Genomic DNA, 113,376 nt, shown 5'->3' on the forward strand with positions numbered 1-113,376 from the left:
GGAAGAGGTTGTTCTGGACATCTCCGACGGATCGCCGCCCGGTTTCGGGACCGCCGTCAAGATAGTCATCGACATCTGGAAGCGACCGGACCTCAGCACAGCGGAATTCAGCGCACGCTGGCGGGCGCAGCACGCCGATCTCGTCCGGCAGCACGCGGCGGCGCTAGGCATCTGCTAATATGTTCAGAACCATCGGGATCCGGCAGCGAAATTCGATTTTGCCGAATTGCGAGGCTGGCAACCGGCGCCGGACGGGGTGACCGAAATGTGGTGGCCCAGCAGCGAGGCCATGAGCTGGGCTTTGACCTCGCCCGAGGCAGTCGCGGCTGTCGCAGCCATCCGGCTCGATGAGGAAGAATTTGTCCTGCCCTCTCTGACTCGCGCGTTCGCCGCCAAGGAGCATTCCATTTTTGATTACATCGGCGCGACATCCGTAGTGTAGAGAGGCCCGAACGGCTTGGCCCTCGCAATGATCGTAGTCGCGCTAGTTGGCCCTAACCAATCCCGCAAGGTCGGCCAGTGATCCTCAGGCTGCGCTGTTCGGTGCCAGCGAAACCTGCGCTTCGAAAGAATCCAGGGCCTTTGCCGATGCGGGACGGTCGGCCATCCGCTGAAACCAAGCGGCAACATTCGTGCGGCCAGGAGGGTTGAGCCACGGCACGACGCTGACGCTGGTTGCCATGAAGCCATAGAGAAGTATGTCAGCCATCATCGGGCGATCACCACACAGGAAGTCGCGACCGGACAGGTCGTCGTCCAGCTGATTGAGGCCGCGGTCGGCAATGAGCCGGTTGTCCTGCTGCGCGGCAGGCGTGAGTACGCGGTTGCCGCGATAGTAGGCCTCGGCATCCGCTCCACCGCGCCACCAGGCAACCATTGGCTCGGCAACCTCCAGATCGACGCGACGCGTCCACATCCGCACGGTTGCGCGTTCTTCCGCTGTCTGGCCGATGAGCGAGCGACCACCTGTCGCGATCTCATCGAAATATTCGCAGATCGCCGTAATTTCGGTCACGATCCGGTCGTCGTCCAACCGCAACGCAGGGACCTCGCCACGCGCATTTACCGTGGTTCTGTAAGACAGGGCACGGTTGGCAAGGTTGGCGAGGTCGATCGCCTCTGCCTGGAAGTTCAGACCTCCGCGCTCGTGAGCGAAAAGACGAACCGTGTATGGATTGGGAGCAGCGAAATTCGAGTCATACAGAATCATGTCTTAACTTTCCATGATGACGTGCAGTAAGAGAACGAAATCACGAGTGTGAGTGAGAAAGCAAAGCCAAGAACTGGCCACTCAAAAAATAATCAATAAGTTGGCGGGCTTCAAGCGTCATCAACCTGCAACACCAGGATCATGCCGAAGCGCCTTTGTGCCCGACAGAACCTTTGACTGCGCAAGGCAGTGACAACGCCTTAGGCTATTGCTTACACCGCGCTCATGCGCAACAAATCGACTGGGCTCTAATTCCGACTGGTAGAAACCAGAGGGTCACGTCAGTAGCCCCCTTATGGTGGTAGAGCGGCCGTGAATTGTGAACAACCGAGCCCGCTGCAAAGGCGCCCCTCGCAGACGGCGCCGCAAGCCGTTTCCGGAGCGAGCCCTCACTTCTAGCGCGCGAGTAGCCCCCCATCGATGACGAGTTCGGCACCAGTGACGAAGCGTGCCTCATCCGAGGCCAAATAGACGCAGCCCCACGCAATGTCTTCGGGAACCCCGGGGCGACCGCCGGGCTGAAGACTGTTGAAGATCGCCTGCGCAGAATCGACATCCGCGGCGTTGTTGATGATGTTCTGCACGATGGGTGTGTCAATGTAACCCGGATGGATCGAATTTGATCGAATGCCTTGGCCAATATAGTCCAGCGCAACCGACTTCGAGAAATTGCGCACCGCGCCTTTTGATGCAGCATAGGCCGCGAAATGAGGGCCTGCGACAATCCCGAACGCAGAGGAGATATTGATGATTGAACCGCCGCCCGCTTTAATCATGTGCGGGATGGCGTATTTGGTAAACAGGAACACGCCGCGTGCGTTGATTGCGAAGGTTTTGTCCCAATGTTCCGCCGAAATATCACCTGCTGCGCCCATTCCGGCTACGCCGGCACAGGCAACAATCGTGTCGAGCTTACCAAACGCCGAGACTGCAGCGTCGATCGCTGATACGACCTCATCTTCTGAAGACACGTCGCATTTCTGAAATTTGATCGCTTCGGACTTGCTGTTGATGAGTTCAGCAAGCTTTTCATCGAGTGGCTCTTGGAGATCCGCGACGACGACTCGGGCGCCCTCCGAAACGAAGAGACGCGCCGCTGCCGCGCCGATGCCCGACGCGCCGCCCGAAATTACGGCCACTTTACCATTCAGTCTGTCTGCCATCATCTTGTCCTTGATTGAAATTATGTACGCGCGCGGCCTAGTAGCGGAAGCTTACGCTGACGCCGTAGGTGGCGGGTTTGCCAGCATAGCGCTGAATGGTGTCGAACGCGGCAACTACATTGTTCCAATAATATTCGTTGCCCACATTCTTGCCCCAGACGGACACCCGCCAGCTGTCGTCAGCCGCTGCCACGCCAGCGCGAAGATCGATCAGAACATAATCGTCGATGCCGAAAACGGTCGTGACTGGAGAAGTGACTCCCGCAGGATTGGTTTCGCCGCCGATCGTCGCCACCGTTTTCGATCGAAAATTCAGACTCGTGCCCAGAAAGGCGTTCAACGAGTCGGAAACAGGGAACTCATAATCGATGTTACTCCCGAACTGATATTTCGGCGTGTACGGGACATTTGCGCCAGCAAAATTGGCTGAAATGCCGCCTGAGTTGATGCCGGTGAATTCTTTGATGGTGGCGTCGAGATAGGTGAAGGTGTTGTTGATCACGAGCCCCTGCGTCGGGCGGATGCTCATCTCGATTTCGAAGCCCTTGACGTCCGACTTCGGAATATTTTGAAGCACGTCCAAAATTCCGAAATTCGGATCTACGAACTTCGACCGCAGCTGCTTGTTGGTGTAATCATAATAGAAGACCGCACCGTTCAGTTGCAGCGTCCGATCGAGCAGCGTGGCTTTGAACCCGGCCTCATAAGACTGCACAGACTCCTGCACGACCGGGAGATACTGGCTAAAGAGCGAGGCCGAGAGCGTCGGATAGCTGCCGGCCTTATAGCCTTTCGCGACGTTGGCGTAGAGAAGGACGTCGTCCACCGGCTTGTAATCCAGACCCACGCGCCACGAAAAATTGTCCTCTTTCAGAGTGTCGGTGAAGCGGCCCGATGCGCCAGGTGCTACACCGTTATACGTGTCCGGCGTATTGTTGATCTGATAGCATTGCCCGGCATATGGCCCCAACGCTCCGCCGAAAAGCACATCGTAGAACAGGGGGCCGGTGTTCGTGGGACTGCCGCTGTCGTCGAACCCGCACTCGCTGGCATCGGTCCTCGACTTGGTATAGCGGCCACCCAGCTTAACCGTCAGTTGGCCGATATCATATTCGATATTCGCGAAGCCGGCGTAGTTCTCCATCTTTTGATCGTTGGAATAGGATAGCGAGAAGAACGGGTAACCGAACGATCCATAAAGGCCTCTGACGGAAACATCAGGAAACGATAAGTCGATAAGTTCATTGACCGTGCTGCGCTCATAGTTGGCGCCGACGACCCAGCGAAAGTCCGATCCGCTATTGTTCGAAATCCTGAGTTCTTGGTTGAAGCTCTTGATGCGGCCCGTGTTATTGACAAGGTCAAGCGTCGAAAGCGGAAGGCCATCGCCCTCATCACCCTGCCGTTGCTTATAATCGGCGTAAGACGTGAGCGATGTCAACGTGACGTCGTCGCTCACGTCGAATTCGGTACGAAGAGTGGCTTGTCCAAGCCTGTTGCTGCGCCGGGGGACGCCGGGAGTCCAATCAGCTGCTTGCGGCCGCTCCGGCGAAAACTGCGCTGCTGCCAATTGGGGGGTCAGGAACGCAGGCGCTTGCGGAAACAGCGCAATATACTGGGGCGCTTGCGTTTCGCTATTATCTTTCCAGCCATTTATATTCAGTTTGAAACGCAGCCGCTCTGTCGGTTCAAAATCAATCAACAGTCGGCCCATATAGTTTTCGACCTTGCCGTTCCGGTCCCCCGGTCGCGAGTTGCTGATCTGCCAGCCGTCGGCGCGTTCGATCCGGCCTGCGAGGCGCGCACTCAGTGTCGAGGAGATCGGACCGCTGATAAAGGCATCGGCAACGACTTCGTTGAAGCGACCATAGGAGATGCTGCCGCCCGCACTCAATTCGCTAGTCGGCTTGGCAGCGATATAGTTGATCGCGCCGCCGGTTGCGTTCTGGCCGAACAGGGTGCCCTGAGGGCCCTTCAGAATTTCGACCCGCTCCAGGTCAAACGCCGAGTGGGACGAAAGGACTGGAAACGCGAGCGGCGCTTCGTCCACATATGTGCTGACGGTCGGATAAGCACCGATCGACGTTTCGTAAAAGCCGACGCCGCGCAGAGTGTACACCGGTGTGCCGTTCGCGCTGTTCGTGAAGGAGAGGCTGGGTGTCGCGTTTGCAAGATCCGCCAGCGAGTTGATCTGCCGGTTCTGCAGCGCATCCCCTGACACCACCGCAACGGTAATCCCGACGTCGTTCAAACGCTGCTCGCGCTTGTTGGCGGTAACCACAATATCATTCGAATCTGGCGCCTGATTGGCCGTTTCAACCTCAACCGGCTGCTGGGAGGGGGCATCGGCAGCGGGCGCGACGGCTTGGGCATGCGCCTGGCCGGCAACGGCAATAGCAGCGATACTGGCACCCAAAAGCGCACGATTGACATGGTTCATTGAAGCTCTCCCTAGATTTTATTTTTGTGAAACCGATCCCCCGAAACTTACGGGAGAGAAATTCTCCCGAGGATCGGCACGAACCGGCGTTCGCGCCGACCGACATGTGACAGCGATAATGGGACAGTTGACGCGCGACTCGCGCCAGCGCGCTGCCGTGCAATGAATGGGCCTTTGCGTTGATTAGGCTTCCTAGCGCTCATTCGTCCTCTCCCACCTCAATCTTCGTTGAAGGTGATTCGTCATAACTAATACGCTAGCTAGGCGCAAGCAAGTTTCTAAATCGCTGAAATTCCACCGTCGATCTTGAATTCCGCAGCGGTAATGAAACGGCTCTCGTCCGAGGCCATATACAAGACAGCATAAGCCACGTCGTCGGGGTCGCCGAGACGGCCCAATGGAACCTGTTTCGCAAGACGTGCGAGCGTTTCGGCTTCGTCGCGATCGCCGCGCAGATCGTCGAGCATCGGCGTTCGAATGAATGTCGGGTGGATCGAATTGCAGCGGATGTCCCACCCCTTCTTGGCCGCGAGAAGCGCGACCGATTTGGTGAGAAGCCAGACGGCCGCCTTCGAGGCATTATAGGCAGCGAGGTTCGGAGACGCCATCAATCCGGCGATTGATGAAAGATTGATGATCGACGCAGGCTGACATTCGCGCATCATCGGCAAGGCCAGTTTGCAGCCCAGAAAAACACTGTCGGTGTTGACCTGCATGACATGGTGCCATTGCTCGAGATCGAGATCCTCGACCGATCCTGTCCGTACCATCCCGGCATTGTTGACGAGCACGGACAGGCCATTCATGCGGTGGCGTGCCTGTTCGATCGCCGCTGCCCAATCCTCGGCGCTGGTCGCATCGTGCTGGAAACCCCAGGCCACTTCGCTGCCGATTTCAAGATTGATCGACTCGGCGACCTGCTGTGCCCCGGCTTCGTTGATATCGGTCAGCAAAACGTGGGCGCCGTGACGAGCAAGCATTTGGGCAGCCGCGGCACCCAATCCCTGCGCTGCCCCGGTCACCAGCGCCCTTTTGCCGCGAACACGCTCCATCGAACCCACCTCTCGCTTTCAATATGCTTGTCATGGCGACAATGCGATACTAGTGTGTGACAAGCAAGTGGAGAGAGTAATGCAAAATCAGATGGCCAAAGGCCCGGCGACGAATGCGTCGCGGACCCAGAATTCCGCCTATCGTCCGCGCACCGCGATCATCGGAGCTGGTGCCGCAGGGATGATGCAGGCAATCAAACTGCGCGAAGCTGGCTTCGACGATCTCGTCATTTATGAAAAAGCGAACGAGGTCGGCGGCACCTGGCGCGAAAACCGCTATCCCGGCATCGCCTGCGACGTCCCGGCGCATCACTATAATTATTCGTTCGAACACAACCCCGGCTGGAGCCACCGGCTGGCGCTCGGGCCGGAAATCCAGTCATACATGGTCAAGATCGCCGACAAATACGATCTTCGACGCGATATCGTGTTTGGCGCCAAGGTGACGAAGGCGCAGTTCGACGGTCAGCGTTGGCATCTCGAGACATCGAACGGTCAGCGCGACACCGTCGATTTTCTGATTGCGGCGACGGGGCCGCTGCATGTCCCGGCCTTCCCCGATATCGAAGGCATCGACGATTTCAAAGGGACCAAGTTTCACACGGCCGAGTGGCTTGACGGCATCGACCTGTCGGACAAGCGCGTCGGCATCATTGGCAGCGGGTCGACCGGAACGCAGGTCATCTCGGCGATTGCAAATCAAGGGGTCAACCTCAAGGCGTTTATCCGCACACCGCAATGGGTGTTTCCCTTGCCAAATCGCCAGTTCGGCAAGATGGAGCGCTCCATCGTCCGCGCCTTTCCTTTCATCGGGCGCTTGGCGGGTAGCTTTTACGGGTGGTTCTTCGAACGCGTTTTCGCCGAAGCAGTCATCAAGCAGGGTTGGCAGCGCAAATTCCTGTCCGCCATGTGCAAATGGCATCTGAGCCGCGTCAAGGACCCGGCACTACGCGCGAAGCTGACCCCCACCGATGAGCCGCTTTGCAAGCGGATGGTGATGTCGACATTATTCTATCCGGCTGTGGCTCGCCCCAATGTCGAGATTGTGCGCGACGGGATCGTGCGGGCAACCGAGAAAGGCTTGCTGGACGAGTCGGGACGTTTGCACGAACTCGATGTGATCATTTTCGCGACCGGTTTCCATGCGCGCGCCTACCATCGCCCGATCGAACTGACCAACGCCCGCGGCGAATCGTTGACAGAAGTGTGGAAGAAAGAGACCGGCGCGCATCTGTCGGTCCATGTCCCGGGGTTTCCGAACTTCATGCTCATAGGTGGGCCACATTCGCCGCGCGGTAATTTCAGCGCGATCGCCTATTCGGAAGCGATCGTCGACCATATCGTCAAGGTCATCCGCTATTGCGCGGACAACGGATTTCATTCGATCGAGGCCCGGCCGGAAGCAATGGCCCAGTTCCGCGAACGCGTGCTTTCAGCCGTGCCGAAGACGATTTGGAACACGGGCTGCAAGAACTGGTATCTGGACGAAAAGGGCATGCCGGAAAACTGGACCGGAACGCCGGACGAGTATCGCGACGTCCTCCGCGATCCCAACTACCAGGAATTTAACCTCGCCGCTTGATCGCGGGCGATCAGGCGGATCGTCGAACTGCCATGTCCGTTTCGCCGATAACCTGAATCATGGCGTCGCGAAAATCATGCAATGCGCTCTCGAACTCGATCGCGTCCGGGTTCGCGAGCCATTGATAAACCAGGCCGAAGAAGAAGGACGTATATTGGAGGGCGACGCGGGTTGGATCGACGGTCCTCTTGATCGTCTGCTCGGCGATGCCCTGACTGATATAGCGAGCGATCGCCCGGCGATAGGCGCCGTGCTGTTCCGCCAGCCGCTCGCGCATCACGGTGCTGCTTCCCACCGTCTCATAATATAGGATGAACATCGCGCGGATATAATCCGAGTTATCGTTCATGAAGTCGATGATGCTTTCATTCGCGGCGTCGAAAGCCTCCAGCCCGGTCTTGCTGCCGACGAGCGCGCTGCTTTCCTTCTTCCAGCGCTCGTTGAAAACGTCGATCAATTCGGCGAACAGCTCGTCTTTCGACCCGAAGCGATTGCTCGCCAGACCGCGGCTGTAGCCGGCAAGTTCGCCGACCTCGCGGAGCGTGGTGTTATGGGTTCCGCGCTCCAGGACCAGCGCCATCGCCGCCTCGAGCATCCGCCCGTCGGAAATCGCGGTGCGTTCCGCCTGTGTGAGTCGCGGCGCCTTGTTGCTTGCCCTGCTCGCCGGCTTCAACCTTCGCATTTGTACCAATTTACCATCCTTTTTGTGGAAGATTTGCCCGAGTTCTAGTCCACTCGCTTGTTTCGAGCAAGCTAGTGATTCGCCTCGAAGGCGATGAGATGTTGATGTGGCCCGACGAAGGATGGCGTGCTGTGCCGCACCGCTGTCGCCCTCGCTACTCCACCGGTGGCGGCAAGCTCGATCGCTTGCTGTGGGAAGCCGCCCATAGATCCGGGGCGAAGTCGGCTATTCGCGTGGGCGCTTGCAACGCAGATAATAGTTCCGGCAAAGCAAGACTCGTCCGCGCACAATGCGACGGTGACGAACGGACACGCTTGCCATCCCTGCTACGTGTCGCGAATTTGCGAAAGCCCGTCCCGGCCAACAACGGTTTCGCCCAGGCAGTTCTTCGCATGGATTTGCAACGCGCATAGCCCGCCGGTGGGCCCACCCCAAACCGCCGATACCGGCGAAACAGCACAATTTTGTGCAAAATGCTCACTTGCTTGCTTGCGCCTAGCAAGCTAAAACTCCCAGGATCGACCGAGAGCGTCGCGATTGAGAGGATGTCTGCAAGTGGCCGAACCCGCCGATATAGCCGGAACCGTTGGCGCCATGCCCGTTCGCGAGGGTCATCGTTTTGATGAAAATAACCTCGCGCGCTGGATGGGCGCCAATGTCGATGGTTATGAAGGCCCGATCAGCGTGCGGCAGTTTCACGGCGGACAGTCCAACCCAACCTATCTGGTCGGCACACCGTCACGCTCCTATGTCCTGCGGCGGCAGCCATCGGGAATGCTTTTAAAGGGCGCCCATGCCGTCGATCGCGAAGCGATGGTGCAGTCCGCGCTCGCCGACACGCGCGTTCCCGTGGCCGGGATTTACGCAAGCTGCGTCGACCCCGAAGTCATCGGAACGATGTTTTACCTGATGGAACTGGTCGAAGGCCGAATTTTTTGGGATGCAACCTTTCCCGACGTCAGCACCGGCGATCGACCCGACTATTTCCGGGCCATGAACGCGGCAATCGCGAACCTGCACGCGCTGGACCCCGACCAAATTGGCCTCGGCGGCTTCGGCCGGCCGACTGGCTATGTCGAACGCCAGATAAAACGGCTTTCCGAGCAGTATCTGGCCGATACGGTCGCCGGCCGGGATCCGAACATGGACCGGATGATTGCATGGCTTGACCATGCCAGACCGCGAAATCCCGAGCGAGTGGCGATCGTGCATGGCGACTTTCGCTGCGACAATCTCATTTTTCACCCGACCGAACCGCGGATCGTCGCGGTGCTCGACTGGGAACTCGCGACGCTCGGGCATCCGCTCGCCGATTTTGCCTATCACGCGATGATGTATCGCATGCCCGGTCACATCGTTGCCGGACTGGCGGGCGCCGAACTCGCGATGTTGAACGCGCCGAGCGAAGCGGAATATCTCGCGCTATACGCCGAGAGCACGGGTATTGCGGATACGTCCGACTATGATTTCTTCCTGGCCTTTTCCTTCTTCCGGCTCGCCGCCATCATCCATGGCATCAAGGGCCGTCTGGCGCGGGGCACGGCGGCGTCGCCGGAAGCCGCCGAGCGCGTCAAGGCGCTGCCCGAACTGGCCGAACTCGCTTGGGAACAGGCGCGCCGCGCCGGCGCCCCGGCCTCATGAGGAACTAACGTGGACATCACTCAAAGCGCGCGCAGCGTCGTCCTGCAGCACCGGCTGCAGGATTTCATGGCGGCGCATCTCTATCCGGTCGAGCGCGAGCTGTATCTGGCCGCCGAGCGCCTCGGCCCCTGGGCGATCTATCCGCATATCGAGGATCTCAAGGCCCGCGCACGCGCCGAAGGCTTGTGGAATCTGTTTCTCCCGGCCTCGCACGATGCGAGCGGGCTGAGTAATGTCGAATATGCCCCGCTATGCGCAGCCATGGGCCGTTCGCTTTTTGCCCCGGAAATCTTCAACTGTTCCGCGCCGGATACGGGCAATATGGAAACCCTGCTGCTGTTCGGCACCGATCAACAAAAAGCAGACTATCTCGAACCGCTTCTCGCCGGCGAGACGCGATCGGCGTTTGCCATGACCGAGCCCGAAGTCGCGTCGTCCGACGCGACCAATATCGCTTCCGAAATATCGCGCGACGATGACGATTATGTCATCAACGGCCGCAAATGGTACACGACAGGAGCAACCGACCCGCGCTGCGCCTTTTTCATTTTCATGGGCCGCACCGGCGATGCGACAACCGACCGGCACAAGGCGCAATCGATGATCCTTGTCCCGCGCGATACCCCCGGTGTCCGGGTCGTTCGGGCCTTGCCTGTCCTTGGCTTTTACGGCGTTCCCGATCGGTCGGCGGAAGTTGTGTTCGAGAATGTCCGCGTCCCCGCCGCCAATATGCTGCTGGGCGAAGGCCGCGGTTTCGAGATCGCGCAGGGTCGGCTTGGGCCCGGCCGCATCCATCATTGCATGCGGCTGATCGGGCTTAGCGAGCGGATCGTGGAGCGGATGTGCCGCCGCGCGACCGAGCGCGTGGCCTTCGGCAGTCCGCTGTCGGAACAGAGCGTCACCCTGGAGCGGATCGCGCAATCGAGAATTTTGATCGATCAGGCGCGATTGCTGACGATGCGTGCCGCCTGGATGATGGACACCGTCGGCAACAAGGCTGCGCGTCAGGAGATCGCGATGATCAAAGTCGCCGCGCCTGCCATGGCACAGCAGGTGGTCGATTGGGCCATTCAGCTCTTCGGTGGTGGCGGAACGAATAACGATCATTTCCTTGCCGCCGCCTTTGCGACAGCCCGGCTGCTGCGACTGGCCGACGGACCCGACGAGGTCCATCGCAACCAGATCGCCAAGCTCGAACTGCGTCGTCACGCCGCCGGTGACGGCGGGTCCGACGGCTCGACCGCGCGAGGGCTCACGCTCGCCGAAGCCGATACCGCAGCGGCGGCCAGCCTTTGGCCCGCGCCTCCCGGTCAAACACGTCCTCTGCCCGGCACTGCCGGACAGATTTCGGCGTCGCCAGGCGGCCCGGTGAGAATGTGAATCCTTATGTGACAGAAATGATGGGAGCGATTTATGCAGCTGTTTGACTTCGATCTCGGCGAATCAGCCGACATGATCCGGGAAACGACCCGCCGGTTCGCGGCCGATAAAATCGCACCGCTCGCGAAAAAGGTCGACGCCGACGACTGGTTTCCGCGCGACGAGCTCTGGGCGAGCATGGGCGAACTCGGCTTGCACGGCATCACCGTCGCCGAAGAATATGGCGGGCTCGGCCTCGGTTACCTTGAACATGTGATTGCCTGCGAAGAAATCGCGCGGGCCTCGGGTGCGATCGGACTCAGCTATGGCGCGCACACCAACCTGTGCATCAACCAGATCGCTCGCTGGGGCTCGGCCGAACAGAAGACGAAATATTTGCCGCCGCTCATTTCAGGCGAGCATCTCGGGAGCCTGGCGATGTCCGAGGCGGGAGCGGGGTCCGACGTCGTCTCGATGAAACTGAAAGCCGATGCCGTGCAGGGCGGATACGTCCTTAACGGCACCAAATTCTGGATCACCAATGCGACCTATGCCGACACGCTTGTCGTTTACGCGAAGACCGGGGAAGGCAGCGGCGGTATCACCGCCTTCATCATCGAAAAGGATATGCCGGGTTTCTCGATCGGACAGAAGATCGACAAGATGGGCATGCGCGGATCGCCAACCGCGGAACTGGTGTTCGACAATTGCGAAGTGCCGGAGGCCAATGCTCTGGGGCCGGTGAATGGCGGCGTCGGCGTGCTGATGAGCGGGCTGGATTTCGAACGCGCGGTTCTGGCCGGTATTCCCCTCGGCATCATGCAAGCCTGTCTCGACGTCGTTTTGCCCTATGTGCGGGAGCGCAAGCAATTCGGTAAGCCGATCGGCGAGTTCCAGCTCATGCAGGCCAAAATCGCCGACATGTACGTCGCGCTCAATTCGTCGCGCGCCTATGTCTATGCGGTCGCAAAAAGCTGCGATGCGGGCCGGACGACGCGATTTGATGCAGCGGCCGCATTGCTCCTGGCGGCCGAAAACACCGAGCGTGTGGCGAGTGAAGCTGTTCAGGCGCTCGGCGGTGCAGGCTATACCAAGGACTGGCCGGTTGAGCGTCTCTATCGCGACGCAAAGCTCCTCGGTATCGGTGGCGGGACGAACGAGATCCGGCGGATGCTGATCGGTCGCGAACTCATCGGCGAAGCCTGAAGCGTGGCACAATAATCCGCTCAGCAACCTCGAAGCATCGACGGGACTTGGGCAGGCTTGCGTCCACCTGCCCTCCCCGACTTTTGTTGTCCGCCCCTTCACGAAAAACACGCGCCGCCTCTCGCGAAATATCCCGCGCTGCGTCGAGGATTGCAGCGAATAGGCGGCGGCTCAGCTCGGCGCGAATGACAAGCAAGTTAGACTAGCTTGCGGCAAGCAAGTCTTGACCATGACCCACGCGGCAGCTATTGCCGACCGATAAGAGTCGCGCTCTCCCCGAGCACAAGCGAATGAGAAGAGGATGCCGATGGCTGGCGCATATCTGGATCAACTGCCTTGGCCAGAATTTGGTCGGAGAGATTCTGTGATCGTGGAGATCAAATCGACCCGGCCTTGCGCGAGCCTGAGGTTCCGGTCTTGAGCGCGCCGGTCGAAATGGCTCGATCGGGGTCGGCGTCTTACGAGGGCTCAAAGACCTCACCCGTCAGCTTGGGCCTTCAGCCCTCGCCGCTCGTGACCGAGGGTATCGGGCGCGTGGCTCTCGGCGACCTGATGCGGCGTTCGGCGCGCCGCTTCCGCGACAAGGCAGCGGTGGTCACCCCATCGAGCACCATCACCTTCGGCGAGCTCGACGACAAAGCGAACCGCTGCGCCAATATGCTGCTCGAAAAAGGCGCAAAGCCCGGCGACCGGATCGCGACCATCTGCGCGAACAGCATCGACTTCATCGTCACCATCTTCGGAATTCACAAGGCCGGGCTCGTCTGGGTTCCCATCAATCCCGCCCTCTCGGCGGACGACCGGGCTTATATTCTCAATCATACCGAGGCCGCCATCGTTATCGCCGATGCGAACAGTGGTGAGGCGGTCCCTGGCGGTACCGAAGGTGAGCCGTTGGTGCTGACGCTCGGTCCCGATTTCGATGCAAGACTCGAGGCTGCGTCCAACCGCGAACCCGATCTGCCGATTCACGAGCGTGACCTGACAATGATCATGTACACGAGCGGGACGACATCGCGGCCCAAGGGCGTCATGCACTGCAATCTGGCCGTCTATGCCACCGTGATGTGCAACATCGGCGAATGGATGGTCACGCGCAACGATCGCATCCTGATCGTCTTGCCGCTCTTCCATGTGTCGGCGCACTGCCTCCTGACGACATTCCTCGCCGCCGGCGCGACCGTCGTCCTCCACAACGGCTTCGAACCCGGACAGGTGCTGACGACGATCGATCAGCAAAAAGTGAGCTTCTTCGTCGGGCTGCCGATGATGTACGCCGCGATGATGGAGCATCCGGTCCGCGACACGCTGGACCTCGCATCGCTGCGCTACTGCATCTACGCGATGGCCCCCATGCCCGGACCTTTGCTGCGGCGGCTGCTCGTCGAGTTTTGCCCGACCTTTGTCCTGTCCTCGGGCCAAACCGAGATGTACCCGAGCACGATGATGCTGCGTCCGGAGCAGCAGTTGCTCAAGGAGGGCAATTATTGGGGCGAGCCGTCGATCGTCAACGACGTGGCGATCATGGCGGAGGACGGCACGCTGCTGCCACATGGCGAGATCGGCGAGATCGTGCATCGCGGTCCGAACGTCATGCTCGGCTATTATAAGGATGACGCTGCAACCGCTGAATCGCGGCGCTTCAGCTGGCATCATACCGGCGATCTGGGCGTCATCGATGACGACGGCCAATTGCTTTTCGTCGACCGCCTGAAGGACATGATCAAAAGCGGCGGCGAGAATGTTTCGTCGGTCAAGGTCGAGCAGGTCCTGCTGCAATGCCATCTGATCGCGAACGCCGCTGTGATCGGCGTGCCGCACCCGCGCTGGCAGGAGGCCGTCGTCGCGGTGATCATGTTGAAGCCCGGCGAAACCGCCGAATCCTGGCATATCCATATGTACTGCCGCGAGATGCTCGCGCCGCATGAAGTGCCCAAGGCCTTCGAGTTCGTCGACGATCTTCCGCTCACCGCGACTTCCAAGCTCCGCAAGGTCGAGCTGCGCAATCGCTTCATCAATTTGTTCGGAGGCTGAGCGTGGCGATTATCGAAAGCATGGCCATCGCCGAGAGCGAAGCATTCAAGCACAACCGCTCGGCGCACCTGGAATTGATCGGCGACTTTCGGGCGCTCGAAGCCAAGGTGCTGGCGGCGTCCGCCCGCGCCGGCCCCAAATTCGCCAAGCGCGGACAATTGCTGCCGCGCGATCGTGTCGCGTTGCTGCTCGACCGTGACGCGCCATTTCTGGAGCTGTCGACGCTCGCCGGCATCGGCATGCACGACGATGACGGCGTCGAGAATGTCTATGGCGGCGGTGTCATCGCCGGGATCGGTTTCGTCTCGGGCGTCCGCGCGATGGTGTTCGCGAGCGACGCCGGCATCAAGGGCGGTGCTGCGCATCCAATGGGCATCAAGAAGCAGCTCCGCGTCCAGGACATCGCAATCGAAAACAAGCTGCCCTATATCCAGCTGGTCGAAAGCGCGGGCGCGAACCTCAATCTGCAGGCCGAAATGTTCGTCGAGGGCGGCCGCACTTTTGCCAACCTCTCGCGCATGTCCGCTCTCGGTCTGCCGACGATTACGGTGGTCCACGGCTCATCGACGGCGGGGGGGGCGTATCAGGTCGGCCTCTCCGATTATGTCATCATGATCCGCGGCCGCTCCAAGGTATTTCTGGCCGGCCCGCCTTTGCTAAAGGCAGCCACGGGCGAAATTGCCCGTGATGAAGATCTTGGCGGCGCCGTGCTGCACACCCGGGTGACAGGGGTCGGCGACTATCTGGCAGAAAGCGATGCGGACGGGCTGCGCCAGGCGCGCGAGGTTCTTGCAAAGTTGCGCTGGGATCGAAGCCTGCCGCAGCCGGCCAAGCCCGGTCCCCGCTACGACAGCGAAGAATTGCTCGGGATCGTCTCGCCCGACTACCGCAAACCCTATGACGTGCACGAAGTCATCGCCCGCATCGTCGACGATAGCGATTTCACCGAGTTCAAGGCGGAATATGGGCCGCAGACCGTTTGCGGTCACGCCCGGATCGAAGGCCGTGAGCTTGGCGTCATCGGTAACAACGGGCCGATCGATGCGCAGGGTGCAACCAAGGCCGCGCAGTTCATCCAGCTCTGCTGCCAATCGCGAACGCCGCTGCTGTTCCTCCAGAACACGACGGGGTTCATGGTCGGGGTGGAGGCGGAAACGTCGGGTATCGTCAAACATGGGTCGAAGCTGATCCAGGCTGTCACCAACGCGTCGGTGCCAAAGGTCACCATCCAGATCGGCGCGAGTTTCGGGGCTGGCGCCTATGCGATGTGCGGCCGGGCGTTCGGTCCGCGCTTCATCTTTTCATGGCCGAACAATCGCTTGTCGGTGATGGGCGGAGAACAGGCGGCAAAGGTCCTGACGATCGTCGCTGAAGACGGTGCCGCGGCGCGCGGCGTCGAGCCCGACCATGCGGGACTGGCGGCGATGTCCGAAAGGCTGATCGCGCAATATGACCGCGAAGGCGAGGCGCTGTTTGCGACCGCGCGCCTCTGGGACGACGGCATCATCGACCCGCGCGACACGCGGCGGGTCGTGGCCTTCTGCCTGGACACATGCACCGAGGGCGATGCGCGCGAGCCGGCGCGAAACAATTTCGGGATTGCGCGGCTGTGACCGGGGGCATGATCGACACTCCGCAGATGTCGGTGTTGCGGCTGGAGCAGCGCAGCGGCGCGCTTTTCGCAACGATCGACGATCCCGCGACGCGCAACGCGATTTCCGACCCGCTGCTGGCCGATTTCGACCTGCTGTTCTCGCATTATCGCGCCGACCCGGCCGTTCGCGCCCTCGTTCTGCAAGGCAATGGCCGTATATTTTGCGCCGGTGCCGATTTGAGCGGCAAGACCCTCGGGGCATCGAGCGACGATCCGCATGCCGAGATGGTCGAACTGTCGATCCGCGGCGCGCGTGTTTTCGGCGGCCTCCACGCCTTCCCCAAGCCGGTGATCGCGGTGGTCGAGGGCGCTGCGATGGGCGGTGGCATGGGACTGGCCGCATGCGCCGACATCGTCCTCGCCTCACCGGGTGCCAGCTTTGCCCTCTCCGAAGCGCGCCTTGGCCTCGTAGCGGCTCAGATCGCACCCTTTGTGGTCGCGCGTCTCGGCCCGGCCACCACGCGCCGTCTCGCGCTGACCGGCAGCCGGTTCGATGCGGCACAAGCGGCGAGACTTGGCTTTGTCGATGAATTGCTGGCCGATCGCTCTGCGATCGATGCCCGGCTGGACGTCATCCTGACCGAGATACGCGCCTGCGCCCCTGGCGCCCTCGCGGCGACGAAAGCATTGCTCAACGGCTTGGCGGGATTTGACGCCGCCGCCTTTTCGCAAGTCGCAGCCGAAGTTTTCGCTGAAGCCGTCCTCGGCGAAGGCGCCGAGGGCATCGCAGCGTTCAAAGAGAAGAGACCGCCGGCATGGGCCACGACATGAAGCCGTTTTCGAAAATCCTGATCGCCAATCGCGGTGAAATCGCGTGCCGCGTGATCCGCAGCGCCAAGGCAAAGGGCTATGCGACGGTTGCCGTTTTCAGCGACGCGGACGCGGGCGCGCGGCATGTGCTCGAAGCCGATGAAGCCTTCCGCCTGGGCGGCGGGCCGCTGCAGGAGTCCTATCTGTCGGCCGAACGGGTGCTGGCGGCGGCGCGCGCGACCGGTGCCGATGCGCTCCATCCCGGATACGGCTTCTTTTCCGAAAATGCCGATTTCGCCGAGCAGTGTGCCGACGAGGGGATCACCTTCATCGGACCGATGCCCGATTCGGTGCGGGTGATGGGTGACAAGGCGCGATCGAAGCGGCGAATGATCGAAGCGGGCGTCCCCTGTGTGCCGGGTTATGAGGGCGATGATCAGGACGACGCCCTGTTCGTGCGCGAGGCCGACCGGATCGGCTACCCCGTCATGGTCAAGGCCTCGGCGGGTGGTGGCGGACGCGGCATGCGCCTTGTCCACGATCGCAGCGACCTCGCGGCAGCGCTGGTCTCGGCGCGGTCGGAGGCAAAGAATGCGTTCGGCGATGATCGGCTGCTGCTCGAGCGCGCCGTCGTCGATGCGCGCCACGTCGAGATTCAAGTGTTCGGCGATCGCTTCGGATCGGTTGTGCATCTTGGCGAGCGCGACTGCTCGGTCCAGCGTCGGCACCAGAAGGTCATCGAGGAGGCGCCATCGCCTGCGGTGGACGAGGACCTGCGGCGCCGAATGGGCGACGCGGCGGTTCGCGCTGCGGCGGCGATCGATTATGTCGGGGCGGGAACCGTCGAATTTCTGCTCGGCAAGGATGGCGAATTCTACTTCCTCGAAATGAACACCCGCCTTCAGGTCGAACATCCGGTGACCGAATGTGTCACGGGCATCGACCTCGTCGATCTCCAGATCGATGTGGCGGCGGGACTGCCCCTGCCCTTTGCTCAGGACGATATTTCGATCTCGGGTCACGCGATCGAGGTAAGGTTCTACGCCGAGGACCCGCGACAGGAATTTTTGCCGCAGACCGGCGTCGCGTCGATCTGGCAGCCCGCCACCGGCGACGGCGTGCGCATCGATCACGGCCTGGTGACGGGCCAGGTCATCAGTTCATTCTACGATCCGATGATCGCCAAGATCATCGCCACCGGCGCGAACCGCGACGAAGCACTGCGGCGCCTCGTCCAGGCGGTTCGCGGCACGCACTTGCTCGGCGTCGCGACGAACCGCGAGTTCCTGCTCGACGCCTTGTCGGTCGAGGAATTCCGGCGCGGCGATGCGACGACGGCCTTCATCGGCAAGCATTATGCTGACGGCTTCAAGCCGGGCGAAGGCGACCCAGTTGCGATCCTGCTTGCCGCCATCCTTGCCGCCGAAACGGCCGGACAGGGTTGGTCGTCGAATGGCAAGCAGGCGCATCAGGTCAATCTCGCCAGCGACGGCAGCGAAACCATCGTGCGCGTAGCCCGGGCCGGGCAGCGCTGGTCGGCGCAAAGCGACGCACATTCGGCGTCGATCGCCATCGTCGAACGCGGCGACACGCTGGTCCGGTTCGAGGTCGATGGCCTGCTCCGGCGGGCGGTCTATCTTTGTGACAGTGATGAGATCGCGATCGATCTCGACGGGCGGGTCTATCGGTTCGAGGATACCACCTACCGCGCTCCGTCGCGCGCCAGCGCCGGCGGTGACGGCGTGATGCGCGCCCCGATGACCGGCACCATTACCGCGGTGCGGGTCGGCCAGGACCAGCTCGTGGCCCGCGGCGACGTGCTTGCGGTGCTCGAGGCGATGAAGATGGAACAGCAGATCATCGCGCCGATCGGTGGCAAAGTCACCACCGTTGCGGTCGCCGCGAACCAGCAGGTAGCGGCGCGCGACATCCTCTTCATCGTCGAGGGGGAGCCGGCATGACGCAGCGAACAATCAGCATCGGCGGCGCATCGGGATTTTGGGGCGACAGCTCGATCGCCCTGCCCCAGCTGCTCGAGCATGACGGTCTCGACTATATCTCCTTCGACTATCTGGCTGAAGTCACGATGTCGATCCTCGCCCGCGCCCGCGCGAAGGATCCATCGCTGGGCTATGCGACCGATTTCGTCAGCCTGGTCGAGCGTCACCTGCCGCGGATCGCCGAACGCGGGGTGAAGCTGATTGCGAATGCCGGGGGCGTCAATCCATCGGCCTGCGCGGAAGCGCTTCGGGCAAAAATTGCGGCCGCCGGCTTGAACCTGCGGGTCGGCGTGGTCACTGGCGACGATCTGATCGCGATGCAGCCCGAGCTTCAGACCAGTAGGGAAATGTTCTCGGGCGCCGCGATGCCGTCGCGGCTGATGAGCCTCAATGCCTATCTGGGGGCCGCACCGATCGCGGCGGCATTGGATGCCGGCGCCGACATCGTCGTCACGGGTCGCTGCGTCGATAGCGCGACCGTGCTTGGCGCGTGCATTCACGCGTTCGGCTGGTCCATGTCGGACTTCGACAGCCTGTCGGGCGGATCGCTCGCCGGCCACATTATCGAGTGCGGAGCGCAGGCGACCGGCGGTCTCTTCACCGATTGGCAGGATGTCGGCGACTGGGCGAATATCGGCTATCCGATCGCAGTGATCGACGCCGATGGTGCGTTCGACGTCATCAAGCCGCAAGGGACCGGCGGCCTTGTCTCGCGCGGCACGGTCAGCGAGCAGCTCGTTTACGAAATCGGCGATCCCGCGGCCTATCTCCTTCCCGACGTCAGCTGCGACTGGCGGTCGGTCGAGATCGAAGAAACCGATAACGGGCGGGTGCGGGTCACCGGCGCACGCGGCCGTGCACCGACCGAAACCTACAAGGCCAGCGCAACCTGGCAGGATGGCTACCGCGTCGGCGCGACCTGGACGATTATCGGTGAGGCTGCTGCCAGCAAGGCAGCCAAGGTGGGCGAAGCAGTTGTGACGCGAGTCTCGTCGCTGTTGTCCGCGGCGGGTTCAGCGCCGTTCAGCGAGACTTCGATCGAGATCATCGGCGCCGAATCGAGCTATGGCGCGAACAGCCAGGCGCGAGGCGCGCGCGAGGTTGTGCTCAAGATCGCCGCGAAGCATGGCGATCCCAAGGCGCTGGAGCTGCTGGTCCGCGAATTCACCTCCGCCGGCACGTCGATGGCGCCCGGATTTACCGGCATGGGTGGCAACCGCCCCAAGGTCATGCCGCTCGTCCGCCTCTTTTCGACTGCGGTCGACAAGGCGATCGTCGACGTCCAGGTGAATGTCGAAGTCGAAGGACAAGTGGTCGCTCTGCCGGATGTGCCAAGGCCGTCTTCCGCCAACCCGCCAGTCGATCAGGAGCCCGAACGGTCCACACCGCTTGCTGCGACCGGCCTTACCAAAGTTCCGCTGATCGAGCTCGCGTGGGGCCGCAGCGGCGACAAGGGCAATCACGCCAATATCGGCATCATTGCGCGGCGGCCCGAATTTCTTCCCTACATCCGGCATGCACTGCAGCCCGATGTCGTGGGCGCCCTGTTCCAACATTATGCGCCCGCTGAAGTGCGGCGCTTCGACCTCCCCGGCATCCATGGCCTCAACTTCATGCTCTACGACGTTCTGGGCGGCGGCGGCATCGCCTCGCTGCGCAATGATCCGCAGGGCAAGGGCTATGCGCAAATCCTGCTCGGCATGGAAATTGCCGTGCCGGCCGATCTCGTCCGTTCCTGAACACCAGCTCTCACGCACCATCTTACCGGAGTAAAGCCATGTCGATCGAAGCAAACAAAGCCATTGTCCAACAGTTTCTGGCCAAATTCGGAAGCGGCGATGCCGACGGTCTGATTGACAGCCTAACCGACGACGCGACCTGGTGGATCGGCGGCAAGCCCGACCAGCTTCCGCAGGCCGGAATGAAGACCAAGGAAGGGATCAGCGCCGTCCTGCGCGGTATCGGCGCGAAGATCCCGGGCGGTATCGACATGCGGATCCGCGGCATGATCGGCGAAGGCGACAAGGTCGCTGCCGAGGTCGAAGCGCATGGCGAGATCACGAACGGGCGCATCTACAATAATGAATATCACTTTCTGTTCACGATCCGTGATGGCCGCATCGCGGCGGTCAAAGAATATAATGACACACTTCATCTGAAGACCATTTTCGCGGCGTGACCGCTTGCACGCTCGCGACGCGGTCGTCGCAGACCCAAAGCCTGAAAGGGAGCCGTCAGTCTCATGATTAGCGCCGACACGAAGCCGGAAGAGAGCCCCTATGCGCTTTGGCAGCAAACGGTGTCGGCGCGGTACAAGGATCGCTCCTTTGTCGCGCGCAACCGCTCGGGCGTCGAGGTCGATCCGGTTTACGGTGGGCTCGACCGTCATGGCAACGAAGCCGAAATGCCCGGGCAATATCCCTATACGCGCGGCATTTACCCGATCCATTATCAGTTCCAGCCGTGGATGGACCTCCAGATCATTGGCTTCGGCCTGCCCTCGCAGACCCGCGAGCGGATGGATCTTCTGCTCGAACAGGGCGGCTCGAAGGGCTATTTCGATCGCGAAGCCTACAATTTCATCTTCGATATGCCGACGTCGATGGGCTATGATCCCGACCACCCCGGGGTGCGCGGCAGCATCGGCGACTGCGGCATTTCGGTCTGCAAGGCGCGCGATTACGAGATCCTGCTCGACGGCAAGGATCTGGCGAAAACGACGGTCTCGATGGTCCTCAACGCGGGGTCGCCGGCCATGCTCGGGCTGTATCTCGCAGCGGCCAAGCGCCGCGGCTTTGCATTCGACAAGCTTGGCGGCAATCTCACCAACTATATCTGGGATTTCTTTGGCCATAGCGGCGGAACGAACTTCTCGCCGCGCGGCAGCTACCGGCTGATCGCCGACATCGCGGCCTATTGCGCCGAGCATGTGCCGCTGTGGAATCCCCTCACCATCAGCGAGCATAATATCTGCGAAGCCGGCGCCACGAACGTCCAAGCCGTCGCCTATTCGATCGCTGCGATCATTGCGGTCAACGAGGAGTGCGTGAAGCTCGGCATCGACCCCGACACCGTCGTACCACGCTTCGGATTTCACGTCCGCTACGGCGAGAATTTCTTCGAAGAGGTCGCGAAGACCCGCGCGCTGCGGCGCGTCTATGCGAAGGTGAACCGCGAGCGTTTCGGCTGCAAGAAAAGCGGTTCGCTCCAAGCGCGCATCCATGCCCAGACCGCAGGGTCGCTGCTGACCGCGCAGCAGCCGCTGAACAATCTCGTCCGCAACGCTTATGGCGCGCTGGCGGCCGTCCTGTCCGGCGCCAACGGCATGACGATCAACGCCTATGACGAGGCACTCGGCCTGCCGACCGAAGAAGCGGTGACGCTGTCGCTGCGCACAAGCCAGATCATTGCTGAGGAAACCGGCGCCGTTCATGTGTCCGACCCGTTCGGCGGATCCTATTATGTGGAAGCGCTCACCGACGAGATCGAACGCCGGGTGTTCGAGATCATCGCCGACATCGACGACCGCGGCGGGCTGATCGCCTGCATCGAGTCAGGCTGGATCAAACAGCAGGTCTCTGCCGCCGCCTACCAATGGCGTCAGGAAATCGAGAGCGGCGCGCGAACGATGGTCGGCGTCAACAAATATACCACCGACGAACCCGAGCAATTTGCGGTGTTCCAGCCCGATCCCGAAGCCGCGCGCCTTGCGATCGCCGACGTCGAGCGGCACCGCCGCGAACGCGATGCGACGCGCTGCGCGGCGGCGCTTGAAGACCTGCGCCGTGCGGCGGTCGAGGTCAACGAAGGCCGGGCGATCGGGTCGGTAATGGCAAACCTTGTCGCCGCCGCCGAAGCCGATGCAACGCTCGGCGAGATGCAGGCCATTCTTCACGAAGTCTTCGGGCGCAACAAATAGGAAACCGATCGCCATGCCAGATACTGCGCCGCAGCCGCGCGTCCTCCTGACCAAGAGCTTCATCGACAGCCATGATCGCGCCATTGCGACCATCGCGCTCGCGCTGCGCGACGCCGCGATGGAAGTGGTGCTGATCGACTATGAGCAGCCCGAAGATGTAGTCACCGTCGCGCTCCAGGAAGACGTCGATATTATCGGGCTGAGCTTCATGTCGGGAGGCCAGGTCGAAACCACGCAAAAGATCGTCGCCGAGCTACAGCGTCGCGAAGTCCCCGATTTGCCGGTGGTGGTCGGCGGGGTCATTCGTCCGTTCGACGTCGCGCCGCTCGAAGCCGTGGGCGTCCGGGAAATCTTCCGCGGCGGCGCACCGCTGACCGATGTTGTCGCGACGTTCGATCGCCTTGCCCGCGCCTATCGGAGTCACGTTTGACCGGGACGCGCGCAGGATCTGACGCGGCTTCGCTGCTGAAGGCGGTCCGCGATCGCGATCCGCTGGCGATTGCGCGCGCCATCACCGCGATCGAAAACCGCACGGCGGTAGGAACCGAACTGGCGGTCGCGGTGCGCGGCCGGGCCAGCCGGTGCCGAACCCTCGGCGTGACCGGGCCACCGGGCGCCGGCAAGTCCTCGCTCATCAATGCGCTTTTGCCCGAATTGCTGCCGAGATACCGCCGCGTCGCGATCCTGACGGTCGATCCATCGAGCCCGATCAGCGGCGGTGCGGTGCTGGGCGATCGCGTTCGCATGGCGGCGCACAGCGCAAATCCGGACGTTTTCATCCGGTCGCTCGCTGCGCGCGGCCACCTCGGCGGGGTGACGCGAACCACAAGATCGGTCATGGATCTACTGGCGGCCGCCGATATGGACCTCGTGATCGTCGAAACCGTCGGCACGGGTCAGTCAGAAGTCGAAGTTGCCAACCTGACCGATGTGAAGATCGTCGTGTGCGCACCCGGCCTTGGCGACGAGATGCAGGCGATGAAGGCCGGCGTATTGGAAATCGCCGACCTGTTGGTCGTGAACAAGGCGGATCTGCCCGACGCCGCGCGAACGGCCACACATTTGACAGCCATGCTGCACCACCGGGGCCATGAGGAACGCCGGTCCATGCTGTCGGTATCGACGCAAACTCGGGACGGCCTCAAGGCGCTCGGCGACGCGATCGACGACAGGTTCGCTGGGCTTCCGGCCGGCCCGCCCGACGCCGCCGCCGGAGGCGGGATATCACGATCGACGCTCGCTCAGGACGTTGCCGACGCCGCGGCCGCGCTGTTGCTCGGCACGTCCGACCCGCGCCTGACCACAATCGTGGAACACATGTCGCAGGGAAAATTGTCGCGGCACGAGGGCACTAAAGCTGCCTTGGAGCTCCTGACCGACCTCGACGGCCCTTCAGAAGCAAGGATCTATTCGTGAACGCTGACCTGTTTTCGCTTTCCGGGCGTGTTGCCCTTGTCACCGGCGCGTCGAGCGGTATCGGCCGGGAGCTTGCGCTGGGCCTGGCCGCGGCAGGCGCACGCGTCGTTGCGGTGGCGCGCCGCGCGGACCGCCTCGACGGCCTCGTGCGGGAAATCGAGCAGTCGGGAGGAAGCGCGCTGGCCGCGCAAGCGGATGTGACCGACGCCGAGAGCATCGAGCGGGCTTTCGATGCCGCGGAGCGCGCCTATGGCACTATGAATGTCATCGTGAGCAATGCCGGCGTCACCGATGCCCGTAATTTCCTGAAGATCGAACCGGCGGCCCGGGATGCGGTTTTCGACACCAATTTTCGGGGCGTCTGGAATGTGGGTCAGATGGCTGCTCGCCGGCTCGTAGCGGCCAAGCAGGGCGGCTCGATCATCAACGTGGCGTCGGTGCTGGGGCTGGGCGTGCAACCCGGGCTGGCGAGCTATTGTGCGTCGAAGGGCGCAGTCATCCAGCTCACGCGCGCCATGGCGATCGATCTCGGCAAGCATAATATTCGCGTCAATGCTCTGGCACCGGGCTGGTTCAAGACCGAGCTGAACGAGGAATTTTTCGACAGTCCGACCGGAATCGAACGCATCGCGCAAATGCCTGCGCGCCGCCTCGGCAGGATCGAAGAGTTGGTCGGCCCTGTCGTCATGCTGGCAAGCGATGCGGGAGCCTTCGTCAACGGCTCGGTCATTGCGGTGGACGGAGCGCTGAACGCTCTGGTCGCCTAATGGCTTGACGCCCAATGGCGGCGCCGCCCCGAGCAAAGGGCGTGAAGCACTGCTACGCCATTGCGCCTCTCTTCAGCGCGATCTCCTTCCCGCCCGTCCCGCACCAAATGCGCCGAGCGGTTCGCGATCAGGTGAGTATCCCGGCCGCTTCGAGCGCCTCGATCGTCGCCGCATCCAGCCCCAGAATGTCTCGCAAGACATGCGCGTTGTCGCGCCCGTAACAGGGCGCGGATCGTGCGTATTCGGCGGGCGTGCGCGCGAGCTGGAATGGCGACGCCTCGACGACGGCGGTGCCCGAGAGAGAATGCGGCAGATGGACGAGGTGATTACGCGCCACAATCTGAGGATCATTGCCAAATTCTTCGATCGAAACCAGACGATGCGCGGGGATGCCGTTTTCCTGCAGAAGCTGTTCGATGACCGTGACCTCCTGCTGCCTAGCCCATTGCTCGAGCCGACGTTCCAAGGCGTCCTCGTCGCTCTTCCGCCCCTGGAATGTTTTCCATGCGGGCTCGTCGATTTGCGCGATCGCCGCAAGGCGTTCCCATTGCGCATCCGACTGCACCGCGATTGCGATCCAGCTATCCTCGGCATTGGTCCGGAAAACGCCGTGCGGGGCCATGGCGAGGTCCCGATTGCCCATCGGTCCCTGAACATTTCCCGTAACCGATGTTTCTGCGATCTGGGCGGCAAGGAACTGGACGCCAGCTTCGGTCTGCGACACGTCGAGCCAACATCCCCGACCGGTACGCCGACGATGGTCCAGCGCAGCCAGCGTGGCGGGGATACCGAAGCGCGGCGCGACGAAATCCGTATAGGGGCCATAGGGTCCAACCGGGGTCGCCCCCTCCATTCCAACGAGATTCTGGAAGCCAGCGATCGCTGCGCCATGGTTGCCGTAACCCGAGTAGCTGGCGAACGGTCCTGATTGACCGGTCAATGACGTACTGACCATGACCAGACCCGGATTATCTCTTGCCAGCTCGTCATAAGACAGCCCCCAACGCGCCATCTGCCCGGGCGTGAAGGATTCAACGAGGACATCCGCCCAGCGCGCCAGCGAACGCACGATGTCACGTGCTTCCGGCTTGGACAAGTCGAGCGACAGGCCGAGTTTTCCGGCGTTGCAGGTCTCATAGAGGGCGGATCGCTGCACATCATAATCGCCCGCTGGGAATGGTCCCATCAATCGCGCCGTCTCGACACGCTTTGCCGACTCTAGTCGGATAACCGTCGCGCCATAGTCGGCGAGATTTCGGCCGATGAGAGGGCCAGCCACGACCCAAGCAAGGTCGAGCACCTTGAGCCCGGCGAGGGGTTGCAACGAGGGCTCGGCTGCGATTTCTTCGGGCTGGCTGGTTGCTGACCATTCGCCGAGAATTTGCGCGCGATCGGCATCAAGCCTCGGCGCGGCAGTCGGGCGCGCGAATCCGTCCGGGCATGCACCGCCGAAGCCCCAAGGCAGCGAATAGTTTCCTTCCGGGCCGGCCACCGTGGCGAGGAAGCCGCGCGCCGCAAACTGTTCGCTCGCCAGCAGATCGGCAATCGTTTCGATCGGTGCGATACGGATGCCGCGATCGAGCGCGATCTGCATGAGGTTCGCTTTGCGGAATCGCGCGAGGAAGGCCGACACATGGCGGCGAGCCTCCTCGAGCATTTCCCAGCTGATGTCGCTTTCGAGCCGTCCGTGCAGCGTCGTCCAGTCCCAGTCGTGAAAGGTCTCGGGAAGCGCGGACTCCTCGATCATCCAAGCGAACAATTTATTGGTCGACGGACCGGTCGCGGGTCCCATCGCCAAGTGCATTTCCGCAAGCCCGTCGGCAATCGGCCACTTCGATCGCCGGGTAAGCGAGCCGCTTCCGCTGAGATCCATTGGCCCACCCTTGCCGCCCGATAATGTGGCGCCGGGTCGGGGCACGAAATTCTCATGACCGATGGATTCGGCAAGCACCGCGCCGAGAGTGCATTGCGGAAGGGTTTGAAGAATGGCGAGATCGATATGCTGCCCCATTCCACTGCGCCCGCGCTCGGCATGCCCGATCAGGGCAGCTCCGGCGGCGGTTGCAGCGCCGTGTAGATAGGCCTGAGGGGCGCTGAGCCGAAGCGGCCGGCCCTCGTTGTCGCGGGTGAGTAACAGTGGCCCGCCCGCAGCCCAGAGGATCAGTTCGCTGTCCAGCCAGTCCTTTTTGGGGCCAGTGAGGCCGTAAGGCGTGATGGATACGTGAACGAGCCTGGGATTAAGCGCCGCCACTGCAGCCGGATCGAGCCAGTCCGGGCGACCGTCACTGGGAGCGGTGGAATCAAGCAGAATATCCGCCGACCCTAGCAACTTCGCCCAAGTCTTCGAATCCGTCGCCGGATCGCAGACAATCGAACGCGTCCCAGAGGCGTAGGCGGCCCAATAGAACGAGTCTTCACCTTGACTCCAATCGGGCGCGAAAGGAGGCTGAAGTCGACCATCACTGCCGCCTGGCGGCTCCATATGAACCACATCTGCACCCAGTTGGGCCAAGATGTGCCCGGCCAGCACACCGCGATGATCCGTGACGTCCAGAACCCGATATGGCGAGAGAAAGCCGCTATGGTTGTCTCTCATCCGTATCATCCTCCCTTCGCGGGCGTCCGAGAACCCTGCGGTGTTGTAATTTGCGCACCATAATGCCCCGCCCCCACACGGGTCAACACTTGCTTGCGGCAAGCTATTAGAATTCAGGCTTTCGCATATATTCGGCCGTGCCGTCCCAGGGGCGTTGGTAAAAGCCTAGCTGTCGAGAAAGGGGAGATTGGTCCGATTGGGCTGGCCCCCGCGAAAACTGGCCCTGACCTTTGCCCCGGTGTCACGGGCGATGCTTATCCGTAACGCCAGGCACGACGATCATCGAATTGAAACGCTTCAAGGCGGATGGATCGATCCAGCGCCGCCTGAAAAGGTTGTCAAACTGGTCATCTGGTTTCCGACGCTGAGCGCGTCTGACACGTTGCAAAACGAGGTTTGCTCATAATTTGATGTCGGCGAAATGTCGTCACAGAATGCCCGATGACCGGGATCAGGTCGAAGCTGCAGTGTCGTGGTCGCGCTACAAGCCACCGCTATGAGTCGGCGACAATTGAGCCCGCCAAGTGCAAGGGCGCGCTGATCAAGGTTGGCCGGTTGCGGTCAGTCCGCTTCTAGACTTGGAACGCACGAAGCAGACGCTCCTATTGAGATCCACGAGCGGCAATTCGATTGGCGATTGAAATCGTGCCTGGAGGCGGCCGCATGAAATTCAACGAGCCGCGCGCTCTAACGCTCACAGGTCGCTTACAGCAATCGTTGCCACCAACCGACATCATGCCAAGCATCGAACTTTCGTCCGACTTCGCGGTAAATGCCGACCAGCTCGAAGCCCATAGCTTCATGCAGGCCGACGCTTGCTTCGTTTGGCAGCGCGATGCCGGCAAAGGCAGCGTGATAACCCATGCTTGCTGCGGCGGGCAGCAGCCGGGAGTATAAGGCGCCCGCCACGCCCCTCCGTTGCGTTCCGGGCGCCACATAAACTGCTACATCGATCGATGTCCTGTATGCCGCGCGAGTGCGATGCTCAGAGGCGTATGCGTAGCCGACAACCTGCCCCTCCACTTCGGCAACGAAATAGGGATGGTGCGGCAGAATAGTGGCGATACGCCTTTCGATCTCCGTAATGTCAGGCGGCACTACCTCGAAGGAGATGGTGGTGTCACTGACATACGGCGCGTAAATGGCCTGAACGGCTGGCGCATCACCCATGACTATTTGACGCACATGCATGGTTGTACCGCTCCGGAATCAGATTTTGTCCAGACTGGCGTGCCACTTCCGGGCAATCAAGGCATTACGCCCTCTGTTGCGTCTGGCACATGTAGAGGCTGCCCGGCCGCGGGCCACTCCTTCGCACGCCAACATCCGTACGCATCGAATATTTCCGATGGGCATTGACGCGAGAAAACCTATCGGATAATTCCGATGCATGAACACGGACACCGCCCTTGCCGCGCTCGCCGCGCTGTCTCATCCTACCCGTCTTGAAGCTTTCCGTTTACTGGTTCAGCATGAGCCTGAAGGACTGTCGACCGGCCAGCTCGTGGATGCCTCGGGGCTAACCCAAAGCACGTTCTCCACACATCTTGCGGTCTTGGCAAAGGCCGGCTTGGTCAAATCGGAAAAGCGCGGGCGTCAGTTCATCCAACGCGCGGAGATCGATGCGCTGAAGGGTCTAATGCTCTTCCTCGCGAAAGACTGCTGCCAGGGCCGCGCCGAACTGTGCGAACCGCTCCTCGCCGAACTTTCCTGCTGCTGATCGGCGCGACCTGCGCCGAGGGAGATTTTCATGGCCGACAAGATTTACAACGTGCTGTTCCTGTGCACCGGCAACAGCGCGCGCTCGATCCTCGCCGAGGCCTTGTTGAACCGCGACGGCAAGGGGCGCTTCCGCGCATATAGCGCGGGCAGCTTCCCGAAGGGCGAGGTCCACCCCCAGGCATTGGCGCTTCTCGGCGAACTCGGCTTCGAAACCGCCGAACTCCGCTCGAAGAGCTGGGACGAGTTTTCCGAACTCGATGCCCCGGTCTTCGATTTCATCTTCACCGTCTGCGACAATGCCGCCGGCGAGACCTGCCCGATCTGGCCGGGCAAGCCGATGAACGCACATTGGGGAATCGAGGATCCCGCCGCGGTAGAAGGCCGCGGCCAGCGCGAAGCTTTCGAACATGCCCTGCATTATCTCTCGAACCGCATCTCGCTCTTCCTCGCGCTGCCGCACGAAAGCATCGACGAGATGGCGATGGACCGGAAGCTGAAGGAGATCGGCCGCACCGAAGGCGCCACCGGCGGACAGGAGGCGGACGCATGACCGCCGACATCGTCATCTACCACAATCCCGAATGCGGCACGTCGCGCAACACGCTCGCGCTCATCCGCAATACGGGGATCGAGCCGCATGTCGTCGAATATCTGAAGACGCCGCCAGCACGCACGCTGCTCGAACAGCTGATCCAGCGCGCCGGCATTAGCCCGCGAGACCTGCTACGCGAGAAGGGCACGCCTTATGCCGACCTCGGTCTCGGCAACGAGAGCCTCAGCGACGCCGCGCTTATCGATGCAATGATGGCCCACCCTGTCCTCATCAATCGCCCACTCGTGGTGTCGCCGCTCGGGGTCAAGCTCTGCCGCCCGTCCGAAGCCGTGCTCGACATCCTTCCGGCCCGCCAGCACGGCGCCTTCGCCAAGGAAAACGGCGAGCAGGTCGTCGATGCCGCCGGCAATCTCGTCCAAGAATGAGGGCAGCAACATGACCACTGCCGCGAAACGCGAACGCCTGTCGTTCCTCGACCGCTATCTGACGCTCTGGATCTTTCTTGCCATGGGCCTCGGCGTGTTGCTCGGGTCGGTCTTCAAGGGGCTGCCCGCCGTGATCGACGCCATGTCGATCGGCACGACGAACATCCCGATCGCCATCGGCCTGATCCTGATGATGTATCCGCCGCTCGCCCGGGTGCGCTACGATGAGCTGCCGCGCGTGTTCGAGGACAAGCGCGTACTCGCGATTTCGCTGATACAGAACTGGATTATCGGACCCGTGCTCATGTTCGCGCTCGCGGTCATCTTCCTCGCGGATAAACCCGAATATATGACCGGCCTGATCCTGATCGGTCTCGCCCGCTGCATCGCGATGGTGATCGTGTGGAACCAGCTCGCCAAGGGCGACAATCAATATGTCGCCGCGCTCGTCGCCTTCAACTCAATCTTCCAGATCCTCTTCTTCAGCATTTACGCCTGGTTCTTCCTGACCGTCCTCCCGCCGCTGTTCGGCCTCGAAGGCAGCGTGATCGACGTGAGCTTCTGGACCATCGCCGAGGCGGTCCTCATCTATCTCGGCATCCCCTTCCTCGCAGGATATCTCACGCGCCGCTTCCTCGCCCGCGCGAAAGGTGACGAATGGTACGAGACGCGCTTCCTGCCCAGGATCGGCCCGATCACGCTCGTCGCGCTGCTGTTCACGATCGTCGCGATGTTCAGCCTCAAGGGCGGCGAGATCGTCACCATCCCTGCCGACGTCTTCCGGATCGCAATCCCGCTCACCATCTACTTCGTCGTGCAATTCCTTATCAGCTTCTGGATGGGGAAGCTGATCGAGGCCGATTATCCCCGCACGACGGCAGTCGCCTTCACCGCGGCGGGCAATAATTTCGAGCTCGCGATAGCGGTCGCCATCGCTGCCTTCGGCCTTGCTTCGCCGGTGGCCTTCGCCGCGGTTATCGGCCCGCTCGTCGAAGTTCCAGTCCTCATCCTCCTCGTCAACGTCGCCCTCCGCCTCGGACGCCGATGGTTCCCGGCGACCACGCCTTCAGAAGCCCGAGTATCATGACAGAACAGACCCATCACCGCTTGCGGACACTCTCCGACCCGGACCATCTCCCGGCGCTCAGCCCCGAATATCTTCGCGCGCAGCCCGCGCGCGGCCTCGGACCGCTCGATCCCGCGCCGCGCATCCTTTTGCTCTATGGCAGTTTGCGCGAGCGTTCTTATTCGCGGCTCGTCGTCGAGGAGACAGCGCGCCTGCTCCAGTTCTTCGGCTGCGAGACACGCATCTTCGACCCGTCCGACCTCCCTCTGCCCGACCTGATTGCCGACGACGACCATCCTGCCGTGGAGGAACTTCGCCGACACTCGCTCTGGTCCGAAGGCCAGGTCTGGTGCAGCCCCGAGCGCCATGGACAGATCACGGGCATCATGAAGGCACAGGTCGACCATCTTCCGCTCGCCTACAAGGGCCTCCGCCCGACGCAGGGGCGTACGCTCGCGGTGATGCAGGTGTCGGCCGGGTCACAGTCGTTCAACAGCGTCAATACGCTCCGCATCCTCGGCCGCTGGATGCGGATGATCACCATCCCCAACCAGTCGAGCGTCGCAAAGGCGTACCAGGAGTTCGACGAAGCCGGGCGCATGCTGCCATCGAGCTATTATGACCGGATTGTCGACGTTGCTGAGGAGCTTGTCCGCTTCACCGTCCTCACCCGCGGGCATGCCGACCAGCTCGTTGACCGCTATTCGGAGCGCAAGGATCGGAAAGAGCAAGTGGTGACGCCAGCCGAATTAGCTGGAATTCCGGGCACCCGTTGAACATTTCTGGCCGTTTGGAGACAGGCAGCTTTTAGGTGCCAAACAAAGAGAGCTGACGTTCCGATGCAGTCTGGAACGCTCGCTCTCTAGGATAACTGACGTTAACTCGGGGTCAGCTGCCAACCACAATACGCCGTCCCGATTTAGCGCTCGGGATGTCGCTTGCGCCGAAAGCTGGCGGAGAGGCCGCGAGAAGTGGCGGATTGGCAATGCGCACAACACGGCCGTCTATCAATCTCAACATCAATCCTCAGAGCATCCCGCTGATCAGGCGAATAGCTGACCCGTCAAGCAGCGCCGAAGGTCTTTGGTTTGGTCAGTTGGGTTGGGCATCCTGCGCTAGCTAGCTGACGAATCCTGTAGGAACAGCACCTCGGAATCGCTGCGAAGCCAACGACGTTCGCCAAACATGTAATTGTGGATCTGCTCGACATCGAACTGCTGGAACGGGCCGAAGGTGTCCATCATCATCGCGCGAGATGATTCCAAACCCTCTCGTTGGCTGTCCGCGATCCAAGACAACGATACAAACTCATACGCGACGCGCGCGACCAACTGCTGAGCGATGCCAACCACGCCCCCGGCTTCGTGAATGCAATGAAGAGCATAGTCGCTCGCTGGGTCAAATTCGATCTGCCAACCGGGCGCGGCCATCTGCCTGCACAGTTCGTCCATGCTCGCCCCGACGATGATAAAGATGTTGCCCTCGATAAAATCTAAAAGGTGATGGGACTCCCGGATGGTGAGGATGAAGGGCGTGTAGGGTGCCCAAGCAAAATCGTTCTTGTCGCCGTTCAGAGTCCAGAACACCCACCGCTCGTGGGCGAACGGCTCGAAGATCGCTGAATAGTCGGGCCGCGCACCAGCTATTACCGCGTAAGCAATGCCCGGTTCCGGGCGAGAAATCGCAAAACCTGTCCTTTTGGCTTCAGCGATGCACTCGTTCAGCGCTTCGACATTAGTGCGCTCAGGGAGGGTGACCGCTTGCCGCATCGTCTCACCAGGCGCTCCTCGGTAGCCCACCGCACGATCAGTCTCCAAGAAGCTGCGTAGCTTCTCCATCTTCTCGGCTTGCCGCCTCCCTCGACCCCCTTGCTTCGGGCTGCTTTTCACCTCGATAGGCACGGGATCGGAAGCACCAAGTAGACAAACATCGCCATAGCGGATGGTGTTGGTAATGTCGGAAAGGACTGCCGGCACCTGATGCTCAAGGGCACTGAATAGGCACTTCAACTCGCTAACCAATCCCTCTTTGCCGCGGATCATCCCGGCATCGCGTTTTATGGCGAAGTGGTCGGTGTCATAGTAGGCGTGCTTGATCGCGAACTTGTCGAGATAGATGAACGCCAGCGCGTCCCCACAGCATTTCCAGATGTAAATCTGCTTGGCGTATCCGTTGATGAATCCCGCTGTGCGCTTGACCTTTGTTCTAAGCGCCTTGCTGATTTCCTTCGATCCCCGGCCTGTTTTCAATTGCCGGATCAGTTCCTTGTGCGCAGCGCGATGCTTGTCTTGCATCCGCTCTGCGCGAATGATCTCCTTCAAGACGAGGAGGTTTAGGGCTTTGACCGAAGCAAAATCGTCGTGATCCGCTTCAATTGTGCGGAGCAGCCTTACCATTTCGAAGAACGGCTTCTGTCGCCGACCTACCATCATTAGCGTTGTTCCGACCTTAGGTTAGAAGGGCTTACCGTTATCCCAAGCATCGCCAAATGGCGATCGCGGAGGCGGCAATGAGCCCTTAGCCACAATTTGCACCGAGCAGGTTCCTTAGTGCATTTGTTCCCTATTTGTTCTATTCCGGCATTTGAATCGGAGACCAAATTCGAGGACGACGCGTGCTCACCATTCCCGGGTTCCTTATTTCTGGATATCCAGATTTCTTGCAATCCACATTTGTGGATTGCAAGAAAGGCCGATTTCTGTATTTCTCCGCCAGATGCGAACCGCCCAGGGCGGGCCGCAATGGGGAGGGGGCGCCTGATGGTCGACAAGCAGATCGTGGACGGTGGTACCGCGGATGGCGAAAACAAGTCGCTCAATTTCAAGGTGAGCGCCGACTTCAAGAAGGACTTCAAAGGGTTCGCCGTCGCGCAAGGCATGACGATGACAGACCTTCTCAAGGAAGGCTTCGCGCTAACGAAGAAAAAGCGGCAGAAGTGATGCTGACGGCGCCGTCGCGGCTGACCGGACTCCGGCGATGACAGCGCACGCGCCCGATGCGGCGTTCGCTGGCGCCGAATGGTTGTTTTCGATCGGCCGCGGGGATGTCCCGGCCGTCGAAGGATTGGTTCCGGTTGCCTCGTTGGATCGCGAAGGGCAGAATCCGGATGTCGTAGCCATGATCGAGCGTGCGGCCAGCTATGGGGCACGCGCGGTCTTCTTCGAGGCGCAGCGACAAGGACGGGCCCCGGTCGCGCAGGCGTTCGTCTTCGATACCAAGGACCATCCCGACGACGAAAAATTTGCCGAGCTTCACAAGCGACTATGGAGCTGGGGCGGCGTGCCGCTAGTCTATCGCGCAGGACCGGGCGTCATACAGTTGTTTCGCTGCGCACACGAGCCGGATTTCGTCGGCACGGACGATCGTCCTATATGCAATCCGATCCGCACGCTGGAATTGGGCGCGGCGATCGCGGAGCAAGACGTCTGGTGGGACGCGCAACGAATCCGCAATGGCGCGATCTGGGATGACCCCGACGCCTGCCTGCTCATGCTGTCCGCGACCAAGTCTGCTCACCGCAAACTGGTCGCCGGGGTCCGCGCGCTCGCCATACAGCTTTCGGACAGCGAATTGCTTGACCCGGCGCTGCGCCGCCGGCTGCTCATCCTGTCACTGCTTATCGCATATCTCGAAGAGCGACTGGTCTTGCTCCCCCATGATTTCGCGAGCGCCCTGCCCGGTGCTTCTCGCTTCTTCGAGGTTCTTGCCGACGGTCCGGCGCTGATCAGGCTACTCGAATCGCTCGAGGCAAGATTCAACGGCCATGTCTTTCGACTTCGCGACAGCGAACGGGCCGCCTTGGTCAAAACTTCCGATCTCGCCCGCTATGCGCGATTGGTGCAGGGCTCTGAAGATGAAACAGGCCAGCTCAGCTTCTGGCGGCTGTATTCGTTCCGAGACCTGCCGGTCGAGCTGATCAGCAACATCTACCAGCTCTTCGTGAAAGACGAGGCCAGCTCCATCTACACGCCGCCGGCGCTTGTTCGACTGATGCTCGAGGAGGTTCTCGATTGGGATCGGATCGACGCGCTGATGGAAAGCGAGGGAGTCATCCTCGATCCGGCATGTGGTTCGGGCGTTTTCCTCGTCGAGGCGTACAAGCGGCTCGTGCTCCATTGGCGTTCGCGCAACGGATGGGTGCATCCCGGCGTGGAAATTCTTCGCGGGCTGCTCCAGCGCATTCATGGCGTCGATCTCGAAGAAGGCGCGGTCGAACTCGCAGCATTCAGCCTCTGCCTCAGCCTGTGCGACGCCTTGAAGCCGGAGGATATTCGCGCAAGCGTAAAACTATTCCCACGCCTTGCCGGCGAGACGCTCCATTGGAGCTGCTTTTTCGACGCGAAGAAAAATGGCCTTGTCGCGCAGAAGGTCGCGATCATTGTCGGCAACCCGCCCTTCGCCTCGTCGCTGACGACCAAGGGTGCTCGCGATTGCGCCGCGTCGTACGCGAAGGAATACGGCCCCCTCGCCGACAAGCAGCTCGCCTACCTGTTTCTCCACGAAGCTATGGCGATGGCGACGAAGGGTGGCATTCTAGCAATGATCGAGCCGTCGGGGTTCCTGTACAACCAGAATGCCCATTCGGTCCGCCAAGCGTTCTTCAAAACCTGGCGTGTCCGCGAGCTATTGGACTTTGTGTCCGTCCGGGGACTATTTAAAAAGGGAAACGCCGATCCGAAGATTGTCGTTGTAATCGCAGAGGCGGAAGATCCCGAAGTCGACGGCCGCCTCCTGCACGCAGTTTTCCGACGCAACGGCCGGGCCACCGCAGAGCAGGGATTCGACATTGACTATTACGATCTTCACTGGATCCGCAACATCGATGCCCAACAGTCGCGGGACATCTGGCGGGCCAATCTGCTGGGCGGCAGCCGGGCGCACGATCTGATCAAGCGGCTGCGCACCTATCCCACGCTGCGGCAATTCGCCGAACAGCGGCAATGGGATTTCGGCGAGGGCTATATTGCGGGACAAAAGGGTATCTCGCGCCCCGCCACCCATCTCATCGGCAAACCGCTCCTTCCCACCAGCGCGCTATCCAGCGCCGGTCTCGACACGAGCAATCTTGCTGTCGTGCCCAAGCAGCCAATCAAGGATACGAAGACGGAGCGTCGGTTTACGCCGCCGCTCCTGCTCATCAAAGAGCATGAAGATCTGCACCACGGGATGTGGACGGGTCACTATCTTACCTATAAGCACGAGATCGTCGGCCTTGCGGCACCACGCGGTCAGCTCCCTCAACTCGCGGCGATCGGCGAGTGGCTTGAACGGGAGTCGGTAGCTCTGCGAGCCTATATCGCGGGCATCAGCCCCCGCCTGTTTACGCAGCGTGCGACGGCGATCCTGAACGCAGACGTGCTTGCCCTACCCTATCCCGAAAGCGGGAATCTGGATCTCAGCGATAACGAAAGGATCATTGCTGAAGACATCGTCGAGCATCAGCGCGATTTCATTCGGCTTGGTACGGGTGCCGCCATCATGCAGGCAGCCCCGCCGGCGGCCCTTGAAGCCTTCGACAAGGTGTTCACGCGGCAGTTGAATTCGATCTATTCGCGTAAGCCGCTGCGCGCGCTTCCCGCACAAAAATGGTCCGGCGCGATTTGCCGGGCCTTTGCGTTCGGTGATGGCCAAGTCGATTGGACGGGTGCCGATGAACTACGCATCAAACTCGACAGCTTGCTGCGCGAGCGGCGGGGCTCGAGCCTGACGATCACGCGGATTACGCGACTGTACGACAAGGAATTCGTTTTTCTGCTTAAACCCGACCGGCACCGTTTCTGGACCCGATCGGTCGCTCTTCGCGATGCCGACGATGTTCTCGCCGATCTGCGAGGTCAGGGTTTCTGATATGCTGGCCGACGACGGTGAAAGCGTTGGTCATGCGGGTTCGCTTGACGCCGGCGTGCATCTTCCCGGCGAATGGTTCTCATCCCTGATCCGCTTCCTACGCGATGCCCTTCCGGGATGGCGCGACGATCCTGCCCGCGAAACGGCGACAGGGGAGACGAAGTTGACCGCGCAACTCTGCGCGCGCCTGGCCAGCCTGACAAGGCACACTCCGGGATGGGATTTTCTTCAGTTCCGGCGCGAGGAGCCCGACGAAACCAGCGGCAATCGCGCAATCGATCTCGCCGTCGCGCCCTGCGGCGATGTCATATGGATCGAAGGGCGGGCCTACACCGAGTATCAGACCCTGCTGCCCGTGGAATGCAAGCGCCTCCCCACGCCTCCTGGCTCTGACCGCGACGAGCGCGAATATCTGATCAGCCGTTTCAGCAGCGCGGGCGGAATCCAGCGGTTCAAGGCGGGCCACCATGGGGCTGCGCACAATCGCGCGGCGATGATCGGGTACTTGCAGGCCGAAGATTGCGCCTTCTGGCGAACGCAGCTCGATAGTTGGATCAACGGCATTGTGGCGGAGCCGGTGGAAGGATGGTCCGAAAGCGACAAGATCACATTGCACGACCATGACGCCGGAGCGCGTCTTGCCGCTCTGCAGTCCAACCATGTCCGGAAGCCTGGCCTAGCGCCAATCCTCATCGATCACCTTTGGATCGAAATGTAGGTCACGCGTAAAGGCGTATGCGATCCGGAGCAGCCCGCTCCCCGAGACGACGATCGACAAGTTCGATCAACTTCCAAAGGCGCTCGAGATCAACGCCGCCGATCTTGCACTCCGCCGTCAGCCTAAGATTCCCGTCGCCTGAAGCGTCGGGCGGGAGGTCATTGCGCCACCGATCCCGGACCGCTCTTATGAATCGGCGTCCCGCTCGAAGTGTAGTCGCGCGTGCTGCCCAGCCGCTTCAAGCACCTCGTCAATGAGTGTGAAGATGCGGGCGACGAAGGTATCCGACATGTACCAGACCCAAGGCCGGCCATTTGTCGTCGCCGACTGGAACCAGCCCGCCGGCCAGTTTTTGACGCGGTTTCCGAAGGACTCACGCTCCTCAACCGGCCACTCGAATCCGTTGTGGAGAATCTTGTTACGGTAGCCGAACAGCGCTTCGAGCACGGCTTTCAGATCGGTGGGAAAATGCGGCTCGAGACCCGACGCCGCGGCGAGCTGGAGGATTCCGGTGACGATATCGTCGCGGACCTCGCTCTTCCCATAATAATAGTGCGCATCCCAGAAGCGCGCGACCGCGCGGACCGAGCGCTCGGAATCCGGATCGTGGCCGAGAACATCCTCGCCCATCTTACCGATCCCGCGATAGATACCGACGAACAGATTCTCGACGAAGGGCGCGAGCATGCCCACGGCGGCGGCGCTGCGCGCAGCATCATGATAGACCGAGGTATGGACCTCGTCGGTCCACATGCCGACGAGATGATCGCTACCGATCTCTTTCGCGCGCTGCGCAAGCCGTTCGATTTCGTCAGATTGCTGCGTCGCTGCGGTGCGTGCGGCGGCGAGCGCGCCGCGGATCGCGATCAGCTGGGCGTCGAGGTCGAACTCTTCGAAATAGAAATGCGCGTAATCGCGGTTGGTCAGTTGGAACATGAGACGATGATAGCCATGCGGCGCCAATAAAAAATGAAAAACGACAAGCGCGGCGCTATATCCCGATCATGCCTGTAATCTCCTCGATGACCCTCCCGCGCCCCAATGACTTCGAGGAGTTCGAGCGCGTGACGCTCGCCGCCCTCGCGCAGCGCTGGCAATCGCCCAATCTTCAGAAGAACGGCCGCAAGGGTCAGAAGCAGGCGGGGGTCGATATCTACGGCGTCGACGAGATCGGCCGCCCGGTCGCGATCCAATGCAAGAATTACGCGCAGGCGCCGAAGCTCGCGCTGATCAAGAAAGAGATCGCGAACGCCGGGGCGTATAAGGGCAAGCTGGGTACGCTGTACATTGCGACATCGGCCGATCACGACTCGAAGCTCCAGCAGGAGGTGCGCCTTCTATCCGAAGCGCGCGTTGCGTTGGACAAGTTCGCGGTCGCGATAATCTTCTGGGACGAGATCGTAGACGGGCTCGCGCTGAACCCGCAGGTTATGAAGAATTTCTACCCGCAGATACACCTGCCCGCGCCGACTCACGTCAACAAGGAGCGGCTGCTCGCGGCGCTCGAGCTCGGCTATTACGGTTCCTTCCTGTGGGACTATATCGAGCTGATCTATGGCGAGGTCGGATGGATGGCGCAGGAGGATACCGATCAGATCGAGGTGATCCTGCGCATCGTAGAACGGCGCGTGATCCAACTTCTCGATGACGCCGATCAAGCGGTCATCGGCAAGAGCCTCGGCAAGGTCCGCGTCGGCTGCAACAAGAAGAGAAAGAGCCAGAAATCCTGGCACCGCGTCGAGGACCATGCCAAACGGATCGCGACGCGCGTTAAGGCCGCGACGACTTTCCTCGACGTTGCCGAGGGCAATGCGCTCGGGGTCGGCATGTCGCTCGGCACAGTATACCTCCACGCCGACGACAAGCCGAAGAAAGCGGCGCGCGACGATATCCAGGCGCGCATCGCGGCGCTGGCGCCCGGAATCGATGCCGAGACGGTCGCCGCGGCCTTCAGGAAGGTCCGCTCGAAGCGCGCGGGCTATCAGTGGGCGCCGCCGATCTACACGAGCACCGAGCGGCAGATCCGATCGCTGCCGGCCTGACCGGCGCGCGAAAGCCAAGAAGCGGGGTCATGCAGCGAACCGTCGAGATTGCCGATTTCGAGCTCCCGCGCGGCGCCGTTTCGATTTCCGAGCTGATGGCGATGGACCGGGCAGGCTGGGAACATCTGCGCGCCGAAATCAACCTCCGCCACAAGGCCGATCCCGATAATCCGCTCGCGCGCTGCCGGCTGTGCCGCGCCGGCGTCTATATCAAGGCGCAGGTGACACGCGCGGGCCATATCCCGCTGTTCGCCCACTACGCCGGAAGCCCAGCCGACTGCCCGTGGTATCAGGGCGCCAATCTCGTCCCCGACGACGCGCGCGCCGCGCAATATCGTGGCCATCAGGAATGCGCGCTCCATCGTTCGATGTGTGACACGATTGCGGCGTTTTTGAAGGCCGATCCGCGCTGCACCCACGTCGCGGTCGATCGCTATCTCAAGCCGCATATCGAGGAGCGCGGCCGCTATCCCGATGTCTATGCCGAGCTGGGCCAAGCCGGAAAATTTGCTTTCGAGGTTCAGCTTTCCAAGCCCTTCGCCTTCGAAATCGCCGCGCGGCACTTACACTACAGGGCCGAAGGCGTCGCACTTATCTGGTTGTTCCGCGATATCGCGACCGAACTGCCGCAAGGGTTTCGCGACGTGATCGCCTTCCAGCGCGGCAATGCCTTTCTGTTCGACCAGGCGGCATTTGAGGCTTCGAACGACCGCGGACGGCTGATGCTCTCGGCGTGGCTCGGGGATAGTCGTGGTGGCTGGCTTAAACCACGGCTGGTGGGGCTCGACGATCTTGACCGCGGCAACGGCCGCTCGGTGTTTCTCGAGGATCGCCGGACGCCGCGCCTGCTCTCGCGCGGCCAGGAAGTGCGCGAGAAGTGGTGGCAGGCGCTCAAGACCGGCAAGCCGTTCGATTTCACTGATCCTATTGTGGACAAACAGTTCGGTCCCGCCTGGGACTCAATCAAAAAGTATGTGCCCGCACTTTCGGAATGGAAGAATGAGTTCTGGCGCGCGCATAATGCGCGCGGCCGTCCGCATTTTTTCGAGGTCGCCGCGATGCTCTTTTCGATCGCGCGGAGCGCGGCCGTTGGCGAAGAGCGCGTTTATGTTTCGCGCTACAAGGACAAGAGCCGGTTGGCCGCGATGCTTAACGCGCGCCTCTCAAACTCAAGCTACAAACCCTATGCTGACCTCGTCGAGACCATGCTTGCCAGAAGCGCTATGGCACATTGTCTGGGACGTCCATCGCTCCATAACGCGCTTGCGGAGGCGAGAGGCCACACGGCACAGGTTGGGCAGGAGCATCCGATCTGGGAAGCTGCTGCGCGGTTGTTTCCCGAAATATTCGACGGATTGCTCCGTGCGGAGCTGATCGATCTCGACCATTTGCCCAACTGGGCTAAGCCGATGCCCGCGCGCCCCACGAGGGGCCCTGAGCCATGACTGGAACGTATGGAGGAACGAGAGTGGCAAAACGAAAGCCTACGCTGTCGGATGAGCGCCTCGCCGATATCTGGAATGTTCGCGGCATCGACTACGCAGAGGGCGAACTCGCCGGCTTCGACAGGCTGATCTCGTCGGCGGTGAGCCGGTGCCTCGCTGACGATGAGGATAATCGCGCCGAACTCGCAGACCTTGTGTCGCTGGTGCTCGGCGAGCGAGTCTCGGTGATGATGCTCGACGCCTACGCGAGCGAGGCGCGGCGCGGGCAGCGCATTCCGGCTTCGCGTTTCCTCGCACTGATCGCAGTCACACGGCGCTTTGACATTCTCGATGCCATTCTGCGTGAAGTCGGCGGCAAGGCGCTCGATCGCAGCGATGCGCAAGTCTATCGCCTCGGCAGGCGCTATCTCGACAGTCTTCACGCCTCGCGGCGGCTCCGCGAAACCGAGGCCGAGATTTTCGATGCGGCGTCCTGATGGACCTAACCGGATGCGCTCCCAGCGAGACGAGGATCGACAGTGACGCGGAAAAGGAAGGCGCCGACGCCCAAAGGCAAGGGTAGAAGGGGCGGCCGTCCCGTGGCCGACCGGCTCGCCGTGCATCCGGTTTCGATGGCCGATCAGGCGGCGATCAAGGACGAACTCGTCGCCAATGCGGCCTTTCAGGTCGAAGCCTTCCCACAGTTGCAGGCCGACCTGCTGACGCTTTTCCGCCGCGTGCACCCGCTTCATCTCATCGCGATCGTCGGGCAATATGGGCTGTTCGCACCGGTTTCTAATCAAGGCATCGCCGACGGCACACTCATGGAAGGAATTCAGCAGCATCATGTCGAGCTGATGCAAGCCTTCGCCTTGGCCCTATCCGACGCCGAATGGGGCGTTTCGCCGGCGACGCCAAAGGATGTGGAACAGGCCGTTGACACTGTGAAGGCACTGGCTGACGCGTTCCACGCGCGCCGGTTTCTCGAGGCCGAGAATGTTGAGGAGAAGAGCGAGCGGTATCGCCTGATGTTGCGCGAGAAGATTCGTCTTCATACCCAGATGATCCGCAACTGGGGGCATTTCGGCCAAGTCGTCGACATCACGCGCCGCCTCTATTTGCCTCTCGATCCGCTCCTGCGCGAGGCGCACGGTTTCGCGGGGACCGAGCTCATCTCGGTCGCCAAGGCGATGCTGGACCTGCATCAAAAGCGATCGAGCGCGCGCTTTCAACAGCTCCAGCGCGTGTTCGCCGAACAGACCGTTCGCGGCGCGGTCAGCCGCTACTATGCGCTCTTCATGCCCAGCGAGGATCCGGCACCTTTCCTTGCCATGCTTCCCGCCGAATGGCCGCTTGATACCGTGCGGCAGCGCCTCCTTGCTCATGCCGACACGCAGCTTGCTAGACAGGCCTCCTATGCGCCGGACGATCTAGCGGCGACGACGGGGCTCCCTGCCGGGGTGGTCAACGCCGTCCTTGGCGCACTCGCCTTTGCGCCGGGCGCTCTCGCGTCGATGGACCGCGAGCATCTGTTCCTCGGTAATCCGGTCTGGACAGTGCCCGCGATCGACCTCGGATCGGACTATTTCGTCCCGGCGCCGCAGTCGATTTTTAGCTTTATCCACGCGATTATGCGGCGGCTGGCAACCACGCCCGAGCTAAAAAAGGCGCTCGAACGTCGCCGCGCTGAATTTCTCGAGACAGAACTGGCCGAGCTGCTCGCTGAGGCGCTGCCCGGCGCGCAAGTGCAATCGGATATCGCATGGTCGCTCGACGGCCGTCGCTACCAGACCGATGTGGTGGCGAAGCTCGACCGCGTCGTGGTGATTGCCGAAGCCAAATCGGCAGCGCTTACGGAGGCCGCGCTGCGCGGTGCCCCAGAGCGCGTCCGCAAGCATGTCGGCGAGTTGATCGTCGAGCCGTCGCAGCAGTCGCTGAGGCTCGCCGGCCTGATCGAGCGAGCCAGCGGCGGCGATGCTGATGCCCGCGCCATCCTGACGCCGTTCGGCGACGATTTTTTCGACGTCGACGAAGTCGTCCGCCTGTCGGTGACGCTCGACGATTTCTCGATCATCGCATCTTCCGAACCCGAACTGCGGCTAGCCGGCTGGTTACCCGAGGATGTGCCGCTCGGCTGCACAATGGGGATCGCCGACCTCGCCGCGGTCGTGGAAATTCTCGGCGACCCGGCGCGGATAATTCACTATCTCGCCGAGCGGCAACGGATTCAGAAGACGCTCCAGATACTCGGGGACGAGATGGATTTCCTCGGTTTCTATCTCGAGACGGGCTTCAACATCGCTGCGATCGAACGCAACAGGCCGCGGCTTTCGATCAGCGGCATGTCGGCCGAGATCGACCGCTGGTTCATCAATCGCGAGATCGGGCGGATGCAACCGCCGCCTCGATTTGCGATCGATCATTACTTTGCAAAGGTGATGGATGCTGTGCGGCGCCATGGGGAACCAGGATGGCTGACGATCACGCTCGATCTGCTGCGTGCCTTCGACTGCGACGAGCAGGCCGAGGTCGTCAAATCGCTCGGCCAGCTGCGTAAGGAGGCCATCCGGCGGCGTAATGATCGCGAGCGGACCGCGACCCTGCTCGTCACGCCGCCAGCCAACCGGCGCACCGCCATCCTCTTCCATGTCTACCCGCAGGAATATGCCGCGGAACGCCATCAATTGGGTGCCAAGCTCGGCGCATGGGCGCTTGAGACCAGCGGACGCCATCGATGCCTGATGATCGGCCGCGACACGTCGCGCTGGCACGAGCCCTATTCCTATATCGGCTTCGCCGAAGCCTGAGCAGTCCCGCCCCTGGCTTGCGAGTTCCTCAAGAAGGTCGAGACAGCTTTGAGCGGATTTCGTATCGCTTCCTGCCTTTTGGACGACGGCAGCGAGACAAGCCTTTGCATAGCAGCGCGATAATCGAAGACGCGGTCAGCACGCTTGCAAATACGATGAGACTCTATGTCGAGGCGCATCTTCGCTTCGGCGATCTGTTCAAGGTCGATCCCGAAGAGGCGATCGACAATATAGATCGCGCCTTCGAGGCGAAGCTCGAGGCCTTCCATTCGCTGTACGACGTATCGAAGACGCTCTTTGCATATTTCGATGATGGCGACACCGCGCTGATCATCGCGATACGAAACGCGATACATCATCGCGACCACCCGCTGTTTCGAAGTCTCAGGCGACGCCTTTATCTTGATGAGTGTGGCGTGGATCGCTGGCTGGGCGCGTCGTTTCTGCTTGCAAGTCACCCGACTCTTCATGGCGCCCCAGTTTGGATGTCCCATCATGTTCGGTTGGACGACATGGATTCGCGCCTCGACCCGTCCCGTGCTTCACCCTATCTCGACACCGGAGCGGGCATGGCGAAGATCGCCGGCAGGTTCGAGTTGATCGACCGGCAGCTCGCGCTTCCGGCGATCCGCCGGTTCCGCGATCGGCACCGATTTCCCGACGACCAGGCCTATGTCGATCTGATGCCGATCTTCGTCTCGGCCGTGTGCAAGGTCTTCAAGGCGATGAAGCACGCGGGGATAGGCTTCAATCGATTCGACGCCAGAACCTACCTCGCCCCCTTTACGTCAGAGCTTGAGATCGACCTCGGCAACCACGACTTCAGGCAGCTGCGGATGCGCGGATGGGGTGCACTCGACCTGATGCCCATTCCCATCGAATAGGTTCAAGCGCGTTCGCGCCTGCAAATGGCGGCAAAGGACCAACGTCTGCTTTCTGGCCTTAGTAGCTTTGGATCGAATGGCCGAAATCAGGCGCGTTCCGGACATAACGCGTTGAACATTTTGCTGTCCGCGTAAAAACCGCAGACAACCCTAGCCGACGTCAACTCCAAGTCGCGACCCCGATCAGGGCCATGAACGCGCCAAACAGAACACCCCCGGTTGCCGCCCACGTCACCCACCAGTCCTGCTCGTCGTTTGACCGTCGCTGCTTGATCATACCCTCGACGCGGCCAAGTGAGTGTGAAAGCGCGTCGCGGGCCTCGCCGACAGATTTGCGATACTCCGCACTAAAAGCCATCGACGCTTGGTGACTTTCGGCGGCAAGGGTCAGCGGCGTAAGGCGCATCGCGGGTTTGTCGTGGATGCTCGCGATGTGCTGATCGATCTGATCGAGCCGCGCGTTCATGTCACGAAGGGTCAGCGAATAGTCGGGCAGCTTTTCCTTTGCAGACGTGAGTCCCTCGATCGCGGTCCGTTGCAGAGAAATCTCACTGCGCAGATCATCAAAGGCTTTGGCGGCGTCGTTGGAGGGCGGGGCGGCGGGGGTGAGTTTGCGTGTCATGGACGCAGCCTACATCGAGATCCCCAGCCCGCGTCCAGCGCCTAGACTTAGCTGGAGATCCTGAGACAGCGTTTTCCCTCTCATAGCGTCCAGCCCGAGCTGAGCGCGGCGATTTTCAAGGAGCGACTCGAGCTGCGGATCGCGGTGAAGGCTCTTCGCCATGCTCGTGAGGTTGGCGCGCGCCTCGTCACGCGCCGCATATGTCGGCGCCTTGCGGGCTATCGTGCTCTCCTTCTTCCATGTCTCAACAAACTGGTCGGCGCGCTTCTCGGTCTCGGCGGCGAGCCTCTTCGTGTCGACGGCGAGCCGCGCGCGATCGCGCGCTGCACGGTCCGCCGCCGCGCGCTCGGCGACGCGTGCCGCTTCCTGCCGTTCCATCGCCGCGATCGCGCCCGCCGTCCGCCCTGCGGCGGCCTCGCTGGTGAGCTTATAGCTTTTCCCGAACGCCTCGCGCAGATCGTTTGCGCCGCCCGGACGCAGCGTATCGAGTTCCTGCCGGGCCTTGCGATAGGCGTCGAGCTCGTGCGGCAGCTCCTTCCCTCCGGCGCGCCGGACATCGACGATGTCCTTCGTCATCTGCGCAAAGCGCTCGACCGCCTTGTCGAGTGGGGGTTGTGCAGGGGCGCGATCAAGGAATCGGCCGCTGACGCGGACCTCCGATAGTTTGACCTGCCGCAGCCGCTGAGGCGGAGCCTCTTCCAGTGCTTTGCGCGAGACGGTAAGCTTCAGCCCGTCGAACATGCCGCGTTTGGGCTCGGCGGTTTTTGCCGGTTCCGGCGCACGCACGCGATAATCGCTGGCCATATCCTTGCCGCGCTCGCGGCTGAGCGTGCGGACGAGTTTGGACTGATTGGCAAAATCATCGCGGCCATAATGGAGATCGACGGATTCGCGGTGGCGCGACATGGCAACATAGGCTCCGTGCCGATCCATTCCCGGCGTCGCGAGCACCTGCACCCGGTCGACCGTCATGCCCTGGGCCTTATGGATGGTCGCGGCGTAGCCATGATCGATATGAGCATAGTCCTTGAGGTCGAACGCGACGTTGCGCCCGTCGTCGAGCATGACAGCCATGCGCATTCGATCGACATTTCGGACCGTGCCGAGCGAGCCGTTCTTGACGCCCAGATCGCGCTCGTTCCGCAGGAACATGACGCGGTCGCCTTCCGCAAAGCTGCGGCCGCCACGCTCGACATTGATCGCGACATCTGCGCCAAGCGCCCCGCCGGCGCGCAGTCTGTCTCGGGCATCGTCATTGAGCTGGCGCACTTCGTCATTGGTGTGGGTAAGAATAATACGGCTCGCATCGGGATGACGCTGCCGATCGCGATCCCACGCATCGACAAGTTCGGTGCGCGCCGCATCGCGGGTAACGGCGGCGTGGACATGCCCGGCCTCGGCATAGCGACCGACCGCATCGCCGGTCCGCCCGGTGGCAAGCTCGCGCGTCGCGTCGCGCTGCCATTCTTCATGCTGGCGACGGATGGATGTAATCTCCACCGCCCCGTGGCGCTCGGCGGCGGCGCGGAATGCCGCGCCCGCTTCGATCGCCTGCAACTGCTCTGGATCGCCGACCAAGACGACCTTGGCGCCCTGCTTTTCGGCTTCGGTCACGACACGCTCAAGCTGGCGCGTTCCGATCATACCGGCCTCGTCGATGACGAGAATATGTTTGCTGGTCAGCCGTTCGCGGTCATTGGCCCATTGATGTTCGAGGCTCGCCAAGGTCCGCGAGCCGATGCCGGAACCATGTTCCAAACCCTCGGCGGCGATGCCCGACAGCGCAGCGCCCTGCACCTGATAGCCCGCCGCCTCCCAAGCTTCGCGCGCCACGCCAAGCATCGCGCTTTTGCCCGTGCCGGCATAGCCAATGACATTGCTCACACCGCGCGCCGATGTGACATGCTCAAGCGCGCCGCGTTGCTCAATCGATAGATCAAGGCCGCGTGCTGACGCGCGCGCAAGCGCCCGTTCGCGATGACGATCGGCGACGCCATGGTTGCGGCGCGCGTCGAGCGTCGCGGTCGCGCGTTCAAGCCTTTGCTCGGTCTCGATCATGGCGCGCGAGGTGAACCGATCTTCGCCGCGCCCGTCCTTGCCGAGTGCGACCAATTCGGGCGACGCTTTCACCGCACCCATGACGGCATCGAACTGGATCGTTCCCGCGCTATGTCGATGCACGAACATCGCGAGGTCGCGGTTGGTGAAGGTGGCCTGCCCGTGGGTAATGGTGTCGAGAGCGATCGACGGGTTGGCGAGGATTTTCTCGCCGTTCCGCCGCGCAATATCGAGATGCTCTTCGGCGCGGTCGACTTCGAGCCCCTGCTCCACCATCCGCGCAGCAGCGGGACCGATCTTGTGCTGGGGTTCGAGCTCGATCCCCTGCGCTTCCAAGGTGCGATGATCGATGCGTGCATCGATATCGAGCGCGGCGAGCCGTTCGTTGACATGATCGGCCCAGGCTTCGCGCCAACGCGTCAGCAGCTCGGTGCGGTTCCAGTCGCGGACCTTGGCGCCGAACTCGGCCGATCCGTCTTCGCCGATGCGGATCTCGCGCATCGTCAGCATGACATGGGCGTGAGGCCGCGCCAGCCCGTCGGCGCCGATGTCCCAGTGAACATTGAGGTCCGCGATCATGCCGCGTTCGACGAACTCGTCTCGGACGAAGTCGCGGGCCAGCTCGATGCCCTGCTCCTTGGTCATCTCGCGCGGGATCGCGAACTCGATCTCGCGAGCGAGCTGCGCGTCTTTGCGGATCTCCGCGGCCTCGACGTCATTCCAGAGCTTTTCGCGGTCGCGCCATTCCTCTGGCGCATTCTCCGGCAGCAGCACTTCGCTGTGGACGACACCCGCCTTGTTCGAGAAGTCGTGGCTTCGTCCAAGCCGCTCGTCGTGCAGCCGGTCGGCCGAACGATAGGCCGCGGCGGCAACCGCGCTGCTGCCTACGGCGCGGGAAATCACTTTTGCCGAGAAATGATAGATCGCCATGGCGGCAATCCATTTACAGCAAAACGAGCACGTCGGCACGACGTATAAGCGCGCCCTCACACGATTTCATCGCGCTCGGGATCACAAAGTCGCAAGAGATTTCAGCTGCTTGAATGGCGATGAGACTCGGCATAATTGGTTCGTCCGACCCCATCAAACGGAAGGACAGACGATGCGTAAACTGCGCGATTTCGACGCCGAACTCCAGGTGCTCACCGACAAAGCCAAGGCGCTCAAGACAAAGAAGCAAGGTCAGCTCGGCGAGCTGGTGATCGCCACCGGCGCCGATGCGCTGTCGATCGAACAGCTCGCGGGCGCATTGATCGAGGCTGTCGGCGCAGACGGGGCACGGAAGGAAGCGTGGCGCAAAAGCGGCGCGGCCTTCTTTCGCGGAAGCAGCACCGGTACTCGCCAAGACGCTCGCCGCAACGCGGGCGGCGCATCGGCGATCGGTGCAGGCGCGCAACCGCCTTCAGGCGAAGCGGGCGCGGCATGACACGCGAGCCTGGCAGGTGAAGCGCCGCGAGCGCACGCGTCAGCTAATCGAGTTGGGCGGCCTCGTTGCCAAGGCCGATCTGATCGAGCTGACCGGCGATGATCGGGCGATCATCCTCGGGCTGCTCGTCGAAGCCGCTGCGAAGCTGCGCGGCGAAAGCCGTGAGCAGCAAATTCTTCTGTGGCGCCGCCGGGGGCGGCGCGCCTTCAACAGCGACATTAGCGCTGATGCGATGTCGAAACTTTGATAGAGCTGCAAAAACCGCACGGCTGCTTCTCGCGCCGAAAGCCGTTTGCACCGCCGAGACCGCGCGTCACAACATTGGCCTGCGAACGCACTGACAGATTGAGGCGATCGGTGACGCAGTCGTCACAGATTGCCACGCCTTCGAGGCGCTGGATCAGTGCCTCGATTTGCCCCGCAATGGTCATGCGCCGGGGCATAGATCAGCGACCAGCCTGTGCGGCCGCTTCAAGCTGGGCGATCCGCTCCGAACAGATCGCGTGCACGGCGCGGCCCAATTCTTCGACGCGCTCGCCAAGCCAGCGCAATTCGTCTTCGGTGATCCGGTAATGTTTTGAATAGCGCGCCTTTACATAAGCTTCCTTGAGCTTTTCGAAGTGCTTGCGATCTGCTTTCAGTTCGCGCGGCCAGGCATCGACGAGCCGCATGTCGATGCGCTCGGCCTGGGTGCGCAGAAAGCCCAGATTGTGAACGTGAGGAGTATAGAAGGTACAAACGAGAAGCACGGTATGGTAAAGCCTCTCTGTCGCCTGATGCATGTCGAAAGCTGCTTTCTTCAGCCAGCCTTGTTGCAGAGAATGCAGCGCTGAACCGTGAAACTGGCCAGCGGTGGGGTACCATTCTCCGAAATATTCCTGCGCCATGGCGAGCGCCTGCTCGGGCGTCTTCGGCTTCGGCTTGTGCAATTCCTTGTCGTCAAACTCGTAGAGCGCGATCCCATCGCGCGCGACGTCCATGAAGAAATAGCGCCCGTGCGCGAGTCCGTCGTTCACTTCCTGGATGGTGTGGACGATGAAATTGACCGGCGTATGGAGCGTCTTGTCGATCGCCAGCTCGCGGTTGAGCCGGTCCTCGACTTTCAGCCAGTAATCGACCTTTTCGGTCAGCCGCTTGTCGCTGACGATGATCAGCAGATCGAAGTCCGAGCGATAGCCTTTGGCGGTGTGCGGCTCATCGACCCAACCGCCACGCGCATAGCTGCCGTAGAGGATGATCTTGTCGATCCGGCCCTTCTTCTTCCAGTTCATTGTCGCCAGCGCTATGCTGTCGGCAAATTCTTCGAAGATGATTTGCTTCACGCGCTCGAGTTCGCGCTGCTTGTTGGCGGGAAGATGATCGAGGTCGGTGCGCATTGTTTTCACCCTGTAATTGGATGCGCCGGATGGCAAGCGCCATCCGGCGCAAGCATGGTCACCACAGCCGGAAACGCCACCACCATGGATCCTTTTCATCCATGGCTTTCATCATGATACGCAGGCTCGCTGCGAAGTGATTTTCGACGTCGGCGACGCTGATGTCGAACCGTTCTGCAATTTGCGGATAGGTCATTTCATCGACGCGGATCGCCAGAAACACCATGCGGTCCATGCCGTGCATCTGGTCCACGACGCGCTCGGCGCGCCAGAGGCGCAGCCGCTCTTCGCGCGACATGGGGGCGCTCATTGCTCGGCTCCCGCGAAGGCGAGCAGATAGTCGCTCGCCTTGCTTGCCTGACTGGCGGCGCGAAAAATCGCCTTCTCGTCATCGCGCAGCACCGACAGCCACGATGCGATGTAATCCGAATGCCGCACGGTCGGCGCGATTCCGAGCGAAGCGCAGGTGAACGCCGCCGCCATCTCCGCGACAAGCTCTTCTTTGGCGTATGCCTCGGAACCGAAACCTCCCTTCTGGTCCCGGTCGAGCCTGCTGCCGTGGCCGGTCCAATGGCCCAGCTCGTGCAGCGCAGTGCGATACCAGTTGATGGGTTCAGGAAACGCCGCCTGCGACGGCACCTGCACAAAGTCATGGCTAGGGCTGTAAAAGGCTTCGCTCCCGCCGATATTGACCCGCGCGCCGGTCGCCGCGATCAGCGAGTCGGCCTCGGCAATCGTGAGCACCGGGTCGGGGCTGACCATCGGCGCGAGATAGTCTTCGGGTAATCCCTCGCACTGGTCGATGTTGAAGACGGTAAAGCGTTTCAGGAACGCAACCTGCCGCGCTTCGCGATCCTCGCTGCGCGCCTGTTCCTGCTCGGCCTTCGGCGTAAAGCGGTCCGCATAACAGATGACCGTTCCCTTCTCGCCGCGCCGGACGTTGCCGCCTGCCGCCTCGGCCTGCCGGTAGGTCAGCCAGCGCTGCGAGGCATAGCCCTTGGCGACGACCTCGGCCCACAGGATCAGGACATTGATCCCGCTATATTTGCGGCCCGTCCCTGCATTCTGCGGCATCGTGCAGCCGCACGCCGCGCTGTCCCACGGCTGCACCCAAGGCAGCCGTCCTTCTTCAAGCTCGGCGATGATCCGGTTCGTCACCTCCGAATATAGGCTCGCCCGCTCTATCCTTTCTGCACGCATATCCTTTCTCCTTCCAGCCACCGCACCCCGGCCCGGAAGGGGGCGGGGTGGGCGGCAGGAGGGAGCCGGCAGACCCGCATCATCGGACGGGCTGCATCCGCAGGATCGCAACGAAGTGGAGAACCCGCGGTACGCGGGTTGCGGCCCGGCCGGGCGGGGCTAGAGGCGAGTGACGCCCACCCTGCCCCCGACCTGCCGGGACAGACCAACGCCGCCGCGCAGCGGCGACCGCATGCGCGCCAGCGGCGCCCTCCCCCATAGCGAATCGGGCAGACGCCGCGCCGGTTACGGCGCGTCATTGGCGGGCGCGGCCGTCCTCGACGGCCTCATTCGCTCTCGGCCGCGACATCGGTGGGACGCTGTGAGAAAAATAAATGCGGATGCGCCAAGGCCGCCCGCAGACCTCCATGGACGCCGACGGATACCGGCGGCCCTACGCCAGAAGACTACGCCGAAAATGGCGGTTTTCTAAGGTGTTGACGTTAGCGCCTCTCATGCTTTCTTTATCTCGTGTCGACGCAAAATCGTTCAACAGATGGAGTAGAACAGCATGGCATTACAATCTCCCCTCCGCCTCATGCGGCTCAACGAAGTCCTCGATTTGACCGGCCTCAGCCGCGCGACCCTCTACCGCAAGATCGCTGCCGGGACCTTCCCGACACAGCATAAGCTCGCCGAACGCTGCTGCGGCTGGCGCGCGGGCGAAGTCGAAATGTGGCTGCGCAACCCGCACGCGTTCACGATCGCCGATCTCAAGCGCGAAGCGGCTTAGGGTCAAGCATGGCAAAGCCCCGCGCCGCCGAAGCGGCGCGGGGTGGAAGTCCGTCTCAATCGGCGGGGTTCCAGATCAGCGCGTAGCCGTCTTCGCCGTCCTGGCCAGCAGCGCGGCCGAGGTTGGCATAAATCCGGCGCGGCCCGAACTCAGGGGCCGCGAGGGTCAGCGACACATAGGGCTTGCCCGATGCTTCGCCGGTGCGGACCCAGCCCGCGCCGATCTCGACGCCTTCGGAATAAACCCGGTAGTCGGGCTGGACGTCGCCGCTCTTGGAGCGGTTGGTGCGGATCTCGATCGCCGCGCGGATCGTGAGAGTTTTCAACTGGCCCACGAAGCCTCCTTCGATGGTGCCGTTCACAAAGCCGATAGCTGCCATTGGTCGTCTCCTTATATGTGCCGCGGGACCATCCCTGCGACATGGGCGGACCAAGGACTGGCGCATGAGGCGATCCGCGAACCCGCAGGGCCGCAGCGCAGAGGAGGAGTCCGGCGGCGCGATTATTTGAGAGCGAAGCGGCCGCGAGGAGCCGGCGCAGCCGGCGGGGAAATAATCGCGCCGCCGGACTTTCGCGGGGCGCCGCGCCGGTCCAGGTCAACTCGCCCGTCGCCGGGGATGATCTTCGACTCGATCGGGATGACAATCAGCAGCACTGAGGTAGTGACGCCATGGAAGCACGGTGGCCAAGCGAAAGACACGGCCCCGTTCTCCAAAGACAGGTCATTACAGACGGATCATCGCAGGCGTTGCGCGATTATGGTTCCTCCGGCGTCGTAGCGCAGATTGGGCAACCCACCGAGGCACCGGGAAATGCAACGATCCGCCGCGCCATCGCTCCGTTTTGGCGGAACTGTACAATCCTGCCCGACCGGGAATGGCCATAGGCATTGCAACACGATCTTTCGTCAGACGCTCCCTGATTGCGACCCAGGGGACCGTTCGGTGGTGGGGGGCGATATTCTGCAACGCAGACCATCGTTTAAGGCGGCGCGATTTATCGCGCCGCCTTTTTTCCTTGCCGAGTCCGCGCGCCGTCGCCGCTTGCGGCGGCGGCGCGCCAAAAATGAAAGCGCCGCGCTGGCCCGAAGGGGCAGCGCGTCCATTACCGGTGCGAGGAAAAATAGGCGGGCGACCAAAAGCCGCCCGCCCTGTTATTATGCCGCCAATGGCGGTTCGTCGGTTTCCGGTCCGCTGCTGTCCTCGGTGAGAGGTACAATGCTCGCGGAGAGATCGAAAGCCACACGCGCCGCAGCCTTCACGCTGCCGACACCGCCGCGCGACGTGTAGGCTGACGGCGGGAACGCCATCCACTGCGGAACCCACGGCTCGGATTTGGCGCGGCCGTTCTCGCCCGCAAGGCAGTCGGAGATGATCGCCTTCAGCGCCTTACCCTTCTCACCGGCGTTTGCTGCCGCGACCTCCGCGCCCGCAACCTCGCCAACGATAGCGAGCAGCACTTCGCGGTCGCGAAGCTGGTCGAAGAACGCCGCGTCTGCCTGCCAGTGCCGGTGCATGTCGGTGCCGATATGTAGCCCGATCATTTCCACGGCCTCGCTGCCCGCTTGCAGCGTCTCTCCCATGACGATGGCAATAATCTCCATCACCACCGGATCGGGCAATTCCAGAAGCCGCGCGAACAGCGGGGCAAAAGGGGGCCGGTGATAGCCCTTGCCGGTCACGGTCGGGGCGTCTTCATCGAAGCCAAGCACGGCGAGCACCACGCGGCGCTTCGTGTCGAAAGCGGTTTCGGCGGAGCAGGTCTCGACGCTCTCGGCAATTTCTTCTTTCGGAGCGCGCTGCGCCTCGACATCGACCCGCCACAGGTCTGCGCCCGCAATGACGTGCGCGGCCATCGCGCGGAGTGCGACACCGGTATGGGCAAGCAGGTCGGCGCGCACCGCCGCATGGCGATGAAGATCGATATAGGCATTGAGCGGACCCGACACCTCGGGACGGCTCGGCTTCTCGATGACCGCCCCCTCCTCGCTGCTCCCACCGCTCCCAAGCCGCTTCGCTTCCTTGGTGGTGACAAAGCCTTCGTGGAAGCTGACCTCGCCGCTCTCGCGAACTTCAACATAGACGCGGCCGCCCTTGCGCTTGCCAGCATGGGCATGATCCCATGACCGGAACCACTGCCCGCGCTCCATGATGATCACGTCGGACCATCCAGCCTCAAGATAGTCGGCCTTGCGCACCTCGATGGCGCCCATCTGCGCGGCCCAGAATGCATCGCTGTCGGCAAAGAAGCGATCCTCGCCAAACAGGTCGGCAACAATGCCGCCCTTGAACGCCTCGACGTCGAACAGGGCATGCGTAACCGCGATGGCCGTGCCGCCAAACAGCCACGCCTTGAGTTGATGGCCGGTCGGGCAATAGGCGCTCTCGTCATCGAATAGCGCCAGCCAAGCCTTCTGCTGGCTTTTCGATGCAAGGGTCAGGTGGCGGACCGTGTTCACGTCGATCTGACCGCCGCGATAGAGGGTGCGGATGCGCGGCAACAGATTGCCGAGCGCAAGGATCCGCTTCACCGCACTCGGCTCAAACCCGAACGTGTTGGCGACCTCGTCGACGCTGCGCCCTGTTTTGACCAGCGCAACGAACGCTTCCCATTGGCTCACCTCGTCGGGCCGGACCCGCGCGAGATTTTCAAGCATCGACGCTTCGAGCGCATTGGCATCATCCCCCTCGTCGAGGATCGCGCACGGGATCGGCTTCATAGCGCCGCCCTCGCGCGCCACAGCGTTGACGGCGGTAAAGCGCCGACGCCCCGCAACGATCTCGAATTGGCCTTCTGCACAGTTGGGACGAACGAGCAGCGGAACCAGCACACCCCGCGCGCGAATGCTCGGGAGCAGGTCGGACACATCGGGGTCTTTGCCCTTCCCGCGCATGTTGGTCGCCGCAATCGACAGATGGTCCACGTCGATAAAATCGAGTTTCATGACTTCTTCCTTTCCTTCCACCACACCCGGCCCCGGACGGCGGGGCGGGCGGCGAGGAAAGGCGACGGGACCGCGCCCAAGGACGGTGCGCACCCGAAGGGCCGCAACGCAGTGGAGGAGCCGGGGCGAAGACCCGGCTTGCGCACCGGCCGAGCGGTCCCACAGCCGTGCGCCGACTGCCACGCTGTCCGTGGCCGGCCCACCAGCAACGCCGCCGCGCGGTCAGCGCGGCGGCAACGTCGGACAACAAACGCGCCCTTGTCGCAGCCGCAGGCGCCGCGGCGTGCGCGGCCCGGTGGCGGGTCGGGCGCGGCAGGGCCGCGCCCGGAACAGCGCCCTGCGCTGTTTACCCGCCGCAAGAGCCGCGCGCCCGCGGCGTCAAGAAGCGAGACATGAGCGCTGCGCGGCCAACCGTGCAAACGCGCGACCTCTGGCGGCGCCTGTCGCCGCCAGCGTGCGCTCAATTGATGCCGCGCTCCTTGAACCGCCATTTTGCCTTATTTTTTGGACCGTTTTGCGGGGGGTTTTTGCGACTCCGATGCGACGAATGCTCCCCAGTCAGACATCAACTGCATTCTGAGCACTTTCAGGTCGCTTCGCAGATATGCCTTTTCGACCGCAGTACCTACGCTGTGAGCGAGCGCCATTTCCGGAACCATCGCCGGTACGTGAGGCATCTTCTCGGCAGCCCAGTCTCTAAAGCTGGAACGGAAGCCATGAACAGTTTCCGATCTTCCGGCGAGTTTCATCATTTTCGACAAGCTCATGTCTGCCAGCATCTTTCCATGAAATGATGGAAAGATCAGACCTTCATCGCAGAATTGTTCGCTCGCCAGCTTGAGAACGTCGATTGCCTGCTGGCTAAGCATGACCACATGGGGCTCGCCAGATTTCATTATCGATCCGGGTCGCCGCCACTCTCGCGCCTTGAGATCGATCTGGTCCCACCTCGCCTTTCTAACTTCGCCGCTCCTTGCGGCGGTCAAAATTGTGAATATCAGCGCCAAGCGGGCGGGCGACGCATCTTTCATTCGCTCTGCGGCGTAAAAGGTCGGTAATTCGGAGAATGGAAGCGCAGAATATCCCTTGGATTTCGGCTGTTTGGCCAGACCCCGACTAAGGTCGGCAAGCTCCGGCAAGGGCGAAGTGCGCCATCCGTGCGACTTAGCAAAGGCGAGCACTTGGAGGATTCGATGTCGAACTTTGCGGGCGATCTGAGGCTTTGCGGTCCATATCGGCCCAAGGGCGGCCAAAATCTGGGCAGTTTCAATATCGCTTACGCGCTTCCGTCCGAGTGAGGGGACGACATGGAGGTCTAGCGAAGACTTAAATTGGAGAGCCGTCTTTTCCGACCATCCCTTGCCAAGCTCCGCATAAGCAAGGTCTGCGGCCTCTTGGAAGGTCACCACGCGGATTTTCCCACGGTCGCGTTCTGCGATCGCGTCGTTGCCCAGTCGGGCAATTCGGCGTAAACGAGAAGCAGAGTCTCGAGCCTCAGCCAAACTTACATCGTCGACTGAACCCAAGCCGATATCCTGCCGCCGGCCTTGATGCTGCACGCGCAAAATCCATGACCGGGACCCGCTAGGCTTTACGCGCAGATAGAGCCCTTTCCCGTCACCGTATGTCCCCGGGCGGGCATTTTTTACCTTCAGAGATGTCAAATTCGCCATGTGAAGCCATCATTTCCGTCCCCACATTCGTTCCCACACCGAGGTTGCGCTGTAGGGAAATACAATGCAACGTAATGAGAGAATTATATCACAATATCAGTTGTTAAGACACACAAACCGACCTGTGCTGAGACGTGGTAAAATGGCAAAAAATTGGCTACCCGGGGAGCCATTTCAGTACAGCAGAGGGCACCAAGTCCTTTTGTTGTACATTTCCAAGAGCAAAAACGGCGTTAAACAGGGATTCCTTGGTCCCTCCGATCCGTATTTTGCGCTTTAGAATCTCCACTCGCTGCGCGAACTGATGGAAATGATCACGGCGGTACTTGCCGTTCGATCCCCGCAGCCTTTTCTTTACGCGTTTCGTGAATTCGGCGAGCAATTCGGGGGAGATCGATTTGGCTCCCGACGAATCCATCAAGGCCTCGGCGCGCTCCGCATCGACTTGCGCTTGATCGCGTGTGGCTTTCAAAGTGGCGATGCGGTTGGCGAGATCAGGATCATCGAGGTCTGCCGCTCCGCTCTCGATGGCAGCATAGAGACGCGCCAGCCTCTGCTGGGCTTCGGCAGCCTTGCGGCCTAGCTCCGCGATGCGTTGTTCCCGTTCCTTCGCGCGCTCTTCCCTTTGATCGAGAAGACTGGACAGAAGCCCCCCCAAGCGAACCGGATCGAGAAGTCGCTTTTCGATATATTGGGAAACCACATTCTCGAGAAGTTCGGTCCGAATGATCCCCGCCGAGCACGCCACAGCGCCTTTGCGGCGACGGTTTGCACAGGCATAATATCGGTAGCGACCACCCTTCCCCGTCATCACCGTCATCGATCCGCCGCACTCTGCGCAGTGAAGCACGCCAGTCAGCAATGAAGGTGATGCAGCAATGGCCGGGTTCAGCCGAGCCGGACTGCGCGCGCGCAAGCGCGTCTGGACTGCGTTGAAGCAATCCTCCGATATGATCGGCGGCACCTCGATCGTGACGATATCCGCCTTGTCATTAGGACGCTTTCCCTTCGCGAGCCTGTTGAACTCATGGATGCCGAAATAGGTTCGGCGTGTCAGGATCTGGTGCACAGCGCCGACGCCCCATAGGCCTCCCGATCGGGTGCGGATGTGGTTTTCGTTGAGATGATTCACGATCATCTTGACCCCCATCGGACCGTCCCCGACACCTTCTTGCGCCAGCCTGAAGATGAGCCGGACGGTGTCCGCGTGTAGCGGATCGATCTCGAGCTTCTTTTTGATCCGCTCGCCTCGTTGCGCGGCCACGACAAGCCGGTAGCCGATGGGTGGCTGGGCGCCATTCCAGAAGCCCTGCCGAGCATTTTCCTTCATGGCCCTCAGCGTGTGCTTGGCATTCTCCTTCGACTGATATTCGTCGAACAGCGCCATAATCTGCCGCATCATCACATGGACCGGATCGTCACCGATTTCTTGCGTGATCGACACCAGCTTCACGCCGTTTTTCGCGAGTTTCCGAACATAGAATTCGAGCTCGAAATGATCTCGGAAGAAGCGGCTGAAGCTGTGAACGACGATGATGTCGAACTGCGAAGGCTTGGCGGTACCCGCCTCGATCATCCGCTGGAACTCAGGGCGGCGATCGGTCGTGGCCGAAGCGCCCGCCTCGACGAATATGTCGACCACCGCGAAACCCTTGTCCGCACAATAGGCCTCGCCTTGGCGCCTCTGGTCGGGGATCGAGACATCCTGCTCGGCCTGCCTTGCCGTCGATACGCGAAGATAGAGCGCGGCCCGGGGCTGGATCATCATGGGACCGCTCTCCATCCGCGATCAAAGCCCGCGATCGAGCAGCTCATCGAGCATCTCGCCGAAATAGGCCTGAAAGAGGTCGATCTCCTCCTGCGTGATTTCGATCTGCTCGGGCAGGTCGTCGGAGATGGTCCAGGGAAGGTCGGGATCTTGCCCGCAATAGTCAGCTCCGCGCAAGAAGAAGTCATGTTCGAAGCGATACGAAGACTGCGAGGCGGGTTTGTCCGGCATGCAGGCCGAGGTGGGCACGATCGGTGCGAAATAAAGCCGATTTCGCGCGTAAGCAGGCATCTGGAAACATTAGGAAAAAAGCACCGGCGATATGCTGAAATCGCCAGAAGCGCACGGCAATAGGAAAGGATTTGCGGTTTTGATTTGGTCATGAGCGTCCTCCGTTGGACGCGCCCGCCACCACCTCCACAGCGCAATCTGCGGCCCGATTCTAGCATCGGCGACGCCGCATCCGCAACCGGTTGCGGGCGCAATCTGTACGGATTTGGACCTGCCGTTTGCGAGGCGGGCGGTCATCTTGGCACGGATCGGTGGTCAGCATCCTGTCCACCCTGTCCGCTGGCGGACGGGATCTCGTCCGAAATTTTCGGCTATCTGACGGCGGTAACCCCGGCATCGCGATGCGGCCAAGGTCGGGGCCGACAAACTGCCGTGGAGTCCATGATGACCGAATTCCTGCTGATCTTCGCCTGCATCGCGCTCCGCGAGCTCGCCCGATCGCTACCCGCGATCATCTGGGCGGTGCGCTGCATGCCCGACAGCCCCAACTACAAGCTGCCAAGTCCGCCGCGCGCGGTCCGACAGCCGTGACCCCGCAGTCGCGGTCAGCGCTGCCGCCGCGCCGCGGCGAAGCCGCGATCGGTCGCGATGAAGCGCTCGATCATCGGCACCGCTATCCTTTCGGGGGTCAATGGCTCGGACAAGCCGTTGGTGCGCGCATGGACCGCGGCATATTCGACAAGCTCGCGATGAAGACTGCCAGGCAGCTCGATCATGAGTTTTACCGGTTTCTCGTCCACGATCGGTCCGAGCCGAAGCTTGCTCATGGCCGCGCTCCCGGGGTCTCCTCAAAGATCAGGTCGCGCGTAACGATCACACGAAAGGCGAGTCCCGGGCGAACCGTCAACGTGGGCGGGACCGAGAGTTCACGCTCCACGACGCGCCGGCCTGCCTCGTTGCTACTGTCCTGCACGCCTCCCCGGAGCGCCCGGACAAGATCGCTGTCGTTGTTCGAGACCAGCTCGGTGCCGACCCCCAGCAGCGACGAGATCAGCGCGGCACGGAGCATCCGGCCCCAATGATTGTCGACCCTGTCTTCGACCCCCGCCATGCCCGACGCGTCGGCCCCGGGCTGGCGGTCGAGCCGGATCGAACGGCCTCCGGGAAGAATGAGCCTGTCCCATGCCAGAAGTACGCGCCGCTGCCCGGCGACGACCTCGCTGTCATATTCGCCGACCAGCCGGGCACCTTGCGGAATGAGGAGAAGGCGTCCGGTGGGGCTATCGAAGACATTCTGCGTGACCTGCGCGCTGATCTGACCCGGTAGATCGGAGCGGATGCCGGTGATGAGCGCCGCCGGGATCACCGCTCCCGCCTGGAGAATGAAGGGCGAGCTTGGCGCCACGATCTTCTCGTCGCTCTCGATGGCGCCGCGGGCGTCCCCGACCAGGAAGCGACGCCGCGCCGAGGTGGTCGTCGGCTTGTCGTCCGCGGCCGCCGCCGGCGTGGGAGCCAAGGATATTTCTGTTGCAGCTTCGCGAAGCGACGCGCCGCCGCTGCCGAGAAACAGCCGGCTCGCCGTTGCGGCGTCCCGCTCCTGTGCGGCGCGCTGCCGTGCCTGTTCGGCCGCCGCCACCCGCGGGTCGACCGGCGGCTGCGCCATACCAGGGACGGGGACGGTCTCACCCGCATTTTGCGCCGACACGATGGGCCGTCCGAGGTCGCCGGGGAGCGGCGGGCCAAGTTTCGGCACGGCGCCATAATCGGCCGGCGCACTGGTGACCGCTTCGGACTTGTTCGGGTTCGTCACCTCGTACAATTCCTGCGCGGTCTTGGGGTCTGGGGTACGCAAGGCCCAGAGCAGTGCGCCGCCAATCGCCAGGCCCGCAGCGCCGCCGGCAATGGCCAAGGTCCTGCGCGACAGGCGCATGACGCGTGGCATCTCGCCTTCGAGACGGAAGCCATCGGGGCTGGCGGGCGCGACAACCGGCGCGCCCTCCTCGCCGGACACACCCGGTTCGCCTCCCCGTTCCGGCGCGCTCATTTGCCACCCCGGCGCCGCGGCGCGTCGCGCTCGATCCGGACCGCCTTGGCCGCGCGCCCGCTGCCAAGGCGCAGTTCGGCGCGCTCGAACAGGCGGTCGACGATCATGAAGCGGCCCTGGACACGGTAGTTGACGAGCTCGGCCGCGCCTTTGTCGCCCAGGATGAATAGCGGCGGCATCTCGTCGGTTGCGACGTGCCCCCCGAATTCGACGAAGAGCTGGCGCCCGTCGTCGAAGACGCGCTGCGGCCGCCACGCCGCCTTGTCCCCCGAAATCCGGTACGCGAAGTTCAGCGCGGCAAAGTCGATTCCGCCCGCTACGGGCAGCGCCCGCTCGCGCTCCCCCTCGGCGGCGCGAAGCGCGATCAGCTCGTCCTGCGGATAGGACCAGGACACCCCCGCCATATAGGTCGCCGGGGTCGCGCGCAGTTCGATGTGGTAGGTTCTGCGGCTGGTGTTGATGACGAGGTTCGTCATGATATCGGGCCGCGTTGGCTTCACGAGGATATGAACGCGCCGGGATACGCCGGCGCCGCTCAACGTGTCGCCGATGATCCAGCGCACCGTGTCCCCGGCGGCAACGGGCCCTGGCCCGACGAGTTCCTCGCCCTCCTGCAGCGCGATGTCGGTCACCTGCCCCGGCGCGGTGTAGATCTGAAACAGCGCGCCATCGGCCCAGGCATATTTCTGGATCGCGCCTTGGAAGGTCGAACGCTCGGGCTGGACGCGCGCGGCGTCATTGGCGCGGCCGACCTGGACCTTGGGATCGCCGGGCGCGGCGTGCGCGGGAAGGCCGAGCGCAAGTGCGCCCAGCAAGAGGGGAAAGCGGTTCACTGGCTGAGCTCCTTCGACCAATTCAGGGCGGACACGAAGACGCCGAGCGGATTTTTCCGGAGGGCGTCGGGGGTGCGGGGCGGCTGGATCGTCACCGTGACGATCGCCGACCAGCGCGAGGTTTCGAGGAGGCTGCCGTCCTGATAGCGGCGCTCGGTCCAGGCGATACGGAAGCTGTCCTTCGACGCACGGATCACGCTCGACACGTCGACTGCGACCTGGCGCTTGCCGATCTCGGCGAAGGGATCGTTGGTCCGTGCATAATCGTTGAGCGCCTGCGCGCCGCTCGTCGTCGTGAAGTCGTAGGCGCTGAGCCAGTCGCGGCGCAGCACCACCGGATCGGCGGGGATCGAGCGGACATGCTCGATGAAGCGCGCGAGGTGGAAGGCTATCTGCGGGTCGGTCGGAGCGAAGTCGCCGTCGGCCGGAGCGACGGACCGCGCTTCGCCAAGCTTGTCGACCTCGACGACCCAGGGGGTGATCGTGCCGCGCGACGCTTGCCAAACCACTGCCGATGCGAGGCCGCCCGACAGGATGAGGCAACCGAAAAAGGCAAGCCGCCAATTCTTCGCCTGGACACGCGCGGCGCCGAGACGATCGTCCCAGACCTGCGCGGCACGCTGGTGCGGCGTCACGGGCTCGGGCGACTTGCCATAATGATTGGTAGGTCGTCGAAACATCGGATCATTCCTTCTGGCTGATGTCGGGAGCGGAGCCGGCGCCGTGGCTGTCGCCGGCCTTCAGGGTCTGCGAGGCAATGGTGGCGCCCGACGTGACGGCCTGACGCCGTTTCATCGCGGCCGCCCATGGCGGCGGCCCGCCGGGCGATGCGCCCGGCGCCGCCGCGGCCGGCGCACCGCCCTGCCCTTGGGCATAGCTTTGCCGAACCCGCGCCGCCGCGCGGCGCAGCGGGGACCCGGCGCCGCTCGCCGCGTCGCGCGCGACATTGGCGAGGCCCGCCCCGAACGCCCTCATCCCGCTCTTCACGGCAGCCCCGCGGGCATAGGAGGCCGAGGCACCACCCGCCGTGCGCGAGGCACCGAGGGCTGTCCGGCCAAGCGCGCTGCTCGCCGCGCCGGCGGCGAGCGTCGCGCCCGCGGCCCCGGCGGCGAGCGTGGCCCCTGCCGCAAGCGTCGTACCTGCCGCGGCGCCAGCGCCGAGCTGGGGTCCGCCGGCGACGATCCCGTTCGCAACGCTCGGTCCGAAGATGCCGAGACCGAGCAACGTCAGGGCGCCGAGCGCGATCGCCATGACTTCACGGATATCGGGCTCGGTTCCGAGGCCCGCGTCCATGAAGCGCTGGAAGAGCGTCGTGCCGATACCTGTGATGACAGCGAGCACGAGGAGCTTGATCCCCGAGGAGATGACATGCCCGAGCACGCGCTCGGCCATGAAGGCGGTGCGATTGAAGAAGGCGAACGGCAGCAGGACGAAGCCCGCGAGCGTCACGAGTTTGAATTCGAGGATTGTGACGAAAATCTGCACCGCGAGGATGAAGAAGGCGATGACGACGATCACCCAGGCGATCAGCAGGATCATGATCTGGACGAAGTTGGTGAAGAGCCCGACCGGACCGACGAGGTCGGCGGTCGCATCGAGCAAGGGCTCCGCTGCATCCAGCCCGGTCGCGGCGACCATGCCGGGGCGCATGAAGTCGCCGATCGCCATCGCCCCGCCGCTCGCCTTCAGCCCGAGACCTGCGAAGCTTTCGAGGAGTATGGTCGCAAGCGCCTGAAAATTGCCGATGATGAAGGCGAACACGCCGATGTAGAGGGTCTTCTTCACGAGGCGCTGCAGGACATCCTCATCGGTGCCCCACGCCCAGAAGAGCGCTGCGATCGTCACGTCGATCACGATCAGCGTCGAGGAGAGGAAACCCACCTCACCGCCGAGCAGCCCGAAGCCGCTGTCGATATAGGTCGAGAAAACCGACAGGAAATTGTCGATAACGCCGGTGTCGTTCATTGCTCAGGCTTTCCAGAACGGAAGAAGTGACGCCGCTTCGCTTCCCACGCGGCCTCGCACTCGGGATCGGCTTCGGTGACGGACCGGCAGCGCCGCGGCGTGTCGCCTTCATCAGGGGGTGCGTCCGCTCCGGAGATTTGCAGAGCGGACGCACCGGGCTTGGGCGGGTCGAGCGCAGCAACGAGAGCAAGGGCCAGCGCAAGTCCCAGGACGATGGCTCCCATCACCAGCCCGCCCGCCCGGCCCATCTCAATTGCCTTTGCGGAAGCGGCGGAAGCGTTCGCGGCCATCGGCCTCGGCGGCAGCGGCGCGCGCGGCGTCGAGCATTTGTGCCCTGCCCTGCGCGCTCAGTACGGCGGACAGATCGGCGATCTGCTGCGACTGGATGGCGAGCAGCTGATTGCCAGCCTGTGCCGCCTGCAGCGCGCCAGTCGCCGACTGGCTGGCGCCGACGATCGTCCCGATCGACGTGCGGGTGCCGCCCATGTTCGAGACGATGCCGGCCTGCACCTTCATCGCATCTTCGAAGGCGCCGACGCTGTCCTTCCAGCGCGCATCGGCATTGGCGACCAATTCGGCCGCCGTGCCCGAGAAGGCGGTGCCCTTGTAGCGCTGTTCGAAGCCCTTGCGGATGTCGGTCACGTCATAGGCGATGCCCTCGGCCTCGCTGAGCAGCTGCCGGGTCTGATCGACCTGCGCCTGCAGCTCGCCGAGCGTCGAGACCGGGAGGCTCTGGAGGTTGCGCGCCTCGTTGAGGAGCGAGGTCGCCTGGTTCTGCAGCTGCTTGATCTGGTTATTGATCTGCTCGAGCGTGCGCGCGGCGGTCAGGATGTTCTGGGAATAGTTGCGCGGGTCATGGACGATACCGCCGATCTGCGCGCTTGCCGGCGCCGCAACCATCGGTCCGGTGGCCGCCGATGCCAGCAGCGCAGCAGCGACGGCACGGGCAAAATTCTTCTTCATTGGGAGGACTCCTCATTGGGGGCGGCGATGGTGGAGAGCAGCTCGGCCGCCCATTCGAGCTTGCGGTGGGAGAGCCAGGCGGCGGCAAATCCGTCTTCTCCATGCGCGGCGAAGAGCTCGCCGATGCGCGTCTGGTCGGTCTTCGAGGAAGCAGCGGTGAACGCGAGCGCCACCTCGCCGAGCCCGAGGTCGAAAAGGCGGTTTCCGCGCCGCGACTGGCAATAATAGTCGCGCTTGGGGGTCGCCCGGCTCAATATCTCGATCTGGCGCTCGTTGAGCCCGAAGCGCTCGTAAATCCGCGCGATCTGCGGTTCGGCCGCGCGTTCGTTCGGCAGGAAAATGCGGGTGGGGCAGCTTTCGATGATCGCGGGCGCGATGTTCGATGTCTCGATATCGGCGAGACTCTGGGTCGCGAATACGACGCTCGCATTCTTCTTGCGCAGCGTCTTCAGCCATTCGCGAAGCTGCGCGGCGAACGCCGGACTGTCGAGAACGAGCCAGCCCTCGTCGATGATGATGAGCGTCGGCGAGCCGTCGAGCCGGCCCGCCATTCGGTGGAAGAGATAGGTGAGCACAGCGCCAGCCGACGCGGCCCCGACGAGTCCCTCGGTCTCGAACACCTGCACCCGGGCTTCGCCGAGCCGTTCGTCGTCGGCATCGAGCAGCCGACCCCACGGGCCCCCGATACAATAGGGCGCGAGCGCCTGCTTGAGCGGCTGCGACTGCAAAAGCACGGCAAGGCCCGTCAGCGTTCGTTCGGAGACCGGTGCAGTCGCGAGCGAGGTCAGCGCCGACCAGAGATGCTCCTTCGCCGCCGGATCGATCGCGACCCCTTCGCTTCCAAGCAGCGCCGCAAGCCATTCGGCAGCCCAGCTGCGCTCGGCGGCTTCATCGATCCGCGCCAGCGGCTGCAACGCGACCCCGCCATCGCCATCGTGCAGCGCGCCGCCAAGATCCTGCCAGTCGCCGCTCATCGCGAGCGCCGCGGCGCGGATCGAGCCGCCAAAGTCGAAGGCGAAGATTTGCGCCTGCGGGTAGCGACGGAACTGCATCGCCATCGTCGCGAGAAGCACCGACTTGCCGGCGCCGGTCGGGCCGATGACGAGGCAGTGGCCGACGTCGCCGACGTGAAGCGAAAGGCGGAACGGGGTCGAGCCTTCGGTCTTGCCGTACAGCAAGGGGGCGTCACCGAAATGCTCGTCCCGTTCCGCCCCCGCCCACACCGCCGAGAGGGGGATGAGGTGGGCGAGATTGAGCGTTGAAATCGGCGGCTGGCGCACATTGGCATAGACATGGCCGGGCAGGCTCCCGAGCCAGGCCTCGATCGCGTTCATCCCTTCGATCGTGCAGGTGAAGTCGCGGCCCTGGATGACCTTCTCGACGAGCCGGAGCTTCTCGGCGGCGAGCGCAGCGTCGACGTCCCAGACGGTCACCGTCGCGGTCACATAGGCGATGCCCGAATGATCGGCGCCGAGTTCCTGCAAGGCCATATCGGCGTCGGCTGCCTTGTTCGAGGCGTCCGAATCCATGAGGACCGACTGCTCGTTGGTCACCACCTCCTTGAGGATCGCGGCGATCGACTTGCGCTTTGCGAACCATTGCCGGCGGATTTTCGTCAGCAGCTTCGCTGCATCGGTCTTGTCGAGCATGATTGCGCGGGTGGACCACCGGTAGGAGAAGGCGAGCCGATTGAGTTCGTCGAGCAGGCCCGGCCAGGTCGCGGTCGGAAAGCCGGTGATCGTCAGCGTGCGCAGGTTCGACCGTCCGAGCCGCGGCTCGAGGCCGCCGGCGAGTGGCTGGTCGGTCAGCAACGCATCGAGATAGACGGGGGTCTCGGGCACGCGAACCCGGTGCCGGTTGGTCGACACCGTGCTGTGCAAATAGGTCAGCGTCTCGGCGTCGCCGAGCCATTCGGCCTCGGGCATGAAGCCCTCGACGAGATGGAGGATGCGGTTGGTCCGGTCGGTAAAGCTCTTGAGATGCTCCCTCGGATCGACGCCGCTCCGCGCCATGCCTTCGTACAGCCAGCCCTCGGCGCGCGAGGCGTCCTCGGCCGGCGGCATCCACAGCAGGGTAAGGAAATAGGCGCTCTCATAATGCGCGCCTTCCTCGCGGAACTGTTCGCGCCGCTCCATGTCGACGAGCGCCGAGGCCGGGTCGGGAAAGTCGGACACCGGATAGGCATTCGACGGGACGCGCTGCGCCTCTACGAAGACCGCCCATCCCGAGCCGAGGCGCCGGAGCGCATTGTTGAGGCGCGCGGTGACCGCGACCAGCTCGGCAGGCGTGGCGCTTTCGAGATCGGGACCGCGAAAGCGCGCCGTGCGCTGGAGCGATCCGTCCTTGTTCAGCACCACGCCCTCGCCCACGAGCGCGACCCAAGGGAGAAAGTCGGCAAGGCGGGCGGATTTCGAGCGATATTCGGCGAGGTTCATCATGGCCGCATCCAGACGGGATATTTGAGGTGACGCCGGGCTACGTCGACGAACTGGGGATCGCGGCGGGCTGCCCATACGGAGAGAGCATGGCCGATCGCCCAGATGGCGAGGCCGGCGAGCCAGAGGCGAAGGCCGAGGCCGATGGCGCCCGCGAGCGTTCCGTTCACGATCGCAAGGCTGCGCGGCGCGCCGCCGAGCAGGATCGGTTCGGCGAGCGCGCGGTGCACCGGCGCGAAAAAGCCCGGCACCTCCCCTTCCCGGCTCATCAGAGGAGCGCTCCGCCGCCGAAGGAGAAGAAGGACAGGAAGAAGCTCGACGCGGCGAAGGCGATCGACAGGCCGAACACGATCTGCACCAGCCGGCGAAAACCGCCCGAGGTGTCGCCGAACGCGAGGCTGAGCCCGGTCACGATGATGATGATCACCGCGACAATTTTGGCGACCGGCCCTTCGATGCTTTCGAGGATCGACTGCAGCGGCGCTTCCCAAGGCATCGACGAGCCGCCGGCCCAGGCCGGAACCGAGACGGTCAGCGCGGCGGCGAGCGCGGTAGTGGACAGCATGGCGCGAAGCGCGCCATGCCGGAGGGCATGGATCATCGGATTTCTCCTTCAGGGGTGATGAGCGAAGTGATGCGGTAGTCGCCGGTCGCCGGGTCCAACCCGCCTATGCGCGCCAGTTCGGCAAGGCGGCGGCCGTTGCCGTCGCGGACCAGAACCGCGACGAGGTTGATGGTCTCGGCCAGAAGCGCGCGCGGGACGGTGACGACCGCTTCCTGGATGAGCTGCTCCATCCGGCGGAGCGCGCCGATCGCGCTGCCGGCATGGATCGTGCCGATGCCGCCGGGGTGACCGGTGCCCCACGCCTTCAGCAGGTCGAGCGCCTCGGCACCGCGAACCTCGCCGATGGGGATGCGATCGGGCCGGAGCCGCAGCGACGAACGGACGAGATCGGATAGCGAGGCGACGCCGTCCTTCGTGCGCATGGCGACGAGGTTCGGGGCAGCGCATTGCAGCTCGCGCGTATCCTCGATCAGGACGATGCGATCCGAGGTCTTCGCAACCTCGGCGAGCAAGGCATTGGTGAGCGTGGTCTTTCCTGTCCCCGTGCCGCCGGCGACGAGGATGTTCAGGCGATCGGCAACCGCGCGCCGCAGCGCTTCGGCGGCGCCCATCGCCATGATGCCCGATGCGACATAGTCGCCGAGCGTGAACACCGCGACGGCGGGCTTGCGGATCGCAAAGGTCGGCGCGGCGACGACGGGGGGAAGAAGCCCTTCGAACCGTTTAACCGATCAGCCGGTTGCTGCGCATCGAGATGCCGACACAGCTCGCCGACGACGAGTAAGTGTAGAAGGCCTCGAGTACGAGCGCATGGAGCATCGCGGCGAAGGCGACCAAGGGGCTCGACGCCACCGCGTCGCGCAGTGCAAGCGTGCGATGCGCGGTCAGGTCGGTGACGAGCTTGTCGGGCAGCGGGCGAAGAAGATCGTCGGGATCCTCCTCGTCGGTCCCATCGGCCGGCGCACCGGCGCCCTCGTCATCGCCGTCGCCGCCCTCGCCGGCCTGTTCGGCATCGCCAGTGCCCGCCTCACCGTCGGCTGCAGTCTCTTCGACCTCGCCCGCCGGCTCATCCTCGGGCCGGACATAGCCACGTTCGATGTGCAGCGAGCCATCGACGTCGATGCTGACGAAGGCACCGGCGATCGCCATCTCGGCAGGATCATAGACGAGCGGTTTCGAGACCAGGGGCGCAATTTCCTCGTCGATCGCCTGGATGCGGGCGGCGACCTCGTCGGGGATGTCCTCCTCGCCGGCCCACTGGTCTTCGAGCCGGTCGGCCTCCTCGCGAAGCGCTTCGAGCCGCGTTTCGTCCTCCTCGCTCGCCGCGGGTTCCTCGCCGTCGATCGGACGCAGACCGTAGGTATGGCCATAGGGGAAGTCGACCGCCTGCTCGACCCACTTCCACCCTTCGGCTGCGACCGCTGCGACTTCGGCTTCGAGCTTCTCGGTCTGGAGGCGATCGAGCAGCGCGACGTCTTCGAGCCAGCCGCCGTCATCGGATTCGAACAGGTCGCGAAGGACATGACCGCCGGCTGCGAGATAGGCGGCCAGCGTCACGAAGCGCACGCGCTTGTCGGACGCGCGCACCTTGTCTTCGGTGAGGCGGGCCCGAATGAACCAGGGCTGCTGCGTGTTGCTCGTCTGGAGCATTTCCCAGACTTGCTCCTGCCGCGCATGATCGCTGGCGACCGCGAAGGCGATCAGCTGTTCGAGCGTCATGCCGTCTTCGGCATAGATGTCGTGCAGCTTCGGCGAGACACCGGCGAGCTTGAGGCGCTGCTTCACGACGGCAGGCGTCACCATGAAGGTGGCGGCGATGCTCTCGATGTCGCTGCCCTGTTCGACGAGCTTCTGCATGGCGCGGAACTGGTCGAGCGGATGCAGCGGCTCGCGGTGGACATTCTCGGCGAGCGAATCCTCCTCGGCCGACACGATGTCGTCGTCGCGCACGATGCACGGGACCGGTTCGGTCTTGGCCATGCGGCGGGTCTTGACCAGCTGCTGCAGCGCGCGGAAGCGGCGCCCACCCGCGGGCACCTCGAACTTGCCCGTTTCCTGGCCTTCCTCGTCGCGCTGGGCGCGAACGGTCAGGCTCTGGAGCAGGCCGCGCCGCTCGATATCGGCCGCCAGACTGTCGATCGACACCCCGGCCTTCACGCGGCGGACATTTGCCTGGCTCAGGACGAGCGCGCTGAACGGGATGTCGCGCGCGCCGCTGAGGGTGATTTTCACATGCTTCGTCATGACTTGTCTCCATGACGAGCCGCCGAAAGACTCTCTCTCGACCCCTGGCCCGTCATGGCTCCGGCGCAGCCCTCTTCCTCTTGGGAACAGGACCACGCCAGACCGACGCGCCGAGCTGGCGTCAGCGAACCGAAGCCAGCAGTTTCGCGCCCTTTCCTTCCAGATCGAGACGCGCATCCTGATGCGGCCGGTCGCGCGCGAGCGCGTTGATGCCCTGCACAAAGTCGAAGATCGACGTCGGCGGATGGCCCTCTTCCTGGAGGACCGTCGCGATGATCTTGTCGGTCTCGCCTTTCGAGAAGCCGCGCTTGCGCAAGAAGGTCTGTCGCTCCTCGACGGTCTTGGCGACGATCGCGGTGCGCGCGGCACTGATCCCGTTCAGGAAGGACCCCGGCGACGAGGATGCGAAGCGCTCGAGCGCGGGCGAGGCTTCCTGCGCGAAGCGGCCGGCCGCGAATTTGCTGTGCCGGATGCTGATCTCCTCGAAACCTTCGGCGCCCCAGATGTTCCGGTTCATGCACACGGCGCGAAGATAGAAGGTCGCCATGCCGAGCGTCTTCGACCCGACCTCGCTGTTCCAGCAGTAGAAGCCGCGGAAGAAAAGGTCGGGGTCGCCGTTCGGGAGGCGCCCGGCTTCGATCGGGTTGGCGTCATCGACGAGGAAGAGGAACACGTCGCGGTCGCTGGCGTACAGCGTGGTCGTGTCCTTCGTCACCTCGACGAAGGGATTGTGATGCATCGTCGACCAGTCGAGCATGCCGGGGATCTTCCAGCGCGTGTCGCCGGTGCCGTTGCCCGCAATCTTCATCACGGCGGACACGAGTTCATGGTCCCAGATGCGGCCATAGTCGGGGCCGGTCACGGCGCGCAGCTCGGTGCGGCCGTCGCCGGTCTCGAGGGTCTTCACCAATTCTGCGCGATGCGACAGCAAGCCATGCTGCATGTTGATGCCGGCAAGCGCTGCAGGCAGTTGGCGCAAATAGCCAGCCGGCGCGCCCACGAGGCTGCAGAGCTGGCCGAAGGACCAATGGGTCGGCGCCACGGGCTCGCTGCGGTCGGGGAGCCTGAGCACCAGCCGCTCGGGATTGTCGGATGCGGCCTCGACATGGATCGCGCGCGTTTCGACGGTGCGAGTCGTGGCAGCGTCGGCCCGCGCGCGCACCGCTTCATAGAGGTCGGGCAGCGAGAGATAGCGCTCGTCGTCGGGTCGCGAGAACCATTCGGACGAGACGCGGCCGAGCCGCTGGCCGCGCGAGATATCGACCTTGTAGCCAAGCGGCTGGCCCGGCGCCGGATTTTGGGTGAGTGGGGTCATGACCTTGCTCCATGACGGACGCCGGGAGCCTCTCTCCCAACCTCTTTCCGTCACGGCTTCCGGCCGGACTCTTCCTCTTCGGACACCGAAGGTGGCCGCCGGAGCCTGCCCTCGGCAGGTTCGGTGTCTTCGGGCCCTAGCGCGGCGCCATGCGGATCGCGCCGTCGAGGCGGATCGTCTCCCCGTTGAGCATCGGATTCTCGACGATTGCGCGGACCATCTGCGCATATTCCTCAGGCTTGCCGAGGCGGCTCGGGTGCGGAACCTGCGTCCCGAGGCTGTCTTGCGCGGCCTGCGGCAGGCCCATCAGCATGGGCGTCAGAAAGATGCCGGGCGCGATGGTGACGACGCGAATGCGGTGCTGCGCAAGATCGCGCGCGACAGGAAGCGTCATGCCCGCGACGCCGGCCTTCGAGGCAGCATAGGCCGCCTGCCCTATCTGCCCGTCGAACGCCGCAACCGAGGCCGTGTTGACGATGACGCCGCGTTCTTCGCCGACCGGCTCGGCTGCCGCGAGACGCGCGGCAAACTGAGCGATGACGTTGAAGCTGCCGACGAGATTGATCTCGACCGCGCGCCGGAAGGCGGCGAGCGGATGCGGCGCATTCTCCTTGCCGACGGTCTTGATCGCCGGCGCGACGCCGGCGCAATTGACGAGGAGGCGCGTGACGCCATGGGCCGCCTCTGCAGCATCGAGACCGGCGGCAACGCTCGCCTCGTCGGCGACATCGACCCGCGCGAACAGCCCGCCGATCGCCGCGGCATGCGCCTCGCCGACTTCTTCGTTGAGATCGAAGATCGTCACCTTCGCGCCGAGCCCCGCGAGCATCACCGCGGTCGCGCCGCCAAGGCCCGAGGCACCGCCGGTCACCACCGCGGTCAGATTGTTCACTTCCATATCCGTCTCCGTTCAGCTGTGCGCCTGCGGCGCAAGGTCACTGCCCGCTCATGCAAAAGGGCCCGGCGGACCGACCGCAGGGCCTCATCGCCGGGCCGGGCCGCTCAATCTTCGCGTGCGATCGTCACCTTGATGCCGTCGAGCGCGTCGTCGAACGGAATCTGGCACGAGAGGCGCGAGGTTTCGTTGCGGTCCTCCGAGCTGTCGAGAAGATCGTTCTCATCGTCGCTCATCGCCGGCAGCTTGCCGGCAAAGGCGGGATCGACATGGATATGGCAGGTTGCGCACGAGCAGCAGCCGCCGCACAGCGCGAGCAACTCGTCGAAGCCATTGTCGCGGATCACCTCCATCAAGGTCAGCCCGGCATCGGCCTCCAGCGTGTGGGCGGTCCCCTCGCGATCGACCACGGTCAAACTTGGCATGCACTAAACTCCATCTGGTTATGCGGCTGCCGCGGGCAGCAAGGATTTGAGCGGCGTTTCGGGATCGGCGAGCTGCTCAGCGGTCGCGACGAGACCGGCGGTCACGATCATGCGGCCCTGGACATAGTCCTTGGTCGCGTTGACGCAGTCGATCGCGATCACCTTTCCGGCTTTCAGATAGACGACCGAGAAGCTGCGGCTCGCGACATCGCCGCGCAGCACGGCGCGGTCGTGCCCGGTCGACAGTCCGGCGGTCTGAAGCTTGAGGTCATATTGGTTCGACCAGAACCAGGGAATGGCATGATAGGGGGCTTCGTCGCCGACGATGCCCTTGGCCACGACATTGGCCTGGTCGTTGGCATTCTGGACCGATTCCAGCCGGATCACGACGCCTTCGGCATAGTCATTCTCATGCGCGGCGCAGTCGCCGATCGCGTAGATGTCGGGGAGGCTGGTCTTGCAGAGGCGGTCGACGAGAACGCCGTTCCCGCCCTCGGCGCCGGCCGCGATCAGCGGCTCGACGGCGGGAATGATGCCGATACCCACGATGACCAGATCGGCGGGAATGAGCTCGCCATCGGCAAGCCGGACGCCGGTGACGCGGCCCTCGCCCTCAAGCGCTTCGACCGAAACGCCGAGGCGCAGGTCGACGCCATGTTCGCGGTGCTCGCGCTCGTAGAAGCGCGACAGGTCGGTGCCGGCGACGCGGGCGAGCACGCGGTCGAGCGCTTCCAATAGCACCACCTTCTTGCCCGCCTTGCGCAGGACCGCCGCGGCCTCGAGCCCGATATAACCGCCGCCGATGACGACAATCTGGCGCGCCGTCTCCGACGCCGCCTTCATCGCATCGGCGTCGGCGCGCGTGCGCACGCCCTGGACGCCGGGCAGATCGCCGCCGGGTATCGGCAGCATGCGCGGGGAACCGCCCGTTGCCCAGACGAGCTTGCCATAGCCGATCGTCTCGCCGCGGTCGGTCGTGACCTTGTGCGCGGCGGGATCGACCGAGACGACACGCTGGCCGAGGAGCATCGCCACGCCGCGCTCGTCCCAATATTTGGCGGGGCGAAGCTGGATGCGCTCGAACTCCTTCTCGCCCGCGAAATATTCCTTCGAGAGCGGCGGGCGCTCATAGGGGAGCTCGGGCTCGTCGCCGATGATCGCGATCGTCCCCTCGAACTTCTGGGTGCGGAGCATGACGGCGACCTGCGCGCCGCCATGCCCTGCCCCCACGATCACCACATCAAAGTCCATCGCGTCCCCTGCCATCGCGCCCCTTATCCTCTCAGTTGGCCGCGCCAGGCAGCTTCACCCGGGGCGCCACTTCCTTTGCGGCGAGCTCGAGCGAATGGAACCAGGGTGCGGGATCGTCATAATAATCGTGCGATTCGATCTGGAGCGTTCCCCAGCCGCCGCATTTTTCGAAAAGATGGTTGAGCTTGTCGACGACGGTGTCGGGCGAGCCGACGACGAAGACATTGTCGACGAGGAATTCGAGATCGGCGGCCAGCGGGTCGATGCCGGCATCCTTCGCAAAGCCGTCCATCATGCCGAAGCGGCGCCAGATGGGGATGAGATAGCGATTGAAGCAGAAGCCGATCGGCCCCTCCATGACGAGGCGCTTGGCCTCGGCGTCGGTGTCGGCGACGAACACCGTCTGCGACACGGCGTGGCGCGAGCGGTCGGGGGTGAAGCCCGCCTTGATGTTCGCCTCGGAGTAAATTTCCCAGTGGCGCTTCAGCGCGTCGAGACCCGAATAGATCGAGACCGGCTTGAAGTTGCGCTCGCCGGCGAGCCGCATCGAGGGCGAATTGGCGCTGAAGCCGGTGACCGCGAACTCGGGGAAGCCGCCGCCATAAGGCGAATAATTGGCGAGCTTGTGCTGCTCGTCCTCCTCGGTCAGCGCTTCCTCCTCTTGGGGGAAGCCCGCGTCCCAATATTTGCCTTCGTAGAAGAAGGGTTCGCGCGCCCAGATCTTCTCCATGATGAAGAGGGATTCGCGCACCATGTCGTTGAGATGCTCGGTGTTCTGATCCTCTTCCTTGATGCCGTGCATATAGGAAGCGAGCGGATAGGCCCCTGCCCCGATGCCCATGAAATAGCGGCCTTCGAGGATCTGCGAGAGCCAGCCGACGGTCATCGCGAGCTTGGTCGGATTATGGTGCGGCAGGATGTGCGCCATCGGCGCGAACTTGATCTTCTCGGTCTGGAGCGCGGCGGCCGCCATGATCAGCTCGGGCGCCGGGATATTCTCCCAGATCTGCGAGGCGTGTTCGGAAATCATCATCGTCGAAAAGCCCGCCTTGTCGGCGGCGATAGAGCTTTGCACCCCCCATTCGAACGTCTGACGCGCAGTGCGCCCCGGACGCATATAGGGGTGAAAGATCAGACCCGTGTCCATGCTCATAATGTCTCTCCCAGCCGGCATTAAGCCAGTCGGCTTAAATTGACCTTTTGGGGCATCGGGGTCAAGAAGAATCAACATAGGCGTTGATAAAATCTGCGCGGGTCGGTTGACCTGCCTGCGCGAGCGAGCCACACCGGGCCATGATCAATGCCGCCATTGCCCAGACGATCCCGACGCCGCCCGGCGAGGCGAAGCGCGCGCTCATCCATGCGGCCGAGACGATTTTCGCGCGCGACGGCATCGAGGGCGCCTCGCTGCGCGAGATCGCGGCCGCTGCGGGGCAGCGCAATCACCACGCCGTCCAATATCATTTCGGTACCCGCGAGGCGCTGGTGCAAGCGGTTTTCAGTTACCGGATGTGGCAGATGGAAGCCGGGCGCGTCGTCATGCTCGGCGACCGGCCCGACGAGGCGATCGATCTCAGGACGCTGATCGGCACGGTCTTCCTGCCGCAGATCGAGCTCATCGATGCGCATGGCGACTATGCCTATGCGGCCTTCCTCAGCCAGTATCTGATGCGCCATGAAGGGCGCGGCTATGGCAATTTCGGCGAGGATTTGCCGCCCGCGCTCGCGCGCACGCTGATGCTGCTGCGCGCTCATATGCCCGCGATGCCCGACACCGCGGCGCAGCGCCGCCTGATCACCGCCTGCTTCATGTTCCTCAACATATTGGTGATCCATTCGCGCGGGATGATGGGACAGTCGGAGAAGCTCGAGCTGATGCTCGACGATACGATCGGCCAGATCGAAGCGGCGCTGGCCGCTCCTTATGCCGGCGACCCCGCCGGCTGAGCCGTCAGGCGAAGAAAATCTCCTTCGCATGCTGCGTGTCCATATATTCGCGCACTTCCTGCACGCGCCCGCCGCGCACCTCGACGAGAAAATGATAGTGCGGCGTGTACACCCGGCCATCGAGCAGTTCGGCGCGGCCCTCGGCCTCGACCGCGACATGGTCGCCCTCGGCGATCATTCTTTTGGGCTCGATCCGCAGGCATCCGTCCTTGTAGATTTGCGTCGCGCCGGCGAGCAACGGCCCGAAACTCGCCTTGTCGTAGCGCCCCGACATGCCGTCGAGCCGCCCCGACACCCACCAGCCGCCGTCGTCGGCCATCGCATCGAGGATCGCCGGGACATCGCCGCTCGAGAAAGTCTCGAAGAAGCGGCGCACCACTTCCTTGTTCGCGGCGAGGCCCGCCTCAGCCATCATCGCTCGCCACGATGGGCTGGCGGCCGACGATCTCGAGGCCGAAGCCTTCGAGGGCGGCCATCTTGCGGTTGCTCGAGGTGAGCAGCGTCATGCGTCCGACGCCGACATCGCGCAGGATCTGCGCGCCGAAGCCATAGTCGCGGTCGCTGGCGCGCTCGGCATATTCGCGCCGCCCGCCGCCGACGCGGCGCGAGATCGACTGCGGATCGGGATCCTGGATGAACACCGCGACCGCGGGGCCGTCATGCGCGGCGAGCTGCTTCAAGGCCGCCGGCACATAATCGGGATGGGCGTTGCGATAGCCGAGCAGATCGGCGGTGAGATCGAACTGGTGGACGCGCACGAGCGTGTCGCTGTCGGGCTTGATCGTGCCGCGGGTGAGCGCGACATGCTCGCCGCCGTCGACCTTGTCGCGATAGACATGGATGGTGAAGTCGTCGCCATAGTGGCTGACGAACGGCCCCGAGGCGACGCGCTCGACGAGCATTTCGGACTTACGGCGGAAGGCGATGAGGTCGGCGATCGTGCCGATCTTCATGCCATGTTTTTCGGCAAAGGGGATGAGATCGGCGAGGCGCGCCATCGAGCCGTCGTCGTTCATCACCTCGCAAATGACCGCCGCCGGGATGAGCCCCGCGAGATTGGAAATGTCGACCGCCGCCTCGGTGTGGCCGGCGCGCACAAGCACGCCGCCGTCGCGCGCGACGAGCGGGAAGACATGGCCCGGCGAGACGATGTCGCGCTTCGGATCGCGCGAATTGATCGCCACCGACACGGTGTGGGCGCGGTCATAGGCCGAGATGCCCGTCGTCACCCCTTCGCGCGCCTCGATCGAGACGGTGAAGGCGGTGCCATGGCCCGAGCGGTTGTTCTGCGACATCTGCTCGAGTTCGAGGAAACGCGCCCGCTCGGCGGTGATGGTGAGGCAGATGAGACCGCGGGCGTGCGTCGCCATCTGGTTGATACGGTCGGGCGTCGCGAATTGCGCCGGGATGATGATGTCGCCTTCATTCTCCCGGTCGTCGGCATCGACGAGGATGAAGGGCTTCCCGTTGCGGGCTTCGGCAATGATGTCCGCGATGGGCGATATCGCCGTCACCGGGTCATGCCTGGGTTTCGATACAGGCTGCAAGGTCATGATAGCCTCCGCGGAAAAAGAGCAACGGGGTGCCGGTGTCGCGCATCTCGAGCGCCTGCACGGCGCCGACAACAAGAAGATGGTCGCCGATCTCGGTCACCGACGCAATCGAGCATTCGATCCAGGCGAGCACATCGTCGAGAAGCGGCAGGCCGGCGGGCGTGGTGCCGCAATCGATCCCGGCGAACTTGTCCTCGCCCTTGGCGGCGAAGCGGCTCGAATGATGCTTCTGGTCGGCAGCGAGGATGTTGGCGCAGAAATGCCCGGTCGCTTCGATCTGGGGCCAGCTCGTCGACTTCTTGTCCGGAAAGAAGCCGACGAGCGGCGGATCGAGCGAGATCGAGGTAAAGCTGCCGACCACCATCGCGTGCCGTGCGCCGTCGTGCGTCGCTGTGACGACGCAGACGCCGGTCGGATAGCATCCAAGAACATTGCGAAAGTGGCGGGGATCGATCGGCGTGGTCATGGCTCAGTCCCTCAGCGCCCCGTCCAGACGGGCTTGCGCCGCTCGGCGCCGGCCACCTCGCCCTCGCGCTTGTCGGCCGTCGATGCATATTGCTCGATCGACTCGAAGCGGCTCATCAGCGCGACCTCGAGCGGATGCCCCAACCTCGCATTCGCGGCTTCCTTCGCGGCCTGGTTCGCGAGCGGCGATGCCGCCGTGACCTTTTCGGCCCATTTCTGCGCGGTGTCGGCGAGATCGGCGAAGGCGACGACTTCGTTCACGAGGCCGTAGCGTTCGGCGACGTCGGCCTTGATGCGGTCGCCGGTGAGGATCATCGCCATGCCGATGCGGTAAGGCAGCTGGCGCACGGCGCGGTGGACGACGCCGCACTCGCCGATGATGCCGACCTTTGTTTCGGGAAGTCCGAACTGCGCTGTATCGGCAGCGACAATGATATCGGCGCACATGGCAAGCTCGAAACCGCCGCCGACGCAGAAGCCCTGCACGGCGGCCACGAGCGGCTTCTTCAGCGTCACCATCGGACCGCCGATGCCGGTCAAGCCGCCGGCGAGCGCCATGCGCGACTTGCGTTCGGCACCGCCCGAGACATCCGCCCCGATGCAAAAGCCCTTCTCGCCTTCGGCCGAAAGGATCGCGCACCAGATGTTGGGATCCTCGTTGATCGCGGTCCATGCCTCGAACAGGAGGTCGTCCATTTCGGGGGTGATCGCGTTGAGCCCCTGCGGACGATTGAGCCGTACATGGGCGATATTGCCCGTTACCGAATATTCGACATCAGCCATCTTATTCCCCGTTTTCTTTTCTGATCGGTTTGAGCGGCGTCGTCGGCTCGCGCCGGTATTCCGCAATAAGGTCTTTCATCCCGATCTCGGCTGCGCGCGCCTTCACCGCCTTCACGGCGTCGGCCTGATGGAGCAGCGCATCCATGTCCGCGACATGGGCGGCTGCCTGGCCAAAGCCCTGCGCCTCGGCGGCGCGGTTGATCGAGAGTTTCTTGATGCGCAGCACCTCGGGCGGCGTCAGCGCGATCCGGTCGGCCAGCCCTTCGACCGAGGCGACAAGATCCTCGGCGGGAACCGCATGATTGGCCCAGCCCCATTCGACCGCGGTGCGCCCGTCGATCGAATTGCCCGGAACGAAGGACAATTCCTTCGCCCGCTTCGGGCCGACCAAGGTCGACCAGATGGGCGCGAGATAGCCGCCGCCGATCGGGATTGCGGGCTCGCCGATGCGGGCATCCTCCGCCACCACGGTGATGTCCGCAAAGACGCACATTTGCGTCGCGCCCGCGATACAATAGCCATGGACCGCAGCGATCACCGGCTTGGGATGATCCCAGATGGCGATCCACCGGTCGAGATTGCGCTGGAGCCGGTCGCGATCTGCAATCGGGTCGAGGCTGGTGGCGCCGCCGAGCTTGCCGACCTGATCGAGGTCGAAGCCCGCGCAGAAGCCCTTGCCTTCGGCGCGAATGCCGATCACGGGGCCGCCATTGTCCTTGAGATATTCGAGCGCTTCGGAAAACTCCTCCAACATCGCCGCCGACAGCGCATTGGCGCGGTCAGGGCGATTGAGAACGATCCAGCTGATACTGCCGGCGTGATCGATCCGGATTTCGGTGAATCGATCGGTCGGCGATGTCACGCAACGCGCTCCGTCGGGTTCGCCGTCTTCACATGATAGTCGGTGCCCATCGTCGTCTTGAGGACGCGAACCTTGAACTTCCAGACGCCGTCCTCTTTCACGACCACGTCATGATATTGGCCGTAAAGGATGCCGTCGGGGCGGTCCTTGGCGTAGCGGTGGATGGCGAGCACGACCGCGCGGACGGTGGCTTCGGTATCGCTGACAAAATCGACGCAGATGTTCGAGACATGGTGACTGGTCGCCTTGAAGAAGGTGCCGATTCCATCGAGCGTCTTCTTATAGGCTTCAATCCCCGTCGCGCCAAAATTCGGCGCATAGTCGACGACGCAGTCGTCGGTGAACATCTCGGCCATCTTGTCCGGCATGTTCATGTCGAGATAATAGGCATAGTCGAACAGGATGCGTTCGATCGCCTGCGTCTCGACAAGGCGGCTCAATGTCTGTTCATTATTCACTAGCGGTCTTCCTACAGGTCTAAAAATGCCGGAGGGAACCGCAGCCCCCTCCGAGTTTGCCCAATTTTACCGGTATTTGAACGACAGGGTGGCGCCATAGGTCGCCGGCCGGCCCGCGTAGCGTGCGACGGTGTCGTAGTAGCTCGCGACGTTCGTCCAATAATATTCGTTGCCGACATTCTTGCCCCAGATCGAGAACTGCCAGCGGTCGTCCTGGCTCTTCACGCCTGCGCGAAGGTCGAGCAGTGTATAGTCGCCGATCTCGTAGCCCGGCGCGTTGCCGATGATCGCGGTCGTGCTGCTGCGATGAGTGAGATCGGCGCCGACGAAGGCCGCCATGCTGCTCGAGACCGGGAATTCATAGTTGAAGCCCGCGCCCACCGAATATTTCGGCGAGTAAGGGAAAGGCGCTCCCGAGAAGTCGTCGAACACGCCGGCGCCGCTGAAGCCCTGGAACTCCTTGATCTTCGAGTCGACGTAAACGAGGTTCGCATAGACGTTGAGCCCGTCGGTCGGCTGCGCGTTGAGTTCGACTTCGAAGCCCTTCACGTCCGAGGTCGGGATGTTCACGAGCGCATCGAGGACGCCGAACACGGGATCGAGAAGCTTCGAGCGGAGCTGCTTGTTCTTATAGTCGTAATAGAAGGCCGCAGCGTTCGCCTGGAGGCTGCCGTCGAGCAGGGTCGCCTTGACGCCGAGCTCGTAGGACAGGAGCGATTCCTGCTTCACGCCGGTAAGCTGCGCGGTGGTAGCGGCCGCCGACGACGGGAAGCTGCCCGCCTTGTAGCCCTTGGTGACGTTGGCGTAGAGCAAGGTGTCGCGGTTGGGTTTCCAGTCGAGACCCGCTTTGAATGAGATATTGTCCTCGTTGAGCGTGCCGGCGAACTCGCCCGGCAGATAGGTCGGCGCCGCGCCGTTGATCCCCGTCACATCGATCGTCAGACACTGATCGGAGTCGAAGGTCATGCCCGACGGCGGCAATCCGTTCTGCGCGCGGAGCAGGTCGCTGATGCCGGTGAAGATCACGCCATGCGGCTGGCCGGCAAGGCTGAAGAAGCAGGACGTCGCGCTGCGCTCGGATTTGGTGTAGCGAATGCCCGCTTTCGCGGTGATCTGACCGAAGTCGATTTCGCCGTTTGCAAAGCCGGCGTAATTCTTGATCGTCTGCTGGCTCTGATAGCCCGAACGGGTAATGCCGAGCGCCGCGGCGACCGTCGAGTCCGGATAGGTCAGGATGTAATAATCGTCGCCCTTGTCGCGCGAATAGTTGCCGCCAATGACCCAGCGGAAGTCCGAGCTGCCCGAGTTGGCGAGACGCAGTTCCTGCGAGAAGGTGCGGACCTTGCCGGTGAACTCGGCGACGTCGAAATCCTGCAGCGTCACGCCGTCGCCGTCATAGGGCATGTCCTGATTATAATGGACATAGGAGGTCAGCGAGGTGAGCGTGACATTGTCGAAAATGTCGAGATCGATGCGGCCGACGGCCTGCCAGAACTTGTTGTTCGAGCTCGGGTTGATCGACTCGGTGAAGTCGGCCGCGCGCGGACGCTCGGGTGCCTTCGGGTAATTTTCGACCGCGGTCGGCACGCCCGGGATGTTCGGACGATAGAGGATATATTGCACGGCCTGCGGATCGCTCTTGTCGACCCAGCCATTGACGTTGAGCTGAACGCGCAGCGTTTCGGTCGGGTTGATGTCGACGAGCAGGCGCGCGGCATAGGTCTCGGTCTTGCCGGTCGTCGCGTCGTTCGTATAACCCTTCTGCCAGTCGCCCGAATGGATCGCCTTACCCGAAAGGCGAACGCCGATCTTGTCGGACAGCGGGCCGCTCACATAGGCTTCACCCTGGATCGTGTCGAAGCGGCCGTAGCTGATGCTGCCGCCGGCCTCGAAGCTGTCGGTCGGCTTGGCGGCGATATAGTTGATCGCACCGCCGGTCGCATTATTGCCGAACAAGGTGCCCTGCGGACCCTTCAGCACTTCGACACGCTCGAGGTCATAGGCCAGATTGTTGGTGAGCACCGGGAAGGCGAGCGGCGCTTCGTCGAGATAGACCGACACCGCGGGATAGGCGGCAAGCGTCGTTTCGTAGAAGCCGACGCCGCGCAGCGTATAGACCGGCGTGTTCGAGCCGCTGTTGGTGTAGGAGAGGCCCGGGACGGCATTGGCGAGATCGGCGAGGCTGTTGATCTGGCGGTCTTCGATCATCGAACCGCTGATCGCCTGCACCGTGACGCCGACGTCGTTGATGTTCTGCTCGCGCTTCTGCGCGGTCACGACGATCGCATTGTCGTCATAGCTCGTTTCTTCGGTGGGCGGGGGCGGCGTCGTCTGGGCGACGGCCGGGCTAGCCGCAGCGATGGCCATCAGCACGGCTCCGCTGCCAAGCAGCGTGGACCGGAAGCGCATTTTCTCCTGGGTCATCATGTCTCTCCTCCCAATATGCCGGCCGTGCTCTTCGGCGCGTCGGCGGTTCATTCTATATCAACAACTACGTTGACGATTTAGGCGCACGAAAGCGGGTCGTTGGTATTAAGCTCCGAAAATCAGGTCAGTTTACGTGGCAGATCCGATGGAGCGGGCTCGGCGCCCGGCCAACGAACATTGAGCGGCGTCGACAGCGAGCTGCCCGCCTGGTCCCAGGTGCCGACATGGATCGCGCGCATTTCGCGGCTCTCGATCTGCCAGCGATCGTCTATGCGGCGGTAGGCGTCGATATAGCGCACCGCGGCATAGACCGTGTCGTCTCCCATCCCGAGTTCGAGATGCGCGGCGATGAGGCCGGTGGCCCGGTCGTCGCCCTGGAATTCGATCTGGACATAATTGGGGGTGTGAACGGTCTGCTTCATGCCGGCACGGGCCGCGCGCAGAAATTCGATCACCTTGTCGCGGCCCGAACCACCGTCGAACCCCGACGCCACGAAGCGCGCGTCGGGTGCGAAGCAGGCGGCCATGGTGTCGTAGTCATCGTCGTCGGTCGCACGGAAATAGGCAATCACCAGGTCGTGCAATTCCGCACGATCCTCGAGCTTCCTGATCCGTTCTTCCAGCGTCGCCAAGACGACCCCCTCCATCTATTGTTATGGACTCTAGATAGCCGCTTGGAAGCGCCAGTCAACACTAAAGTTGACAGCTTTCGACGAAGCGTTAGGGTGCCTCGCATGACGAACCTCGAAGACCTGGAAGCCTTGGCTGTCGTAGCGTTAAATGGCGCTGCCGACGGCGCGCCGCTCGACGAACTTTCCACCGCGCTGATCCAGCTTGGATGCTGCGTTTCGGTCTGTTCGCTCGACCGCGCCGCGATCGATCAGAGCATCGAAAAGGCCTTCGCCGCCGGTGCCACATTCGAGCAGGTGCAGGAGGTGATCGCGCTCATTTCGGGACTCGGCGTGCACAGCCTGATGGTGAGTTCGGTCCCCGTTCTCGAGGCCGCGCGCCGGCACGGGCGAATCGAGACGACGATGGATGCCGAGCGCGTCGCCCTGTGGGATCGCTACGTCGGCGACGATCCGTTCTGGAAGGGGTTCGAGGCCGAGGTGCCGGGCTTCCTGCAATCGATGCTCATTCTCTCGCCCGACATTTTCGAGGGCTTCTTCACCTATTGCGCGATCCCGTGGAAGAGCGGCAAGGTCCGTGCCGTCACCAAGGAATTGATCGCGATGGCGAGCGACGCGACGCCCTCGCATCGCTTCGTCCCCGGCTTCAAGGTGCATCTGCGCAATGCGATCGCGCTCGGTGCGAGCAAGACGATGGTGCGCGAGACTTTGAGGATCGCTGCCCGGACCCCCAAGCACAGCGGCACGCCCTGATCAGGCAGCCTGTCCGCGCCAGGCGAGCGCGCCGCCGTCGATGAGATAGGCGGCGCCGGTGATGAAGGACGCATCGTCGCTCGCAAGAAACACCGCGAGTTTCGCGACTTCCTCGGGCTCGCCGAGCCGCGGCAGCAGATGCGCGCCGCGCAGGCTCGCCTCGACCGCGGCGCCATCGTCGGCGGCATCGATATAATTCTGGAGCATCGGGGTACGGATCGCGCCCGGGCAATAGCAGTTCACGCGGATGCCATATTTCGCAAGGTCGGTGGCGCTCGCCTTGGTGAGCATCGCGACCCCGCCCTTCGACGCGCAATAGGCGCCCGCCATCGGATAAGAGACGAGCGCGCCGGTCGAGGCGACATTCACGCTCGCGGGTGCTTTCGATCCCTTCAGATAGGGCACCGCAAATTTGGTGCAGAGCCAGACCGCCTTGAGATTGATGTCGTGGACCATGTCCCACACCGCCTCGTCGAGATCCTCGATCGAGGTTTCCGAGGTCAGGTCGGTTTCGTGAACGGCGGCATTGGCGTGGACGACATCGATGCCGCCGAAGGTCGCGGCCGCCTGATCCATCAGCGCCTGGATCGACGCCGAATTGCGCAGGTCCACCGCGATGAATTTCGCGGTGCCGCCCTCGGCCTCGATCATCGCGACGGTCTCGTTGCCGCTATGGGCATTGATGTCGGCGACGACGACCTTCGCGCCCTCGCGCGCCATGGCGATCGCCGAGGCGCGGCCCATGCCCTGCCCGCTGCCGGTGACGACGCAGACGCGGCCCGCGAGCCGCGGCCCCATGCCACCGCCGGCGGTCAACGCACCGGCCATTCGAGCGGCACATTCTCGACCGCAGCGACGATGCCCGAGTGATAGACGGGGTTGGCGCCATCCTTGAGCTTGAAGTCGGGGATGCGCTTGATCCATTCCTGGAGCGTCACCGTCGCCTCGAGGCGCGCAAGATGCAGACCCGCGCAGCGGTGCGGACCGCCGCCGAAGGTCGAATGCTGCGGCGCGCGGCGATCCCAGTCGAGTTCCCAGGGATTGCTGTTGTCGGCCTCGTCGAGCCCGTGCAGCGCGGTGGGCAGCAGGATCATGTCGCCGCGCTTCAGTTCGACGCCGCGATAGACCTGGTCGACCGCGACCATGCGCGCTTCGGACACGACGGGGAAGCGGCGGAACAGTTCCTCGACGCCGCGGCGCAGCTTCAGATCGTCGTCCCTGATCTCGGCGACCTTCTCGGGGTGGCGCGCGAGATAGATCATGAAGAAGCTCAGGAAATTGACCACCGTATCGAGGCCGCCGAGCAGCAACAGCGAGATCAGGCCGAGCGCCTTTTCATGCTCGATCGGTTCGCCGTCGATCGTGCCATTGACCATGATCGAGATGAGGTCGTCGCCGGTCCCGCCGGTGCGGGCGCGGATGATCGGCTCGACATAGGCGAAGAAGCCATTGTTGCCGGCCTCGAGCGTCGCCGCCATCTCCTCGGGGGTGTTGCCGGCGGGGCGGGTCATGTCGACCGCGAACTTCGAGAGCTTGGGCACGTCGGACATCGGCAGGTCGGCGAGCGTCATGAAGACGACGACGGGGAAGATATTGGCATAGTCGCGCGCGAAGTCGCATTCGCCCTTGGCGACGAGCGGCTCGATCAGCTTGATCGCCGCTTCGCGCACCTGCTCCTCGACGTTGCGGATTTTCGCAAGCTTGAGGCCGGAATCGAGGAGCTTGCGGTACGGGGTGTGCTCGGGCGGATCCATCCGCGTCGGCACCATCTGATATTTCTCGCCCGCTTCCTTGGGGAGGAAGATGACCTCGCTCGAAAAGAGCGGCGGATTTTCATAGACTTCCTTGACGATATGACCGCGCGTCGCGATCCAGTGTCCGCCCGTCAGCGGGGTCCAGACGAGCTCGGGCATGTCGGGGGTCTGGAGTGCCTTCCAGGCTTCATGATAGCCCTCTTCGATGCCGTCGAGCGCATACATGTCGATCTCGCGCACGAGTTCGGCGGGGATATGGTCGGGCCGCGGGGCGCGAACGCGGTCGTCCTGGATACTCGAAGCCATTGATACTCTCCTGGTTCAGCTCTTTTCGGGGTCGATGATCGCCTTGATCACCTCCCCGGCCTTGGTCGCCTCGAGCGCCGCCACCGCTCCTTCGATCCCGAAACGGTGGGTCACGAGATCGGCGAGCGGCACATCGTTCTGCAGGCGCGCCGCGAGGTGGAGCGCCTGGTGATAATGTTTGGGCTTGGGGAAGGTCGCCCCGGCGATGGTGAGATTCTTCGTCGTCAGATCGCGCGGGCTGATCGGCTGCTCGCCGATCGCGCCCCAGAGACCGAGAATGATATAGCGACCATGATTGCCCGCGAGCGAAACGCCTTCGGGAAAAGCGGGCAGCACGCCTGCCGCCTCGACGACGACATTCGGCCCGTTCGCACCGCAGAGCTCGTAGATCTGGCGGCGGCGTTCCTCGGGGCTCGATTTCAGCGACACCGTCGCCGTCGCGCCGAGCGACTTCGCGACCGCGAGGCGGCTGTCATGCATGTCGATCGCAATGACCTCGCGCGCGCCCATTTGCGCGGCGACGAGGATCGCGGCGAGCCCGACGGGCCCCGCGCCCTGCACCACGACGGTCTCGCCGAGACGCACCGGGCCGCAGCGATCGAAGCCGCGCAGCGCGGTCGGAAGGGCGCAGCCGAGCGAGATCACCGCCTCGACCGAAGCCCCTTCGGGAAGCTTGAAGAAGGCAAGGCCGTTGGGGAGCCAGGCGTAGTCGGCATAGCTTCCCCAATTGGGCTTTTCGGCATGCTCGAAGAATTGCGAATTCTCGCACGGCGTCTCGTCGAGCACGGTGCAGCTGTGGCAGCGGTGGCAGAGCGCGATCGGCGCCCAATAGACGAGGTCGCCGACCTTCACCGTTTCGCCGGCATAATCGGTCGACACGCCGGGCCCGAGCTTCTCGACGCGCCCGACGCCTTCATGGCCGAGGATGATCGGAAAGGGCATCACCCCTGCCCCGCCGTCGGCGATATGGACATCGCTTCCGCAGACGCCGCCGGCGACGATGCGCACGAGCGCCCCGCCGGCCTCGGGATCGACGATCGGGACCTCCCAGGTCTCGATCCGGTTCGGCTCGACCAATACGCAGGCTTTGCCTGTGCTCATCTTATCTCTCCCGGCGCCGTGGAGCGGAGGGGCGCCTGCCCCCGGAGACGGGCTCAGATCGACATGCGCACTTTCGGGCAAACCTCGGTGGCCAGGCGGCGGATCGACTCTTCCCAGGGCTTGGGATCGTCGAGGCTGTCATGCTGGTTGGCCACGATCTGGCCCCAGCCGCCGCATTTGTCGGCGAGGATTTCAAGCTTCTCGATCACCGTTTCGGGCGAGCCGCAGAGCACGACATGCTCGGCGAGGAAATCCTCGTCGATATTGTCGGGAGTGATGTCGACGCCGCTATCCTCGATGATGCCGTTGAACAGGCCGAACTTGACGTAGATTTCCTTCAGATATTCCTTCCACGTCCGCATCATGCCGCTCTTGAGGAAGAGCCGTTTCGCCTCGGCATCGGTATCGGCGATGAACACGTCGCGGCAGACGCGGAAGCGCTTGCGGTCGGGGGTGAAGCCATTGGCCTCCATCGCGCGGGCCCAGGTGTCCCAATGCGCCTTCATCTGCGGCGTGCCGCCGAAGAAGGAAATCGGGCTGTAGTTGCGCGAGCCTGCGAACTCCATCGACTTGCTGTTCATCGACAGCGCGGTCACCGCGATCTCGAGATTGTCGCGCCCGCCATAGGGATTGTTGTCGGCGATGATCACGTCATATTCGGGCATGGTGTCGGGGCCCGGGAAACCGGCCTGGAACCATTCGCCCTTCTCCTTGAAGGGCTTTTGTTCCCACACGCGCTCCATCAGGCGCAGCGCCTCGAGCTGGCGCGGCGGCAGCGGGCCGATACCGTCGAAGCCGTGGAGAATGGCGTCGGTGTGGTGGCCGCCCGGCGCGACGCCGAGGAAGTAGCGGCCTTCCATCACCTGGCTGAGCCAGCCGATGCGGATCGCGAGGGTCGCCGGGTCGTGATAGGGGAGGAGATGCGCCATCGGCGCGAAGCGGATATTCTTGGTCGTCTGCGCGCAGGCCGCGATCACCGCCTCGGGCATCGGGATATTCTCCCAGCCGAGCGTATAATGTTCGCCGATCATGAAATCGGCATAGCCTGCTTCGTCGGCAATCCGCGCGATATCGAGCGCCCAGTCGAACACCTGGCGCGGCGTCCGGCTCGGCGGATTGTAGGGGGTCATGAAGATCCCGCACTGCATCGACATTCTCTCTCTCCTCAAATTCTGTTTTTTGCTTGTGCGGCGATCAGGTCCAGGTGCCGTCGGCGTCCTTGGTCGAGAAGCGCGGCGCGACCTTGGCGATAAACTGCTCAAGCTCTTCCTGGTTCGCCTCGGGTTCGAGATGGCCCTGGCCGAACATCAGGAACAGTTCGTCGAAGCCGAGCTTGTCATGCGCCTTGCCGATCTTGTCGGCAATCTCGTCGGCGGTGCCGATGAGGACGTTGGGCGGGCGCTGGCCGAGCGGAATGAACCATTCGTCCCAGAACCACATATGCTCGGCCATGAGCTCGGCGGCGCGGTCCTTGCTGTCGGTGAGCATCAGGAAGCCGCCCCATGCCGAGGCCTGGGTGTTGGTGACCTCGCGGCCGACCTTCGCGGCCGAGGCGATGTAGCGGTTGTTCAGCATTTCGCAGAATTCGATATTGTCCGAGAGGACGATCAGCTTGCCGCCTTCCTCGGCCCAGAAGTCGATCGTGCGGCCCGAGGCGGCGAAGCCGCCGTAGATCGGGGGGTGCGGATCCTGGTAGCAGCGCGGCGCGATGCCGATCTGGCGAACGATGCCATTCTCGTCCTGGCCCTTGCCATATTTGGCGTAGGCGGGGTGGCCGCCCGAGCCGCCCTCCGGCGGGAACTGCCAATTTTCGCCCTTGTGGTCGAACACATCGTTCGTCCAGGCCTTCTTCACGACGCGCACGCCCTCCTCGAAGAGCGAACGGTTGCGGGCGTCCTGCTGGTCGCGCGCCTTCACATTGTCGGGGGTGGTGGCGCCGACGCCTTCCTTGATGCCATAGGCATCGACCCAGCGCGCATGATAGCCGCGCGTGAAGCCGCAATAGAGGCGGCCCTGGAGCATATGGTCGAGAGTCGCGATTTCCTCGGCGACGCGGACCGGATTGTGGGTGGTCATGGTGTAACCCATGATCCCCGCCTTCAGGCGCTTCGAGTGCTGGCCGACGAACTGGCTGAACATGCCCGGATGGTTGTTCGCCTCGAAGCCCTCGATCTGCAGGTGATGCTCGGGCTGGCAATAGCCATAATAGCCGAGCTCGTCGGCGAGCTTCACATAGCCGCGCACCTCTTCGAGAAAGCGCTGATACAGCTCGGGACGCTGGCCCGCCATGCCCTGTTCGATCTCCTTGCGACGACCGACCACGCCTGTTTGCATCAGGTGAAACTTCATCTTCCGGCTCCTCCGCCCAATCAATTCTTGTTTATCAACACATGCGTTGATAGATAGGGGGCACCCCCCTTGTCAATGACCATTTGTAGGCGGCAAGGTGGGCGACACAAAAGACCGGGAAACAACGCGCAGGCGCGAAGGCGACCCCCGCGCACAGGAGAGGATGACGAATGACGGCGTTCACGCAATGGACCGAAGTGGCACCGATTGCCGACTTGCTGATTCGCGGCGCGGCCCGCCATCCCGATCGCAAGGTGATCGCCTTCCCCGACGCATCGCTCACCTATGGCGAGCTGCTCGGCCGCGCGGCCGACGTCGCTCGCGGGCTCGCGGGACTCGGGATCACGCCGCGCTCGCATGTCGGTCTCCTTTGCAACAATGGCCCCGAGATGGTCGCGGGCTTCTTCGGCATCCTGCTCGCCAATTGTGTCGCTGTGCCGCTCAATGCGCGCCACAAGGCGCATGAGCTGCAATATATTATCGCCAACGCCGATCTCTGCGCGATCCTGACGGCCGCGGCGGACACCAGCTATCTCGATTTCCGCGAGGTGCTGGCCACCGCCCTCCCCTCGGTCGGCGCGGCGGCCGATGCGCAGGCGCTCCATCTCGAAGAAGCGCCGCTGCTCCGCCACCTCATCCTCCTGTCGGGCGACAAGCAGGCGGGCTTCCTCGGCGCCGCCGATCTCGCGGCCGCCGCTGAGCCGGTGAGCGAGGCCGAGATCGACCATCGCCGCCGCTCGACGCGGATCTGCGACAATGCGGTGATCATCTATACCTCGGGCACCACCGCCAATCCCAAGGGCTGCATGCTCTCGCACGAGTCGATGACCCGGGGTCCGGTGTTCCGTGCCCAGAACCGCTTCCGCTCGGCCGACCATGAAGTGACATGGGGCGGCGGCCCGCTCTTCCACATCGGATCGCTGGCGCCCTTCATCGGCTCGGTCGGCTGCGCCGGCACCTATATCACCGACGTCTTCTTCGATCCCGGCCGCGCGCTGAAGCTGATGGAACGCGAAGGCGTCACCGCGGCCTGGCCGTGGTTCCCGGCGATCCTGCAGCCACTCTTCGACCATCCCGAGTTCGATCCCGCGAAGCTCGACAAATTGCGCTCGGTGCTGCTGATCGGCCCCGAGAGCCTCGTCGAGCGGGCGATGACCTTGCTGCCGCAGACCGAGTTCATGCAGGCGTGCGGGATGACCGAGACCGCTGGCATCTTCGCGCTGATGGATGAAGGCGAGTCGCGTTTCAATCGCGCCAACTGCCAGGGCAAGGCGGTCCCCGGCGTCGAGGTCCGGATCGTCGATCCCGAGACGGGCGAAGATCTCCCGCCCGATTCGGTCGGCGAGATTCTGGTGCGCGGCTATTGCGTGATGTCGGGCTATTATCGCGACCCGGTGAAGACCGCCGAGGCGCTCGACGAGGATGGCTGGCTCCACACCGGCGATCTCTACAAAAGGTGCGGCGAAGGCCGGCTGACGTTCAACGGCCGCGCCAAGGATATGCTCAAAGTGGGCGGCGAGAATGTCGCGGCGATCGAGGTCGAGGCCTATCTCGCAAGCCATCCCGCGGTGCGGATCGCCGAGGTGGTGGGTAAACCCGACCCGCGCCTCGACGAGGTGCCGGTGGCCTTCGTCGAATTGCGCCCCGGCATGACCGCCGGTGCCGACGAGCTGATCGACTTCTGCAAGGGCAAGATCGCGAGCTACAAGGTACCGCGCGCGGTCTATTTCATGACCGCCGAGGAGTGGCCGATGTCGGCGACGAAGGTCAACAAGCGGGCGCTGCGCGAGCGGCTCTGATCAGGACAGGCGGGCTCAGGCCTTTTTCGCGTCGAGCCCGCCGAAGAAAATCTTGCAGAAGCTGTCGGCGATTTCCTCGGCCGAGTGCGGCCCGCCCGGCTGATACCAGCGGTGGGTCCAGTTGAGCATTCCGAAGATCGCGTTCGCCGCGATCGACACGGCGATGTCGTCGCGCAGCTCGCCCTTCTTCATCAGCTCCGAAATGAGACTCAGCACGATCCGCTCATAGGTCCGCGTCTGGGTGATGATCTGCTGCGCCCAGTCGCTCTTCTCGCTCGCGATGCGCTCCATCTCTTCCTGGATGTAGACATACATGTGCGGATAATAACGGTCGTAGGCGAGCATCAGCTGGATGATCACGGCGCGCAGCCGGTCCTTGGCATCGCGGCTGAGGTCCGCAGCGATGCGTTCGCATTCGGCGATATTGGCGTCGACGCTGAGGCGGACGCACTCGCGGAACAACTCCTCCTTGCTGCCGAAATAATAATAGACCGTCGCGCGGTCCATGCCGGCCTTGTGGCCGATCTCGGCGAGGGTGGTGGCGCGAAAGCCATTGGCCTTGAACTGGCGGCCCGCGATCTCGACCAGTTCCTCGCGCTTCGCCATATAGTCGCTATTGCCGTCGACGAGAGCCGACTTGCGGCGACGCGAGATATTACTCGCTGGTGCTTTTGTCATAAGTCTTGCCTAGCTGAACGCCCACAGCCGATCCAAACAGCTTGGGCGGACGTTCGTCAACTGGAACTAGGCTGGTCCGACACCGGTTGCCGTCGCAGCGCGGTGCCGGGCAAGCCGGCGAATATGACAGCGATCGACTTCCTCTCGACCGGGCGCGACAAGTGCGGTAAAGGGTCGCCTCGCGCTGTCCTCACCCGATCATGCGGCGGGGAATATGACTTGTCAACGATAACGTTGACTGGCCCGCGCGGCCGCCCCGCCACCACTCCCAAGCTGCCTCCGCACGGACTGTCTACCCGGCTGCGGGCCAGTCCTTCGCCGCGCCGAGCGCCGCGCGGATCGCATCGCTGTGCGCGCCGAGCGCCGGCGGCGCAGCGCGCACGCCCGCGCCGGCGCGGTCGATCGGGAGCCGGAGCTGGCTGAGCGGCGCCGTACCGGTCTCGCCGGGGAGATCGACGAATAGCCCCCGTTCGCTCACCTCGGGAAGCGCGATCGCCTCGCCGACGCTGTTGACCCGCCCGCACGAGATGCCGGCCTCGCCCAATATGTCGAGCCATTCGGCGACGCTCCGCCCGGCAATGCGCGCCGCGATCAGCGCATCGAGGTCGGTGCGGTTGGCAATGCGGTCGGGGATGGTCGCAAAGCGCGCTTCCTCGCCGAGCGGCGGCAGGCCGAGCGCGGCGCACAGCCGCGGGAACTGCGGCTCGCTCGCCGTCGCGATCATCAGCTCGCCGTCTGAAGCGCGAAAGACGCCATAGGGCGCGGCGCTGGGCGCGCCGGAGCCCAGCTTCTCGGGCTCGTTCCCGGTCGCAAGATAACCGAGCAGCTGGTGGTTCATGAGGTTGAAGGCGGTGTCGATCAGCGCCGGGCGGACATGCTCGCCGCCGCCGCCCGCGGCGCGGCGCGCGAGCGCCGCCATCATGCCCATTGCCGCCCACATGCCGGTCCCGAGGTCGAGCACCGAGGGCGCAATGCGCACCGTCGGATCGCCCGCGCTCCCGGTGAAGCTCATGAGCCCGCTGACCGCCTGGACGAGCGCATCATAGCCGGGCATCCGGCTGCCCACCGGCCCGTCGCCGAAGGCCGATACCGAGCAGAGGATGATGTCGGGATTGCGGCTGCGGAACGCCTCATAGGTGAAGCCGAGCTTCTCGCCGACGCCGGGCGGAAAGCTCTCGACGACGACATCGGCGTTCGCGGCAAGATCGAGCAGCAGCGCCCGGTCGGCGGGATCGCGAAGGTCGAGGAGCAGGCTGCGCTTGTTGCGGTTGACCGCGAGGAAGACCGTCGCGGTGCCGTCATGCGTCGGCGGCAGGCCGCGCGTATCGTCGCCCGCGGGGGACCGCTCGACCTTGATCACGTCGGCGCCCATGTCGCCGAGGATCATCGCCGAGAAGGGCCCGGCGATGTTGGTCGCAAGGTCGAGGACACGAAGCCCCTTGTAGGTCTCGTCGAACCTCATGAGGCGCGCCGCTGCACACGGTCGTCGGTCCAGAGCTTGTCGAGCACCTGGCGAACCTCGACCCCCGTCACCCCGTCGAGCGGGGTCAGCGCATCGGCGATGAAGCGCGTCATCGACATATAATGGACGCAGCCCGTGTCGGTCAGGCAGAGCGCGACCGAGACCTTGCCGTCGGCCGAAATCGTGACATCGTCGATCAGGCCCATTTCGACGATGGTCATCGGGCTCTGCATCGAGATGCTGCACGGCTCGGGTATCTCGCCGAGCCGCGCCATGATGTCGCGCAGGAGATGGCCATGGTCGCTCATTCGCGCAGCAGACTCCAGGGCTGCGGTACGCCTTCGGCGCGGATCGCAGAAAATTCGTCGGCTGCGATGCGCGGCAGCAGCGCGTCGACATCGAAATCGTGCAGCTTCGCCGAATTGAGCCCCATGATATTGTCGCGGTCTTGCTGCGTCAGCTGGCGGATGCCGAACTCGGCGACATGCTCGGGCGCGAATTCGAAGCCGCGAAAGGCCTCGATCAGCGGCAGCGGATGCGCGAGATTGTTGCCGCTCGCGAAGAGCAGGCGCTCGGAGCCGACCTCGGTGATGAGGCGGCCGAGGATCTTGGCGAACACGCGCGGCTTCACGAGGATGTAGGAGAAAACCGTCTCGAGCGTCAGATAGAGATTGGGGTGGCGCTGGAGCAGCGCGATCGTCTCGTCGAGGAAGGCGGCGCCGCCATGCACCATCTCGAAACGGATGTCGGGGAAGCGCGACAGCGGCGAGGCGAAATCGTCGATGCCGAACGCCTCGCGCGGCGCGGGTTCGAGCCACAGCGCCTTGTGGACCGCGACGCGGTTGATCCCCGCCTTTTGGATATATTCGAGAAAGGGCGTCGCCCAATCCTCGCCGTCGAGCCGCCAGCCCTGGCCGATATTGTCGTAGAAGAAGGCGGGATAGAGCTTGACCCCGTCGATGCCATATTCGTCGATCTGGCGCCTGATCTCGTCGATCGCGCTCGCAACGATCGGCGTGCCGACGGTCCCGTACATCTTGACCCGGTCGGGATAGGCATTGCGAAAGGCGACGCATTTCTCGGGCAAGGTGATCGGGCCGAGCCCGAAGCCGAGGTTGGGGAGCGAGTGCAGCACCGCAAAATCGACCGGGCTCTCGGCGAATTCGGCGCGCCCGATCACGTCGAAGCTCAGGTCGCGATAAAATTCGTCGGGCTGCAGGACGAAATGGCTGTTCGCCTCGTCGAACGACAATTTGTGCGACGCATAGACCGCCTCGACCTGCGGCATCGCCGCCGGGTTCTGGTTCTCGGGCGACATGTTCCAGGGATGCACGACGGCATCGATGATAAGCTGGCCGTCAAGCACCGGTCATTTGTCCTGATTGTAGCGCGGCGCGCGCTTCTCGATCGCGGCGGCGACCCCTTCGCGCAGATCGTCGCTGTAGGTCAGCGCCGCGACCCCCCAGAAGCTCGCGTTCATCGATCCCTGCAGATCCATGTGCCAGCTCTGGCGCAGCTGCTGCTTGGTGGCCTCGAGCGCGAGGCGCGGCCGCTCGGCAATCCGCGCGGCGAGCGCGACCGCCTCGGCGACGAGCGCCTCGGGTTCGACCACCCGGTTGACGAGCCCGACCGCGAGCGCCCGCTCGGCGTCGAAGATATCGCCGGTGAGCGCCATCTCGGCCGCCATGCCGCTGCCGACGAGCCTGGGGAGGAAATAGGTGCCGCCATTGCCCGGATTGAGCCCGAGCTTGATATAGGTTTCGCCAAGCTTGGCGTGGGTCGAAGCCAGGCGGATGTCGCAGGCGAGCGCGAGGTCGAGCCCGCCCGCGGTGGCGCCGCCGTTGATCGCTGCGACCACCGGCAGCCGGCTCGACACGAGGCGCTGGGTCACCGGCCAGAGCACGCGGGCATTATAGGGTTCCTGCGCGGCGTGATGCTGTTCGGCGAGATATTTCTGGAACTCGACGAGATCGGCGCCGGCGCAGAACTGCTTGCCCGCCCCCGTCACGACGAGAACGCGTACCGAGAAATCGGCCTCGAGCTCGTCGAGCGCGTGCATGAGGTCGGCCGCCATTTCGGGGACCACCCCATTGCCGCGGTCGGGCCGGTTGAGGGTGATCAGCGCCACCCCGTCGGCGGGCCGCTCGAGCTTGATCGTGTCATAGTCCATGAAGCGTCTTCCTAATCCAGCCGCTCGAGGATGGTGACTATCGCCAGCGCATAGGCGCCGTCCAGCCACCCGCCGCCATTGACCGCCATCGCGATACGCGCATTTTCAACCTGGCGCGCCCCGGCCTCGCCGCGCAGCTGGGTCACGATCTCGTGCAGCTGGGCGCAGCCGGTCGCGCCGAGCGGATGTCCGCGGCTGAGGAGCCCGCCGCTGACATTGACGGGGTGGGCGCCGCCGAGCGCGGTCGCGCCGCTGCGCAGCAGCTCGAAGCCCTGCCCTTCGCCGCACAGCCCGATTTCCTGATATTGGAGCAGTTCGGCGGGCGCCGCGGCATCGTGCAGCTCGATCACATCGCAATCCGCCGCCCCGAAGCCTGCCGCCTCGAACGCGCCTTGCGCCGAGTCGAAAACCGGCCGCCCTTTCGCACCGGACGCGTTGCGGCACGCGCGTACCGCGACGAGCGGGATGCCGCGCCGACGCGCTTCCTCTTCCGAACAGACGATGATCGCCGCGGCGCCGTCGGTGACCGGCGAGCACATGGCGAGGGTGAGCGGCGGCACGATCATGCGGCCGCCGAGCACCTCCTCGACCGTCTGCGGGGTGCGCAGAAAAGCGAGCGGGTTGAGCGCGGCATGGTCGCGGTTCTTCACCGCAACGCGCGCGAAGTCGGCGGGCTCGGCGCCATAGGTGTCGAGATAGGAGCGCGCGACCTCGGCATAATAGTCCATGAGGATCGAGTTGGCGCTCATCGAGCCGGGTTCGACCTCGCCGATATCCTCGATATCGGTCGAGCCGCGCAGCGCGTTGAAGGCGCGGCTGCGGTCGGGATGGCTCATCTGCTCGGCGCCGACCGCAAGCGCGCAGTCGATCGAGCCGCTCGCGACCGCCTCGATCGCGAGCAGGAAGGCCGAGCCGCCCGAGGCACAGGCATTTTCCACATTGATGAGCGGCAGAGCGCCGAGCGGATGGTTGCGGAAAGCGACCTGCCCCCGGATCATCACCTGCTGGGTCACCGTGCCGGCGATCGCATTGCCATAATAGACGCGCTCGACGCTGTCGGTGTCCATGCCCGCCGAGCGCAGCGCGAGATCGGCCGCTTCGAGCGACATGTCGCGAACGCCGCGGCCCGTCTGCTTGCCGAACTGGGTCATGCCGACCCCGGCGATGATGACGCGCCTCAACGGCCGCCCGCCTGCGCCGCGGCACCGCCGCCGATCCGGCCGCTATGCCCCTGCCAATATTGGTCGCGCACTTCGCGCCGCAGGATCTTGCCATAACCGCTCACCGGCAGCGCATCGACGAAATCGACCGCCTTCGGCTTCTTGTAGCCCGCCATATGTTCGCCGCAAAAGTCGATGATCTCCTTCGCCGTGATCGTCTCGCCCTCCTTGGGGACGACGACGGCATGGACCGCCTCGCCCCAATAATCGTCGGGGATGCCGAACACGACGCAGTTCGCGACCTTGGGGTGGAGGATGATGACTTCCTCGACCTCGCGCGGATAGACATTGTTGCCGCCCGAGATGACCATGTCCTTCGCGCGGTCGAGCAGGAAGAGATAGCCTTGCTCGTCGAAATAGCCGATGTCGCCGGTGTGGAGCCAGCCGCCGCGCAGCGCCTCGGCGCTCGCCTCGGGATTGGCCCAATAGCCCGGCATCACGACGTCGCCGCGCGCGACCACTTCGCCCGCTTCGCCCGGCGGCAGCGGATTGTCATTCTGGTCGACGCAATGCGCCTCGACGTCGGTCCGCACCTGCCCCGCCGATCCGATGCGCGGATCGTCGGCGGCGAGCAGCCGCGCATGCGCCGCGGCGCTGAGGCCGGTGATGGTGATGGGCGCCTCGCCCTGCCCGTAGAGCTGGACGAAGACCGGCCCGAAGGTCGCCATCGCCTGCTTCAGCTGCTCGACATAGATGGGCGCGCCGCCGTAGCAGATCGCGCTCAGCGAGGAGATATCGTAGCGCCCGGGCACATAATCCTCGAGCAGCTTCACGATCTGGGTCGGCGCCATGAAGGCGATATGCGAGACCTTGAGGCGCTCGACCGTCGCCAGCAAAGCGTCGACGTCGAAGCTCGCGCTGTCGCTGATCGCGTTGACCGCGCCGCGCGCGACCGTCGGCAGCGCGACGATCCCGCTGCCGTGCGACATCGGCGCGCAGTGCAGCACCATCTCGCCGGGCTGGATATTATGGAGGTCGGCGAGATAATTCATGATCACGGTGCGGACCATGCGGTGGTTCCACATCGCGCCCTTGGGCTTGCCGGTCGTGCCCGAGGTATAGAAGAGCCAGCAGAGATCCTCGGGCGCCGCCTCGACCGCCGCGCCGAGCGCATTCGCCTCGTCGAGCAGGATCGAATAGGGTTCCGCGCTGCCGGCCGCATCGGGGCTGATCCGCCGCACGCCCGCGAAGAGCGCGGCATTCGCCGCGATCCCCTCTTCATATTCGCCGCCATGGATCAGGATCCGCGCGCCGCTATTCTCGACGATATAGGCCATCTCGCGCGGGTGGAGCCGCGCGTTCACCGGCACCACGACGAGGCCGGCGGCGAAGCAGCCGAAGATGACCTCCATGATGCGCGGCGAATTGGCGAGGCAGAAGGCGACCCGGTCGCCCGGCTTGCAGCCGAGCGCGACGAGGTTGCCGCCGACCGCGAGCGCACGCTTGTGGAAGTCGCGGTAGCTGATCCGCTCGTCGCCATGGATCAGCGCGAGGCCGTCGCCCTGCTGGCGCGCCGACTTCTCCAGGAAGGCGAAGCTGTTCATGACCCGGCGCGGCGGAAGGTCGCGCAAGGGCGCCGCGCGATGTGCGCCGCATCCTTGGCGACGAACTCGACCCGGTCGTCGCACTGATAGGAGGACCAGTCCTCGGGGGCGTCGGGCTCGAGGCGGACCGCGATCTGGACGCCCTCGTCGAGCTTCACCACGCCGATCGCATAGGGAAGATCTTCCTCATGGCCTTCGGGCGCACCCTGGCGCAGTACGCAGAAGCTGTGGAGCGTGCCGGCGCCGCCGCTCGCCGCCCAGCCGAGATTCTCGGACTGGCAGTGCGGGCAGGCGTAGCGCGGCCACATATTGGGTTTGCCGCAATCGCCGCATTGCTGGATCAGGAGCTCGCCCTTGGCGAGGCCGTCGCGAAATTCGGTTACGATGACAGGAAGGGTCATGATCAGGCTCCGAGGCTGGTGCGTTCGAGCAGGAGAATCTGGGCGTCCATATAGCTGCCGCCCGAGCCGCCGATGATGGCGCGCTGGCAGCCGTCGACCTGGCGCTTGTCGGGGGCGCGGTGGAGGAGCTGGCGGATGCCCTCGACGAGCAGCGCGGTGCCGCCGCCGACCCCGGTGTGGCCCGCCGAAAGCAGGCCGCCGTTGGTGTTCATCGGGAGCTTGCCGCCCGGATCGCCATGGCCGGCAGCGAACCAGCGGGCGCCCTCGCCCTTCTCGCAAATGCCCATACCCTCGATCGCGATCGCGGTGACCGCGGCATAGCTGTCGTAGATCTGCGCGATATCGGCGTCGCCCGGGCCCCAGCCCGATTGCGCCCAGGCGCGTTCGGCGGCGAGCGGCCAGCCGAGGACCGCCTGATCGGGCTCCTGGCTGAGGCAATAATGGCTGACGCAGCCGCCCGAGCCCGCGACGCGGACCGCATGGCCGATGCCGCGCTTCTTCGCATTTTCGGTGCTGGTGACCACGAAGGCGCAGGCGCCATCGGCCATCGGCGGGCATTCATAGCTGTGCAGCGGGTCGGCGACCATGCGCGAGGCGAGGATCTGCTCGACCGTCAGCGGCTTGGTGTAGAACATCGCATTTTCGTTGAGATTGGCCCAATTGCGCAAGGTCACGCAGATCGAGGCCATTTCGGCGGCGGTGCTACCCGAGGCGTGCATGTAGCGCCGCGTGATCATCGCGCCGATCGCGTTGAACTGGATGCCGGTCGGCAGCTCCCATTCGCCGGGGATGCCGTTCTTCGAGAGCATCGTGATCATCTCGTTGAGATCGGCCGAGCCCCAGCGTTCGCACTGGAGGACGAGCACATTCTGCGCATGGCCCGCGGTGATCAGCCCGTGCGCCGCGCGCACCGCATTGTCGCTCGTCGAGCCGCCCGAATGGACCATGTAGCTCGCCTTGCAGCTGCCATGGATGCCGAGCTCCTCGACCATGCGCGAGAAGACGAGATCGGCCTGGTCGGCTGCCGAGTGCAGGTTCGGGATGAGGATGATCGTGTCGATGTCGCGCGGCACCATAGCGGCATCCTTGAGCGCGAGCAGCGCGACCTTGGTCAGCGCCTGGATGAACCCGCGCTCGGGAAATTTCCCGGTCGGGATCTCGCCGACGCCCACGAACACGGGGTCGTTGGCATCGCCCGCCGCCACATGCATTTTCCAGTTTTCCGCCATATCCTCAGCCCTCGCTTGGCCGGCGCTTCGCCAGCATCGTTTGCAAAAATGTCAGCACTTCCTCGCCGTCCTGGTTGCGGACCGAATAGGTCACGCCGAGCGTGCCATATTTGGGTCCGGTCGCCTCGTGACGGCTGACCGTCGCGAGGACGTGAAGCGTGTCGCCCGCGAACACGGGCTTGGTGGCCTTGAGGCCGGTGATCTCGACCAGCGCGGCGATCGCGTCGCCATAGAAGCCGCTCAGCCCGACGAGTCCGACCGCGAGCGAAAAGGTCAGCGGGCCGTGCGCGATGCGCTTGCCGAACCGGCTCGTCGCCATGAAGGCCTCGTCGGTGTGGAGCTGATAATGATCGCCGGTGAGCCCCGCATAATTGGTGATGTCGCCGATATCGACCGTGCGGCCGCGCGTCGTCATCGAGTCGCCGGGCTCGAAGTCTTCGAAGAATTTGGGTTCCGGATCGATAAAATGTCGTGCCATGTTCACTTCCAAACAATCATTTGTTTTAGCTATGCCAGCGCCTCGCGGCTGTCAATCCCGCGCGGTCGATTTCAGGGGTCGGCGAGGATTCCGCCAAGCAGGGTATCGGCCATCAGCTCGCCGACCTCGGCGGGCGAGAGCCGGCCGTCCGGCGAGAACCACTCGGGAGTCCAGTTGAGCGCGCCGAGCATGGTGAGCACGACGACGCGCCGGTTGAAATCGGCGCGCAAGCGTCCCTCGCGAACCCCCTCCTCGACGACCTTCACGAACATGCGCTCATATTCACGCCGCTGCTCGACCGCGCCCGGCAGATTGTCGGGACCAAGGAAGCGCCACTGGTGGAAGACGACGAGCGAGCGCTCGGGATTGTCGGCGACGACCTCGAGATGTGCGACGATCATGCGGCGCAGCCGCGCGACGGGATCGCCCTCGCCATTGGCGTGCGGCTCGACCGCGGCGAGGAAGCGGCGGATGCCGTCGGCGACGATCGCGACGAGCAACGCATCCTTGCTGTCGATATGCGCATAGAGGCTGCCCGGCAGCACGCCGACGGCGTTGCCGATGTCGCGCATCGAGGTGCCGGTGAAGCCCTGCTTGCCGAAAAGATGCATCGCGGCATTGAGGATCGAGCCGCGCGGCCCCGCGCCGTCGCCGCCGGCCGCTTCCGCGATCGCTGCGCCTGCGGGGCCGTCGCTCGCCATCAGCGGCCGAGCCCCATCGACTTGGCGACGATGCTACGGAGGATCTCGTTGGTGCCGCCGCCGACCATGCCATGCTTCGCCTCGCGGAAGTAGCGCTCCATGTCATATTCGGGGAGCTGCGCATAACCGCCGAGCGCCTGCATGCCGTTGGTCGCGATCTCGAACAGGGTCTGCGACGAGATGAGCTTCGCCTGCGCGACGAGCGCTGAGGATTTTTCGCCGCGCGCCATCGAAGAGGCCGCCGCATAGACGAGATAGAAGGCCGCCGAGAGGCGCGCGCGATCTTCGGCCATGCGATGTTTCAGCACCTGGAATTCGGCGAGCTTCTTGCCGAAGGCCGAGCGTTCGGAGAGATATTTCACCGTGTCGTCGAGTGCGGTCTGGGCATTGCCGATCTGCGAGGCGGCGATCGAGAGGCGTTCGAAATCGAGATGCTCGCCGATATATTGCCAGCCCTTGTTGACCTCGCCGAGCAGCGCGTCCTTGGGCAGGCGCAAATTGTCCATGAAGAGCGAGGTGGTGCCGAGCGAGCGGCGCACGAGCGTGTCCATCTTCTGGACTTCAAGCCCCGGCGTGTCGTTCGGCACGAGCAGCACGCTGAAATCATAGCGCCCCTCGCCGGTGCGCAGCATCATCGCGATGCAGCTGTTCGGATGATGCGCGCCCGAGCACCAGACCTTGTTGCCGTTCACGACCCATTCGTCGCCTTCGAGGCGCGCGGTCGAGCGCGCGCCCGCGGCGTCGGAGCCCGACTGCGGCTCGCTGATCGAGATGCAGAATTTGGCCTCGCCGCGCAGGAAGGGCTCGAGATAGCGCTGGCGCTGCGCCTCGGTGCCATGTTTCGAGACATTGGTGGCGGTGAACATCGAGGTCATGATGCAGGCCGCGGTGTCGAGGCTGTCCTTGCCGATCGCCTCGCAGAAGATCGCGAACATGACGGGATCGCGGTCCATCCCGAGTCCACCATGCTCTTCGGGGATCAGGAGCCCGAGCCAGCCCTGCGCCGCCATCTCGCGATAGAGGGCTTCCGGGAACTCGCGATTCTGGTCATGATAGCGCAGTTTTTCGCGCGGAAATTCGCGATCCATGAAGCTGAAGACGACATCGCGCCACATCCGCTGCTCGTCGTTGAATGAATAGTCCATGCCGCCTCTCCTCGAACCAAAATCGCTCGCAACCGCTAAAGCCATTGCCATTAAACAAACGTTTGTTAAGATGATTCGAAGCAACGGTCAATGATAAGAGGATGACGAAGGTGAAACTTGCCGAAGAGCGCCGCACCGCGCTTGCCGCGCGCTTCCCGCGCTGGGAGCCGCTGACGCTGAGTGCACTGGCCGATCGGGTCACGGCCGAATATCCCGACCGCCCGCTGATCGTCACGGGCGACCGCGAGCTGACCTATTCCGACGTCCAGGCACGGAGCCGCCAGCTGGCGTCGGGGCTGATCGCGGCGGGCCTCGCGCCCGGCGAGCATGTGGCGCTGATCATGGCGAACTATCCCGAATATGCGGTGGCGAAGCTCGCGATCGCGCGCGCCGGTGCCGTCTGCATTCCCGTCAACTTCCTGCTGAGGGGCCGCGAGCTCGCTTATGTCCTCGGTCAGTCGGAGGCGGCGATGCTGATCACGATGGATAGCTTTCGCGGACATGATTATCTTGCCGACCTCGCCGCGATGGCAAGCGACCTTCCCCGCCTTCGCGAAACCTTCGCTTTCGAGACCGGGGCGGCCGGCGACGCAGCGGGGCTCGAACAACTCGCCGCGCGCGCAACAGCCGGCAGCGATGCCGAACGCGCGCGGCGCGAAGCCGCGTCCGACGGCCACGCATTGTCGGACATCATCTACACGTCGGGGACGACGGGCCGATCGAAGGGGGTCATGCTGACGCACGACATGATCCTGCGCGCCGCCTATTCGTCGGCACTCACCCGTTCGTTCGAGGACCGCCGGCGGATCCAGTTCGCGATGCCGATGTATCATGTGTTCGGCTATGTCGAATGCTTCGTCGCCGCGATGATCGTCGCGGGCTCCTTTGTTCCGCATGTGCTGTTCGACCCCGACGAGATGCTCGACTGGGCCGAACGCCTGCAGAGCAACGACATCGTCAGCGTGCCGATGATGACCCACCGCCTGCTCGACAGGGCGCGCGTGCGCGGCTTTCACGCACCGGCGCTGCGCGCCTATTTCAACAGCGGCGGGGTCAATGTCCCGACCGTCTGGAACGATATCCATGATGTGTTCGGCGTCCGCGAGATCCATACCGGCTACGGAATGACCGAGACCACCGCCTCCGCGGTCTGCACCCATACCGAAGATGACGAGAGCTGGTTCCTGCGTTCGAACGGCCGCATCAAGCTCGCGGGCGTCGCCGGCGATCCGGTACTCGGAGGCCGCATCGCCGAATATCGGGCGGTCGACCCGCAGACGGGCGAGGCGATGCCGGACGGGGAAAGCGGCGAACTCCAGGTCCGCGGTCCGGTTGTCACGCGCGGATATTTCAACAAGCCCGAAGAGACCGCCGAGGCGTTCACCGCGGACGGCTGGCTGCGCACCGGCGACATCGGCCATCTCACCGAGGGCGGCTGGCTCACGCTCACCGGGCGGATCAAGGAAAGCTACCGCTGCGGCGGCGAAATGGTCATGCCGCGCGAGATCGAGGAGCTGTTCGACAATCATCCGGGGATCGCGCAGGCCCTCGTCGTCGGAGTCCCCGATGCCAAGATGGGCGAAGTCGGCTGCCTTTGCCTCGTGCCCGAAAGCGCCGCACGCCTCGAAACAGAGACGCTGATCCGGTTTTGCGCCGAGCGGCTCGCGCGCTTCAAGGTTCCAAAGCATGTCCTGTGGCTCGCGGCAGAGGAGATCCCGATGACGGTCACCGGGCGCCCGCAGAAATTCCTGCTCGCCAAGATCGCCGCCGACCGCGTGAAGGAGACGGCGGGCTGACCGGGCCGCCGCCTCCCTCCGGCCGGGCCGCGCAAGGCGGACCGCCGCCCTTATGACTTGTCCATGCCGGCGAGCAGATCGATCGCCGCCAGCGCCTCGAGGCCAAGCCCGAGGCTGAGGCCTTCCTGCATCAGCCTCTTGTAGCGCTGGGTGAGCAGCACCCGCGAATAGCGCAGCGCAAGGTCGGTCTTCGCCGCGAACTGGGCAGCAATCGCCAACGCCCGGTCCACCACCTCCCCTTCCGGCAACAGCTCGCCGACAACGCCGGCCGCGAGCGCGTCGGCGGCCGAGAGCTCCTGGCCCATCAGGAGGAAATAGCGTCCGCGATTGGGGCCGAGGACGTGGGTCCAGACGACGTGCGCGCCGTCGCCGGGAACGATGCCGCCCATGAAATGCGGCGCGTCCTGGAACAGCGCCGTCTCTGACGCGATCACGATATCGGCGAGCACGGGGATTTCGGGATGGATGCGCGCGGGCCCGTTGATCGCGCTGATCACCGGGACCTCGATCGCGAGCAGATTGTCGAGCAGCTTGCGCCCGTCGTAGAATGTATGGTCCCACTCGGACGGGTTCGACAGGCTGAAGCTCGCGAAGTCGATCGTCTCGCACCAGACGCCGTCGGTTCCGGTCATCACGATCACGCGGTTTCCGCGATCGGCGCCGACCTCGGCGAAGCAATGGCCGAGCTCCTCATGGCTTTCCTCGGACCAGACGAACGGACCGCCGCCGGTGTGGAAGCGCATCAACAGCACGCCCGCCGCGTCGCGGCTCAAGGCGATATTGTTGTAGCGCTCGCGGTAGCTGTCGAAACGCGGCGAAAGTCGGCTCATGGCAACGTCCCTTCGTTGAGTGGGCCGCGCCGTCCCCGGCGCGGCCGCGGGTCAGAGCGCGGTCATGCCGCCGTCGATGATATGCTCGGCGCCGGTGATGAAGGAGGATTCGTCCGACGCGAGGAAGATCGCGAGGTTCGAAACCTCCTCGACTTCGGCAAGGCGGCCGAGCGGGATCATCTTGGTGGCCTCGCCGCCGCCCTCGTCGGTCGCCGCGGCCATCATCGGCGTCTTGATATAGCCGGGGTGGATCGAGTTGCAGCGAATGTTCTGGCGCCCGAACTCGACCGCGACCTGCTTGGTCATGCCGCGCACCGCGAACTTGCTCGCGACATAGGCGAGATTGGGCGCGCCGTAGATGGCGACGATGCCCGCGATCGACGAGATGTTGACGATCGAGCCGCCGCCCGCCTTCTGCATCGAGGGGATCACCGCCTGCATGCCGAGATAGACGCCGAGCTGGTTGACGTTGCACACCGCCTCGAAATCGCCTTGCGCGAAATCGAGCGTGCCGCCGATCTTGCCGAGCACGCCCGCATTGTTGACGAGGATGGTGACGGTTCCGAACGCGGCCTCGCCGCGCGCGACGACGTCGCGCCAGCCGGCGGCATCGGCGACATCATGATGGATATAAAGGGCGCTGTCGCCGAGGCTGTCCGCCAGCGCTTCGCCCGCGCTGTCGTTGAGGTCGGTCAGGATGACCTTGGCCCCTTCGCGAACGAAGGCCTGGGCGTGCGACGTGCCCATCCCCTGCGAGGCACCCGTGATGATCGCGACCTTGCCGCTCAGCCTGCCCATATCTCTTCTCCCAATGATTATCGAACCGGCCATTTCTGCGGAGTCGCAAAACAACCATTCGTTTTTTCATAGTCAACAACCTTGTTGATAGCAACTCTCGCGGCCGAACGCCAGCACTCATGCGGGTCCGTCGATGCCCGCTTCCTGCGTCATTATTAACGGAAATCAGCGGATTATGGCGATAGGGATGCTGCGAACGACAAGGCCCGAAACCGGTCGCCGGCGCCAAAACCGATCCAGCTTGACCTTCGGCGAGAATCGACTAAACAAACGATTGTTTGTGGACGTAGATCCGCGGTGGGAGAGGATTGTGATGAGAAACTTGCGTCTATGGCTTGCCGCTAGCGTGGCCCTCGGGGCGATCCAGCCCGCCCTCGCCCAGGAAGCCGCACCGGCTCCCGACGCTCCCGCAGCCGCCGAAACCGAAGACAGCGGTTCGGGCGACATCGTCGTCACCGCGCGCCGCAAGGACGAGCGGCTGATGGACGTGCCGGTGGTCGTGTCGGCGCTCAGCGCCGAGACCATCTCGCAATATAATTCCAACTCGCTCACCGCGATCGGCGAACTCACCCCGACCGTCATCGTCGGCGCCTATCGCGCCAATGGCGGCGGCACGATAGCGATCCGCGGCATCAGCTCGCCCGCCAACCAGACGGGTTTCGAGCAGGCCGTGTCGGTCGCGATCGACGGCGTCCAGACGAGCAACGGCCGCATTGCCCAGCTCGGCTTCTTCGACATCGAACAGGTCGAAGTCCTCAAGGGACCGCAGGCGCTCTTCTTCGGCAAGAACAGCCCGGCGGGCGTGATCTCGATCCGCACCGCGGGGCCCGGCAATGATTTCGAAGCGGGTGTGCGCGGTTCCTATGAGTTTGTCGCCGACGAAGCGACGATCGACGCCTTCATCTCGGGTCCGCTCACCGACCGCATCGGCGCGCGCCTTGCCATCCGTTACCGCAACCAGGACGGTTTCCTGCGCAACACCGCCGGACCGCTCACCAACCCCTTCTACAATCCGGCGACGGGCGCGCCGGCTGCGGCCGCCGCCTTCCCCGGCGCGTCGGACCGGCGTCCGGGCGAAGAGGAAATCATCGGCCGCGTCACGCTCGCCTTCGAGCCGACCGACAATTTCAAGGGCACGCTGCGCGTCTTCGGCGCACATTCGACCGACTCCGGCGCCGGCGTCGCGACCCAGAATATCGGGCCCTGCACCGGCCCCAATCCGCGCGTGTCGGGGATCGCCGATCCTTATGGCGAGTGCGTGATCGACAATCGCACGACGGTCGGCGACCTGCCCTCGGTGGTCGCCGAGACCTTCCGCGGCACCGACTCGAACGGGCCGCAGAAGGGCGAACTCAACGCGATCGTCTCCTCGCTGTCGCTCGAATGGGATTTCGGGTCGATCTCGGTCGCCTCGCTCACCGGCTACAACAAGATGGGCTATGACACCTTCTCGGGCCTCGACCAGACGACCTATTCGCAGCTCGCCCAGGCCGAGAATCTCGACGCCAAGGAGTTCAGCCAGGAACTGCGCCTGTCGAGCCAGTTCGACGGACCGCTCAACTTCGTCGTCGGCGCCTATTACCAGAACACCTCGCTCAGTTCCTATTCGGACACGATGCTGAGCCTCGGCAATTATAACGCCGCCGCGGGCCGCTACACCTCGTTCGAGACGCTCGCCAAGCAGAAGGGCAACACCTATTCGGCGTTCGGCCAGCTGCTCTGGGACATCACCCCCGAACTTGAACTCGCGGGCGGAGCGCGCTGGACGCGCGAGACCAAGAAGTTCGACAAGTTCAATCTCTACGGCATCGGGGCCTTCAACAATGCGGCGACCGTCTATCCGGGATCGGACACGCCGGGTCATCTGAAGGGCGATTTCGAGGACGAGAATGTCTCGCCCGAAGTCACGCTGAACTGGCGCCCGGACTCGAACCACACGATCTTCGCCGCCTATCGGACCGGCTTCAAGTCGGGGGGCTTCGGCCTCACCAACCCGCTGTCGACCGCCACACGGATCGGCGACGTCGACTTCGGCTCGGAAAAGGCGCGCGGCTTCGAACTCGGCGCCCGCCTGATCGGGCTTGACGGCCGGCTCAACATGAGCGCGGCGCTGTTCAACTATAAATTCTCGGATCTTCAGGTGAATACCTATGATCCCGCGCGCATTTCCTACACGATCAACAATGCGGGCGCGGTCAAGCAGCGCGGCTTCGAACTCGACGCCAATTTCCGCGTTACCCCCGAGCTGACCATCCATGGCGCGGTCGCCTATGTGCGCAATCGCTTCAACGACTTCACCGGCCAATGCTATTCCTATACCTTCCCGACCGGCACGACGCGCGCCACCGCGGTGCCGCCGCCGAACTGTTCGTTCGTCAACACCACGGCGCTCACGCTCCAGCAGGTCTATGATGGCCGCGCGCCTGCCCGTTCGCCCGACTGGGCGGGCAATGCGGGCGCCAAACTCGCCCTGCCCGTCTCGAACGATCACGAGATCCGGATCACCGGCGACGCCTATTACAGCGGCAGCTATTTCGCCGCCGATACGCTGGCACCGCCGACCGAGCAGAAGAGCTTCTGGCGCCTCAACGCCAGCATCACCTTCGCCGAGGTCGACGACCGCTGGACGGTGGGACTCATCGGACGCAACCTCACCAACAAATATTATCTGCTCTATGCCGCCGACCGCACCGGCGGCGCCGGGGTCCCGGGTATGATCGGCGAACAGCGCGGCGTCGTCTCGCGCGGCCGCGAAGTGTCGCTGCAGGCAAGCTTCCACTTCTAGCGGGAGCAAGACGGTCCGCCTGGGGGCTGGCGGACCGTCTTCGACAAGCGGGGGACAGATACGCAAGCTGCGGCACGGGCACCGCGGCATCGATGGGATAATAAGATATGGCCACCAGCGCCGCCGTGCTGAAAGATGTTCCCCGCGAAGGCGGCCTTTATCGCTGGTATGTCCTCGGCGTCCTGATGCTCATCTATGCGATGAACTTCATCGACCGCCAGATCGTCACCATCCTCGCGCCCTATCTGAAAGCCGACCTCGATCTCACCGACGCGCAGATCGGTCTCCTCTACGGCACCGCCTTCGCGATGTTCTATGCCCTGTTCGGCATCCCGCTCGCGAAACTCGCCGACGGCTGGAGCCGGGTGAAGACGCTGTCGATCGGGCTCGCCTTCTGGTCGTCGATGACGGCGCTTTCGGGCCTATCGAGCAATTTCGTCCAGCTCGGCGCCGCGCGGCTCGGGGTCGGGATCGGCGAGGCCAGCGGCTCGCCTGCCGCGGTGTCGCTCCTTGCCGACTATTTCCCCAAGCGCATCCGCGCCTCGGTCTTCGCGCTCTACACGACGGGCATGTATCTCGGGCTTGGCCTGTCGCTGATGATCGGCGGCTATGTCGTCGCGACCTGGCCCGGCAGCTTCGGGCTCGCGGGCTGGCAGGCGGCTTTCATCATTGTCGGCCTGCCCGGCATCCTGCTCGGTGCGATCGTCTATCTCACGATCCGCGAGCCGGTCCGCGGCGCGCTCGACGGACTGCCGCAGCCCGGCAGCCCGCATCCGTTCCGCGACGTGTTCGTCGAGGCGGCGACGATGTTCCCGCCATGGAGCGTCGGCTCGCTGAAGAAGCTCGGCGCAAGCCCGGCGCTCGTTCGCGCCAATCTCGGCGCCCTCGCTTTCGTGACCCTCATGATCGCACTTCTGACCCTGGGCTCGGAAGCGATCCTGCCGCCCGACCGCCGCCCGGTCGTCTTTTCGATCGGCGATTTCGACGTCACGAGCAGCCTCATCCAGTGGCTCGCGATCGGGATCGGCGCCTATGCGGCGACAAGCTGGATCCAGGCCATTCGCCTCCGCGATCCGATCGCGTTCGCGCTCACCGTCGGCGCGCCCGCCTATCGCACCATGGCCGCGGCGGGCGGCATTCTCGGTATCTACACCTATGCGATCGGCGCCTTCGTCTTCCTCTATGGCTCGCAATTCCTGGCCATGGGCCCCGAAGCGGGATTCACGCTCGGCGCGATTTCGGCAATCGCCGGTGCGAGCGGGACCGCGATCGGCGGCACGCTCGGCGACATCATCAAGCGCCGTTATCCAGCGGGCCGCATGTATCTCCTGTTCGCGGCGCTGCTCGGGTTCACCGCACTGACCTTCGTCCAATTCAACACCGGCGACCGCCAGACCTTCTTCGTCACCTATTTCTTCGCGCTGTTGCTGCTCACCGTCTGGCCACCGATCATGCTCGCGACCGCGCAGGATCTTGTCATTCCGCGCCTTCGCGGCGTCGGGTTCGCGGTGCAGACGCTCGCGAGCAGCCTCGTCGGGCTTGGTCTCGGTCCCTATATGGTCGGGCTGATCAGCGACGCGACGGGCGATCTTAGGCTCGCGATCCTCTCGCTCTTCGCGCTGATGCCGATCCTGCTCCTGCTCGTCTGGCGCTGCGCGCGCGTTCTCCCCGAGAGCGAGCGGACGGTCGTCGAGCGCGCGCGGGCCGCAGGAGAGGCGCTGTGACCGCGCCCGAAAGGATCGAGGATTATCCAGTCCGGATCAGCGAGAAGGTGCGCTACAGCGATACCGACCGGCAGGGCCATGTGAACAATGTGCTGTTCGCCTTCTTCTTCGAGGCGGGCCGTGTCGATGTCCTCTTCATGCGCGGGAGCTCGCCCCCCGATCACTGCGCCTATGTGCTCGCGCGCTCGACGATCGACTTTCTCGACGAGCTGCACTGGCCGGGCGATGTCGAGATCGGGACGCGGATCGAGAAGCTCGGCGGCAGCTCGATCAGCATCCGGCAGGTCCTGTTCCAGGGCGGGCGCTGCGCCGCGACCTCGGACAGCGTGATGGTGCAGGTCGACCGGCCGAGCCGCAAGGCCTGTCCGCTTTCCGACGAGGCGCGCACGATCCTCGGGCAAATGGCCGCCCCGGCGGCCGCATGAGGCTCGCGGCGCCCGAGATCCGGCGTGCCGCGCTCGAAGCGCGCCATGGCCCCTGGGCCTATCGCAGCCTCGCCGCCCTGTTCGAGGAAGTGGCCGCAGACTATCCCGAGCGGCCGTTCGTGATGACCGCCACCGCGGTCGAGACCTATGGCGCCATGCTCGACCGGTCGCGGCGCACCGCCGCGATGCTCGCCGCCCACGGGATCGGGGCCGGAGACCATGTCGCGATCCTGCTACCCAATGGCATCGCCTTCGTCGCGGTGAAGCTTGCCATCGTGCGCCTCGGCGCGGTCGCGGTGCCGCTCAACTTCAACCTGCAGCGGGACGAACTCGCGTATGTGATCGGCCAGTCGGATGCGCGGGCGCTCGTCGCGATCGACGGATTTCGCGGCCGCGACTATATCGCCGATCTCGAGGCGATCCTTCGCCCCGGCTTCCCGGTCTTCGTCGATTGCGCCGCAGGCGCGCTGCACCGCTGGCACGCGCTGGACGACTGGGAGCGCCACGCGCCGGCGCGCGGAGCGATCGCGGCGCGCCCCGCCGATCTCTCCGATATCATCTACACCTCGGGAACCACGGGCTCGCCCAAAGGCGTGATGCTGACCCACGATATGGTTCTGCGCACCGCTTATGCCAGCGCGCGCGTGCGCGCTTTCGAGGATGGAAGGCGCCTGATCTTCGCCGCGCCCATGTATCATGTGCACGGGCTCGTCGAATGCCTCGTCGCCGCGCTGTTCGCGGGCGGCGCGGTCATCCCGCAGGACCGTTTCGATGCCGCCGAGCTGCTCGCGCTCGCGGTGCGCCACGAGGCGAACGAGATCAGCGGCGTTCCGACGCTGACCGAGAAGCTGCTCGATGCCGCGCGCGGGACGGACTTCGTCTGCCCAAGCCTCGCCTGCGTCTTCAGCACCGGCGGCATGCACCGCGAGACGATCTGGGAGGAGTTTCGATCCATCTTGGGGGCGCGCGAGATCGTCACCGGCTATGGAATGACCGAAACCACCGCCTCGACGACCTGCACGCTCCCCGAAGAACCGATCGCGCGCGTCATGACGGGGAACGGGCGGTTCAAGGATGCAGGCGCGGCCGCCCCTCCGAGCAGTCCCTGGCTCGCCGAATATCGGGTCGTCGACGCCGAGAGCGGCGGCGAGCTGCCACCCGGCACCAATGGCGAACTCCTCGTCCGCGGCCCCGGCGTGACGCATGGCTATTACAAAAAGCCCGAAGAGACCGCCGCGGCCTTCGCGTCCGACGGCTGGCTGCGGGTCGGCGACATCGGACGCGTCGATGCCAAGGGCTATCTCACCCTCGCCGGCCGCTCGAAGGACGTCTATCGCTGCGGCGGCGAGACGGTGATGCCGCGCGAGATCGAGGCGCTGCTCGAAACGCATGGCCAGGTGCGCGAGGCGCATGTCGTCGCGATTGCCGACGACCGCATGGGCGAGGTCGGCTGCGCCTGCGTCGTCGCGACCGAAGTCCCGCCCTCTGCGGCGGCGCTGATCGCGCTCTGCGAAAGCAAGCTCGCGCGCTTCAAGGTGCCGCGCCATATCCTCTTCTTCGAGGCGGGAGAGATCCCGGTCACGCCGACCGGCCGCGCGAAGAAATTCCAGCTCGCCGAAATGGCGCGCGAACGGCTCGGCCTGGAGGCGACATGCGCGCAGTCGTAAGCCACGGCAAAAAAGACTTCCGGATCGAGAGCCGCGCCGATCCGCGCCCCGGCACGGGCGAGGTGCTGGTGCGGCCGCTGTTCAATGGCCTCTGTTTCACCGACAAGCATCTCTTCGACGGCCATGTCGAGCGTGCCGCCGACATCGTCATCGGCCATGAGTTCAGCGCCGAGATCGTGGCGCTCGGCGATAGGGTCGACGACTGGAGGCCGGGCGACCACGTCTCGGTCGACCCGCGCATCCGCTGCGGGACCTGCCTCGCCTGCCGCGCCGGTCTCGAGACGCTCTGTCCCGATGGCGGCTTCCTTGGGGTTCGCGGCGCCGACGGCGGCCTGGCCGATCTCTGCGTCGCACCCGCTTATGGTCTCTACCGACTGCCGGAGGCCGTCTCGCCGCTCCAGGCTGCCTGCGTCGAGGCCGCCTGCTGCGCGACGCGCGCGCTGCGCTCGGGCGCGATCGTGCCGGGTGACAATGTCGTCCTGCTCGGTCTCGACGACTATAATCTCTTCGTGGCGCAGTGGCTGAAAGCCCAGGGCGGGCTCGTGATCGGCGTCGACGGCGCGTCGGTCCGCCGCGAGGCGGCGCGCGGTTTCGGCGCCGCCACCTGCCTCGATCCTTCCAGCGATAATATCGTCCGCGCGGTGCGCGCCGCGATGCCGTTCGGCGCCGATGTCGTCGTCGTGGCGCTCGAGGATTATGCACCCGCGGCCACCGACTATCTGGCGCTGGCGCACCGTCTCGCGCGCATCCAGGGTACCGTGATCCTGATCCGCGCCTATGGCGCCGAGCCCTTCGCGCGCATCCAGCCTTCGACTGCCTGGCTCAAGGAGCTGACGATCCGCCACTTCGGCAATTTCTTCGGCAATGAGCCCGCGCGCGGCGGGCGCGATCGCGGCGACTGGCAGGTGACGCTCGACGCGATCGGCCGCGGCATCCTCGCCGCGCCGCCGCCGCAGACCGAGCTGGTCCCCTTCAACGCCCTCAAGACCGCCGGCGATATCGGCGCGCTGTTCGACGGGCTTCCCGGATCGGCGGCGAAGATCGTCGTCGATATGGCGGACTAGGCCATGACGATCGCGCGCTTGCCGTTCGCGGTGTCAGCCTTTGAACATCAGGCTGCGCAGCAGCATGTTCGCCATCATGTCGCCGATTTCGGCGGGACTCGCCGTCCCCT

Annotated in this window: 106 protein-coding genes and 1 pseudogene (2 of these 107 running past the window's edge); 42 read left to right on the forward strand and 65 right to left on the reverse strand. The window is 63.7% G+C overall.

Annotated elements, in window-relative coordinates; translation table 11 throughout:
* Positions 1-178 carry the 3' portion of an EthD domain-containing protein gene (locus VGN62_RS07910; RefSeq protein WP_327452510.1) on the forward strand. 308 nt of this gene lie to the left of the window's left edge, so 178 of the gene's 486 nt are visible here — the last part of the coding sequence; its start codon lies beyond the left edge, outside the window; its stop codon occupies positions 176-178.
* A gap of 111 nt (positions 179-289) precedes the next feature.
* On the forward strand, positions 290-442 hold the full coding sequence (locus VGN62_RS07915; protein WP_327452512.1) for a hypothetical protein: 153 nt from the start codon (positions 290-292) through the stop codon (positions 440-442).
* An 84-nt stretch (positions 443-526) separates the two neighbouring features.
* Here the strand turns inward: VGN62_RS07915 and VGN62_RS07920 are convergent, their stop codons facing one another.
* The 4 genes from VGN62_RS07920 to VGN62_RS07935 all read right to left on the reverse strand — a co-directional run bounded on the left by VGN62_RS07920 (position 527) and on the right by VGN62_RS07935 (position 5,865).
* Positions 527-1,210: a glutathione S-transferase family protein gene (locus VGN62_RS07920; RefSeq protein WP_327452514.1), complete on the reverse strand. Its 684-nt coding sequence runs from the start codon at positions 1,208-1,210 to the stop codon at positions 527-529.
* Positions 1,211-1,605: 395 nt separating this feature from the next.
* Positions 1,606-2,373: a glucose 1-dehydrogenase gene (locus VGN62_RS07925; protein ID WP_327452516.1), complete on the reverse strand. Its 768-nt coding sequence runs from the start codon at positions 2,371-2,373 to the stop codon at positions 1,606-1,608.
* Positions 2,374-2,410: 37 nt separating this feature from the next.
* Entirely contained in the window at positions 2,411-4,813 is a 2,403-nt protein-coding gene (locus VGN62_RS07930; protein ID WP_327452518.1) for a TonB-dependent receptor, read from the reverse strand.
* 278 nt (positions 4,814-5,091) lie between these two features.
* The gene (locus VGN62_RS07935; RefSeq protein ID WP_327452520.1) at positions 5,092-5,865 is read right to left on the reverse strand and encodes an SDR family oxidoreductase; all 774 of its coding nucleotides are present in this window, start codon (positions 5,863-5,865) and stop codon (positions 5,092-5,094) included.
* Positions 5,866-5,944: 79 nt separating this feature from the next.
* Here VGN62_RS07935 and VGN62_RS07940 point away from each other — a divergent pair, with 79 nt between their 5' ends.
* Positions 5,945-7,447 carry an NAD(P)/FAD-dependent oxidoreductase gene (locus VGN62_RS07940; protein ID WP_327452522.1) on the forward strand — a complete coding sequence of 501 codons (1,503 nt, stop codon included), beginning with the start codon at positions 5,945-5,947 and terminating at the stop codon, positions 7,445-7,447.
* Positions 7,448-7,457: 10 nt separating this feature from the next.
* Here the strand turns inward: VGN62_RS07940 and VGN62_RS07945 are convergent, their stop codons facing one another.
* A complete protein-coding gene (locus tag VGN62_RS07945) occupies positions 7,458-8,042 on the reverse strand; it encodes a TetR/AcrR family transcriptional regulator (RefSeq protein ID WP_327452524.1) in 585 nt (194 codons plus the stop codon).
* A 681-nt stretch (positions 8,043-8,723) separates the two neighbouring features.
* Between VGN62_RS07945 and VGN62_RS07950 the strand changes: the two genes are divergently transcribed.
* From VGN62_RS07950 to VGN62_RS08010, 13 genes are all read left to right on the forward strand, one after another.
* Positions 8,724-9,770, forward strand: a complete 1,047-nt coding sequence (locus VGN62_RS07950) for a phosphotransferase (protein ID WP_327452790.1) — start codon at positions 8,724-8,726, stop codon at positions 9,768-9,770.
* 9 nt (positions 9,771-9,779) lie between these two features.
* On the forward strand, positions 9,780-11,150 hold the full coding sequence (locus VGN62_RS07955) for an acyl-CoA dehydrogenase family protein (RefSeq protein WP_327452526.1): 1,371 nt from the start codon (positions 9,780-9,782) through the stop codon (positions 11,148-11,150).
* 33 nt (positions 11,151-11,183) lie between these two features.
* On the forward strand, positions 11,184-12,335 hold the full coding sequence (locus tag VGN62_RS07960; protein ID WP_327452528.1) for an acyl-CoA dehydrogenase family protein: 1,152 nt from the start codon (positions 11,184-11,186) through the stop codon (positions 12,333-12,335).
* A gap of 534 nt (positions 12,336-12,869) precedes the next feature.
* Positions 12,870-14,369, forward strand: coding sequence for a class I adenylate-forming enzyme family protein (locus VGN62_RS07965; protein ID WP_327452530.1), 1,500 nt, complete (start codon positions 12,870-12,872; stop codon positions 14,367-14,369).
* 2 nt (positions 14,370-14,371) lie between these two features.
* On the forward strand, positions 14,372-15,982 hold the full coding sequence (locus VGN62_RS07970) for an acyl-CoA carboxylase subunit beta (protein WP_327452532.1): 1,611 nt from the start codon (positions 14,372-14,374) through the stop codon (positions 15,980-15,982).
* A gap of 8 nt (positions 15,983-15,990) precedes the next feature.
* Positions 15,991-16,794 carry an enoyl-CoA hydratase-related protein gene (locus tag VGN62_RS07975; protein ID WP_327452534.1) on the forward strand — a complete coding sequence of 268 codons (804 nt, stop codon included), beginning with the start codon at positions 15,991-15,993 and terminating at the stop codon, positions 16,792-16,794.
* A complete protein-coding gene (locus tag VGN62_RS07980) occupies positions 16,779-18,734 on the forward strand; it encodes an acetyl/propionyl/methylcrotonyl-CoA carboxylase subunit alpha (protein ID WP_327452536.1) in 1,956 nt (651 codons plus the stop codon). The genes VGN62_RS07975 and VGN62_RS07980 overlap by 16 nt, the downstream gene beginning before the upstream one ends.
* Positions 18,731-20,512: an acyclic terpene utilization AtuA family protein gene (locus tag VGN62_RS07985; RefSeq protein WP_327452538.1), complete on the forward strand. Its 1,782-nt coding sequence runs from the start codon at positions 18,731-18,733 to the stop codon at positions 20,510-20,512. Before VGN62_RS07980 ends, VGN62_RS07985 begins: the two co-directional genes overlap by 4 nt.
* A gap of 38 nt (positions 20,513-20,550) precedes the next feature.
* Positions 20,551-20,952: a nuclear transport factor 2 family protein gene (locus VGN62_RS07990; protein ID WP_327452540.1), complete on the forward strand. Its 402-nt coding sequence runs from the start codon at positions 20,551-20,553 to the stop codon at positions 20,950-20,952.
* Between the two features lie 63 nt (positions 20,953-21,015).
* Positions 21,016-22,692, forward strand: coding sequence for a methylmalonyl-CoA mutase family protein (locus tag VGN62_RS07995; protein WP_327452542.1), 1,677 nt, complete (start codon positions 21,016-21,018; stop codon positions 22,690-22,692).
* 13 nt (positions 22,693-22,705) lie between these two features.
* Positions 22,706-23,122 (forward strand): cobalamin-dependent protein, encoded by a 417-nt coding sequence (locus VGN62_RS08000; RefSeq protein WP_327452545.1) that lies wholly within the window; start codon positions 22,706-22,708, stop codon positions 23,120-23,122.
* Positions 23,119-24,108, forward strand: a complete 990-nt coding sequence (gene meaB, locus VGN62_RS08005; RefSeq protein WP_327452547.1) for a methylmalonyl Co-A mutase-associated GTPase MeaB — start codon at positions 23,119-23,121, stop codon at positions 24,106-24,108. Before VGN62_RS08000 ends, meaB begins: the two co-directional genes overlap by 4 nt.
* A complete protein-coding gene (locus VGN62_RS08010; RefSeq protein ID WP_327452549.1) occupies positions 24,105-24,875 on the forward strand; it encodes a glucose 1-dehydrogenase in 771 nt (256 codons plus the stop codon). Before meaB ends, VGN62_RS08010 begins: the two co-directional genes overlap by 4 nt.
* A 127-nt stretch (positions 24,876-25,002) precedes the next feature.
* Here VGN62_RS08010 and VGN62_RS08015 read toward each other — a convergent pair whose 3' ends face one another.
* The gene (locus VGN62_RS08015; RefSeq protein ID WP_327452551.1) at positions 25,003-27,471 is read right to left on the reverse strand and encodes a CoA transferase; all 2,469 of its coding nucleotides are present in this window, start codon (positions 27,469-27,471) and stop codon (positions 25,003-25,005) included.
* A 705-nt stretch (positions 27,472-28,176) separates the two neighbouring features.
* Complete coding sequence (locus tag VGN62_RS08020) at positions 28,177-28,662, reverse strand: arsinothricin resistance N-acetyltransferase ArsN1 family B (protein WP_327452553.1); 486 nt, start codon at positions 28,660-28,662, stop codon at positions 28,177-28,179.
* A gap of 199 nt (positions 28,663-28,861) precedes the next feature.
* Between VGN62_RS08020 and VGN62_RS08025 the strand changes: the two genes are divergently transcribed.
* From VGN62_RS08025 to arsH, 5 genes are read left to right on the forward strand one after another with little or no spacing between them, the layout of a single operon-like run.
* Positions 28,862-29,191 carry a metalloregulator ArsR/SmtB family transcription factor gene (locus tag VGN62_RS08025; protein ID WP_327452555.1) on the forward strand — a complete coding sequence of 110 codons (330 nt, stop codon included), beginning with the start codon at positions 28,862-28,864 and terminating at the stop codon, positions 29,189-29,191.
* A gap of 30 nt (positions 29,192-29,221) precedes the next feature.
* The gene (locus VGN62_RS08030; protein WP_327452557.1) at positions 29,222-29,743 is read left to right on the forward strand and encodes an arsenate reductase ArsC; all 522 of its coding nucleotides are present in this window, start codon (positions 29,222-29,224) and stop codon (positions 29,741-29,743) included.
* Complete coding sequence (gene arsC / locus VGN62_RS08035; protein ID WP_327452559.1) at positions 29,740-30,171, forward strand: arsenate reductase (glutaredoxin); 432 nt, start codon at positions 29,740-29,742, stop codon at positions 30,169-30,171. The genes VGN62_RS08030 and arsC overlap by 4 nt, the downstream gene beginning before the upstream one ends.
* Before the next feature lie 10 nt (positions 30,172-30,181).
* On the forward strand, positions 30,182-31,258 hold the full coding sequence (gene arsB, locus VGN62_RS08040; protein WP_327452561.1) for an ACR3 family arsenite efflux transporter: 1,077 nt from the start codon (positions 30,182-30,184) through the stop codon (positions 31,256-31,258).
* The gene (gene arsH / locus VGN62_RS08045) at positions 31,255-32,013 is read left to right on the forward strand and encodes an arsenical resistance protein ArsH (protein ID WP_327452563.1); all 759 of its coding nucleotides are present in this window, start codon (positions 31,255-31,257) and stop codon (positions 32,011-32,013) included. The genes arsB and arsH overlap by 4 nt, the downstream gene beginning before the upstream one ends.
* Before the next feature lie 339 nt (positions 32,014-32,352).
* Here arsH and VGN62_RS08050 read toward each other — a convergent pair whose 3' ends face one another.
* Complete coding sequence (locus VGN62_RS08050) at positions 32,353-33,633, reverse strand: hypothetical protein (RefSeq protein WP_327452565.1); 1,281 nt, start codon at positions 33,631-33,633, stop codon at positions 32,353-32,355.
* Positions 33,634-33,996: 363 nt separating this feature from the next.
* On the opposite strand from VGN62_RS08050, the gene VGN62_RS08055 reads away from it, so the two are divergent.
* From VGN62_RS08055 to VGN62_RS08065, 3 genes are read left to right on the forward strand one after another with little or no spacing between them, the layout of a single operon-like run.
* On the forward strand, positions 33,997-34,176 hold the full coding sequence (locus VGN62_RS08055) for a hypothetical protein (protein ID WP_327452567.1): 180 nt from the start codon (positions 33,997-33,999) through the stop codon (positions 34,174-34,176).
* 37 nt (positions 34,177-34,213) lie between these two features.
* Positions 34,214-37,084: an HsdM family class I SAM-dependent methyltransferase gene (locus VGN62_RS08060; RefSeq protein ID WP_327452569.1), complete on the forward strand. Its 2,871-nt coding sequence runs from the start codon at positions 34,214-34,216 to the stop codon at positions 37,082-37,084.
* A 1-nt stretch (position 37,085) separates the two neighbouring features.
* Complete coding sequence (locus tag VGN62_RS08065) at positions 37,086-37,802, forward strand: hypothetical protein (protein ID WP_327452571.1); 717 nt, start codon at positions 37,086-37,088, stop codon at positions 37,800-37,802.
* Positions 37,803-37,988: 186 nt separating this feature from the next.
* Here VGN62_RS08065 and VGN62_RS08070 read toward each other — a convergent pair whose 3' ends face one another.
* On the reverse strand, positions 37,989-38,738 hold the full coding sequence (locus VGN62_RS08070; protein WP_327452573.1) for a hypothetical protein: 750 nt from the start codon (positions 38,736-38,738) through the stop codon (positions 37,989-37,991).
* A gap of 86 nt (positions 38,739-38,824) precedes the next feature.
* Here VGN62_RS08070 and VGN62_RS08075 point away from each other — a divergent pair, with 86 nt between their 5' ends.
* Positions 38,825-39,844, forward strand: a complete 1,020-nt coding sequence (locus tag VGN62_RS08075; protein ID WP_327452574.1) for a hypothetical protein — start codon at positions 38,825-38,827, stop codon at positions 39,842-39,844.
* Here VGN62_RS08075 and VGN62_RS08080 read toward each other — a convergent pair.
* Complete coding sequence (locus VGN62_RS08080) at positions 39,802-40,188, reverse strand: hypothetical protein (RefSeq protein WP_327452576.1); 387 nt, start codon at positions 40,186-40,188, stop codon at positions 39,802-39,804. The genes VGN62_RS08075 and VGN62_RS08080 overlap by 43 nt on opposite strands.
* Before the next feature lie 48 nt (positions 40,189-40,236).
* Between VGN62_RS08080 and VGN62_RS08085 the strand changes: the two genes are divergently transcribed.
* The 4 genes from VGN62_RS08085 to VGN62_RS08100 all read left to right on the forward strand — a co-directional run bounded on the left by VGN62_RS08085 (position 40,237) and on the right by VGN62_RS08100 (position 44,959).
* Positions 40,237-41,289 carry a hypothetical protein gene (locus tag VGN62_RS08085; RefSeq protein ID WP_327452578.1) on the forward strand — a complete coding sequence of 351 codons (1,053 nt, stop codon included), beginning with the start codon at positions 40,237-40,239 and terminating at the stop codon, positions 41,287-41,289.
* 23 nt (positions 41,290-41,312) lie between these two features.
* Positions 41,313-41,765 (forward strand): hypothetical protein, encoded by a 453-nt coding sequence (locus tag VGN62_RS08090; protein WP_327452580.1) that lies wholly within the window; start codon positions 41,313-41,315, stop codon positions 41,763-41,765.
* A gap of 102 nt (positions 41,766-41,867) precedes the next feature.
* Positions 41,868-44,075: a hypothetical protein gene (locus VGN62_RS08095; RefSeq protein ID WP_327452582.1), complete on the forward strand. Its 2,208-nt coding sequence runs from the start codon at positions 41,868-41,870 to the stop codon at positions 44,073-44,075.
* Between the two features lie 155 nt (positions 44,076-44,230).
* Positions 44,231-44,959 carry a hypothetical protein gene (locus tag VGN62_RS08100; protein ID WP_327452584.1) on the forward strand — a complete coding sequence of 243 codons (729 nt, stop codon included), beginning with the start codon at positions 44,231-44,233 and terminating at the stop codon, positions 44,957-44,959.
* 160 nt (positions 44,960-45,119) lie between these two features.
* On the opposite strand, the gene VGN62_RS08105 is transcribed toward VGN62_RS08100, so the two are convergent.
* Complete coding sequence (locus VGN62_RS08105; protein ID WP_327452586.1) at positions 45,120-45,581, reverse strand: hypothetical protein; 462 nt, start codon at positions 45,579-45,581, stop codon at positions 45,120-45,122.
* A 9-nt stretch (positions 45,582-45,590) separates the two neighbouring features.
* Entirely contained in the window at positions 45,591-48,569 is a 2,979-nt protein-coding gene (gene traA / locus VGN62_RS08110; protein WP_327452588.1) for a Ti-type conjugative transfer relaxase TraA, read from the reverse strand.
* On the opposite strand from traA, the gene VGN62_RS08115 reads away from it, so the two are divergent.
* Positions 48,568-49,065: a conjugal transfer protein TraD gene (locus VGN62_RS08115; RefSeq protein WP_414713030.1), complete on the forward strand. Its 498-nt coding sequence runs from the start codon at positions 48,568-48,570 to the stop codon at positions 49,063-49,065. The genes traA and VGN62_RS08115 overlap by 2 nt on opposite strands.
* A gap of 16 nt (positions 49,066-49,081) precedes the next feature.
* A complete protein-coding gene (locus tag VGN62_RS08120) occupies positions 49,082-49,312 on the forward strand; it encodes a conjugal transfer protein TraD (protein WP_327452590.1) in 231 nt (76 codons plus the stop codon).
* Between the two features lie 199 nt (positions 49,313-49,511).
* On the opposite strand, the gene VGN62_RS08125 is transcribed toward VGN62_RS08120, so the two are convergent.
* The 3 genes from VGN62_RS08125 to VGN62_RS08135 are packed head-to-tail and all read right to left on the reverse strand — an operon-like array spanning position 49,512 to position 51,641.
* Positions 49,512-50,441 (reverse strand): HEPN domain-containing protein, encoded by a 930-nt coding sequence (locus VGN62_RS08125; RefSeq protein ID WP_327452794.1) that lies wholly within the window; start codon positions 50,439-50,441, stop codon positions 49,512-49,514.
* A gap of 58 nt (positions 50,442-50,499) precedes the next feature.
* Complete coding sequence (locus tag VGN62_RS08130) at positions 50,500-50,751, reverse strand: sigma factor-like helix-turn-helix DNA-binding protein (protein ID WP_327452592.1); 252 nt, start codon at positions 50,749-50,751, stop codon at positions 50,500-50,502.
* A complete protein-coding gene (locus VGN62_RS08135) occupies positions 50,748-51,641 on the reverse strand; it encodes an ArdC family protein (protein WP_327452594.1) in 894 nt (297 codons plus the stop codon). The genes VGN62_RS08130 and VGN62_RS08135 overlap by 4 nt, the downstream gene beginning before the upstream one ends.
* A gap of 550 nt (positions 51,642-52,191) precedes the next feature.
* Between VGN62_RS08135 and VGN62_RS08140 the strand changes: the two genes are divergently transcribed.
* A complete protein-coding gene (locus VGN62_RS08140) occupies positions 52,192-52,413 on the forward strand; it encodes a helix-turn-helix transcriptional regulator (RefSeq protein ID WP_327452596.1) in 222 nt (73 codons plus the stop codon).
* A gap of 55 nt (positions 52,414-52,468) precedes the next feature.
* On the opposite strand, the gene VGN62_RS08145 is transcribed toward VGN62_RS08140, so the two are convergent.
* The 5 genes from VGN62_RS08145 to VGN62_RS08165 all read right to left on the reverse strand — a co-directional run bounded on the left by VGN62_RS08145 (position 52,469) and on the right by VGN62_RS08165 (position 59,088).
* Complete coding sequence (locus tag VGN62_RS08145; RefSeq protein WP_327452598.1) at positions 52,469-52,792, reverse strand: DUF736 domain-containing protein; 324 nt, start codon at positions 52,790-52,792, stop codon at positions 52,469-52,471.
* A gap of 776 nt (positions 52,793-53,568) precedes the next feature.
* A complete protein-coding gene (locus VGN62_RS08150; RefSeq protein ID WP_327452600.1) occupies positions 53,569-55,356 on the reverse strand; it encodes a ParB/RepB/Spo0J family partition protein in 1,788 nt (595 codons plus the stop codon).
* A 497-nt stretch (positions 55,357-55,853) separates the two neighbouring features.
* Entirely contained in the window at positions 55,854-57,029 is a 1,176-nt protein-coding gene (locus VGN62_RS08155; protein ID WP_327452602.1) for a tyrosine-type recombinase/integrase, read from the reverse strand.
* Between the two features lie 157 nt (positions 57,030-57,186).
* Complete coding sequence (locus VGN62_RS08160; RefSeq protein ID WP_327452604.1) at positions 57,187-58,797, reverse strand: recombinase family protein; 1,611 nt, start codon at positions 58,795-58,797, stop codon at positions 57,187-57,189.
* Between the two features lie 21 nt (positions 58,798-58,818).
* Positions 58,819-59,088: a hypothetical protein gene (locus VGN62_RS08165; protein ID WP_067185304.1), complete on the reverse strand. Its 270-nt coding sequence runs from the start codon at positions 59,086-59,088 to the stop codon at positions 58,819-58,821.
* Positions 59,089-59,472: 384 nt separating this feature from the next.
* On the opposite strand from VGN62_RS08165, the gene VGN62_RS08170 reads away from it, so the two are divergent.
* Positions 59,473-59,619, forward strand: a complete 147-nt coding sequence (locus tag VGN62_RS08170) for a hypothetical protein (RefSeq protein ID WP_172709664.1) — start codon at positions 59,473-59,475, stop codon at positions 59,617-59,619.
* A 14-nt stretch (positions 59,620-59,633) separates the two neighbouring features.
* Here VGN62_RS08170 and VGN62_RS08175 read toward each other — a convergent pair whose 3' ends face one another.
* The 17 genes and pseudogenes from VGN62_RS08175 to VGN62_RS08255 form a co-directional block, all read right to left on the reverse strand.
* Positions 59,634-59,855 (reverse strand): DUF2274 domain-containing protein, encoded by a 222-nt coding sequence (locus VGN62_RS08175; RefSeq protein WP_067185306.1) that lies wholly within the window; start codon positions 59,853-59,855, stop codon positions 59,634-59,636.
* Entirely contained in the window at positions 59,852-61,072 is a 1,221-nt protein-coding gene (locus VGN62_RS08180; RefSeq protein WP_067185309.1) for a TrbI/VirB10 family protein, read from the reverse strand. Before VGN62_RS08180 ends, VGN62_RS08175 begins: the two co-directional genes overlap by 4 nt.
* A complete protein-coding gene (trbG, locus tag VGN62_RS08185) occupies positions 61,069-61,887 on the reverse strand; it encodes a P-type conjugative transfer protein TrbG (RefSeq protein ID WP_404950424.1) in 819 nt (272 codons plus the stop codon). Before trbG ends, VGN62_RS08180 begins: the two co-directional genes overlap by 4 nt.
* Before the next feature lie 14 nt (positions 61,888-61,901).
* On the reverse strand, positions 61,902-62,585 hold the full coding sequence (trbF, locus tag VGN62_RS08190; RefSeq protein WP_067185310.1) for a conjugal transfer protein TrbF: 684 nt from the start codon (positions 62,583-62,585) through the stop codon (positions 61,902-61,904).
* A gap of 4 nt (positions 62,586-62,589) precedes the next feature.
* Positions 62,590-63,870, reverse strand: coding sequence for a P-type conjugative transfer protein TrbL (trbL, locus tag VGN62_RS08195; protein ID WP_067185313.1), 1,281 nt, complete (start codon positions 63,868-63,870; stop codon positions 62,590-62,592).
* Positions 63,867-64,118: a putative entry exclusion protein TrbK-alt gene (gene trbK-alt, locus VGN62_RS08200; RefSeq protein ID WP_067185315.1), complete on the reverse strand. Its 252-nt coding sequence runs from the start codon at positions 64,116-64,118 to the stop codon at positions 63,867-63,869. Before trbK-alt ends, trbL begins: the two co-directional genes overlap by 4 nt.
* Before the next feature lies 1 nt (position 64,119).
* The gene (trbJ, locus tag VGN62_RS08205; RefSeq protein WP_067185318.1) at positions 64,120-64,833 is read right to left on the reverse strand and encodes a P-type conjugative transfer protein TrbJ; all 714 of its coding nucleotides are present in this window, start codon (positions 64,831-64,833) and stop codon (positions 64,120-64,122) included.
* Positions 64,830-67,271, reverse strand: a complete 2,442-nt coding sequence (gene trbE / locus VGN62_RS08210; protein WP_327452623.1) for a conjugal transfer protein TrbE — start codon at positions 67,269-67,271, stop codon at positions 64,830-64,832. The genes trbJ and trbE overlap by 4 nt, the downstream gene beginning before the upstream one ends.
* A complete protein-coding gene (locus tag VGN62_RS08215) occupies positions 67,268-67,537 on the reverse strand; it encodes a VirB3 family type IV secretion system protein (RefSeq protein WP_067185322.1) in 270 nt (89 codons plus the stop codon). The genes trbE and VGN62_RS08215 overlap by 4 nt, the downstream gene beginning before the upstream one ends.
* Complete coding sequence (locus tag VGN62_RS08220) at positions 67,537-67,869, reverse strand: TrbC/VirB2 family protein (protein ID WP_067185324.1); 333 nt, start codon at positions 67,867-67,869, stop codon at positions 67,537-67,539. Before VGN62_RS08220 ends, VGN62_RS08215 begins: the two co-directional genes overlap by 1 nt.
* A pseudogene (gene trbB, locus VGN62_RS08225) lies at positions 67,866-68,558 on the reverse strand (P-type conjugative transfer ATPase TrbB); the annotation flags it as partial. The gene VGN62_RS08220 and the pseudogene trbB, both read right to left, overlap by 4 nt.
* Positions 68,557-70,077, reverse strand: coding sequence for a ParB/RepB/Spo0J family partition protein (locus tag VGN62_RS08230; RefSeq protein ID WP_327452626.1), 1,521 nt, complete (start codon positions 70,075-70,077; stop codon positions 68,557-68,559). The pseudogene trbB and the gene VGN62_RS08230, both read right to left, overlap by 2 nt.
* A 121-nt stretch (positions 70,078-70,198) precedes the next feature.
* Positions 70,199-71,392, reverse strand: coding sequence for a DUF932 domain-containing protein (locus VGN62_RS08235; RefSeq protein ID WP_327452628.1), 1,194 nt, complete (start codon positions 71,390-71,392; stop codon positions 70,199-70,201).
* 136 nt (positions 71,393-71,528) lie between these two features.
* Positions 71,529-72,290: an SDR family NAD(P)-dependent oxidoreductase gene (locus VGN62_RS08240; RefSeq protein ID WP_327452630.1), complete on the reverse strand. Its 762-nt coding sequence runs from the start codon at positions 72,288-72,290 to the stop codon at positions 71,529-71,531.
* A gap of 104 nt (positions 72,291-72,394) precedes the next feature.
* Entirely contained in the window at positions 72,395-72,712 is a 318-nt protein-coding gene (locus VGN62_RS08245; RefSeq protein ID WP_327452632.1) for a ferredoxin, read from the reverse strand.
* 18 nt (positions 72,713-72,730) lie between these two features.
* Positions 72,731-73,963: an NAD(P)/FAD-dependent oxidoreductase gene (locus tag VGN62_RS08250; protein WP_327452634.1), complete on the reverse strand. Its 1,233-nt coding sequence runs from the start codon at positions 73,961-73,963 to the stop codon at positions 72,731-72,733.
* A gap of 31 nt (positions 73,964-73,994) precedes the next feature.
* Complete coding sequence (locus VGN62_RS08255; RefSeq protein ID WP_067185444.1) at positions 73,995-75,116, reverse strand: LLM class flavin-dependent oxidoreductase; 1,122 nt, start codon at positions 75,114-75,116, stop codon at positions 73,995-73,997.
* 140 nt (positions 75,117-75,256) lie between these two features.
* On the opposite strand from VGN62_RS08255, the gene VGN62_RS08260 reads away from it, so the two are divergent.
* Positions 75,257-75,910, forward strand: coding sequence for a TetR/AcrR family transcriptional regulator (locus VGN62_RS08260; protein ID WP_067185445.1), 654 nt, complete (start codon positions 75,257-75,259; stop codon positions 75,908-75,910).
* A 4-nt stretch (positions 75,911-75,914) separates the two neighbouring features.
* On the opposite strand, the gene VGN62_RS08265 is transcribed toward VGN62_RS08260, so the two are convergent.
* From VGN62_RS08265 to VGN62_RS08300, 8 genes are all read right to left on the reverse strand, one after another.
* Positions 75,915-76,322: a nuclear transport factor 2 family protein gene (locus tag VGN62_RS08265; protein WP_067185447.1), complete on the reverse strand. Its 408-nt coding sequence runs from the start codon at positions 76,320-76,322 to the stop codon at positions 75,915-75,917.
* Positions 76,315-77,424 (reverse strand): 3,4-dihydroxy-2-butanone-4-phosphate synthase, encoded by a 1,110-nt coding sequence (ribB, locus tag VGN62_RS08270; protein ID WP_237233544.1) that lies wholly within the window; start codon positions 77,422-77,424, stop codon positions 76,315-76,317. The genes VGN62_RS08265 and ribB overlap by 8 nt, the downstream gene beginning before the upstream one ends.
* Positions 77,425-77,428: 4 nt before the next feature.
* Complete coding sequence (locus VGN62_RS08275) at positions 77,429-77,929, reverse strand: flavin reductase family protein (protein ID WP_067185451.1); 501 nt, start codon at positions 77,927-77,929, stop codon at positions 77,429-77,431.
* An 11-nt stretch (positions 77,930-77,940) separates the two neighbouring features.
* Positions 77,941-78,711, reverse strand: a complete 771-nt coding sequence (locus tag VGN62_RS08280) for an enoyl-CoA hydratase/isomerase family protein (RefSeq protein WP_067185452.1) — start codon at positions 78,709-78,711, stop codon at positions 77,941-77,943.
* 1 nt (position 78,712) lies between these two features.
* On the reverse strand, positions 78,713-79,573 hold the full coding sequence (locus VGN62_RS08285) for an enoyl-CoA hydratase-related protein (protein ID WP_327452641.1): 861 nt from the start codon (positions 79,571-79,573) through the stop codon (positions 78,713-78,715).
* Positions 79,570-80,031 (reverse strand): nuclear transport factor 2 family protein, encoded by a 462-nt coding sequence (locus VGN62_RS08290; RefSeq protein WP_067185456.1) that lies wholly within the window; start codon positions 80,029-80,031, stop codon positions 79,570-79,572. Before VGN62_RS08290 ends, VGN62_RS08285 begins: the two co-directional genes overlap by 4 nt.
* A gap of 66 nt (positions 80,032-80,097) precedes the next feature.
* Positions 80,098-82,455 carry a TonB-dependent receptor gene (locus VGN62_RS08295; RefSeq protein ID WP_234180786.1) on the reverse strand — a complete coding sequence of 786 codons (2,358 nt, stop codon included), beginning with the start codon at positions 82,453-82,455 and terminating at the stop codon, positions 80,098-80,100.
* Between the two features lie 122 nt (positions 82,456-82,577).
* Positions 82,578-83,090, reverse strand: a complete 513-nt coding sequence (locus tag VGN62_RS08300; RefSeq protein WP_234180784.1) for a nuclear transport factor 2 family protein — start codon at positions 83,088-83,090, stop codon at positions 82,578-82,580.
* A gap of 102 nt (positions 83,091-83,192) precedes the next feature.
* On the opposite strand from VGN62_RS08300, the gene VGN62_RS08305 reads away from it, so the two are divergent.
* On the forward strand, positions 83,193-83,840 hold the full coding sequence (locus VGN62_RS08305) for a carboxymuconolactone decarboxylase family protein (RefSeq protein ID WP_067185460.1): 648 nt from the start codon (positions 83,193-83,195) through the stop codon (positions 83,838-83,840).
* Here VGN62_RS08305 and VGN62_RS08310 read toward each other — a convergent pair whose 3' ends face one another.
* Genes VGN62_RS08310 through VGN62_RS08330 form a run of 5 tightly spaced genes read right to left on the reverse strand, consistent with a single transcriptional unit; the run spans position 83,841 to position 89,350 of the window.
* Positions 83,841-84,668, reverse strand: coding sequence for an SDR family NAD(P)-dependent oxidoreductase (locus tag VGN62_RS08310; protein WP_327452649.1), 828 nt, complete (start codon positions 84,666-84,668; stop codon positions 83,841-83,843).
* Entirely contained in the window at positions 84,653-85,900 is a 1,248-nt protein-coding gene (locus tag VGN62_RS08315) for a cytochrome P450 (RefSeq protein WP_067185461.1), read from the reverse strand. Before VGN62_RS08315 ends, VGN62_RS08310 begins: the two co-directional genes overlap by 16 nt.
* Positions 85,901-85,915: 15 nt before the next feature.
* Positions 85,916-87,001, reverse strand: a complete 1,086-nt coding sequence (locus VGN62_RS08320; protein ID WP_067185463.1) for a zinc-binding dehydrogenase — start codon at positions 86,999-87,001, stop codon at positions 85,916-85,918.
* Between the two features lie 53 nt (positions 87,002-87,054).
* The gene (locus tag VGN62_RS08325) at positions 87,055-88,155 is read right to left on the reverse strand and encodes an LLM class flavin-dependent oxidoreductase (RefSeq protein ID WP_234180780.1); all 1,101 of its coding nucleotides are present in this window, start codon (positions 88,153-88,155) and stop codon (positions 87,055-87,057) included.
* A gap of 40 nt (positions 88,156-88,195) precedes the next feature.
* Positions 88,196-89,350, reverse strand: a complete 1,155-nt coding sequence (locus VGN62_RS08330; RefSeq protein WP_067185465.1) for an LLM class flavin-dependent oxidoreductase — start codon at positions 89,348-89,350, stop codon at positions 88,196-88,198.
* Between the two features lie 170 nt (positions 89,351-89,520).
* Between VGN62_RS08330 and VGN62_RS08335 the strand changes: the two genes are divergently transcribed.
* Positions 89,521-91,149: a class I adenylate-forming enzyme family protein gene (locus VGN62_RS08335; protein ID WP_067185467.1), complete on the forward strand. Its 1,629-nt coding sequence runs from the start codon at positions 89,521-89,523 to the stop codon at positions 91,147-91,149.
* Between the two features lie 15 nt (positions 91,150-91,164).
* Here VGN62_RS08335 and VGN62_RS08340 read toward each other — a convergent pair whose 3' ends face one another.
* The 12 genes from VGN62_RS08340 to VGN62_RS08395 form a co-directional block, all read right to left on the reverse strand.
* Positions 91,165-91,827, reverse strand: coding sequence for a TetR/AcrR family transcriptional regulator (locus tag VGN62_RS08340; RefSeq protein ID WP_067185469.1), 663 nt, complete (start codon positions 91,825-91,827; stop codon positions 91,165-91,167).
* Between the two features lie 292 nt (positions 91,828-92,119).
* Positions 92,120-93,289 carry a CaiB/BaiF CoA transferase family protein gene (locus VGN62_RS08345; protein ID WP_067185471.1) on the reverse strand — a complete coding sequence of 390 codons (1,170 nt, stop codon included), beginning with the start codon at positions 93,287-93,289 and terminating at the stop codon, positions 92,120-92,122.
* The gene (locus VGN62_RS08350) at positions 93,286-93,597 is read right to left on the reverse strand and encodes a metal-sulfur cluster assembly factor (RefSeq protein WP_067185473.1); all 312 of its coding nucleotides are present in this window, start codon (positions 93,595-93,597) and stop codon (positions 93,286-93,288) included. Before VGN62_RS08350 ends, VGN62_RS08345 begins: the two co-directional genes overlap by 4 nt.
* Entirely contained in the window at positions 93,594-94,655 is a 1,062-nt protein-coding gene (locus VGN62_RS08355; protein WP_067185474.1) for an amidohydrolase family protein, read from the reverse strand. Before VGN62_RS08355 ends, VGN62_RS08350 begins: the two co-directional genes overlap by 4 nt.
* 3 nt (positions 94,656-94,658) lie before the next feature.
* Positions 94,659-95,459, reverse strand: a complete 801-nt coding sequence (locus VGN62_RS08360) for an enoyl-CoA hydratase/isomerase family protein (RefSeq protein ID WP_067185476.1) — start codon at positions 95,457-95,459, stop codon at positions 94,659-94,661.
* 11 nt (positions 95,460-95,470) lie between these two features.
* Positions 95,471-96,640 (reverse strand): thiolase family protein, encoded by a 1,170-nt coding sequence (locus VGN62_RS08365; RefSeq protein ID WP_327452658.1) that lies wholly within the window; start codon positions 96,638-96,640, stop codon positions 95,471-95,473.
* On the reverse strand, positions 96,637-98,223 hold the full coding sequence (locus tag VGN62_RS08370; protein ID WP_067187137.1) for a class I adenylate-forming enzyme family protein: 1,587 nt from the start codon (positions 98,221-98,223) through the stop codon (positions 96,637-96,639). The genes VGN62_RS08365 and VGN62_RS08370 overlap by 4 nt, the downstream gene beginning before the upstream one ends.
* Positions 98,220-98,624, reverse strand: a complete 405-nt coding sequence (locus VGN62_RS08375) for a Zn-ribbon domain-containing OB-fold protein (protein ID WP_067185479.1) — start codon at positions 98,622-98,624, stop codon at positions 98,220-98,222. The genes VGN62_RS08370 and VGN62_RS08375 overlap by 4 nt, the downstream gene beginning before the upstream one ends.
* Before the next feature lie 2 nt (positions 98,625-98,626).
* Positions 98,627-99,853, reverse strand: coding sequence for a thiolase family protein (locus VGN62_RS08380; protein ID WP_067185480.1), 1,227 nt, complete (start codon positions 99,851-99,853; stop codon positions 98,627-98,629).
* 4 nt (positions 99,854-99,857) lie between these two features.
* Positions 99,858-100,331 (reverse strand): MaoC/PaaZ C-terminal domain-containing protein, encoded by a 474-nt coding sequence (locus VGN62_RS08385; RefSeq protein WP_067185482.1) that lies wholly within the window; start codon positions 100,329-100,331, stop codon positions 99,858-99,860.
* Between the two features lie 71 nt (positions 100,332-100,402).
* Positions 100,403-101,032, reverse strand: a complete 630-nt coding sequence (locus tag VGN62_RS08390; RefSeq protein ID WP_327452666.1) for a TetR/AcrR family transcriptional regulator — start codon at positions 101,030-101,032, stop codon at positions 100,403-100,405.
* The gene (locus VGN62_RS08395) at positions 101,032-102,177 is read right to left on the reverse strand and encodes an acyl-CoA dehydrogenase family protein (protein WP_327452668.1); all 1,146 of its coding nucleotides are present in this window, start codon (positions 102,175-102,177) and stop codon (positions 101,032-101,034) included. Before VGN62_RS08395 ends, VGN62_RS08390 begins: the two co-directional genes overlap by 1 nt.
* A 101-nt stretch (positions 102,178-102,278) precedes the next feature.
* On the opposite strand from VGN62_RS08395, the gene VGN62_RS08400 reads away from it, so the two are divergent.
* Positions 102,279-103,973 carry a class I adenylate-forming enzyme family protein gene (locus tag VGN62_RS08400; RefSeq protein WP_067185487.1) on the forward strand — a complete coding sequence of 565 codons (1,695 nt, stop codon included), beginning with the start codon at positions 102,279-102,281 and terminating at the stop codon, positions 103,971-103,973.
* A 50-nt stretch (positions 103,974-104,023) separates the two neighbouring features.
* Here the strand turns inward: VGN62_RS08400 and VGN62_RS08405 are convergent, their stop codons facing one another.
* A complete protein-coding gene (locus VGN62_RS08405) occupies positions 104,024-104,803 on the reverse strand; it encodes an enoyl-CoA hydratase/isomerase family protein (RefSeq protein ID WP_067185489.1) in 780 nt (259 codons plus the stop codon).
* Positions 104,804-104,854: 51 nt separating this feature from the next.
* Positions 104,855-105,601, reverse strand: a complete 747-nt coding sequence (locus VGN62_RS08410; RefSeq protein WP_067185491.1) for a glucose 1-dehydrogenase — start codon at positions 105,599-105,601, stop codon at positions 104,855-104,857.
* Positions 105,602-105,914: 313 nt separating this feature from the next.
* Here VGN62_RS08410 and VGN62_RS08415 point away from each other — a divergent pair, with 313 nt between their 5' ends.
* The 5 genes from VGN62_RS08415 (at position 105,915) to VGN62_RS08435 (ending at position 113,266) form a co-directional block, all read left to right on the forward strand.
* On the forward strand, positions 105,915-108,386 hold the full coding sequence (locus tag VGN62_RS08415) for a TonB-dependent receptor (protein WP_067185493.1): 2,472 nt from the start codon (positions 105,915-105,917) through the stop codon (positions 108,384-108,386).
* 107 nt (positions 108,387-108,493) lie between these two features.
* Positions 108,494-110,110, forward strand: coding sequence for a spinster family MFS transporter (locus VGN62_RS08420; RefSeq protein WP_067185494.1), 1,617 nt, complete (start codon positions 108,494-108,496; stop codon positions 110,108-110,110).
* Complete coding sequence (locus VGN62_RS08425) at positions 110,107-110,535, forward strand: acyl-CoA thioesterase (RefSeq protein WP_067185496.1); 429 nt, start codon at positions 110,107-110,109, stop codon at positions 110,533-110,535. The genes VGN62_RS08420 and VGN62_RS08425 overlap by 4 nt, the downstream gene beginning before the upstream one ends.
* Complete coding sequence (locus VGN62_RS08430; RefSeq protein ID WP_327452675.1) at positions 110,532-112,202, forward strand: class I adenylate-forming enzyme family protein; 1,671 nt, start codon at positions 110,532-110,534, stop codon at positions 112,200-112,202. Before VGN62_RS08425 ends, VGN62_RS08430 begins: the two co-directional genes overlap by 4 nt.
* Entirely contained in the window at positions 112,187-113,266 is a 1,080-nt protein-coding gene (locus VGN62_RS08435; protein WP_327452677.1) for a zinc-dependent alcohol dehydrogenase, read from the forward strand. Before VGN62_RS08430 ends, VGN62_RS08435 begins: the two co-directional genes overlap by 16 nt.
* Before the next feature lie 33 nt (positions 113,267-113,299).
* Here the strand turns inward: VGN62_RS08435 and VGN62_RS08440 are convergent, their stop codons facing one another.
* Positions 113,300-113,376, reverse strand: the end of a protein-coding gene (locus VGN62_RS08440; protein WP_067185499.1) for a TetR/AcrR family transcriptional regulator. The gene runs 523 nt beyond the window's last position; 77 of the gene's 600 nt are visible here — the last part of the coding sequence; the start codon falls outside the window, past its right edge; it ends in the stop codon at positions 113,300-113,302.

Origin of the sequence: Sphingopyxis sp., from assembly GCF_035998905.1 — a bacterium.
Taxonomy (GTDB): Bacteria; Pseudomonadota; Alphaproteobacteria; order Sphingomonadales; family Sphingomonadaceae; genus Sphingopyxis.

Excerpts from the sequence above, each read along its gene's own strand:
- VGN62_RS07915 (WP_327452512.1), top strand. The coding sequence starts at position 290 with ATGAGCTGGGCTTTGACCTCGCCCGAGGCAGTCGCGGCTGTCGCAGCC.
- VGN62_RS07920 (WP_327452514.1), bottom strand. The coding sequence starts at position 1,210 with ATGATTCTGTATGACTCGAATTTCGCTGCTCCCAATCCATACACGGTT.
- VGN62_RS07925 (WP_327452516.1), bottom strand. The coding sequence starts at position 2,373 with ATGGCAGACAGACTGAATGGTAAAGTGGCCGTAATTTCGGGCGGCGCG.
- VGN62_RS07930 (WP_327452518.1), bottom strand. The coding sequence starts at position 4,813 with ATGAACCATGTCAATCGTGCGCTTTTGGGTGCCAGTATCGCTGCTATT.
- VGN62_RS07935 (WP_327452520.1), bottom strand. The coding sequence starts at position 5,865 with ATGGAGCGTGTTCGCGGCAAAAGGGCGCTGGTGACCGGGGCAGCGCAG.
- VGN62_RS07940 (WP_327452522.1), top strand. The coding sequence starts at position 5,945 with ATGCAAAATCAGATGGCCAAAGGCCCGGCGACGAATGCGTCGCGGACC.
- VGN62_RS07945 (WP_327452524.1), bottom strand. The coding sequence starts at position 8,042 with ATGCTCGAGGCGGCGATGGCGCTGGTCCTGGAGCGCGGAACCCATAAC.
- VGN62_RS07950 (WP_327452790.1), top strand. The coding sequence starts at position 8,724 with ATGCCCGTTCGCGAGGGTCATCGTTTTGATGAAAATAACCTCGCGCGC.
- VGN62_RS07960 (WP_327452528.1), top strand. The coding sequence starts at position 11,184 with ATGCAGCTGTTTGACTTCGATCTCGGCGAATCAGCCGACATGATCCGG.
- VGN62_RS07975 (WP_327452534.1), top strand. The coding sequence starts at position 15,991 with ATGATCGACACTCCGCAGATGTCGGTGTTGCGGCTGGAGCAGCGCAGC.
- VGN62_RS07980 (WP_327452536.1), top strand. The coding sequence starts at position 16,779 with ATGGGCCACGACATGAAGCCGTTTTCGAAAATCCTGATCGCCAATCGC.
- VGN62_RS07985 (WP_327452538.1), top strand. The coding sequence starts at position 18,731 with ATGACGCAGCGAACAATCAGCATCGGCGGCGCATCGGGATTTTGGGGC.
- VGN62_RS07990 (WP_327452540.1), top strand. The coding sequence starts at position 20,551 with ATGTCGATCGAAGCAAACAAAGCCATTGTCCAACAGTTTCTGGCCAAA.
- VGN62_RS07995 (WP_327452542.1), top strand. The coding sequence starts at position 21,016 with ATGATTAGCGCCGACACGAAGCCGGAAGAGAGCCCCTATGCGCTTTGG.
- VGN62_RS08000 (WP_327452545.1), top strand. The coding sequence starts at position 22,706 with ATGCCAGATACTGCGCCGCAGCCGCGCGTCCTCCTGACCAAGAGCTTC.
- VGN62_RS08015 (WP_327452551.1), bottom strand. The coding sequence starts at position 27,471 with ATGAGAGACAACCATAGCGGCTTTCTCTCGCCATATCGGGTTCTGGAC.
- VGN62_RS08020 (WP_327452553.1), bottom strand. The coding sequence starts at position 28,662 with ATGCATGTGCGTCAAATAGTCATGGGTGATGCGCCAGCCGTTCAGGCC.
- VGN62_RS08025 (WP_327452555.1), top strand. The coding sequence starts at position 28,862 with ATGAACACGGACACCGCCCTTGCCGCGCTCGCCGCGCTGTCTCATCCT.
- VGN62_RS08030 (WP_327452557.1), top strand. The coding sequence starts at position 29,222 with ATGGCCGACAAGATTTACAACGTGCTGTTCCTGTGCACCGGCAACAGC.
- arsC (WP_327452559.1), top strand. The coding sequence starts at position 29,740 with ATGACCGCCGACATCGTCATCTACCACAATCCCGAATGCGGCACGTCG.
- arsB (WP_327452561.1), top strand. The coding sequence starts at position 30,182 with ATGACCACTGCCGCGAAACGCGAACGCCTGTCGTTCCTCGACCGCTAT.
- arsH (WP_327452563.1), top strand. The coding sequence starts at position 31,255 with ATGACAGAACAGACCCATCACCGCTTGCGGACACTCTCCGACCCGGAC.
- VGN62_RS08050 (WP_327452565.1), bottom strand. The coding sequence starts at position 33,633 with ATGGTAAGGCTGCTCCGCACAATTGAAGCGGATCACGACGATTTTGCT.
- VGN62_RS08055 (WP_327452567.1), top strand. The coding sequence starts at position 33,997 with ATGGTCGACAAGCAGATCGTGGACGGTGGTACCGCGGATGGCGAAAAC.
- VGN62_RS08060 (WP_327452569.1), top strand. The coding sequence starts at position 34,214 with ATGACAGCGCACGCGCCCGATGCGGCGTTCGCTGGCGCCGAATGGTTG.
- VGN62_RS08065 (WP_327452571.1), top strand. The coding sequence starts at position 37,086 with ATGCTGGCCGACGACGGTGAAAGCGTTGGTCATGCGGGTTCGCTTGAC.
- VGN62_RS08070 (WP_327452573.1), bottom strand. The coding sequence starts at position 38,738 with ATGTTCCAACTGACCAACCGCGATTACGCGCATTTCTATTTCGAAGAG.
- VGN62_RS08075 (WP_327452574.1), top strand. The coding sequence starts at position 38,825 with ATGACCCTCCCGCGCCCCAATGACTTCGAGGAGTTCGAGCGCGTGACG.
- VGN62_RS08080 (WP_327452576.1), bottom strand. The coding sequence starts at position 40,188 with ATGGCCACGATATTGCGCGGCGCGCGCGTCGTCGGGGACGAGATTGGC.
- VGN62_RS08100 (WP_327452584.1), top strand. The coding sequence starts at position 44,231 with ATGAGACTCTATGTCGAGGCGCATCTTCGCTTCGGCGATCTGTTCAAG.
- VGN62_RS08105 (WP_327452586.1), bottom strand. The coding sequence starts at position 45,581 with ATGACACGCAAACTCACCCCCGCCGCCCCGCCCTCCAACGACGCCGCC.
- VGN62_RS08115 (WP_414713030.1), top strand. The coding sequence starts at position 48,568 with ATGGCGGCAATCCATTTACAGCAAAACGAGCACGTCGGCACGACGTAT.
- traA (WP_327452588.1), bottom strand. The coding sequence starts at position 48,569 with ATGGCGATCTATCATTTCTCGGCAAAAGTGATTTCCCGCGCCGTAGGC.
- VGN62_RS08125 (WP_327452794.1), bottom strand. The coding sequence starts at position 50,441 with ATGCGCACCGACCTCGATCATCTTCCCGCCAACAAGCAGCGCGAACTC.
- VGN62_RS08130 (WP_327452592.1), bottom strand. The coding sequence starts at position 50,751 with ATGAGCGCCCCCATGTCGCGCGAAGAGCGGCTGCGCCTCTGGCGCGCC.
- VGN62_RS08135 (WP_327452594.1), bottom strand. The coding sequence starts at position 51,641 with ATGCGTGCAGAAAGGATAGAGCGGGCGAGCCTATATTCGGAGGTGACG.
- VGN62_RS08140 (WP_327452596.1), top strand. The coding sequence starts at position 52,192 with ATGGCATTACAATCTCCCCTCCGCCTCATGCGGCTCAACGAAGTCCTC.
- VGN62_RS08145 (WP_327452598.1), bottom strand. The coding sequence starts at position 52,792 with ATGGCAGCTATCGGCTTTGTGAACGGCACCATCGAAGGAGGCTTCGTG.
- VGN62_RS08150 (WP_327452600.1), bottom strand. The coding sequence starts at position 55,356 with ATGAAACTCGATTTTATCGACGTGGACCATCTGTCGATTGCGGCGACC.
- VGN62_RS08155 (WP_327452602.1), bottom strand. The coding sequence starts at position 57,029 with ATGGCGAATTTGACATCTCTGAAGGTAAAAAATGCCCGCCCGGGGACA.
- VGN62_RS08160 (WP_327452604.1), bottom strand. The coding sequence starts at position 58,797 with ATGATGATCCAGCCCCGGGCCGCGCTCTATCTTCGCGTATCGACGGCA.
- VGN62_RS08165 (WP_067185304.1), bottom strand. The coding sequence starts at position 59,088 with ATGCCTGCTTACGCGCGAAATCGGCTTTATTTCGCACCGATCGTGCCC.
- VGN62_RS08170 (WP_172709664.1), top strand. The coding sequence starts at position 59,473 with ATGACCGAATTCCTGCTGATCTTCGCCTGCATCGCGCTCCGCGAGCTC.
- VGN62_RS08175 (WP_067185306.1), bottom strand. The coding sequence starts at position 59,855 with ATGAGCAAGCTTCGGCTCGGACCGATCGTGGACGAGAAACCGGTAAAA.
- VGN62_RS08180 (WP_067185309.1), bottom strand. The coding sequence starts at position 61,072 with ATGAGCGCGCCGGAACGGGGAGGCGAACCGGGTGTGTCCGGCGAGGAG.
- trbF (WP_067185310.1), bottom strand. The coding sequence starts at position 62,585 with ATGTTTCGACGACCTACCAATCATTATGGCAAGTCGCCCGAGCCCGTG.
- trbL (WP_067185313.1), bottom strand. The coding sequence starts at position 63,870 with ATGAACGACACCGGCGTTATCGACAATTTCCTGTCGGTTTTCTCGACC.
- trbK-alt (WP_067185315.1), bottom strand. The coding sequence starts at position 64,118 with ATGGGCCGGGCGGGCGGGCTGGTGATGGGAGCCATCGTCCTGGGACTT.
- trbJ (WP_067185318.1), bottom strand. The coding sequence starts at position 64,833 with ATGAAGAAGAATTTTGCCCGTGCCGTCGCTGCTGCGCTGCTGGCATCG.
- trbE (WP_327452623.1), bottom strand. The coding sequence starts at position 67,271 with ATGATGAACCTCGCCGAATATCGCTCGAAATCCGCCCGCCTTGCCGAC.
- VGN62_RS08215 (WP_067185322.1), bottom strand. The coding sequence starts at position 67,537 with ATGAGCCGGGAAGGGGAGGTGCCGGGCTTTTTCGCGCCGGTGCACCGC.
- VGN62_RS08220 (WP_067185324.1), bottom strand. The coding sequence starts at position 67,869 with ATGATCCATGCCCTCCGGCATGGCGCGCTTCGCGCCATGCTGTCCACT.
- VGN62_RS08230 (WP_327452626.1), bottom strand. The coding sequence starts at position 70,077 with ATGACGAAGCATGTGAAAATCACCCTCAGCGGCGCGCGCGACATCCCG.
- VGN62_RS08235 (WP_327452628.1), bottom strand. The coding sequence starts at position 71,392 with ATGACCCCACTCACCCAAAATCCGGCGCCGGGCCAGCCGCTTGGCTAC.
- VGN62_RS08240 (WP_327452630.1), bottom strand. The coding sequence starts at position 72,290 with ATGGAAGTGAACAATCTGACCGCGGTGGTGACCGGCGGTGCCTCGGGC.
- VGN62_RS08245 (WP_327452632.1), bottom strand. The coding sequence starts at position 72,712 with ATGCCAAGTTTGACCGTGGTCGATCGCGAGGGGACCGCCCACACGCTG.
- VGN62_RS08250 (WP_327452634.1), bottom strand. The coding sequence starts at position 73,963 with ATGGACTTTGATGTGGTGATCGTGGGGGCAGGGCATGGCGGCGCGCAG.
- VGN62_RS08255 (WP_067185444.1), bottom strand. The coding sequence starts at position 75,116 with ATGAGCATGGACACGGGTCTGATCTTTCACCCCTATATGCGTCCGGGG.
- VGN62_RS08260 (WP_067185445.1), top strand. The coding sequence starts at position 75,257 with ATGATCAATGCCGCCATTGCCCAGACGATCCCGACGCCGCCCGGCGAG.
- VGN62_RS08265 (WP_067185447.1), bottom strand. The coding sequence starts at position 76,322 with ATGGCTGAGGCGGGCCTCGCCGCGAACAAGGAAGTGGTGCGCCGCTTC.
- VGN62_RS08275 (WP_067185451.1), bottom strand. The coding sequence starts at position 77,929 with ATGACCACGCCGATCGATCCCCGCCACTTTCGCAATGTTCTTGGATGC.
- VGN62_RS08280 (WP_067185452.1), bottom strand. The coding sequence starts at position 78,711 with ATGGCTGATGTCGAATATTCGGTAACGGGCAATATCGCCCATGTACGG.
- VGN62_RS08295 (WP_234180786.1), bottom strand. The coding sequence starts at position 82,455 with ATGACCCAGGAGAAAATGCGCTTCCGGTCCACGCTGCTTGGCAGCGGA.
- VGN62_RS08305 (WP_067185460.1), top strand. The coding sequence starts at position 83,193 with ATGACGAACCTCGAAGACCTGGAAGCCTTGGCTGTCGTAGCGTTAAAT.
- VGN62_RS08310 (WP_327452649.1), bottom strand. The coding sequence starts at position 84,668 with ATGGCCGGTGCGTTGACCGCCGGCGGTGGCATGGGGCCGCGGCTCGCG.
- VGN62_RS08315 (WP_067185461.1), bottom strand. The coding sequence starts at position 85,900 with ATGGCTTCGAGTATCCAGGACGACCGCGTTCGCGCCCCGCGGCCCGAC.
- VGN62_RS08320 (WP_067185463.1), bottom strand. The coding sequence starts at position 87,001 with ATGAGCACAGGCAAAGCCTGCGTATTGGTCGAGCCGAACCGGATCGAG.
- VGN62_RS08325 (WP_234180780.1), bottom strand. The coding sequence starts at position 88,155 with ATGTCGATGCAGTGCGGGATCTTCATGACCCCCTACAATCCGCCGAGC.
- VGN62_RS08330 (WP_067185465.1), bottom strand. The coding sequence starts at position 89,350 with ATGAAGTTTCACCTGATGCAAACAGGCGTGGTCGGTCGTCGCAAGGAG.
- VGN62_RS08335 (WP_067185467.1), top strand. The coding sequence starts at position 89,521 with ATGACGGCGTTCACGCAATGGACCGAAGTGGCACCGATTGCCGACTTG.
- VGN62_RS08340 (WP_067185469.1), bottom strand. The coding sequence starts at position 91,827 with ATGACAAAAGCACCAGCGAGTAATATCTCGCGTCGCCGCAAGTCGGCT.
- VGN62_RS08345 (WP_067185471.1), bottom strand. The coding sequence starts at position 93,289 with ATGAGGTTCGACGAGACCTACAAGGGGCTTCGTGTCCTCGACCTTGCG.
- VGN62_RS08350 (WP_067185473.1), bottom strand. The coding sequence starts at position 93,597 with ATGAGCGACCATGGCCATCTCCTGCGCGACATCATGGCGCGGCTCGGC.
- VGN62_RS08360 (WP_067185476.1), bottom strand. The coding sequence starts at position 95,459 with ATGGACTATGACACGATCAAGCTCGAGCGGCCCGCCGACGGGGTGGCG.
- VGN62_RS08370 (WP_067187137.1), bottom strand. The coding sequence starts at position 98,223 with ATGAACAGCTTCGCCTTCCTGGAGAAGTCGGCGCGCCAGCAGGGCGAC.
- VGN62_RS08375 (WP_067185479.1), bottom strand. The coding sequence starts at position 98,624 with ATGACCCTTCCTGTCATCGTAACCGAATTTCGCGACGGCCTCGCCAAG.
- VGN62_RS08380 (WP_067185480.1), bottom strand. The coding sequence starts at position 99,853 with ATGGCGGAAAACTGGAAAATGCATGTGGCGGCGGGCGATGCCAACGAC.
- VGN62_RS08385 (WP_067185482.1), bottom strand. The coding sequence starts at position 100,331 with ATGGCACGACATTTTATCGATCCGGAACCCAAATTCTTCGAAGACTTC.
- VGN62_RS08390 (WP_327452666.1), bottom strand. The coding sequence starts at position 101,032 with ATGGCGAGCGACGGCCCCGCAGGCGCAGCGATCGCGGAAGCGGCCGGC.
- VGN62_RS08395 (WP_327452668.1), bottom strand. The coding sequence starts at position 102,177 with ATGGACTATTCATTCAACGACGAGCAGCGGATGTGGCGCGATGTCGTC.
- VGN62_RS08400 (WP_067185487.1), top strand. The coding sequence starts at position 102,279 with ATGACGAAGGTGAAACTTGCCGAAGAGCGCCGCACCGCGCTTGCCGCG.
- VGN62_RS08405 (WP_067185489.1), bottom strand. The coding sequence starts at position 104,803 with ATGAGCCGACTTTCGCCGCGTTTCGACAGCTACCGCGAGCGCTACAAC.
- VGN62_RS08410 (WP_067185491.1), bottom strand. The coding sequence starts at position 105,601 with ATGGGCAGGCTGAGCGGCAAGGTCGCGATCATCACGGGTGCCTCGCAG.
- VGN62_RS08415 (WP_067185493.1), top strand. The coding sequence starts at position 105,915 with ATGAGAAACTTGCGTCTATGGCTTGCCGCTAGCGTGGCCCTCGGGGCG.
- VGN62_RS08420 (WP_067185494.1), top strand. The coding sequence starts at position 108,494 with ATGGCCACCAGCGCCGCCGTGCTGAAAGATGTTCCCCGCGAAGGCGGC.
- VGN62_RS08430 (WP_327452675.1), top strand. The coding sequence starts at position 110,532 with ATGAGGCTCGCGGCGCCCGAGATCCGGCGTGCCGCGCTCGAAGCGCGC.
- VGN62_RS08435 (WP_327452677.1), top strand. The coding sequence starts at position 112,187 with ATGCGCGCAGTCGTAAGCCACGGCAAAAAAGACTTCCGGATCGAGAGC.